The sequence below is a fragment of the Citrobacter sp. Cb028 genome, assembly GCF_030336705.1.
Taxonomy (GTDB): Bacteria; Pseudomonadota; Gammaproteobacteria; order Enterobacterales; family Enterobacteriaceae; genus Citrobacter; species Citrobacter braakii.
This window is the reverse complement of sequence record NZ_JAOWCZ010000035.1, coordinates 216,789-332,131: the sequence shown is the minus strand read 5'-3', so window position 1 is coordinate 332,131 and position 115,343 is coordinate 216,789. Positions and strand designations below refer to the sequence as shown.

The 115,343-nt window shown below is 51.6% G+C and carries 110 protein-coding genes, 5 tRNA genes and 2 pseudogenes (1 of these 117 only partly in view); 53 read left to right on the top strand and 64 right to left on the bottom strand.

Annotated features, from left to right (window positions below; genetic code table 11):
* The 4 genes from OGV75_RS20450 to yfbV all read right to left on the bottom strand — a co-directional run.
* Positions 1-1,007: the 5' portion of an SLC13 family permease gene (locus OGV75_RS20450; RefSeq protein ID WP_286481115.1), read on the bottom strand. 826 nt of this gene lie to the left of the window's left edge; 1,007 of the gene's 1,833 nt are visible here — the first part of the coding sequence; the start codon lies at positions 1,005-1,007; its stop codon lies off the left edge, out of view.
* Between the two features lie 77 nt (positions 1,008-1,084).
* Positions 1,085-1,762: a sugar phosphatase gene (locus OGV75_RS20445; RefSeq protein WP_286481231.1), complete on the bottom strand. Its 678-nt coding sequence runs from the start codon at positions 1,760-1,762 to the stop codon at positions 1,085-1,087.
* Positions 1,755-2,249, bottom strand: coding sequence for a YfbU family protein (locus tag OGV75_RS20440; RefSeq protein WP_016153841.1), 495 nt, complete (start codon positions 2,247-2,249; stop codon positions 1,755-1,757). The genes OGV75_RS20445 and OGV75_RS20440 overlap by 8 nt, the downstream gene beginning before the upstream one ends.
* 83 nt (positions 2,250-2,332) lie before the next feature.
* A complete protein-coding gene (gene yfbV, locus OGV75_RS20435) occupies positions 2,333-2,788 on the bottom strand; it encodes a terminus macrodomain insulation protein YfbV (RefSeq protein ID WP_016153842.1) in 456 nt (151 codons plus the stop codon).
* 339 nt (positions 2,789-3,127) lie between these two features.
* Here yfbV and ackA point away from each other — a divergent pair, with 339 nt between their 5' ends.
* The 3 genes from ackA to yfcC all read left to right on the top strand — a co-directional run bounded on the left by ackA (position 3,128) and on the right by yfcC (position 8,271).
* Positions 3,128-4,330, top strand: a complete 1,203-nt coding sequence (gene ackA, locus OGV75_RS20430) for an acetate kinase (protein WP_016153843.1) — start codon at positions 3,128-3,130, stop codon at positions 4,328-4,330.
* A gap of 75 nt (positions 4,331-4,405) precedes the next feature.
* Positions 4,406-6,550 carry a phosphate acetyltransferase gene (gene pta / locus OGV75_RS20425; RefSeq protein ID WP_016153844.1) on the top strand — a complete coding sequence of 715 codons (2,145 nt, stop codon included), beginning with the start codon at positions 4,406-4,408 and terminating at the stop codon, positions 6,548-6,550.
* A gap of 200 nt (positions 6,551-6,750) precedes the next feature.
* Positions 6,751-8,271, top strand: a complete 1,521-nt coding sequence (gene yfcC / locus OGV75_RS20420) for a putative basic amino acid antiporter YfcC (protein WP_016157044.1) — start codon at positions 6,751-6,753, stop codon at positions 8,269-8,271.
* A 56-nt stretch (positions 8,272-8,327) separates the two neighbouring features.
* Here yfcC and yfcD read toward each other — a convergent pair whose 3' ends face one another.
* From yfcD to yfcF, 3 genes are read right to left on the bottom strand one after another with little or no spacing between them, the layout of a single operon-like run.
* Positions 8,328-8,882 (bottom strand): NUDIX hydrolase YfcD, encoded by a 555-nt coding sequence (gene yfcD, locus OGV75_RS20415; RefSeq protein WP_006683645.1) that lies wholly within the window; start codon positions 8,880-8,882, stop codon positions 8,328-8,330.
* Between the two features lie 56 nt (positions 8,883-8,938).
* Entirely contained in the window at positions 8,939-9,490 is a 552-nt protein-coding gene (gene yfcE, locus OGV75_RS20410) for a phosphodiesterase (RefSeq protein ID WP_016153846.1), read from the bottom strand.
* A 55-nt stretch (positions 9,491-9,545) separates the two neighbouring features.
* Positions 9,546-10,190, bottom strand: coding sequence for a glutathione transferase (gene yfcF, locus OGV75_RS20405; RefSeq protein WP_200080063.1), 645 nt, complete (start codon positions 10,188-10,190; stop codon positions 9,546-9,548).
* Between the two features lie 134 nt (positions 10,191-10,324).
* On the opposite strand from yfcF, the gene yfcG reads away from it, so the two are divergent.
* The 4 genes from yfcG (at position 10,325) to OGV75_RS20385 (ending at position 12,892) form a co-directional block, all read left to right on the top strand.
* The gene (gene yfcG / locus OGV75_RS20400; RefSeq protein WP_016153848.1) at positions 10,325-10,960 is read left to right on the top strand and encodes a GSH-dependent disulfide bond oxidoreductase; all 636 of its coding nucleotides are present in this window, start codon (positions 10,325-10,327) and stop codon (positions 10,958-10,960) included.
* Between the two features lie 54 nt (positions 10,961-11,014).
* Positions 11,015-11,377, top strand: coding sequence for a dihydroneopterin triphosphate 2'-epimerase (gene folX / locus OGV75_RS20395; protein ID WP_016153849.1), 363 nt, complete (start codon positions 11,015-11,017; stop codon positions 11,375-11,377).
* 19 nt (positions 11,378-11,396) lie between these two features.
* Complete coding sequence (locus tag OGV75_RS20390) at positions 11,397-12,290, top strand: TIGR01777 family oxidoreductase (protein ID WP_016153850.1); 894 nt, start codon at positions 11,397-11,399, stop codon at positions 12,288-12,290.
* Positions 12,291-12,361: 71 nt separating this feature from the next.
* Complete coding sequence (locus tag OGV75_RS20385; protein WP_286481114.1) at positions 12,362-12,892, top strand: GNAT family N-acetyltransferase; 531 nt, start codon at positions 12,362-12,364, stop codon at positions 12,890-12,892.
* An 18-nt stretch (positions 12,893-12,910) separates the two neighbouring features.
* On the opposite strand, the gene hisP is transcribed toward OGV75_RS20385, so the two are convergent.
* The 15 genes from hisP to pdxB form a co-directional block, all read right to left on the bottom strand.
* Positions 12,911-13,684 carry a histidine ABC transporter ATP-binding protein HisP gene (hisP, locus tag OGV75_RS20380; protein WP_043017062.1) on the bottom strand — a complete coding sequence of 258 codons (774 nt, stop codon included), beginning with the start codon at positions 13,682-13,684 and terminating at the stop codon, positions 12,911-12,913.
* Positions 13,685-13,697: 13 nt separating this feature from the next.
* On the bottom strand, positions 13,698-14,405 hold the full coding sequence (gene hisM, locus OGV75_RS20375) for a histidine ABC transporter permease HisM (protein WP_003028116.1): 708 nt from the start codon (positions 14,403-14,405) through the stop codon (positions 13,698-13,700).
* On the bottom strand, positions 14,402-15,088 hold the full coding sequence (locus OGV75_RS20370; RefSeq protein ID WP_016153853.1) for a histidine ABC transporter permease HisQ: 687 nt from the start codon (positions 15,086-15,088) through the stop codon (positions 14,402-14,404). The genes hisM and OGV75_RS20370 overlap by 4 nt, the downstream gene beginning before the upstream one ends.
* A gap of 186 nt (positions 15,089-15,274) precedes the next feature.
* Positions 15,275-16,057, bottom strand: coding sequence for a histidine ABC transporter substrate-binding protein HisJ (hisJ, locus tag OGV75_RS20365; protein ID WP_003028120.1), 783 nt, complete (start codon positions 16,055-16,057; stop codon positions 15,275-15,277).
* Positions 16,058-16,304: 247 nt separating this feature from the next.
* On the bottom strand, positions 16,305-17,087 hold the full coding sequence (argT, locus tag OGV75_RS20360) for a lysine/arginine/ornithine ABC transporter substrate-binding protein ArgT (protein ID WP_006683634.1): 783 nt from the start codon (positions 17,085-17,087) through the stop codon (positions 16,305-16,307).
* A gap of 288 nt (positions 17,088-17,375) precedes the next feature.
* Positions 17,376-17,945 (bottom strand): UbiX family flavin prenyltransferase, encoded by a 570-nt coding sequence (locus OGV75_RS20355; RefSeq protein WP_019077299.1) that lies wholly within the window; start codon positions 17,943-17,945, stop codon positions 17,376-17,378.
* 95 nt (positions 17,946-18,040) lie between these two features.
* Positions 18,041-19,558: an amidophosphoribosyltransferase gene (gene purF, locus OGV75_RS20350; RefSeq protein ID WP_005129677.1), complete on the bottom strand. Its 1,518-nt coding sequence runs from the start codon at positions 19,556-19,558 to the stop codon at positions 18,041-18,043.
* Positions 19,559-19,591: 33 nt separating this feature from the next.
* Complete coding sequence (cvpA, locus tag OGV75_RS20345; protein ID WP_005129678.1) at positions 19,592-20,080, bottom strand: colicin V production protein; 489 nt, start codon at positions 20,078-20,080, stop codon at positions 19,592-19,594.
* Positions 20,081-20,301: 221 nt separating this feature from the next.
* Positions 20,302-20,964, bottom strand: a complete 663-nt coding sequence (gene dedD / locus OGV75_RS20340) for a cell division protein DedD (protein ID WP_200013523.1) — start codon at positions 20,962-20,964, stop codon at positions 20,302-20,304.
* Positions 20,954-22,222 carry a bifunctional tetrahydrofolate synthase/dihydrofolate synthase gene (gene folC / locus OGV75_RS20335; protein ID WP_046275570.1) on the bottom strand — a complete coding sequence of 423 codons (1,269 nt, stop codon included), beginning with the start codon at positions 22,220-22,222 and terminating at the stop codon, positions 20,954-20,956. The genes dedD and folC overlap by 11 nt, the downstream gene beginning before the upstream one ends.
* Before the next feature lie 192 nt (positions 22,223-22,414).
* Entirely contained in the window at positions 22,415-23,329 is a 915-nt protein-coding gene (gene accD, locus OGV75_RS20330) for an acetyl-CoA carboxylase, carboxyltransferase subunit beta (RefSeq protein WP_200013521.1), read from the bottom strand.
* Positions 23,330-23,478: 149 nt separating this feature from the next.
* Positions 23,479-24,138, bottom strand: a complete 660-nt coding sequence (locus OGV75_RS20325; protein WP_016153860.1) for a DedA family protein — start codon at positions 24,136-24,138, stop codon at positions 23,479-23,481.
* A gap of 24 nt (positions 24,139-24,162) precedes the next feature.
* A complete protein-coding gene (truA, locus tag OGV75_RS20320; protein ID WP_047358767.1) occupies positions 24,163-24,975 on the bottom strand; it encodes a tRNA pseudouridine(38-40) synthase TruA in 813 nt (270 codons plus the stop codon).
* A complete protein-coding gene (locus OGV75_RS20315; protein ID WP_200013520.1) occupies positions 24,975-25,988 on the bottom strand; it encodes an aspartate-semialdehyde dehydrogenase in 1,014 nt (337 codons plus the stop codon). The genes truA and OGV75_RS20315 overlap by 1 nt, the downstream gene beginning before the upstream one ends.
* A 67-nt stretch (positions 25,989-26,055) precedes the next feature.
* A complete protein-coding gene (gene pdxB, locus OGV75_RS20310) occupies positions 26,056-27,192 on the bottom strand; it encodes a 4-phosphoerythronate dehydrogenase PdxB (RefSeq protein ID WP_200013519.1) in 1,137 nt (378 codons plus the stop codon).
* Between the two features lie 108 nt (positions 27,193-27,300).
* Between pdxB and flk the strand changes: the two genes are divergently transcribed.
* Entirely contained in the window at positions 27,301-28,302 is a 1,002-nt protein-coding gene (flk, locus tag OGV75_RS20305) for a flagella biosynthesis regulator Flk (protein WP_016153864.1), read from the top strand.
* Here flk and OGV75_RS20300 read toward each other — a convergent pair.
* On the bottom strand, positions 28,299-29,477 hold the full coding sequence (locus tag OGV75_RS20300) for an MFS transporter (RefSeq protein ID WP_016153865.1): 1,179 nt from the start codon (positions 29,475-29,477) through the stop codon (positions 28,299-28,301). The two genes, flk and OGV75_RS20300, sit on opposite strands and share 4 nt — an antisense overlap.
* 352 nt (positions 29,478-29,829) lie before the next feature.
* On the opposite strand from OGV75_RS20300, the pseudogene OGV75_RS20295 reads away from it, so the two are divergent.
* The 3 genes and pseudogenes from OGV75_RS20295 (at position 29,830) to OGV75_RS20290 (ending at position 30,879) form a co-directional block, all read left to right on the top strand.
* Positions 29,830-30,079, top strand: a pseudogene (locus OGV75_RS20295) (helix-turn-helix domain-containing protein).
* Between the two features lie 155 nt (positions 30,080-30,234).
* Positions 30,235-30,330: pseudogene (locus tag OGV75_RS23575) on the top strand (hypothetical protein); the annotation flags it as partial.
* Positions 30,331-30,354: 24 nt separating this feature from the next.
* Complete coding sequence (locus OGV75_RS20290; RefSeq protein WP_019077303.1) at positions 30,355-30,879, top strand: YqhG/Tai3 family protein; 525 nt, start codon at positions 30,355-30,357, stop codon at positions 30,877-30,879.
* 53 nt (positions 30,880-30,932) lie between these two features.
* Here the strand turns inward: OGV75_RS20290 and fabB are convergent, their stop codons facing one another.
* Positions 30,933-32,153, bottom strand: coding sequence for a beta-ketoacyl-ACP synthase I (gene fabB, locus OGV75_RS20285; protein ID WP_016157055.1), 1,221 nt, complete (start codon positions 32,151-32,153; stop codon positions 30,933-30,935).
* Between the two features lie 159 nt (positions 32,154-32,312).
* On the opposite strand from fabB, the gene mnmC reads away from it, so the two are divergent.
* Positions 32,313-34,313, top strand: a complete 2,001-nt coding sequence (mnmC, locus tag OGV75_RS20280; protein WP_286481112.1) for a bifunctional tRNA (5-methylaminomethyl-2-thiouridine)(34)-methyltransferase MnmC2/FAD-dependent 5-carboxymethylaminomethyl-2-thiouridine(34) oxidoreductase MnmC1 — start codon at positions 32,313-32,315, stop codon at positions 34,311-34,313.
* A gap of 103 nt (positions 34,314-34,416) precedes the next feature.
* Here the strand turns inward: mnmC and OGV75_RS20275 are convergent, their stop codons facing one another.
* The 6 genes from OGV75_RS20275 to prmB are packed head-to-tail and all read right to left on the bottom strand — an operon-like array spanning position 34,417 to position 38,970.
* On the bottom strand, positions 34,417-34,695 hold the full coding sequence (locus OGV75_RS20275) for a YfcL family protein (RefSeq protein WP_016157057.1): 279 nt from the start codon (positions 34,693-34,695) through the stop codon (positions 34,417-34,419).
* A gap of 32 nt (positions 34,696-34,727) precedes the next feature.
* Positions 34,728-35,276 (bottom strand): elongation factor P hydroxylase, encoded by a 549-nt coding sequence (locus tag OGV75_RS20270; RefSeq protein ID WP_016153873.1) that lies wholly within the window; start codon positions 35,274-35,276, stop codon positions 34,728-34,730.
* Entirely contained in the window at positions 35,276-36,085 is an 810-nt protein-coding gene (locus OGV75_RS20265) for a sulfite exporter TauE/SafE family protein (protein ID WP_016153874.1), read from the bottom strand. Before OGV75_RS20265 ends, OGV75_RS20270 begins: the two co-directional genes overlap by 1 nt.
* A complete protein-coding gene (gene mepA, locus OGV75_RS20260; protein ID WP_286481111.1) occupies positions 36,085-36,909 on the bottom strand; it encodes a penicillin-insensitive murein endopeptidase in 825 nt (274 codons plus the stop codon). Before mepA ends, OGV75_RS20265 begins: the two co-directional genes overlap by 1 nt.
* 3 nt (positions 36,910-36,912) lie before the next feature.
* On the bottom strand, positions 36,913-37,998 hold the full coding sequence (gene aroC / locus OGV75_RS20255; protein ID WP_003028170.1) for a chorismate synthase: 1,086 nt from the start codon (positions 37,996-37,998) through the stop codon (positions 36,913-36,915).
* A gap of 39 nt (positions 37,999-38,037) precedes the next feature.
* On the bottom strand, positions 38,038-38,970 hold the full coding sequence (gene prmB / locus OGV75_RS20250; protein ID WP_016157058.1) for a 50S ribosomal protein L3 N(5)-glutamine methyltransferase: 933 nt from the start codon (positions 38,968-38,970) through the stop codon (positions 38,038-38,040).
* 166 nt (positions 38,971-39,136) lie between these two features.
* Here prmB and smrB point away from each other — a divergent pair, with 166 nt between their 5' ends.
* Positions 39,137-39,688, top strand: coding sequence for an endonuclease SmrB (gene smrB, locus OGV75_RS20245; RefSeq protein ID WP_016153877.1), 552 nt, complete (start codon positions 39,137-39,139; stop codon positions 39,686-39,688).
* Positions 39,689-39,768: 80 nt separating this feature from the next.
* Here smrB and sixA read toward each other — a convergent pair whose 3' ends face one another.
* From sixA to OGV75_RS20225, 4 genes are all read right to left on the bottom strand, one after another.
* Positions 39,769-40,254 carry a phosphohistidine phosphatase SixA gene (gene sixA / locus OGV75_RS20240; protein WP_003028179.1) on the bottom strand — a complete coding sequence of 162 codons (486 nt, stop codon included), beginning with the start codon at positions 40,252-40,254 and terminating at the stop codon, positions 39,769-39,771.
* A gap of 208 nt (positions 40,255-40,462) precedes the next feature.
* Positions 40,463-42,610, bottom strand: coding sequence for a fatty acid oxidation complex subunit alpha FadJ (fadJ, locus tag OGV75_RS20235; RefSeq protein ID WP_286481110.1), 2,148 nt, complete (start codon positions 42,608-42,610; stop codon positions 40,463-40,465).
* A complete protein-coding gene (fadI, locus tag OGV75_RS20230; protein WP_046275563.1) occupies positions 42,610-43,920 on the bottom strand; it encodes an acetyl-CoA C-acyltransferase FadI in 1,311 nt (436 codons plus the stop codon). Before fadI ends, fadJ begins: the two co-directional genes overlap by 1 nt.
* A gap of 176 nt (positions 43,921-44,096) precedes the next feature.
* Complete coding sequence (locus tag OGV75_RS20225; RefSeq protein ID WP_003834838.1) at positions 44,097-44,381, bottom strand: YfcZ/YiiS family protein; 285 nt, start codon at positions 44,379-44,381, stop codon at positions 44,097-44,099.
* A 371-nt stretch (positions 44,382-44,752) separates the two neighbouring features.
* On the opposite strand from OGV75_RS20225, the gene fadL reads away from it, so the two are divergent.
* A complete protein-coding gene (fadL, locus tag OGV75_RS20220; protein ID WP_046275562.1) occupies positions 44,753-46,033 on the top strand; it encodes a long-chain fatty acid transporter FadL in 1,281 nt (426 codons plus the stop codon).
* Positions 46,034-46,092: 59 nt separating this feature from the next.
* Here the strand turns inward: fadL and mlaA are convergent, their stop codons facing one another.
* On the bottom strand, positions 46,093-46,848 hold the full coding sequence (mlaA, locus tag OGV75_RS20215) for a phospholipid-binding lipoprotein MlaA (RefSeq protein WP_003028190.1): 756 nt from the start codon (positions 46,846-46,848) through the stop codon (positions 46,093-46,095).
* A 288-nt stretch (positions 46,849-47,136) separates the two neighbouring features.
* Here mlaA and OGV75_RS20210 point away from each other — a divergent pair, with 288 nt between their 5' ends.
* The 10 genes from OGV75_RS20210 to OGV75_RS20165 all read left to right on the top strand — a co-directional run bounded on the left by OGV75_RS20210 (position 47,137) and on the right by OGV75_RS20165 (position 55,203).
* The gene (locus OGV75_RS20210; RefSeq protein ID WP_047416338.1) at positions 47,137-48,078 is read left to right on the top strand and encodes a formate/nitrite transporter family protein; all 942 of its coding nucleotides are present in this window, start codon (positions 47,137-47,139) and stop codon (positions 48,076-48,078) included.
* 75 nt (positions 48,079-48,153) lie between these two features.
* Positions 48,154-48,228 (top strand) — tRNA-Arg (locus OGV75_RS20205).
* A gap of 164 nt (positions 48,229-48,392) precedes the next feature.
* Positions 48,393-49,679, top strand: coding sequence for a tyrosine-type recombinase/integrase (locus OGV75_RS20200; protein WP_286481109.1), 1,287 nt, complete (start codon positions 48,393-48,395; stop codon positions 49,677-49,679).
* On the top strand, positions 49,672-50,394 hold the full coding sequence (locus OGV75_RS20195; RefSeq protein WP_353622583.1) for a hypothetical protein: 723 nt from the start codon (positions 49,672-49,674) through the stop codon (positions 50,392-50,394). The genes OGV75_RS20200 and OGV75_RS20195 overlap by 8 nt, the downstream gene beginning before the upstream one ends.
* Before the next feature lie 184 nt (positions 50,395-50,578).
* Positions 50,579-50,770, top strand: a complete 192-nt coding sequence (locus OGV75_RS20190) for a helix-turn-helix transcriptional regulator (protein ID WP_000749077.1) — start codon at positions 50,579-50,581, stop codon at positions 50,768-50,770.
* Positions 50,771-50,818: 48 nt separating this feature from the next.
* Positions 50,819-51,010, top strand: coding sequence for a hypothetical protein (locus OGV75_RS20185; protein WP_272823041.1), 192 nt, complete (start codon positions 50,819-50,821; stop codon positions 51,008-51,010).
* An 81-nt stretch (positions 51,011-51,091) separates the two neighbouring features.
* Positions 51,092-51,286, top strand: a complete 195-nt coding sequence (locus OGV75_RS20180) for a MerR family transcriptional regulator (protein ID WP_000611586.1) — start codon at positions 51,092-51,094, stop codon at positions 51,284-51,286.
* Positions 51,283-51,669, top strand: a complete 387-nt coding sequence (locus OGV75_RS20175; RefSeq protein ID WP_272823042.1) for a hypothetical protein — start codon at positions 51,283-51,285, stop codon at positions 51,667-51,669. Before OGV75_RS20180 ends, OGV75_RS20175 begins: the two co-directional genes overlap by 4 nt.
* A 68-nt stretch (positions 51,670-51,737) precedes the next feature.
* Complete coding sequence (locus tag OGV75_RS23700; protein WP_418342803.1) at positions 51,738-52,790, top strand: rolling circle replication-associated protein; 1,053 nt, start codon at positions 51,738-51,740, stop codon at positions 52,788-52,790.
* 694 nt (positions 52,791-53,484) lie between these two features.
* Positions 53,485-55,203: a caspase family protein gene (locus OGV75_RS20165; RefSeq protein ID WP_272822997.1), complete on the top strand. Its 1,719-nt coding sequence runs from the start codon at positions 53,485-53,487 to the stop codon at positions 55,201-55,203.
* A 187-nt stretch (positions 55,204-55,390) separates the two neighbouring features.
* On the opposite strand, the gene OGV75_RS20160 is transcribed toward OGV75_RS20165, so the two are convergent.
* Complete coding sequence (locus tag OGV75_RS20160; RefSeq protein WP_272822996.1) at positions 55,391-55,567, bottom strand: hypothetical protein; 177 nt, start codon at positions 55,565-55,567, stop codon at positions 55,391-55,393.
* A 302-nt stretch (positions 55,568-55,869) separates the two neighbouring features.
* Between OGV75_RS20160 and OGV75_RS20155 the strand changes: the two genes are divergently transcribed.
* Positions 55,870-56,496, top strand: a complete 627-nt coding sequence (locus tag OGV75_RS20155) for a recombinase family protein (protein ID WP_286481108.1) — start codon at positions 55,870-55,872, stop codon at positions 56,494-56,496.
* Positions 56,497-56,702: 206 nt separating this feature from the next.
* Here the strand turns inward: OGV75_RS20155 and OGV75_RS20150 are convergent, their stop codons facing one another.
* Positions 56,703-57,329 carry an ECs1377 family protein gene (locus OGV75_RS20150; protein WP_053389554.1) on the bottom strand — a complete coding sequence of 209 codons (627 nt, stop codon included), beginning with the start codon at positions 57,327-57,329 and terminating at the stop codon, positions 56,703-56,705.
* 317 nt (positions 57,330-57,646) lie between these two features.
* On the opposite strand from OGV75_RS20150, the gene OGV75_RS20145 reads away from it, so the two are divergent.
* The gene (locus OGV75_RS20145) at positions 57,647-58,678 is read left to right on the top strand and encodes an isoaspartyl peptidase/L-asparaginase family protein (RefSeq protein WP_286481107.1); all 1,032 of its coding nucleotides are present in this window, start codon (positions 57,647-57,649) and stop codon (positions 58,676-58,678) included.
* A 66-nt stretch (positions 58,679-58,744) separates the two neighbouring features.
* Here the strand turns inward: OGV75_RS20145 and OGV75_RS20140 are convergent, their stop codons facing one another.
* Positions 58,745-60,643: a methyl-accepting chemotaxis protein gene (locus OGV75_RS20140; RefSeq protein ID WP_286481106.1), complete on the bottom strand. Its 1,899-nt coding sequence runs from the start codon at positions 60,641-60,643 to the stop codon at positions 58,745-58,747.
* A 374-nt stretch (positions 60,644-61,017) separates the two neighbouring features.
* Between OGV75_RS20140 and OGV75_RS20135 the strand changes: the two genes are divergently transcribed.
* Entirely contained in the window at positions 61,018-61,557 is a 540-nt protein-coding gene (locus tag OGV75_RS20135; RefSeq protein ID WP_016157066.1) for a DUF2058 domain-containing protein, read from the top strand.
* Positions 61,558-61,661: 104 nt separating this feature from the next.
* Here OGV75_RS20135 and pgtA read toward each other — a convergent pair whose 3' ends face one another.
* The 3 genes from pgtA to pgtC are packed head-to-tail and all read right to left on the bottom strand — an operon-like array spanning position 61,662 to position 66,098.
* The gene (pgtA, locus tag OGV75_RS20130) at positions 61,662-62,909 is read right to left on the bottom strand and encodes a two-component system response regulator PgtA (protein WP_286481105.1); all 1,248 of its coding nucleotides are present in this window, start codon (positions 62,907-62,909) and stop codon (positions 61,662-61,664) included.
* Entirely contained in the window at positions 62,899-64,893 is a 1,995-nt protein-coding gene (gene pgtB, locus OGV75_RS20125) for a two-component system sensor histidine kinase PgtB (protein WP_286481227.1), read from the bottom strand. Before pgtB ends, pgtA begins: the two co-directional genes overlap by 11 nt.
* Before the next feature lie 11 nt (positions 64,894-64,904).
* The gene (pgtC, locus tag OGV75_RS20120) at positions 64,905-66,098 is read right to left on the bottom strand and encodes a phosphoglycerate transport regulator PgtC (protein ID WP_369707203.1); all 1,194 of its coding nucleotides are present in this window, start codon (positions 66,096-66,098) and stop codon (positions 64,905-64,907) included.
* Between the two features lie 421 nt (positions 66,099-66,519).
* On the opposite strand from pgtC, the gene pgtP reads away from it, so the two are divergent.
* Complete coding sequence (gene pgtP, locus OGV75_RS20115; protein WP_016153890.1) at positions 66,520-67,911, top strand: phosphoglycerate transporter PgtP; 1,392 nt, start codon at positions 66,520-66,522, stop codon at positions 67,909-67,911.
* A gap of 83 nt (positions 67,912-67,994) precedes the next feature.
* On the opposite strand, the gene OGV75_RS20110 is transcribed toward pgtP, so the two are convergent.
* Positions 67,995-68,237, bottom strand: a complete 243-nt coding sequence (locus OGV75_RS20110) for a DUF2545 family protein (RefSeq protein ID WP_016153891.1) — start codon at positions 68,235-68,237, stop codon at positions 67,995-67,997.
* Between the two features lie 442 nt (positions 68,238-68,679).
* Here OGV75_RS20110 and lpxP point away from each other — a divergent pair, with 442 nt between their 5' ends.
* On the top strand, positions 68,680-69,600 hold the full coding sequence (lpxP, locus tag OGV75_RS20105; protein WP_016157070.1) for a kdo(2)-lipid IV(A) palmitoleoyltransferase: 921 nt from the start codon (positions 68,680-68,682) through the stop codon (positions 69,598-69,600).
* A 41-nt stretch (positions 69,601-69,641) separates the two neighbouring features.
* Here lpxP and OGV75_RS20100 read toward each other — a convergent pair whose 3' ends face one another.
* The gene (locus OGV75_RS20100) at positions 69,642-70,256 is read right to left on the bottom strand and encodes a lysozyme inhibitor LprI family protein (protein ID WP_286481104.1); all 615 of its coding nucleotides are present in this window, start codon (positions 70,254-70,256) and stop codon (positions 69,642-69,644) included.
* Between the two features lie 343 nt (positions 70,257-70,599).
* On the opposite strand from OGV75_RS20100, the gene ypdK reads away from it, so the two are divergent.
* The gene (gene ypdK, locus OGV75_RS20095) at positions 70,600-70,671 is read left to right on the top strand and encodes a membrane protein YpdK (RefSeq protein ID WP_010723117.1); all 72 of its coding nucleotides are present in this window, start codon (positions 70,600-70,602) and stop codon (positions 70,669-70,671) included.
* 66 nt (positions 70,672-70,737) lie between these two features.
* Here ypdK and alaC read toward each other — a convergent pair whose 3' ends face one another.
* Entirely contained in the window at positions 70,738-71,976 is a 1,239-nt protein-coding gene (alaC, locus tag OGV75_RS20090; protein WP_016153894.1) for an alanine transaminase, read from the bottom strand.
* 387 nt (positions 71,977-72,363) lie between these two features.
* On the opposite strand from alaC, the gene OGV75_RS20085 reads away from it, so the two are divergent.
* From OGV75_RS20085 to OGV75_RS20070, 4 genes are all read left to right on the top strand, one after another.
* Positions 72,364-74,061 carry a sensor histidine kinase gene (locus OGV75_RS20085; protein ID WP_286481103.1) on the top strand — a complete coding sequence of 566 codons (1,698 nt, stop codon included), beginning with the start codon at positions 72,364-72,366 and terminating at the stop codon, positions 74,059-74,061.
* Positions 74,062-74,075: 14 nt separating this feature from the next.
* Positions 74,076-74,810, top strand: coding sequence for a two-component system response regulator YpdB (gene ypdB / locus OGV75_RS20080; protein ID WP_016153896.1), 735 nt, complete (start codon positions 74,076-74,078; stop codon positions 74,808-74,810).
* 15 nt (positions 74,811-74,825) lie between these two features.
* Positions 74,826-75,689, top strand: a complete 864-nt coding sequence (locus OGV75_RS20075; RefSeq protein ID WP_279273492.1) for an AraC family transcriptional regulator — start codon at positions 74,826-74,828, stop codon at positions 75,687-75,689.
* Between the two features lie 99 nt (positions 75,690-75,788).
* On the top strand, positions 75,789-75,977 hold the full coding sequence (locus OGV75_RS20070) for a hypothetical protein (RefSeq protein WP_032931709.1): 189 nt from the start codon (positions 75,789-75,791) through the stop codon (positions 75,975-75,977).
* A 77-nt stretch (positions 75,978-76,054) separates the two neighbouring features.
* Here OGV75_RS20070 and ptsP read toward each other — a convergent pair whose 3' ends face one another.
* From ptsP to glk, 6 genes are all read right to left on the bottom strand, one after another.
* A complete protein-coding gene (gene ptsP / locus OGV75_RS20065; RefSeq protein ID WP_286481102.1) occupies positions 76,055-78,550 on the bottom strand; it encodes a phosphoenolpyruvate--protein phosphotransferase in 2,496 nt (831 codons plus the stop codon).
* A gap of 23 nt (positions 78,551-78,573) precedes the next feature.
* Positions 78,574-79,614 (bottom strand): aminopeptidase, encoded by a 1,041-nt coding sequence (gene ypdE, locus OGV75_RS20060; RefSeq protein ID WP_286481101.1) that lies wholly within the window; start codon positions 79,612-79,614, stop codon positions 78,574-78,576.
* The gene (gene ypdF, locus OGV75_RS20055) at positions 79,614-80,699 is read right to left on the bottom strand and encodes an aminopeptidase (RefSeq protein ID WP_286481099.1); all 1,086 of its coding nucleotides are present in this window, start codon (positions 80,697-80,699) and stop codon (positions 79,614-79,616) included. The genes ypdE and ypdF overlap by 1 nt, the downstream gene beginning before the upstream one ends.
* A 17-nt stretch (positions 80,700-80,716) precedes the next feature.
* Positions 80,717-81,964 carry a PTS fructose transporter subunit IIC gene (locus OGV75_RS20050; RefSeq protein ID WP_220222098.1) on the bottom strand — a complete coding sequence of 416 codons (1,248 nt, stop codon included), beginning with the start codon at positions 81,962-81,964 and terminating at the stop codon, positions 80,717-80,719.
* Between the two features lie 20 nt (positions 81,965-81,984).
* Entirely contained in the window at positions 81,985-82,311 is a 327-nt protein-coding gene (locus OGV75_RS20045; protein WP_003028254.1) for a PTS fructose transporter subunit IIB, read from the bottom strand.
* Between the two features lie 221 nt (positions 82,312-82,532).
* Positions 82,533-83,498, bottom strand: coding sequence for a glucokinase (gene glk / locus OGV75_RS20040; protein WP_016153902.1), 966 nt, complete (start codon positions 83,496-83,498; stop codon positions 82,533-82,535).
* Between the two features lie 204 nt (positions 83,499-83,702).
* Between glk and OGV75_RS20035 the strand changes: the two genes are divergently transcribed.
* On the top strand, positions 83,703-84,938 hold the full coding sequence (locus OGV75_RS20035; RefSeq protein WP_053389666.1) for an ion channel protein: 1,236 nt from the start codon (positions 83,703-83,705) through the stop codon (positions 84,936-84,938).
* On the opposite strand, the gene OGV75_RS20030 is transcribed toward OGV75_RS20035, so the two are convergent.
* Positions 84,939-86,591, bottom strand: a complete 1,653-nt coding sequence (locus OGV75_RS20030) for an alpha-keto acid decarboxylase family protein (RefSeq protein WP_286481098.1) — start codon at positions 86,589-86,591, stop codon at positions 84,939-84,941.
* Between the two features lie 182 nt (positions 86,592-86,773).
* On the opposite strand from OGV75_RS20030, the gene mgrA reads away from it, so the two are divergent.
* The 5 genes from mgrA to OGV75_RS20005 all read left to right on the top strand — a co-directional run bounded on the left by mgrA (position 86,774) and on the right by OGV75_RS20005 (position 92,765).
* Positions 86,774-87,772: an L-glyceraldehyde 3-phosphate reductase gene (gene mgrA / locus OGV75_RS20025; RefSeq protein ID WP_016153905.1), complete on the top strand. Its 999-nt coding sequence runs from the start codon at positions 86,774-86,776 to the stop codon at positions 87,770-87,772.
* 128 nt (positions 87,773-87,900) lie between these two features.
* Complete coding sequence (ypeC, locus tag OGV75_RS20020; RefSeq protein WP_016153906.1) at positions 87,901-88,230, top strand: DUF2502 domain-containing protein YpeC; 330 nt, start codon at positions 87,901-87,903, stop codon at positions 88,228-88,230.
* A gap of 402 nt (positions 88,231-88,632) precedes the next feature.
* Entirely contained in the window at positions 88,633-90,192 is a 1,560-nt protein-coding gene (locus tag OGV75_RS20015) for a PTS transporter subunit EIIC (protein ID WP_016153907.1), read from the top strand.
* A 16-nt stretch (positions 90,193-90,208) separates the two neighbouring features.
* Positions 90,209-91,561, top strand: coding sequence for a class-II fumarase/aspartase family protein (locus OGV75_RS20010; RefSeq protein ID WP_049281513.1), 1,353 nt, complete (start codon positions 90,209-90,211; stop codon positions 91,559-91,561).
* Positions 91,554-92,765, top strand: coding sequence for an N-acetylglucosamine-6-phosphate deacetylase (locus OGV75_RS20005; RefSeq protein WP_286481097.1), 1,212 nt, complete (start codon positions 91,554-91,556; stop codon positions 92,763-92,765). Before OGV75_RS20010 ends, OGV75_RS20005 begins: the two co-directional genes overlap by 8 nt.
* On the opposite strand, the gene OGV75_RS20000 is transcribed toward OGV75_RS20005, so the two are convergent.
* The 3 genes from OGV75_RS20000 to OGV75_RS23695 form a co-directional block, all read right to left on the bottom strand.
* Positions 92,758-94,305 (bottom strand): BglG family transcription antiterminator, encoded by a 1,548-nt coding sequence (locus OGV75_RS20000; RefSeq protein WP_047416362.1) that lies wholly within the window; start codon positions 94,303-94,305, stop codon positions 92,758-92,760. The two genes, OGV75_RS20005 and OGV75_RS20000, sit on opposite strands and share 8 nt — an antisense overlap.
* Before the next feature lie 83 nt (positions 94,306-94,388).
* Entirely contained in the window at positions 94,389-95,627 is a 1,239-nt protein-coding gene (locus OGV75_RS19995; protein WP_016153911.1) for an Nramp family divalent metal transporter, read from the bottom strand.
* Positions 95,624-95,698: a hypothetical protein gene (locus OGV75_RS23695; RefSeq protein WP_418135078.1), complete on the bottom strand. Its 75-nt coding sequence runs from the start codon at positions 95,696-95,698 to the stop codon at positions 95,624-95,626. The genes OGV75_RS19995 and OGV75_RS23695 overlap by 4 nt, the downstream gene beginning before the upstream one ends.
* Positions 95,699-95,971: 273 nt before the next feature.
* On the opposite strand from OGV75_RS23695, the gene nupC reads away from it, so the two are divergent.
* The gene (gene nupC / locus OGV75_RS19990; RefSeq protein ID WP_016153912.1) at positions 95,972-97,174 is read left to right on the top strand and encodes a nucleoside permease NupC; all 1,203 of its coding nucleotides are present in this window, start codon (positions 95,972-95,974) and stop codon (positions 97,172-97,174) included.
* Between the two features lie 153 nt (positions 97,175-97,327).
* On the opposite strand, the gene OGV75_RS19985 is transcribed toward nupC, so the two are convergent.
* Positions 97,328-97,403, bottom strand: a tRNA-Ala gene (locus OGV75_RS19985).
* Positions 97,404-97,445: 42 nt separating this feature from the next.
* Positions 97,446-97,521, bottom strand: a tRNA-Ala gene (locus OGV75_RS19980).
* 221 nt (positions 97,522-97,742) lie between these two features.
* Here OGV75_RS19980 and OGV75_RS19975 point away from each other — a divergent pair.
* Together OGV75_RS19975 and OGV75_RS19970 are read left to right on the top strand one after the other, a co-directional pair.
* Entirely contained in the window at positions 97,743-98,105 is a 363-nt protein-coding gene (locus OGV75_RS19975) for a YfeC-like transcriptional regulator (protein ID WP_016153913.1), read from the top strand.
* Position 98,106: 1 nt separating this feature from the next.
* Positions 98,107-98,499 (top strand): MerR family transcriptional regulator, encoded by a 393-nt coding sequence (locus tag OGV75_RS19970; RefSeq protein ID WP_016153914.1) that lies wholly within the window; start codon positions 98,107-98,109, stop codon positions 98,497-98,499.
* Between the two features lie 55 nt (positions 98,500-98,554).
* Here the strand turns inward: OGV75_RS19970 and gltX are convergent, their stop codons facing one another.
* On the bottom strand, positions 98,555-99,970 hold the full coding sequence (gltX, locus tag OGV75_RS19965; protein ID WP_005130009.1) for a glutamate--tRNA ligase: 1,416 nt from the start codon (positions 99,968-99,970) through the stop codon (positions 98,555-98,557).
* Positions 99,971-100,228: 258 nt separating this feature from the next.
* On the opposite strand from gltX, the gene OGV75_RS19960 reads away from it, so the two are divergent.
* Positions 100,229-100,304 (top strand) — tRNA-Val (locus OGV75_RS19960).
* Positions 100,305-100,308: 4 nt separating this feature from the next.
* A tRNA-Lys gene (locus tag OGV75_RS19955) sits at positions 100,309-100,384 on the top strand.
* Between the two features lie 234 nt (positions 100,385-100,618).
* On the opposite strand, the gene OGV75_RS19950 is transcribed toward OGV75_RS19955, so the two are convergent.
* Positions 100,619-101,545, bottom strand: a complete 927-nt coding sequence (locus tag OGV75_RS19950; protein ID WP_200013511.1) for a LysR family transcriptional regulator — start codon at positions 101,543-101,545, stop codon at positions 100,619-100,621.
* Between the two features lie 89 nt (positions 101,546-101,634).
* Here OGV75_RS19950 and OGV75_RS19945 point away from each other — a divergent pair, with 89 nt between their 5' ends.
* Positions 101,635-102,633 (top strand): bile acid:sodium symporter family protein, encoded by a 999-nt coding sequence (locus OGV75_RS19945; RefSeq protein WP_016153920.1) that lies wholly within the window; start codon positions 101,635-101,637, stop codon positions 102,631-102,633.
* Here the strand turns inward: OGV75_RS19945 and OGV75_RS19940 are convergent.
* The 3 genes from OGV75_RS19940 to zipA form a co-directional block, all read right to left on the bottom strand.
* Positions 102,630-102,848, bottom strand: a complete 219-nt coding sequence (locus OGV75_RS19940) for a DUF3820 family protein (RefSeq protein ID WP_016153921.1) — start codon at positions 102,846-102,848, stop codon at positions 102,630-102,632. The two genes, OGV75_RS19945 and OGV75_RS19940, sit on opposite strands and share 4 nt — an antisense overlap.
* A gap of 1 nt (position 102,849) precedes the next feature.
* A complete protein-coding gene (gene ligA, locus OGV75_RS19935) occupies positions 102,850-104,865 on the bottom strand; it encodes an NAD-dependent DNA ligase LigA (RefSeq protein ID WP_286481095.1) in 2,016 nt (671 codons plus the stop codon).
* A 71-nt stretch (positions 104,866-104,936) separates the two neighbouring features.
* Positions 104,937-105,929: a cell division protein ZipA gene (gene zipA / locus OGV75_RS19930; RefSeq protein ID WP_016157088.1), complete on the bottom strand. Its 993-nt coding sequence runs from the start codon at positions 105,927-105,929 to the stop codon at positions 104,937-104,939.
* A gap of 230 nt (positions 105,930-106,159) precedes the next feature.
* Here zipA and cysZ point away from each other — a divergent pair, with 230 nt between their 5' ends.
* The 5 genes from cysZ to crr all read left to right on the top strand — a co-directional run bounded on the left by cysZ (position 106,160) and on the right by crr (position 111,020).
* On the top strand, positions 106,160-106,921 hold the full coding sequence (gene cysZ / locus OGV75_RS19925) for a sulfate transporter CysZ (RefSeq protein ID WP_016153924.1): 762 nt from the start codon (positions 106,160-106,162) through the stop codon (positions 106,919-106,921).
* A gap of 163 nt (positions 106,922-107,084) precedes the next feature.
* Entirely contained in the window at positions 107,085-108,056 is a 972-nt protein-coding gene (gene cysK / locus OGV75_RS19920) for a cysteine synthase A (protein WP_005121957.1), read from the top strand.
* Positions 108,057-108,439: 383 nt separating this feature from the next.
* Positions 108,440-108,697: a phosphocarrier protein Hpr gene (gene ptsH / locus OGV75_RS19915; protein WP_002913505.1), complete on the top strand. Its 258-nt coding sequence runs from the start codon at positions 108,440-108,442 to the stop codon at positions 108,695-108,697.
* A gap of 45 nt (positions 108,698-108,742) precedes the next feature.
* Positions 108,743-110,470: a phosphoenolpyruvate-protein phosphotransferase PtsI gene (gene ptsI / locus OGV75_RS19910; protein ID WP_016153925.1), complete on the top strand. Its 1,728-nt coding sequence runs from the start codon at positions 108,743-108,745 to the stop codon at positions 110,468-110,470.
* A gap of 40 nt (positions 110,471-110,510) precedes the next feature.
* Positions 110,511-111,020 (top strand): PTS glucose transporter subunit IIA, encoded by a 510-nt coding sequence (gene crr, locus OGV75_RS19905; RefSeq protein WP_000522253.1) that lies wholly within the window; start codon positions 110,511-110,513, stop codon positions 111,018-111,020.
* 76 nt (positions 111,021-111,096) lie between these two features.
* Here the strand turns inward: crr and OGV75_RS19900 are convergent, their stop codons facing one another.
* Together OGV75_RS19900 and pdxK are read right to left on the bottom strand one after the other, a co-directional pair.
* Positions 111,097-111,336, bottom strand: coding sequence for a hypothetical protein (locus OGV75_RS19900; RefSeq protein ID WP_016153926.1), 240 nt, complete (start codon positions 111,334-111,336; stop codon positions 111,097-111,099).
* Positions 111,333-112,199 (bottom strand): pyridoxine/pyridoxal/pyridoxamine kinase, encoded by an 867-nt coding sequence (gene pdxK, locus OGV75_RS19895; RefSeq protein ID WP_286481094.1) that lies wholly within the window; start codon positions 112,197-112,199, stop codon positions 111,333-111,335. Before pdxK ends, OGV75_RS19900 begins: the two co-directional genes overlap by 4 nt.
* A gap of 82 nt (positions 112,200-112,281) precedes the next feature.
* Between pdxK and ptsJ the strand changes: the two genes are divergently transcribed.
* Both ptsJ and OGV75_RS19885 read left to right on the top strand, forming a co-directional pair.
* Positions 112,282-113,574: a MocR-like B6 salvage transcription factor PtsJ gene (ptsJ, locus tag OGV75_RS19890; protein ID WP_075847686.1), complete on the top strand. Its 1,293-nt coding sequence runs from the start codon at positions 112,282-112,284 to the stop codon at positions 113,572-113,574.
* A 13-nt stretch (positions 113,575-113,587) separates the two neighbouring features.
* Positions 113,588-114,304: a type 1 glutamine amidotransferase gene (locus OGV75_RS19885; RefSeq protein WP_075847684.1), complete on the top strand. Its 717-nt coding sequence runs from the start codon at positions 113,588-113,590 to the stop codon at positions 114,302-114,304.
* A gap of 91 nt (positions 114,305-114,395) precedes the next feature.
* On the opposite strand, the gene cysM is transcribed toward OGV75_RS19885, so the two are convergent.
* Positions 114,396-115,307, bottom strand: a complete 912-nt coding sequence (gene cysM / locus OGV75_RS19880; protein ID WP_094761078.1) for a cysteine synthase CysM — start codon at positions 115,305-115,307, stop codon at positions 114,396-114,398.
* Positions 115,308-115,343 lie beyond the last annotated feature (36 nt).

Genomic DNA, 115,343 nt, shown 5'->3' with positions numbered 1-115,343 from the left:
TCCGATTCAGGGATCAGAGAGATCTCGGCCATCCCCACATCAAGCGCCTGCTCGGAGAAGTATTCGCCGCGCAGTACCATTGGTTCCAGAAACTGTTCACTGCAAAATTCACGCAGGTCGACATCGGCCGCGGACATATCAATCAGCAATACGTCACGGGCGCGAAACTCAGAAACCCCGTTAACGTCGACTATTACGCGACGAAAGCGACGCCAGCGTTCCACGCCAATCACGTTTGCCCCGTAGCGCTCACGCAACTTCAGATCATCCAGACGCTGGCCAATCATAGGAGAACCGGGACGAATCGCCAGCCGACGCGCGCGCCCGGTCAGGCGATATTCTTTAATCAGATCGCGAAAGGTCCGGCGTTTCCAGCCGTCTCCCGGCTGCCTGGAATCTTCCCCCTTGAGCATAAAGCGCATCAGCAGCATATAAATTATGCCGAGAACCAGAACCACCAGCCCCAGCGGGGTAACGCTAAAAAAGCTGAACCCGTTAAGTCCTTCACGTAACAGTTCACTGTTGACGACCAAGTTCGGCGGCGTCGCCACCAGCGTCATCATGCCGCTTATCAGGCCGGCAAAGCTCAGCGGCATCATCAGGCGTGAAGGGGAAATTTCCATGCGCATGGAAACGCTTAAGACCACCGGGATAAAGATGGCGACCACGCCGGTCGAACTCATAAACGCCCCGAGCCCGGCAACGGTAATCATCAGCAACACCAGCATTTTGACTTCACTGCTGCCAGCCACCTTCACCAGCCAGGCACCCATTACCGTCGCCACCCCGGTACGCACCAGGCCGTCGCCGATAATGAATAATGCCGCAATCAAAATAACGTTAGGATCGCTGAATCCGGAAAAGGCTTCTGTGATGCTCAATGTTCCGCTCAGAACAAAGGCAATGATGACCAGCAAAGCGACCGCGTCCATACGCACTCTGCCAGTAACAAACAAGACGACGGCAATCGCCAGCAATGAGAGAACCCATAACAATTCACCGTTCACAACATATCCTTGTTAAATGAGAGGGATGGATCGATTCTGCCATAAAAAAGCCCCAACAATCTGGGGCTAAATCATGTTCAGGTATTTCTTACCACGACCACATTTCCGTTAGGCTGTTTGGTCACAGAAATATGTTCCAGACTGGTCAGCGAAAAATCGACCTCATCCAGACGCGGCGTGTCCACAGGCGCGTTGACCGCTATCACATGACACCCTGCCGCCAGTCCTGAAAGCACCCCAGCGGGCGCATCTTCCACCACCGCGCATTCCTGTGGCGCAAGACCCAGAAGCTGGGCGCCTAACAGATAGGCGTCAGGCTCGGGCTTGCCTCTTTTTACCCGCTCGGCGGTGACAAACACTTCAGGAGCAGGCAGCCCCGCGACACGATGACGCGCTCGTGCGACCGGCATGGACCCGGAGGTCACAATCGCCCATGGAATACCCGCTTTATTGAGGTGGTTGAGCAAATCAACCGCTCCCGGCAGCGCAGTGATCCCCGCGGTTTCCGTCGTTTCGATCTGCTCCAGGCGGGTGAATTCCGCGGCGATCTCAGCCTCAGATTTGCCCACCATAAAGTGTCGCAGGGAGGTAATGGCCTGCTTGCCATGAATAAAGCCGAGCACCTCGGCGTGATCGAGGCCAAAACGATCGGCCCAGTTGCACCACGCGCGTTCTACTGCGGGTAAGGAATCGACCAGCGTTCCATCCAGATCAAACAGAAAACCTTTGCACTGCACGCTCGCCCCCTCAGGCATTAATGATTTGGTTAATTTCATTCGCACTCAGGTGATACTGGCGCGGGCAAGAGTGCCAGACATTCAGCATACGCTGATATTTTTCCCACATCGGGGTCTGGGCGTTGAAGCCATGCGTACCCGCATCAAAGTGGGTATAACGACCTTCTACATTAACCATAAAACGTACGTACCCGAGGTAACGGGCTTCCGTTGCGGCGTCAAAGCCAAGGAAGGTCACGCGACGCTCATCAATAGCCTGCGCGTCCTTAAGATTAGTCCAGGACACATGTAATGCGTGATACATCTCCATAATATCGATAATCGTACGACAGGTTTCTTCCGTCAGCTCACCAAACTCACGATCCAGCTCGCGCATCTGCAAGCCGTAACCGCGTTCAATAATCGTCTGCAAACGACGATAACGCTCGGCGTTAGTGGGATCGAGCATAGTCATCATTTTGTACTGATTAGACAAAATCAGACGTTGAGCGTTGGTCATTTCCATTTGGGACTCCTGTATCACTACTACTGCGATGAAAAAAAAGAAGGCATCTTGTGCCTTCTTTTATATGCGTAATCAGGGGTCAATTACAAATCATCAAGGAAAGTTTTATCCAGTTGTTTGAAGGCGCGCTTAAGCGTGTCAGCCAGCGCCTGATAATCAGGCTTTCCTTCTACCGGAGTGAGCGCCTGCCCGGCTTCTTGCAATTTACCCCGAACTTCGTAGAACCAGTTGAGTATTGAAGGCGGCAGCGGCGTTACAGAACGTTTACCCAGCCACCACATGCCCTGCATCGGCAGGCTGAGCGCAAACAGCGCAGTCGCCACGGCCGGTCCCAACTGCCCCCCTAACGCAATTTGCCAGCATAAGGTGAAGACGGCGATAGGCGGCATAAAACGGATCGCGTAACGCGTCATGCGGATTACGCGGTTCTCTACAAACACAGGCGCGAGGCGCTTTTCCATTGGCCACGTCTTCGCATAGTGCTGCCCCCGGCGAAACAAGCTAAAAAAATTGACGGAACGATTATCCGGTGTCGACATGGCGGTTACCTCAACTTCACATATAAAAATTAAAAAATTTGTGCAAAACAACAACTACAAAGGACATCGTTCAAAACATTTTGTCTTTAATACCCACATTCAGGTATCCTGTGCCGGCCTGTAAGGCCTTTAGTCCAAAATCATTGAGTCGTCAAATTGACACATAGTATGCCATTGGCTGAAAAATACGCAAAATGACATAGACTCAAAGGTATTTATTCCATCGTGCCCAAAAAGACTATGGCGCATGATGTTAATCATAAACGTCGGTGTCATCATGCGCTACGCTCTATGACTTCCTGACGTTTTTTTAGCCACGTATCATAAATAGGTACTTCCATGTCGAGTAAGTTAGTACTGGTTCTGAACTGCGGTAGCTCCTCACTGAAATTTGCCATCATCGATGCAGTAAACGGTGAAGAATACCTCTCTGGTTTAGCCGAATGTTTCCATCTCCCAGAAGCACGTATCAAGTGGAAAATGGACGGCGGTAAACAAGAAGCGGCTTTAGGTGCAGGCGCCGCTCACAGTGAAGCGCTGAATTTTATCGTTAATACTATTCTGGCACAAAAACCAGAACTGTCTGCTCAGCTGACTGCGATTGGTCACCGTGTTGTTCACGGCGGCGAGAAATACACCGGCTCTGTGGTTATCGACGATTCTGTTATTCAGGGTATCAAAGACGCAGCCTCTTTTGCACCGCTGCATAACCCTGCACACCTGATCGGTATCGCAGAAGCGCTGAAATCCTTCCCGAATCTGAAAGACAAAAACGTGGCTGTGTTCGACACCGCGTTCCATCAGACCATGCCGGAAGAGTCTTACCTCTATGCTCTGCCATACAGCCTGTACAAAGAACACGGTGTTCGTCGTTACGGCGCGCACGGTACCAGCCACTTCTTCGTAACTCAGGAAGCGGCAAAAATTCTGAACAAACCGGTTGATGAGCTCAACATCATCACTTGCCACTTGGGCAACGGCGGTTCTGTTTCTGCTATCCGTAACGGTAAATGTGTTGATACCTCCATGGGTCTGACCCCGCTGGAAGGTCTGGTGATGGGTACGCGTTCCGGTGACATCGACCCGGCGATCATCTTCCACCTGCACGACACCCTGGGCATGAGCGTTGACCAGATCAACAAAATGCTGACCAAAGAGTCCGGCCTGCTGGGTCTGACCGAAGTCACCAGCGACTGCCGTTATGTTGAAGATAACTACGCGACTAAAGAAGACGCTAAACGTGCAATGGACGTTTACTGTCACCGTCTGGCGAAATACATCGGTTCTTACACTGCGCTGATGGATGGTCGTCTGGATGCAGTTGTCTTCACCGGTGGTATCGGTGAAAACGCAGCGATGGTTCGTGAACTGTCTCTGGGCAAACTGGGCGTTCTGGGCTTTGAAGTTGACCACGAACGTAACCTGGCCGCACGTTTCGGCAAATCTGGTTTCATCAACAAAGAAGGTACCCGTCCTGCGGTGGTTATCCCAACCAACGAAGAACTGGTTATCGCGCAAGACGCGAGCCGTCTGACTGCCTGATTTCACACCGCCAGCCTAGCTGGCGGTGCTGTTTTGTAACCCGTCTACATCGACGGTAACGAAAGAGGATAAACCGTGTCCCGTATTATTATGCTGATCCCTACCGGAACCAGCGTCGGTCTGACCAGCGTCAGCCTTGGCGTGATCCGCGCAATGGAACGCAAAGGCGTTCGTCTGAGCGTCTTCAAGCCGATCTCTCAACCGCGTGCCGGTGGCGATGCGCCAGACCAGACTACCAGCATCGTCCGTGCTAACTCTTCTCTGCCAGCCGCTGAGCCGCTGAAGATGAGCCACGTTGAATCTCTGTTGTCCAGCAATCAGAAAGATGTGCTGATGGAAGAGATCATCGCGAACTACCACGCGAACACTAAAGACGCTGAAGTTGTACTGGTTGAAGGCCTGGTCCCAACCCGTAAACATCAGTTCGCGCAGTCTCTGAACTACGAAATCGCGAAAACGCTGAACGCAGAAATCGTCTTCGTAATGTCTCAGGGTACCGATACCCCGGAACAGCTGAACGAGCGTATTGAACTGACTCGCAGCAGCTTCGGCGGCGCGAAAAACACCAACATCACCGGCGTAATCGTTAACAAACTGAACGCACCGGTTGATGAGCAGGGCCGTACTCGCCCGGATCTGTCCGAGATTTTCGACGACTCTTCCAAAGCGAAAGTGATCAAAGTTGATCCGGCTAAACTGCAAGAATCCAGCCCGCTGCCGGTTCTGGGCGCGGTGCCATGGAGCTTCGATCTGATCGCAACGCGTGCAATCGATATGGCGCGTCATCTGAACGCCACTATCGTTAACGAAGGTGATATCAATACCCGTCGCGTGAAGTCTGTGACTTTCTGCGCACGCAGCATTCCGCACATGCTGGAGCACTTCCGTGCCGGTTCTCTGCTGGTGACTTCCGCCGATCGTCCTGACGTGCTGGTTGCAGCATGCCTGGCAGCCATGAACGGCGTGGAAATCGGTGCCCTGCTGCTGACTGGCGGCTACGAAATGGACGCGCGTATCACTAAACTGTGCGAACGTGCATTTGAAACCGGCCTGCCGGTATTCATGGTGAACACCAACACCTGGCAGACCTCTCTGAGCCTGCAGAGCTTCAACCTGGAAGTTCCGGTTGACGATCACGAACGTATTGAGAAAGTTCAGGAATACGTTGCTAACTACATCAACGCTGACTGGATTGAATCCCTGACCGCGACCTCTGAGCGCAGCCGTCGTCTGTCTCCGCCAGCGTTCCGTTATCAGCTGACCGAGCTGGCACGTAAAGCCGGCAAGCGCGTTGTTCTGCCGGAAGGTGACGAGCCGCGTACCGTTAAAGCGGCGGCTATCTGTGCTGAACGCGGTATCGCAACCTGCGTACTGCTGGGCAACCCGGATGAGATCACCCGCGTTGCGGCCTCTCAGGGCGTTGAGCTGGGTGCTGGCGTAGAAATCGTTGATCCAGATGTGGTTCGCGAAAGCTACGTTGCTCGCCTGGTCGAACTGCGTAAAAACAAAGGTATGACCGAAACCGTTGCCCGCGAACAGCTGGAAGACAACGTGGTTCTCGGTACCCTGATGCTGGAACAGGACGACGTTGACGGTCTGGTTTCTGGTGCAGTTCATACCACCGCGAACACCATCCGTCCACCGCTGCAACTGATCAAAACTGCACCGGGTAGTTCCCTGGTGTCTTCCGTGTTCTTCATGCTGCTGCCGGATCAGGTTTACGTATACGGCGACTGCGCGATCAACCCGGATCCGACTGCAGAGCAACTGGCAGAAATCGCGATTCAGTCCGCTGAATCCGCCATTGCTTTCGGTATCGAACCGCGTGTAGCAATGCTCTCCTACTCCACCGGTACTTCTGGTGCAGGTAGCGACGTAGAAAAAGTTCGTGAAGCCACGCGTCTGGCGCAGGAAAAACGTCCTGACCTGATGATCGACGGTCCACTGCAGTATGACGCCGCCGTTATGGCTGACGTAGCAAAATCCAAAGCGCCGAACTCTCCGGTTGCAGGTCGCGCTACCGTGTTCATCTTCCCGGATCTGAACACCGGTAACACCACCTACAAAGCGGTACAGCGTTCTGCCGACCTGATCTCCATCGGGCCGATGCTGCAGGGTATGCGCAAGCCTGTGAACGACCTGTCTCGTGGCGCGCTGGTTGACGACATCGTCTACACCATCGCTCTGACCGCGATCCAGTCTTCCCAACAGCAGCAGTAATCTGTCGAGTGTGCCGGATGTCTTATCCGGCAACACTTCTGCTTATTAAACCGGAAATAGCTTATATTTCCGGTTTTTTTATACCTGTTTTTCCCGTTGGCATATTCTGAAACATTTGCCAGGATGCGCTGCATCAATGAATAACTATTCTCCTGTTTGCATACTTATCCTCTTTTGCATTGCAACAGGGATAGTCTTTCATGTCAGCAGTAACAGAAACACAGCCAGCTAAAAAATGGGCGATGCCCGATACGTTGGTGATTATTTTTTTCGTTGCCATTTTAACCAGTCTGGCGACATGGGTTGTTCCCGTCGGGATGTTCGACAGTCAGGAAGTGCAGTATCAGGTTGATGGACAAACCAAAACCCGTAAGGTGGTCGACCCCCATTCTTTTCGAATTCTGACCAACGACGCGGGCGAAGAGCAGTATCACCGGGTGCAGTTTTTCACCACCGGTGATGAGCGCCCTGGCCTGATGAATTTTCCGTTTGAAGGGTTAACCTCCGGCTCTAAATTCGGCACTGCCGTCGGCATTATTATGTTTATGCTGGTGATTGGCGGCGCATTCGGCATCGTTATGCGTACCGGTACCATCGATAACGGCATCCTGGCGCTCATCCGCCATACACGAGGAAACGAAGTCCTGTTTATCCCGGTGCTGTTTGTTCTCTTCTCATTAGGCGGCGCGGTGTTTGGCATGGGGGAAGAGGCGGTCGCCTTTGCCATTATCATCGCACCGTTAATGGTACGGTTAGGTTACGACAGTATCACCACCGTTCTGGTCACCTATATTGCGACTCAGATTGGATTTGCCAGCTCATGGATGAACCCGTTTTGCGTGGTCGTCGCGCAGGGGATTGCGGGCGTGCCGGTACTCTCTGGTTCCGGTCTGCGTATCATTGTGTGGGTGGTTGCGACCCTGATAGGGCTGACCTTCACGCTGGCCTATGCGGCACGCATCAAAAAGAATCCGCTTTTGTCCCGGGTACATGAATCCGACCGTTTCTTTCGCGAACAGCAGGACGACGTTGTGGAACGACGCTTCACGCTGGGCGACTGGCTGGTGCTGCTGGTGCTGACTGCGGTAATGATTTGGGTTGTCTGGGGCGTGATCGTCAACGCGTGGTTTATTCCTGAGATCGCCAGTCAGTTCTTCACCATGGGCCTGGTAATTGGCATCATTGGCGTGGTCTTTCGTCTCAACGGCATGACGGTCAACATCATGGCCTCCTCATTCACTGAAGGCGCACGAATGATGATTGCCCCTGCCCTGCTGGTCGGTTTTGCCAAGGGCATATTACTGCTGGTCGGTAATGGAGAAGCGGGGGAAGCCAGCGTGTTGAACACGCTGCTGCACAGCATTGCCAACGGCATCAGCGGGCTGGATAACGCCATCGCGGCGTGGTTTATGCTGCTGTTCCAGGCGGTGTTTAATTTCTTCGTTACTTCCGGCTCTGGTCAGGCTGCATTGACCATGCCGTTATTAGCACCCTTAGGCGATCTGGTTGGCGTAAACCGTCAGGTCACCGTACTGGCCTTCCAGTTTGGCGACGGATTCAGTCATATTATCTATCCTACATCGGCATCGCTGATGGCAACGTTAGGCGTGTGTCGGGTGGATTTTCGTAACTGGCTGAAGGTAGGCGCCACGCTGTTGGGGCTGCTGTTTATTATGTCCAGCGTGGTGGTAATTGGCGCGCAGATAATGGGTTACCATTAAAAAACGATTGCCCGGCCTACACGATTTCTCGACGCTGTAGGCCGGATGAGCAGATTTTACTCAGCCTCTTCCTGCTTTTCGGCTTTCGCCCCTTCATTCTTAGCGTTGCGGGTCATCCACAGCGCCAGGGCTTTCAGTGAGTCCGGCGTAAATTCGTCGCAGCGCGCGGTAATTTCTTCCGGCGTCAGCCAGCAAACTTCACTAACCTCTTCTTCCTGAAGCGCAAACGGTCCGTGGGAAACACAGCTAAACAGCCCGCCCCATACGCGACAGTTCTGGTCTTCAAAATAAAACTGCCCATGCTCGGCAAACGGCACGCCCGCAATCCCCAGTTCCTCTTCCGCTTCACGGCGCGCTGAATCCAGTAGTTGCTCGTCAGCCTGCACAACACCGCCAGCGGTGGCATCCAGCATGCCGGGCAAAAAATCTTTTGTCTCAGTACGGCGCTGAACCAGAATTTTGCCCATACCATCATGCACGACGATATACGTTGCACGATGGCGTAAGCGTTGCGCCCGCATTTGTTCCCGGCTGGATTGTGCAATGACTTCGTTGTCTTCATTCACAATATCCACCCATTCCGTACTTGCCAAACGACGCTGTTCCACCATCAGGAAACCTTCTTTTTTCTTGCGCTCTTACGGCGCGTTTATGTTTGTGGGGTAAATTACGGATTAATCTCGACCTGTGCAATAACACTTTGATCATTGAGTGCCATTACGCTGAGAACATTATCATCCAGAATCCCGTAACTTGCCGCAAAGCCCCCTTTCGGGATGCTTACCGAGCCGGGATTGAAGTGGTAAACATCCCCTTGACGCTCAGCGACGGGCAAATGTGTATGCCCATAAACCAGCACATCTCCCACGTTGAGCGCCGGCATATTTTGCGGCCCAAAAAGATGCCCGTGCGTCAAAAAGAGTCGCTGGTTTTCTGTCAGAATTTGCTGCCACGGCGCGGTCATCGGAAAATGTAGAAGCATCTGATCCACTTCGCTGTCACAATTGCCACGCACCGCGATAATCCGCGCTGCCAGCGCATTCAACCGCTCAGCAACCTGCGCAGGCGCATAGCCTTCCGGGAGCGCATTACGCGGTCCGTGGTTTAAAACATCACCCAATATCACCAGCCATTGCGCACCGCTTGCGGCAAACCGTTCAAGTACGCGTTCCGTGGCTGGCAACGAACCATGAATGTCCGATGCGAACATCAGTTTCATCACTCACTCCTCGTTGAAAAGTACCTTGTAATGATACTGGATTACGCCCCGTTTTTCAGCAGGTACGCTTCGCTGAAAGCGCGATAAAACGCTGGACTGAAGCGCGCTGCCACTGGAAGGCGGCATATTCTGCAAGCGCTTCGGGAACCTCATCGCCGTTAAGGACCAGACGATTCAGCATTAGCGCTAAATCGCAGTCGGCAATACACCATTCGCCAAATAAATTCTGCTTACCGTGGCTCAATAAATGGCTCGCAGTGGCGAACAATTTCTCCGCACTGACTTTTCCCGCTTCGCTTAACGGACCTTTCTTCACGCCAGCAAAAACTACGTCCGTTGAGCGCTCTTCACGGATAGGCATCAGATCGCTGCGGATCCACGCCTGAACCTGGCGCGCCCGCGCGCGCTTTTGCACATCGTGTGGGTAGATACGCTCCCACTGCGGTGGTGCAAAGCTCTCTTCCAGGAACTCAGTAATCGCTGATGATTCGCTCAGCTCGAAACCGTCGATTTCAAGCACCGGTACGCGCCGCGTTAACGCATACCCTTGCCATGAAGGTTGCAAGTGTTCGCCGCTGTTGAGATCAACGGTTTTCAGCGTAAAAGGCAGTCCTTTCTCTTGCAGAGCGACATAAACAGACAGCACGTAAGGGGAGAAAAAATTGGCATCTGACCACAGCGTAATTGCAGATTTGCTCATAATGTCCTCTGAAATGTATTGGCTTGCCTTCAAAATATAGAGTCTTTCTCTCACTGTCACTTGATGAAAACTCACGCACGCCAACAGGCTCTATACTTGTTATGACCCGGTTCATGACAAAACGGACGCTGAAAATGATCGATCTCTATTACACTCCATCGCCAAACGGTCACAAAATAACGCTGTTTCTTGAAGAGGCGCAGCTGCAATACCGTCTGATTCATGTCGATATCAGCAAAGGTAGCCAGTTTCACCCTGATTTTCTGCAAATCTCACCAAACAATAAAATCCCGGCCATTATCGACAGTGCCCCGGTAGACGGCGGAAAGCCCATCAGCCTGTTTGAGTCCGGAGAAATATTACTCTATCTGGCAGAAAAGAGCGGTAAGCTGCTGAGCGGTGAGTTACGTGAACGCCACACTACGCTGCAGTGGTTGTTCTGGCAGGTCAGCGGCCTCGGACCCATGCTGGGTCAGAATCATCATTTTAGCCACTACGCCCCACAAACGATTCCCTACGCCATTGAAAGATACCAGGTTGAAACCCAGCGCCTGTACAACGTGATGAATAAACGTCTGGAAACGTCCCCCTGGCTGGGAGGCGATCACTACAGCATTGCCGACATTGCCTGCTGGCCGTGGATCCACGCCCATCAGCGTCAGCGCATCGACCTCGACAACTACCCGGCGGTCAATAACTGGCATGAACGCATCCGTACGCGTCCCGCAACGGAACGCGCCATGCAACAAGCACAAAGTGAGAAGCGGTGACGCGATTCGGTTCTCGTGTATCATGCAAAGGTTCATACATGGAGGAAACCTGCAATGTCACAACCTGACGCAATTATTCGTATAAAAAACCTTCGTCTGCGCACTTTTATCGGCATCAAAGAAGAGGAGATCCTTAACCGCCAGGATATCGTCATCAACATTGCCATTCACTATCCGGCAGACAAAGCCCGTACCAGCGAAGATATCAACGACGCGCTGAATTATCGCACTATCACCAAGAGCATCATTGCCCACGTGGAGGGTAACCGCTTCTCATTGTTAGAAAAATTAACTCAAGATGTGCTCGATATCGCACGCGAACATCACTGGGTCACTTATGCTCAAGTAGAGATAGATAAACTTCACGCATTACGTTACGCCGACTCAGTCTCTATGACGCTGAGCTGGCAGCGCTAAACATAACCCGGGAGGCGACATGCAGATTCTGATTACCGGCGGTACTGGCCTGATTGGACGTCATCTGATCCCCCGCTTGCTGGAACTGGGGCATCAGATAACCGTAGTGACCCGTTCTCCAGATAAGGCGCGTCAGATTCTCGACTCCCGGGTTACGCTGTCCAAAGGGCTGGAAGAGCGGCAAAATCTCAACGACATTGATGCCGTCATTAACCTTGCCGGAGAGCCGATTGCGGACAAGCGCTGGAGTGCCCAGCAAAAGGAACGCCTGTGTCAGAGCCGCTGGGTCATTACGCAGAAGCTGGTCGATTTAATCAATGCCAGCGAGACACCGCCCGCAGTGCTAATCTCCGGTTCCGCTACCGGTTACTACGGCGATTTAGGCGAAGTGGTGGTCACAGAAGAAGAGCCGCCGCATAACGAATTTACCCATAAGCTGTGCGCCCGCTGGGAGCAAATTGCCAGCACCGCGCAAAGCGACAAAACCCGCGTGTGTATGCTGCGCACCGGCGTGGTACTGGCCTCTGCTGGCGGCATTCTGGCGAAAATGGTCCCGCCGTTTCGTCTTGGCTTAGGCGGACCAATTGGCAACGGACGCCAGTATATGGCCTGGATCCATATTGATGATATGGTCAACGGAATTCTCTGGCTGCTGGATAACGATCTGCGCGGTCCCTTCAATATGGTTTCACCGTACCCGGTGCACAATGAGCAGTTTGCCCACGCGCTGGGCCACGCCCTGAACCGTCCTGCCATTCTGCGCGTTCCCGCCACCGCAATGCGGTTGCTGATGGGCGAATCTTCGGTGCTGGTTCTCGGCGGGCAGCGAGCGTTGCCAAAACGCCTGGAAGCGTCCGGTTTCGCGTTTCGCTGGTACGATTTAGAAGAAGCGCTGGCGGATGTCATCCGATAACCCCTAAGCGCTATTCACGGTCGCCGTTGTGGTGGTAAGGTTATAGGCCAGATTTCTGCAATGGCGACGTTATGGCGATAATTTCGACTCCCCGACTTACCCTCTCTTTGTTTCAGTTTTCTGACTGGTCATTTTTCCAGAAACTACGTGAATGTCCTGAAGTCATGCGCTATATGGGCAACATCGCCCCGGTGAAAGATACGCGTCTGTTATTCGCCAGACGCCTTGCCGCACAGCACACTTTTGTCATCCGCGAGCACAACAACCCGACGCCGCTCGGCGATATTGGTCTGCAAATCAGCCATATCTACCCGCATGAAGCCGACCTCGGCTACGCCATCTTGCCACAGGCGCAGGGGAAAGGTATTGCCAGCGAAGCCGTACGCGCGGTGTGCCAGTACGCCTTCGAGCACGCGGCGGTCACGTCGATAAATGCTTACGCACTGGCGGATAATAAGGGCTCAATACGGATTCTGGAAAAAACGGGGTTCGTGCGTACGCAGGTACTGGAAAAGGCGTATGAGATTGATGGTATCGCCTACGACGACTGGGTTTATCGTCTGGAGTGCGACGCGCTAAAATCCCAGGCCCGGAAAGCGTAGCGCCTCCGGGCAGGTGACTTACTTCAACGAACCTTTGAGGAACTGCTGCAAACGCGGGCTTTGCGGATTACCAAATACCTGCTCCGGATCGCCCTCTTCTTCAATCTTCCCCTGATGCAGGAAAATCACGTGCGTGGAGACATGACGGGCAAACCCCATTTCGTGGGTCACGACCACCATGGTTTTTCCCTCTTCGGCCAGTTGTTGCATAATGCGCAGCACTTCGCCCACCAGCTCCGGGTCAAGTGCCGACGTGGGTTCATCAAACAGCAACACTTCCGGTTCCATCGCCAGCGCACGAGCAATGGAGACACGCTGCTGCTGACCACCGGACAGATGCACCGGATATTTGCCCTGAGCGCGCTCATCAATACCCACTTTCGCCAGATACTTCACCGCACGTTCGCGAGCTTCCTGCTTGCTCAGCCCCAACACCTGGATCGGCGCTTCCATCACGTTTTCCAGCACCGTCATGTGGCTCCACAGATTAAAGTGCTGAAAGACCATCGTCAGTCGCGTGCGCAGCAAGCGCAGCTGATTTTTGTCTGCAACCTTAAGCTGGCCGTCTTTGTCGCGTACCAGACCAATGTTCTGACCACTGACGACAATCGACCCGGCGCTCGGTTTCTCGAGAAAGTTAATGCAGCGCAGGAAGGTACTTTTACCGGAACCTGACGAGCCAATAATACTGATAACATCACCCGCATTGGCCTGCAGCGATACCCCTTTCAGCACTTCATGTTCACCGTAGTGCTTATGTAAATCGATAACGTTTAATTTATTTTCAGACATCGTGTTACTCGAATCATTTAGAGGATACATGCTGCAACCAGCGTTTTTCCGCTTTACGGAACAGACTGATCAGGACATACGAAATAATCAAATACAGAACAGCGGCAATACCGAAGGCGGTAAACGGCTGATACGTTGCCGAGTTGATATCGCGGGCGATTTTCAACAAATCAGGCACCGTTGCGGTAAATGCCAGCGCCGTGGAGTGCAGCATTAAAATAACTTCATTGCTGTAAGCCGGCAGCGCAATACGCAGCGCGGAAGGCAAAATAATGCAGCGATACAGTTTAAACGACGAGAAACCGTAAGCGCGCGCGGCTTCAATCTCACCATGGGGTACGGAACGAATAGCCCCGGCGAAAATCTCCGTGGTATAGGCGCAGGTATTCAGCGTCAGCGCCAGCACGGTGCAATTTAGCCCACTGCGGAAAAACGCGTTGAGGAAGTCCGTGCCTTTGACTATCTCCAGCGTATACATCCCGGAATAAAACACCAGCAACTGGACGTACAGCGGCGTCCCACGAAAAATATAGGTGAACAGCCAGATGGGAAACTGGATAAATTTATTACTGGAAACACGACCAATTGCCAAAAACAGCGCCAGTATCCCGCCCATCACCACCGACGAAATCAGAAGCCACAGGGTGATAGCCACGCCGGTGTAGCGATATCCGTCGGTCCACAGCAGGGACTTCCAGTATTCCTGAATAATCTCAATCACAGGTCAGCCCTCTTCACACCCACAGAATAGCGGCGCTCAAGGTACAGCAGCACACCATTAGAAACAGTGGTAAACACCAGATAGATGACCCCGCACACTACGGCAAAATAGAACGGCTCCCAGGTACTTTTTCCGGCAAGCTGAGTGGCTTTCACCACGTCTTCCAGGCCGAGCAACGATACCAACGCAGTGGCCTTAAGAATGACCTGCCAGTTGTTGCCAATTCCCGGTAAGGCATAGCGCATCATCGCCGGGAACATAATGCGGCGAAATATTTGTGAACTGGTAAAACCGAATGCCGTCGCGGCTTCAATATGTCCTTTTGGCACGGCCATAAATGCGCCACGAAATGTTTCGGTAAAATAGGCTCCATAGATAAACCCGAGCGTAATAATACCCGCGACCATCGGATCGATATCAATCTGGCTGATACCGATTGCATCGGTAAGGGTATTCAGCGCGATTTGTAATCCGTAAAAGATGAGCAGCATTAAGACCAGATCGGGCACGCCGCGGATAAGCGTTGTGTACCCTTCGAAAATAAGCGCCAGCGCCCGGCTTTGCGACAGCTTAGCTGCCGCGCCGACAAGGCCTATCAGAACCGCCAGTACCACCGAGCTAAGTGCCAGCTCCAGCGTAACAATTGCGCCCTGTAAAATAACACCTGAAAAGCCATACAACATGCTGCCTGTCCTGTCGTGTGTGGTGGAGTAATAAGCCTCTTTTGATTTCAGACAAACTGTTAAATGCGGGATGGCGACTTTGCCTTATCCGGCCTACAAAATCACTGTAGACCGGATACGCACAGCGCCATCAGGCATAAATTCAACACGTCAAAAATCTACGGGCTTTATCAGCACCTGCGGTGATTAACCGCCATAAACATCAAAATCGAAGTACTTTTTCGCCAGCTTCTCGTAAGTACCGTCAGCTCGCATCTCGGCAAAGGCTTTGTTCAGTGCTTCGCGCAGTTCGTTATCATCTTTGCGCAGCCCCATACCGGTACCCACGCCGAATAACTTCTCATCTTTTACAGATGGGCCGCCGAATTTGTAATCTTTACCGACCGGCTGTTTCAGGAAGCCTTCGCTGGCCGCGACTTCATCCTGGAAAGCAGCATCAATACGCCCGGCAGTCAGGTCAGAATAGATATTGTCTTGCCCCTGATAAGAGACAATTTCAATTCCTTTTGGCGCCCAGTGCTCGTTGCCGAAGGTTTCCTGAGTCGTGCCCTGCAGCACGCCAACACGTTTACCTTTCAGCGACTCAATGGTTGGCTGAATAGCAGAATCTTTAGCGACAACCAGACGCGAGTCGGCTGCATAAAGCTTGTCGGTAAAGGCGATTTCCTGCTGACGTTTTTCAGTGATGGAAAGCGAGGACATAATCGCATCGATTTTCTTCGCTTTTAACGAAGGGATAAGCGCGTCCAGCGGGTTTTCCACGAAGGTACATTGTGTATTGATACGTTTGCACAGCTCTTTAGCCAGATCGATATCAAAACCGACTAATTCACCCTGTGCATTTTTCGATTCGAACGGCGCATAAGTAGGATCGGTACCGATACGAATTTTTTGCGGAATGGCTGCAAATGCTGCGGTAGCACTGGAGAAAGCCAGGACCAGAGAAAGAGACAACACCAGTTTTTTCATAACTATCCTCAACAGACTGTCTTTTATAGGGGATCTTTACAGGACCAGGTGCAGTTATCGTGCCATTAATCGGGCCGACAAGGCAAAGCATTCTACCCTGTCGACGGTATTTATTTGCATGAAAAGCGCTTAAGTATGCACTCATGCTTATTAAGACAGCGACAAAAGCACCAAAACAGTGCACTGAATTTATTATGCACCGTAATGGTTACCCGCAATGGTGCAGTCCATTCCCCGCTGCGGCGTATTAATCGCCGTAGACATTGAAGTTAAAATACTTGCTCGCCATTTTGTCGTAGGTGCCGTCTTTGCGCAGTTCGCCCAGCGCTTTATCGAAAGCAGCTTTCAGCTCTGCATCATCTTTGCGCAAGCCAATCCCGGTGCCGTCACCAAAGTATTTTTTATCTTTCACCGACGGACCAGCAAAAGCGTAGTCCTTACCGGCAGGCTGCTTCAGGAAGCCTTCGCTGGCCGCGACTTCATCCTGCAACGCCGCGTCCAGACGACCCGCTGTCAGGTCAGAATAGATAAGGTCCTGGTTCGCATAGGCCACCACATCTACGCCTTTGCTGCGCCAGTTGTCATTAGCATAGGCTTCCTGAGTCGAGCCTTGCAGTACGCCAACATGTTTACCTTTGAGGGAATCAAGAGTCGGTTGAATTGGGGAACCTTTCGCGGCGATCAGACGTGAGTCTGCTGCGTAAAGCTTGTCTGAGAACGCAATCTCTTGCTGACGCTTCTCAGTGATTGAAAGCGAGGAGATGATGGCATCAATCTTTTTCGCTTTCAGCGACGGGATCAGCGCGTCAAAGTCGCTGGCTACCCAGGTACATTTGATCTGCATGCGCTTACACATCTCATTTCCCAGATCGATATCAAAGCCGACAAAGTCGCCTTTGGCATCTTTAGAGGAAAAAGGTGCGTACGTTGTATCTGTACCAATACGAACCGTCTGCGGAAGTGCTGCGTAGCTGGCCGCGGTGGCGGAGAGTCCTACCAGTAAAGACAAAGCAAGAACCGTCTTCTTCATACATAACCCTCAAGTGGCGTAATTTTATTATGTTTTACGTTGTGTTGTGTGTTTGCAGACTTTTTCATGCAGGTCTTATGCCATTTTCGCGTCGATGAGGATATTCGACGTTAAATATGTTAATAAAACGTTGCAATAATGTCCTGATTTTGAAGATAGCAGGTCTGACGGTTGAACCGCAGCGTTTCGTTGAGTTTTAACGAATTAAATGTTGAGGATATGATCGCGGTTACAAAATTGCCCTGAAACAGGGCAACGGATGTTTCTTTGCACGCTGATGGAACGGTTTTACGCCCCTTGCCAGCGGGTGAACAGATCCTGTGGAAGGGAGATATCAAACTGGTCGAGTACGCGGTTAACTGTTTGATTAATCACATCATCTAGCGTTTGCGGGCGATGATAGAATGCCGGAACTGGCGGCATAATCACCGCGCCAATTTCTGCCGCCTGCGTCATCAGCCGCAGATGCCCCAGATGCAGGGGCGTTTCACGCACGCACAGCACCAGCGGGCGGCGTTCTTTCAACACCACGTCTGCCGCACGGGTAAGCAGCCCATCGGTGTAACTGTGGACGATGCCTGAAAGCGTTTTGATTGAACAAGGTAATATTACCATTCCGGCGGTCTGAAAAGAGCCGGAAGAGATACTGGCGGCGATATCGCGCGTATCGTGATTTACATTCGCCAGTGCCTGCACATCGCGTACAGAGAGGTCAGTTTCCAGCGCCAGCGTCTGTCGGGCAGCAGCACTCATCACCAGATGGGTTTCCACATCAGTAACGTCACGCAAAACCTGCAGCAGGCGCACGCCATAAATCGCGCCACTGGCACCGCTAATCCCTACAATGAGTCGTTTCATTTTTTCGCCCTTACTTGCTTCAGGGCTGACTTTGCAGGTTTTTATGCGCAGTTGCAAGTCAGTCCACTCTATGTGTCCTGACCTGCAACAGAACATTACCCTTCGTTATGCATCTCGAGGTTTTCCGCTTCGTTCTGACGCAAAATTGCTTTGGCATCGTCATTACGCAGGGAGTCAAGGAAATCGAGATATTGCTGGTCGACGTCTTTGGTGACGTACACGCCGTTAAACACTGAACATTCAAACTGCTGAATATCCGGGTTCTCAGCGCGGACCGCTTCAATCAGATCGTTTAAATCCTGGAAGATAAGACCGTCTGCACCGATTATCTGGCGAATCTCGTCCACTTCGCGACCATGAGCAATCAGCTCCGTCGCCGTAGGCATATCGATACCATAAACGTTCGGGAAGCGAATTTCCGGGGCCGCAGAGGCCAGATACACTTTCTTCGCTCCGGCTTCACGCGCCATCTCGATAATCTGTTCCGAGGTGGTACCGCGCACGATGGAGTCATCCACCAGCAGCACGTTTTTATCACGGAATTCCGCACGGTTGGCGTTCAGCTTACGGCGCACGGATTTACGGCGCAGCTGCTGGCCGGGCATGATAAAGGTACGGCCCACGTAGCGGTTTTTCACAAAACCCTGACGGTACGGCTTACCGAGAATACGGGCAATTTCCAGCGCGATATCGCAGGAGGTTTCCGGAATCGGAATCACCACGTCAATGTCCAGATCTTCCCACTCGCGAGCAATTTTTTCGCCAAGCTTGGTCCCCATATTTACACGGGCGCTGTAAACGGAAATCTTGTCGATAAAGGAGTCAGGACGTGCGAAGTAAACGTATTCAAACAGGCACGGATTGCTAACCGGGTTATCGGCACACTGGCGAGTAAACAGCTGACCTTTTTCGGTGATATACACCGCTTCGCCAGGTGCCACATCGCGCAGGAATTCAAAGCCCAGCGTATCCAGCGCCACGCTCTCGGAGGCCACCATATACTCGGTACGACCATCCCCGATATCGCGTTTACCCAGTACCAGCGGACGGATACCGTTAGGATCGCGGAAGGCAACCATACCGTGGCCAATAATCATCGCCACGCAGGCATAGGCGCCGCGGATCTGGCGGTTGGTTGCCGCAATAGCAGCAAAAATATTATCGGCTTCCAGCGGATAATGTCGGAAGTTATCCAGCTCGCTGGCGAAAATATTCAGCAAAATTTCAGAGTCTGAAGTGGTATTGATGTGGCGGCGCTTTTCTTCAAACAGCTTTTTACGCAGCTCATGCGCATTGGTCAGGTTGCCATTATGGGCAAGCGTGATGCCATACGGTGAGTTGACGTAAAAAGGTTGAGCTTCGGAGGCGCTGGAGCTGCCAGCCGTTGGGTAACGCACATGACCGATGCCCATATTGCCCTGCAAACGCTGCATATGGCGCGCTTCAAAAATATCGCTCACCATTCCGTTTGCTTTACGCAAGCGGAAGCAGTTGTTGGCATCAATGGTGATGATGCCTGCGGCATCCTGACCACGATGCTGGAGCACCGTTAACGCGTCATAAATCGACTGGTTTACCGGCATAACACCGGCGATACCGACAATACCGCACATACGTCTTTTCCTCGTTCAGCAACAACCCAAAGTTTATACTTTGGGCAAGAAACTTGACGAGCTTTGCAGATAGTCAAAGAACCATCTGATGATGAAACTGAACTGCGGGATCAGCTGCGACTTGCTCCAGTCTTCACTTTTCGACAGACCGGTAAAGGTATCGAGAAAGAACAGTATGGCGGCGACGATCAGCGCTCCTCGCAGAGCACCAAAGCAGATCCCCAACACCCTGTCAGTACCCGACAGGCCTGTTTTCTCTACCAGTTGGCCTATCACAAAGTTAACGATAGCGCCGACGATAAGTGTCGCGATAAACAGTATCGCGATAGCAATCCCATTTCGAACGAGTTCGTCTTCAAAGCCCGTAAACCAGACAGACAGGTAAGTGTAGTAATGGCTGGCGACAAAGAAAGCACAACCCCAAGTCACCAACGATAATGCTTCACGAACAAAGCCACGGATCAGGCTAACCAGACAGGAAAAACCAATCACCGCGATAATGGCGTAATCAATCCAGACCATAAGTGTCCCACGATTTAACGCCCTGTCGTCCTGTTCGGGGCGCATTCTAACAGAAAAAGAAAACGTTTGCGTAGGGATTTCCTTTCCACGCGTAAATAAAAATGGCGCTGAAAAAATCTTCAACGCCATACCGTTTTATGCCTCTTCGGGCACTGCCGGATAGCGGTAAAAACGCCCTATCCGGCCTGAATTAAGAGCAGCGCCGTGAACAGCGCAATCCCTTAATTAGGGGTGTACCCCATCACTACGCCGCTCAGACCGGAGATCTTCTGCAGCTCGCCCAGCGAGTTCTTCAGCTTATCTTTGGAGGCGTCAGGTCCTACGAGAATACGGGTTATTTTACCCTGCACCGGCGTTGACGGGGAAGTATATACCCGGAAGCCCGCGCCACGAAGTTTACCCACGATCTCATTGACCTTATCCGCATTTTTCAGCGCACCGAGCTGTACAACGTACGCTTTGCCGGTTGGAGCTGGCGGTTCCACCGCGGCCGGTTTCGGCGCTGGAGCCGGTGCTGGCGTCGGAGCGACGGCAATCGGCTGCGGCTTCGGTTTGGGTTTCGGCTGTTCTACAGGCGCGGGGACAGGATCTAACTCCGCGCTGTTTGCCGTCGTCAAACGTGACGGATCCAACGATGGCGCGGCAGCATCGCCCGCGCGCACCTCTTCAGCCGCCCCTTCCGGTGGCTGCGTCGGCAGCGCCTGCGTGGCTGCAGGCATCATGTCTGGTTCATCGCGATCGCCGGGTTTCGGCACCAGCGGGATCGCCGCAAACTCATCCTGATAATGCTTTTTCTGCCCGTCAAGCAGCCCGGGGAGCACAATCACCCCCAGCGCGACCAGCACAATTGTGCCGACTAATCGATTCTGAAACTTACTCGCCACCGCTTCTCCCCACGTCTATCACTTCCATGACATGTGCGACAGTGTGAAACGATCCACACACCAACACGGTATCTTCTGGCTTCGCCTCAGCTAGCGCCGCAGACCATGCCTGCGCCACGCTGTCATAGGCGTAGCCTTTGCCCAGATGCTCCAGCAGTTGTTCTGCAGTAGCACCACGCGGCCCTTCCAGGGGCGCACAGTACCAGGCGTCAACCACGCTTTTTAACCAGGCTAACGTACCGGCAATATCTTTATCATGTAGCATACCGATAACCGCAAGTACACGCCCGCTTTTCACTAATTTTTTCAGACGGCCGGTCAGATACTCCGCCGCATGCGGGTTATGGGCAACATCAAAAATCACCCGCGGCGACTCGCTCACAATCTGGAAGCGCCCCGGTAAAATCGCCTGTTCAATACCGTCACGAATGGCCTGCTCGCTGACGTTAAGCCCGCTTGCGCGCAGTGCTGCCAGTGCGGTAGCGGCGTTAGGTTGTGGGACCTGCGGCAACGGCAGGTGCGCCAACGTACCGTGATCGTCCGTAAAGGACCAGTCGTTCTCCGTAACCGCATAGCGCCAGTCCACGCCGCAGCGTTGCAAAATCGCCCCGCTCTCTTGCGCAACATCGGCAATGGTGTAAGGCATTTCCGGCTCGCCAACGATAGCCGGTTTCTCTGCACGGAAAATTCCTGCCTTCTCACGACCAATGCTTTCGCGATCCGGGCCCAGCCAGTCAGTATGGTCAAGCGCAATGCTGGTGACCACCGCAACATCGGCATCCACGATATTGGTCGCGTCAAGGCGACCGCCTAACCCAACTTCCAGAATGACGACATCCAGTTGGGCCTGTTTAAACAGCCAGAGCGCCGATAACGTGCCGTATTCAAAGTAGGTCAGGGAAATGTCGCCACGCGCGTCTTCAATCTCAGCAAACGAGGCGGTATGCGCTGATTCCGGCAGTTCACGCCCCTGCACGCGTACGCGTTCCGTGTAGCGCACCAGATGCGGCGAACTGTAAACGCCGACTTTATAACCTGCTGCGGTCAGCACAGATTCCAGCGTACGGCAGGTTGTGCCTTTCCCGTTGGTTCCCGCCACCGTAAAAACAAATGGCGCGGGTTTCAACACACCCAGTTTGCTCGCCACCTGACTTACGCGTTCCAGGCCGAGATCGATGGTTTTACTGTGCAGGTTTTCCAGATAAGAAAGCCACGATGCCAGGGGCGACGCGGCTTGAGGAATACGTTTATTGTCCATGATGGCTGTAGATTCTTTACGTTGAGAAAAGCAAAAGGGCAGCACCAACCGGCCTGCCCTTTTTTACACGTTGTTTTTCACGTTGCAGATGCGTTGGCTGTGCTCGCTCACCCGAATCACTTACCTGTGTAAGCTCATCGGGATCAACTCTCTTATCGCCTGCCTGCAACCCGAAACCCATAGAGTAAACTATCAGGCCTCTGATTCCTGATCGGGAACCGGAGGTACCACCTCGCCTTCACGCGGCTCATCCGGATTCGGCGTAGGAAGATTCATCAGCTTCGCCAGAATGCTTGCCAGTTTCAGGCGCATTTCCGGACGGCGGACGATCATATCGATAGCGCCTTTTTCAATCAGGAACTCGCTACGCTGGAATCCCGGCGGCAGTTTCTCACGTACGGTTTGCTCGATAACACGCGGACCAGCAAAGCCGATCAGTGCTTTCGGTTCTGCAATGTTGAGATCGCCCAGCATCGCGAAGCTAGCAGAAACACCGCCCATTGTTGGGTCGGTCAGTACAGAAATATACGGTAAACCGCGTTCCTGCATTTTCGCCAGCGCAGCAGAGGTTTTCGCCATCTGCATCAGAGACATCAGCGCTTCCTGCATACGCGCCCCGCCAGAAGCGGAGAAGCAGATCAGCGGACAGTTATCTTCCAGCGCCTGCTCAACGGCACGGACAAAACGCGCGCCGACCACAGAGCCCATGGAGCCGCCCATAAACGCGAACTCGAATGCAGCAGCAACGACCGGCATACCGTGCAGCGTGCCTTTCATTACCACCAGCGCATCTTTCTCGCCAGTTTCTTTCTGCGCAGAAGCCAGTCTGTCTTTGTACTTTTTGGAGTCACGAAACTTCAGCACATCTTTCGGCTCAAGCTCGCTACCCAGTTCCATAAGAGAACCTTCATCTAACAGGCTATGCAGGCGATTGCGCGCCGACATGCGCATATGATGGTCACACTTCGGACAGACCTCAAGATTACGTTCCAGCTCAGCACGGTATAAAACCTGACCGCAGCTATCACACTTGGTCCACACCCCTTCAGGAATGCTTGCCTTGCGGGTGGGAGTAATGTTGCTTTTAATTCGTTCAATCCAGCTCATTGGTGACCTTTCTGCCTGAACCCTAGTCAGCTTTGTTATAAGGGGCGCATAATGCCATTTTTGCCCCTAACAGACCATGAATGTTGCACATTAAAACATAACAGCCCGAAACTTTGGATAAAAAAGTGGTCGAACCGCTGAGTTACTTTCTATTTTGCAGCCCGTGACGCAGCGCGTTTATGGCGAATCACTTCAATTATGCCCGGCAATACGGAAAGGACGATGATCGCCACAATCAGTAATTTCAGGTTTTCCTGAACGATCGGCAGATCGCCGAACAGATAGCCTGCATAGGTGAACAGCAATACCCACAGCAGCGCGCCTGCGACGTTATACATCGCAAAGTGACGGTAGGACATGTGCCCCATACCGGCAACAAACGGTGCAAATGTACGTACGATAGGTACGAAACGCGCGAGGATAATCGTTTTGCCGCCATGACGCTCGTAGAACGCATGGGTTTTATCCAAGTAACTGCGACGGAAAATTTTAGAGTTCGGGTTACTGAAGAGTTTTTCACCGAACAAACGGCCAATCGTGTAGTTCACCGCATCGCCGATAATTGCCGCCACAATCATCAACATCACCATCAGATGAACATTGAGATCGTTAGTTGGCAGCGCAGAAAGCGCGCCAGCGACAAACAGCAGCGAGTCTCCCGGCAGGAACGGCGTCACCACCAGACCGGTTTCGCAGAACAAGATCAGAAACAGAATCGCGTATACCCAGATACCGTATTCCGCAACCAGCTCCGCCAGATGCACATCAATGTGCAGGATAAAATCGATAAGAAAGTAAATCAGGTCCATAGTTTTGCCTTTATACGACTCAAATTAGTCCGCCAGAAATAGCGGGCCCATAGGCGGCTTTGGCAGGTCGAACCGTTCCGGGTAATCTACTGCAACCAGATACAGTCCTTCCGCTTTCGCCGTTGCCGCTGCCAGCGTTCTGTCCTTCGCCGCTAGCAGTTCTGCTATCCAGCTCTCCGGCTGGTTGTTGGCGCCTACTTCCATCAGGCTGCCGACAATATTCCTGACCATATGATGTACAAAGGCATTCGCTTTAATATCCACCACCACATATGCACCAAAACGTTCAACGTTAATGTGCATCACGTTACGCCACGGTGTGCGCGACTGACACTGCACCGCCCGAAACGAGGTAAAATCATTTTCGCCAATCAAACACTGGGCCGCACGATGCATACGATCAGCGTCCAGCGGTTCATAGTAATGGGTTACCCCTTTACCTAAAACCGCAGGGCGCAACCGATGATTGTAGATGATGTAGCGATAACGGCGAGCCGTAGCGCTAAATCGGGCATGGAAATCATCGGGTACAGCTTTCACCCAGCGCACAGCAATGTCACCAGGTAAATTCGCATTTACCCCCAGTGTCCAGGCTGCATCTTTACGCTGGGCAGTCGTTTCAAAGTGCACGACCTGCCCTGTGCCATGAACGCCCGCATCCGTGCGTCCCGCACAAAAGACAGTGATGCGTTCATTCGCCACCTGAGAGAGCGCTTTTTCCAGTTTTTCCTGAACGCTACGCACTTCGTTCTGGCGCTGCCAGCCATAATATTTGCTGCCGTCATACTCTATGCCCAGCGCAATTTTATGGGTTGACGGCTGTTGCAGGTCAGACATTAGTACAGGTACTCCTGCACCAGTTTTTCCGCAATTTTTACTGCCATCAACGCGCCGCCAAAGCGTACGTTGTCTGCCACAGACCAGAACTGAACCTGTTCCGGCATCCCGTAATCGTTATGCACACAGCCAACTGAAAGGTGCGGAGTACCTGACGCATCGCCAACCTGCGTCGGGATATAGGTCTCTTCTGATAACACTACGTCCTCACCGCGTGAAAACGCATCACGTGCTTCTTCCGCCGCCAACGGACGCAGAGCTTCAAAATTCACCATCTGCGCGTGGCCATAAAATACCGGCGACTGCACGATGCTGGCGGAGATAAGTAGCCCGTCGTCCTGCATAATTTTGCGCACTTCATCGACGATACGGCGCTCTTCGCGCACGCTACCTTCGCGATCCGGCAGCAGCGGCAGCATGTTGAACGCCAGCTGACGGCCAAAGAAATCGTCATCGTCAATCGGGATGCCGTTCAGTAGTTTCGCGCTCTGTCCGGCAAGCGCATCTACGGCTTTTTTACCGTGAGCGGAAGCGGAAATAATATTGGTCACCGTAATACGTGACAGCCCGCCGTCATCAATTAGCGGCTTCAGCGCAGACAGCAGTTGGCTGGTCAGGCTGGAAGGGACCGCAATCACATTACGGTTGCGGTAATCCGCCAGTGCGAACGGGTTAACGTCCGGAACCACCAGCGGAACGTCCGGCTCAAGCGCGAACAGGCCACTGCTGTCGATAACCAGGCAACCGGCATTGGTCGCTTCTTCCACCCATGCGGCGGTGGCTTCAGCGCCCGCAACAAAAAATGCCAGTTGCGCCTGCGTCCAGTCAAAGTCTACAACGTCCTGAACAAGGACCGATTTACCGTTAAAACGCAGATGCTCACCCGCGCTTTCATTACGCGCCAGCGCATAAATTTCACCGACCGGGAACTGGCGTTCAGCCAGCGTATCGAGCAGGGCTTCGCCTACGGCGCCCGTTGCGCCCAGAATGGCAATATTCCAGCCTTCAGACATGGTGATTTACTCCAGAAATACGTAAGCGTCCCTGTCGCATTATTCGACAGGGAGCATTAAGAAGACATTAATGTGCCGGGTGATAAACAGCGTTAAAACCTAGCTTACACAGCAAGGCAGCAGCCGTTGCGTCGTCACACATCACGTATAAAGACGACCATTCACGGCGCTCAAGATAATTTTTACGCAGCTTATCAAACTCACCCGGAATTCCAGCGACTTTACGCAGCGGCGCATCATCGCGGCGCACATCATACACTAAATGCACCAGCCTTTTCAGCGTTGGCTGATCTAACGGGCCATGCAGTGTGATACGACCAAATTCCGGCGCAGGTAACAGGGTATTGAGCGCAACGTGTTGTTCGCGACCAATAAACTTGCTAAAAGCCTCAAAGACCTGTGTGGTGCCGCGCGCTTTTCCTTCCAGGGTATACCCGGCAATGTGCGCCGTGCCGATATCGGCTTTCTCCAGCAATGCCACATTGAGATCCGGCTCCCCTTCCCAGACATCCAGCACGACGCTCAGCGACTGCCCGGCATTCAATCGGTTCAGCAATGCCGTATTGTCGATGACTGGCCCGCGGCAGGCGTTGATCACAATGGTGCCCGGCTTCAGCCGGCTAATCAGCGCATCATCTGCCAGGTGCAGCGTTTTGTACGGTCCGTTTTTAAACAACGGCGTATGGAAAGTCAACACATCGGCTTGCTCTACCAGTTCGTCCAGCGAGCGGAAATCTCCCTCGTCACCGCGATCGGCTCGCGGCGGATCGCACAGCAGCGTGCGGATCCCCAGTGCTTCCAGACGTGCCTGCAAACGTCCGCCCACATTGCCCACGCCTACGATGCCTACAGTACGATCGCGTAACGCAAACCCGTCGCGCTCCGCCAGCATCAGCAACGCTGAAAAAACATATTCTACGACCGCAATCGCGTTACAGCCGGGCGCTGCGGAAAAGCCGATCTTCGACTGCGCAAGCCAGGCTTCATCCACATGGTCCGTGCCTGCGGTTGCCGTGCCGACAAATTGAACCGGTTTTCCGCTAAGCAGTGATTCATTTACTTTCGTCACCGAGCGCACCATTAAGGCATCCGCATCATCCAGTTCGGCAACGGGAATCGGGCGACCGGGAACCGCTTTGACCTCCCCCAAACGACTGAACAGTTCGCGGGCATAGGGCATATTTTCATCAACGAGGATTTTCACGTCTTTCGCACCTGTTTGAGAACGAGAGTTAACCGGGCAAGTGTGCCATAATCTCGCCGCCAGGCATACTGCGAGACCTGGTCAGCACAGATTTAAGGAACAGAGATGATGCAGCCCATTTCAGGTACACCCGCACGCCCTCCCGGCGAAGGCCAAAATGCCCCTTCTGCTGCGGGTGAACAACCGTTATCCACACAACAACGTACCGTGCTGGAACGACTGATTACCCGTCTGATTTCACTCACCCAACAGCAAAGCGCCGAGGTGTGGGCCGGAATGAAGCACGATCTGGGCGTCAAAAGTGATACGCCGCTGCAATCACGTCACTTTCCTGCCGCGGAGCAAAACCTGAATCAGCGGCTGGGTGTTGCTCAGCAAAATCATGCTAATCGTCAGGTTCTCTCACAGCTCACTGAATTACTGAGTCAGGGAAATAACCGCCAGGCGGTAAGTGATTTTATCCGTCAGCAGTATGGGCAAACGGCGCTCAGCCAGCTCACGCCTGAGCAGTTGAAGAACGTGCTCACGCTGCTGCAACAAGGACAGCTTTCTATACCGCAACCGCAACAGCGCCCGGCCACCGATCGTCCGTTATTACCCGCAGAGCACAATACGCTGAACCAGTTGGTTACCAAACTGGCGGCGGCCACGGGGGAGTCAGGTAAGATGATCTGGCAGTCAATGTTAGAGCTGTCTGGCGTAAAAAGCGGTGAGCTGATCCCCGCCAAACAGTTTACTCATCTGGTCACCTGGCTGCAGGCGCGCCAGACGCTCAGCCTGCAAAGTGCCCCGACGTTACAAACGCTCCAGGCTGCGTTGAAGCTACCATTAGAGCCGAATGAGCTGACGGCAATAAAAGAGTATGCGCAGCAGACGTATCAGATCCAACCACAAACGATTCTGACCACGGTGCAGGTGCAGGACTTGCTGAATCAAATCTTCCTGCGCCGCGTTGAACGGGAACGCGAGCTAAACGATCCGCGCCATCTTCAGCCTATTTACAGCCCGTTCGCGCCGATGATTGAAACGGTTAAATCTCTGTCGGCACGACCGGGACTGCTGTTTGTCGCGTTAATGATCGCATTAGCCATTTTCTGGCTGGTCGCTTAACCTTTGCGCAGCGTAAGCAGCGTCACGACAATCCCCACCACGGCGGATATCGCTCCGGCAAGGAATACCGAGGGATAACCGTACGCGGTGGCCAGCACCCCGGCGACCGGGCCGCTTATGCCGTAGGAGATATCCTGAAACGCGGCGTAACCGCCCAGCGCCGTACCGCGAACCTGCGCGGGCACTCGCTTCACAACCTCTACGCCCAATGCCGGGAAGATAAGCGAACATCCTGCCCCGGTTAATGCCGCCCCGAGCAGCGCAATCCATGCTGATGGGGCCTGCCACAGCAGAATCAGCCCCGCGGTTTCAACCAGTAAGGAGACAACGGCTACCTTCACGCCTCCGAACCGATCCGGCATCCAGCCAAACAGAATGCGCATCAACACAAACGCCCCGCCAAACGCGGTCAGGGTGAACCCCGCCATCGTCCAGCCGTTGCTGACAAAATAGAGTGAAATAAACGTACCGATCACCGCAAAGCCAACGCCCTGCAGCGCCAGGCCCAGGCCCGGTTTCCAGATAAGCCCTACCACGCTCCATAACGAAGGGCGTTCTCCTGCATGAGCAGGCACTTTGCGAACGGTGCCGTTGAATGCCCATGCCAGCAGCGGTAATACCATTGTCGTTCCCGCCAGCGCCGCAAAGCCAAAGTGGCTATGGATCAGCAAGCCCAGCGGTGCACCGGCGGCGAGCGCACCGTAAATCGCCATCCCGTTCCACGACATCACCTTACCCGAGCGTGTTGGACCGACCAGCCCAAGCCCCCAGGTCAGCGTTCCGGTGAGCAGTTGGCTTTCGCCAAAACCGAGGATCAAACGCCCGACGATTAACAATGCAAATTTTACAGGGACAGAGACAGGCAATAGCGCGGCTAACAGCCACGCCGCGCCCGCCAACCCACAGGCAAACATCCCCTGTAGCGCCGAACGTTTGGCGCCATATTGATCGGCTAAGCGCCCGGCGTAGCCGCGCGTTAATACCGTTGCCAGAAACTGTACGCCTACGGCGATACCAACCATGGTGTTGCCATAGCCCAGCTCCTGATGCACAAACAGAGGAATAACGGGCAAAGGTAGGCCGACCGTCATATAGGTCAGGAAAACTGCAAAAGCGATACGAAACAGCGAAAAGTTCGCCGAAGGTGTTTTTTCTTGTTGGGTTACAGCTGTCATGCGTTACTCCAAAATGCAGAGTAAGGCGAGGAATGTCCACGCCCCCTCTACCTGACTTTCAGGATTAAGGTGCGTTGGATAACGTTAAACGCTTACGCATTATCAGATAGATAATGTTGAGTGCGAAGTCTGCCTGTGAGCCACTAAATTTGTCAACCCTGAACCAACCTTTTGCCATTAATTTCTTTCCTTTCTGCCTGTGGAATAAAAAATTTTTCCTTTTGCGCGAAATTTCAGTTTTATTCTGGCAATATTCCAGTGACAAAAAAGAAAGTTACGTTATTTTGTTACTCTGGTTTATACCCTGAAAAAAAATATCGGCACCGATAACACATTAACTTAGGTTTACAGAATGGAACACAAAAGCCAAGACTGGCATCGTGCAGATATTGAAAGTGCACTGGAAAAAAAGAATCACGCTCAGAGATCTTTCTCGTGCGGCTGGATTATCACCCGATTCACTGCGCAATGTATTTACACGAAGCTGGCCCAGAGCGGAACAGTTCATTGCGCAGGCGCTCGAAACCTCGCCAGACGTGATTTGGCCATCACGCTATCCACGCCAGCAGCCAGAGGATAAAACAAGTAATACTGAATATTAAATAGATCACTCGTAATTTATCGAGCATATAAATTAATAAATATCCGAGCTTAATATATTGAGAATATTAATAGCACTATTTGCCATTTCCAATTGCGTAAATACTGTTAAAGCATCACGTAATTGTTATTACGTATGTTATTAACAGGAGTCGTTATGAGTTGGGATAAAAAGGTGGCGGTCAATTACACCAAATCGCACGCGAGTTCATATTCACAAGGGCGCGGTGCGGAATATACCTGCAAAGCCGTCATACACCATTTACAGGAAGAAGTAATGAAAGCCTTTCCACTGATTGTTCTCATCCTGCTGATTTGTGGCTGTACCCCTTCTCACCGTGACAGCACGCAGGATGTGAAACAGTTCTATCTTTCGTGGATGAAGAACTACACTCAGGATCCGGATACGCCCCGCGAAACATCAGCATTACTGCAACGCTATGTCGCAAAAGAGGTTATCGGGCGTCTGGCGCTGATTGATACGCTTTATGAGCAGGAGATCGTGCAAGCGGACTACTTTATGTATGTGCAGGATTACGCACCGGCATGGATCCCGCTGTTGCGGGTTGGACAGGCGCAGCCATTCCTCGGCGGTGAAAAACTGAACCTGCAGTTAGGCACTGAGTCAGCCCCTATTCAACTGGAGGTATATACCCGTTGGGAGGAAGGACGGTGGAAAATTTATCGTGTCCGGGACGCGGGTCGTCATTACGAGCAGCCTATTTACAATGCCGGAGAGATTACGCGAGCCAGAGCATGGTCCGCTGAGATCGCGCCGGAATACGAAAAAATGCCGAAGTAAACACAGTAAAAAGGGAGCCTGTTGGCTCCCTTTTTTCGTATTCAAGCTGAGACTTACGCCTTCAGCTTACGCATAACCAGCGTAGCGTTGGTGCCGCCAAAGCCGAAGCTGTTGGACATCACGGTGGTCAGCGCCTGCTCGGTCGGTTTGGTCACGATGTTCAGACCTGCCGCCTGCTCATCCAGCTCTTCAATGTTGATGCTTGGCGCGATAAAGCCATGTTCCAGCATCAGCAGAGAGTAGATAGCTTCCTGCACGCCAGCCGCGCCCAGTGAGTGACCGGTCATCGCTTTGGTTGCGGAGATTGCCGGGCTGTTGTTGCCAAACACTTCGCGGATTGCGCCCAGTTCTTTCACGTCGCCAACCGGAGTCGAGGTACCGTGAGAGTTCAGGTAGTCGATCGGCGTGTCTACACCGTGCATCGCCATCTGCATGCAACGTACTGCGCCTTCGCCAGACGGAGCAACCATGTCTGCGCCATCGGACGTTGCGCCGTAACCGACGATTTCCGCATAGATGTGCGCGCCACGTGCCAGAGCGTGCTCCAGTTCTTCAACCACGACCATACCGCCGCCGCCAGCAATAACGAAACCGTCGCGGTTTGCGTCATAGGTACGGGAAGCTTTTGACGGATCGTCGTTGTATTTGGTAGACAGCGCACCCATGGCATCGAATTCACACGCCATTTCCCAGCAGAGCTCTTCGCCGCCGCCAGCAAAAACGATGTCCTGTTTGCCCAGCTGAATTTGTTCTACCGCGTTGCCGATGCAGTGCGCAGATGTCGCACAGGCAGAACTGATGGAGTAGTTTACGCCGTGGATTTTGAACGGCGTTGCGAGGCAGGCAGAAACGCCGGACGCCATCGCTTTGGTGACCACATACGGGCCAACCGCTTTCAGACCACGTGGGCTACGCATTGCGTCAGCGCCGAACACCTGAAAACGTGGGGAGCCGCCGCCGGAACCTGCAATCAGGCCAACGCGCGGGTTGTTCTGGTAATCTTCTGCAGCAAGGCCGGCATCAGCCACTGCCTGCTCCATTGATAGGAATGCATAGATGGATGCGTCGCTCATGAAGCGCACTACTTTGCGGTCAATGAGGCCAGTGGTATCCAGTTTTACGTTGCCCCAAACGTGGCTACGCATGCCGGAGTCCTTCAGCTCCTGAGAGAAAGTGATCCCTGAACGTCCTTCACGCAGAGATGCCAGGACTTCCTGCTGGTTATTACCGATGCTGGAAACGATGCCCAAGCCAGTAATCACTGCACGTTTCATTCAATACCTCTGTAAGTCGCACTATTTTAAAGTTTCGAGTGGCACAATAGCGTACACTTGTACGCCGAACAAGTCCGATCAGCCATTTTATGTGGAAATTTGCGCAGCCAGGCACTCATCGCTAAGATCGGGGCACAGCCTGTCAGACGAGTAACTTACGTGAAACAATACGCTATACAACCTGCCAACCTTGAATTCAACGCTGAGGGTACACCTGTTTCCCGAGATTTTGACGATGTCTATTTTTCTAATGATAACGGGCTGGAAGAGACACGTTACGTCTTTCTCGGCGGTAACCATCTCGCACAACGATTCCCTGCGCATTCACGTCCTCTCTTCGTGGTGGCAGAAAGCGGGTTTGGCACCGGACTTAACTTCCTCACGCTCTGGCAGGCATTTGCCGATTTTCGCGATACCCATCCAGAAGCTACCCTGGAAAGATTACATTTCATCAGCTTTGAAAAATATCCGCTGACGCGAGAAGATCTCACCTTAGCCCACCAGCACTGGCCAGAACTTGCCCCGTGGGCCACGGCACTGCAAGAACAATGGCCGTTGCCGCTGGCGGGATGTCATCGCCTGCTGCTTGATGATGGGCGCGTCACGCTGGATCTGTGGTTTGGCGATATTAACGAACTGACCAGTACGCTGGATGACTCTCTGAATCAAAAGGTGGACGCCTGGTTCCTGGACGGTTTCGCACCGGCAAAAAACCCGGATATGTGGACGCCAACGCTGTTTAACGCGATGGCCCGACTGGCTCGTCCCGGCGGGACGCTGGCAACCTTTACATCGGCAGGCTTTGTACGTCGGGGGTTGCAGGAAGCCGGGTTTACAATGCAAAAATGCAAAGGCTTTGGGCGCAAACGCGAAATGCTCTGTGGCGTGATGGAACAGACTCAGGCGCTCACGTCCTCGGCGCCATGGTTTGCGCGTACGGGAACAGATAAGCGCGAAGCCGCCATTATTGGTGGAGGAATTGCCAGCGCATTGCTGTCACTGGCGTTATTGCGCCGCGGCTGGCAGGTCACGCTGTATTGTGCCGACGATAAACCTGCCGGAGGCGCATCCGGTAATCGCCAGGGGGCGCTCTACCCCCTACTTAGCAAACATGACGCGGCCATTAATCTCTTTTTCCCCACTGCGTTTACCTTCGCCCGTCGACTGTATGACGCCCTCCCCGTTGAGTTCGCGCATGACTGGTGCGGCGTGACGCAACTCGCGTGGGATGAGAAAAGCCAGCAAAAAATCACCCAGATGCTGTCCCTTGAACTGCCCGCTGCGCTCGCCGTCGGGGTTGACGCACAGCAGGTTTTACAAACAACAGGTGTGGAAACCGGATGCGGCGGGATTCAGTATCCGGCCGGAGGATGGCTGTACCCGGCGCAGTTAACCGCCGCGGTACTGGACTATGCAACAACCCTGGGATTACGCACCCGCTACCAACATACGCTGGCCTCACTGACTCGCCAGACAGCAAGCTGGCAATTGCAGTTTTCCAGTGGAGAAACCGCCTCTCACGCAGCAGTCGTTCTGGCTAACGGTCATCGCATTAGCGGCTTTGAGCAAACGCAGCCGCTACCGGTGTACTCCGTGGGCGGTCAGGTGAGTCATATTCCCACCACACCTGCACTTTCAGCGTTACGTCAGGTGCTGTGCTATGACGGCTACCTCACGCCGCACAACCCGCAAAATCAGCAGCACTGCATTGGCGCCAGCTATCATCGAGGGAGTGAAGAGACAGCGTATCGCGAGGACGATCAGCAACAAAACCGTCAACGCTTAATCGACTGCTTCCCGAACGCTGTGTGGGCAAAAGAGGTAGACGTTAGTGACAATGCCGCCCGCTGTGGAGTGCGCTGCGCCACGCGCGATCACATGCCAATGGTCGGCAACGTCGCGGACTATGACGCCACGCTCAGCCAGTACACCACACTTGCTGCAGACAAAGAACACGCCGTAAGCGCGCCGGTTTATTCCGATTTATTTATGCTGGGCGCGCTGGGATCGCGCGGGCTGTGTACTGCCCCGCTGTGTGCAGAAATTCTGGCTTCGCAAATGAGCAATGAACCGATTCCCATGGATGCCAGCACGCTGGCGGCGCTAAATCCAAATCGTCTGTGGGTCAGGAAGTTATTGAAGGGTAAAGCGGTGAAATAAAAGAATGGCCTGATGACGCTACGCTGATCAGGCCTACAAACACCCCAACAAGGTAGGCCGGATAAGACACCAGAGCGTCGCCATCCGGCACAATTTACCGCAATTATTGTGCAGTAGCCTTCTGGAACAGAGTGTCCCACATTTCTTTCACTAACGCCTGGTCACGCGGCGATAGTTCGCCTGCGCTGATGGCTTTTTCCAGGCTGCTGGTCACATTGGCGTACAATGCCTCAGCGGAATGGTCCTCGCCAGCGTCCAGTTCGGCCACGGCCAGCGTCAGGTGTCCACGCAAATAGCCACTGGCAAACAACTCATCATCGCTGGCGTGCTCTACCATATCGTCGATTAATGCCAGAATGCGTGATTCAAACTCCGCGATCATCTTCTTTCCTCATTGTAAACGTGGCAGCGACTTCAGTTGAGCGCCTCGGGCCACGGGAATTGTTCCGCCTTAAGTTCAGGCGTGTGATAATAATTCTGTAACGCGTTAATGAAGCGCGCCGGACGTTCAGGGATCCCCTTTTCCAGGTACTCCATCACCTGAGCATGGACACGGCGCTGGAATACCACGCGATCCGGTTCAAAGTCCCCTTCAAGGTTGTCGCAACTGACGTTAAACGGGTAGCCCGCCGCCATGCAAAACAGCCAGTCAAACGCCTGCGGCTTCACTTCCACATCTTCAAACTGGCATTGCGTCTTCGCGTCGCGTCCGTCCGGACAGTACCAGTAACCGAAGTCGACCAGTTCACGCCGCGCCTTACCGGCGATGCACCAGTGTGAAATTTCGTGTAACGCGCTGGCATAATAGCCATGCGCAAAAACGATACGGTGATACGGTAATTCCGCATCCGCAGGAAGATAGATCGGTTCGTCATCGCCTTTAATCAGACGGGTATTAAATTCATCGGCAAAGCAGCCGTTAAAAATCTCAATTAACTGTTCGTAGTGATGGGTATTATTCATTAGTTCATCCCCAGCCAGTGGAGAATCTCCTGTCCATGATTATCATAAAGTAGCTTGGCGCTCATCACGGCGGAGACAATGACGATCATTGGCCGAATGAGTTTTTGTCCTTTACTGAGCACCAGCCGTGAGCCCATCCGTGCGCCAATAAACTGGCCAATGAGCATCACAAATCCGGTCGCCCAAATCACTTTGCCGCCGAGGGCAAACAGCAACAGCCCGCCGATATTCGATGTGGCATTTAATACTTTGGCGTGGGCCGTCGATTTCGCCAGGTTGTAGCCGCACAGCATGACAAAAGCCAGCGCGTAGAACGACCCCGCAGCCGGACCAAAAAAGCCATCGTAAAAGCCGACGCAGCCCCCGGCCACCAGCGCGAAAGGCAACCCATGCAACCGACGCTGTCGGTCCTCCTCCCCCACTTTCGGCATCAACAGAAAGTAAAGGCCAATACAGATAACCAGAACCGGCAGGATCTGGCGCAGAATATCTGACTGCACGTGCTGAACCAACAGCGCGCCGCTCATTGAGCCGATAAAAGTCATGAAGATATTGAGCTTCTGATCCGCCAGATTAACCACGCCCCGGCGAATAAAATAGAGGGAGGAAGAGATAGATCCTCCACAGGCCTGTAGCTTATTGGTGGCCAGCGCTTGCGCGGGTGGCATCCCGGCCGCCATCAATGCCGGGATAGTGAGTAAACCACCGCCTCCGGCCAGAGAATCAATAAAACCTGCCAGCATCGCCACGAAAAAAAGCACACCTAACAGCAGTGGCGACACCATAAACAGAGAGGCAAAATGATCCATTAGAGTACATGCTCGTCCAGTAGCGCCTGGCAGGAAGGCGGCAACGGCGGCGGTGTCATCTTCTCAGGCTTGGTGGTTCCAGGTTTCGGAGGTTCGAACCAGCTTTGCAGCTCCGCGCCGCAGCCGTCACCCGGTGGTGGTAACGGTTGATCTTCGCACTCAAGACTGTCGGCAGGACAACGTAACCGTACGTGCATATGCGCACGATGCTGGAACCATGGCCGCACTTTACGCAACCAGTCCCTGTCGGTCCCTGCATCCAGACAAAGTTGCTGCTTAATCGCCGGATTCACGAAAATACGCGTGACTTCATTATCTTTTGCCGCCACCCTGATCAGGCTGAAAATCTCCGGCTTCCAGAGTGACGGCACGACACGTTTGCCATCCTGTGAGACCAGATCTAACGCCTGCGGCCGCAGCAGTTGCGACTGGGTCCAGCGGGTTTTCGGCAATTGCAGGAAAATATCTACATCCAGTCCCGTCTGGTGGCTGGCGTGACCGCCATTGAATCGCCCACCGGCCGGCATGCCCATATCGCCGATTAACACCGTACCCAGCCCCAGATTGTTGGCCTGATTACTCAGACGCTGGATAAACATCACCAGATCCGGATGGCCAAAGTAACGGCGCTGATCGGTGCGCATCACCTGATAGTGTTCTGACTGTACAGGCAGCGTATCTGCGCCAACAATACAGCCATTGGAGAACGCGCCGATAGACTGCGCGCTGCCTGCAACCGGATGGGTAATTTTCTGCCAGGGCGTCGCCGCCAGACAGGCGGTGCTGGCAAACAGAGCCAGCGCCGCAAGTGCCGTTTTTTTCATCTCTTACCAGCGTGGAATATCGGTCTTCACGTCCGCATTTTGCGCCCGCTGACGCAGCAGGTGATCCATCAACACGATCGCCAGCATCGCTTCGGCGATTGGCACGGCGCGGATCCCAACACACGGATCGTGACGACCTTTGGTGATCATTTCGACTTCTTCACCAAAGCGATTAATAGTGCGCCCTGGAACGGTAATACTGGAGGTCGGTTTCAGCGCCATATGAGCAATGATTTGTTGCCCACTGCTGATCCCACCAAGAATGCCGCCCGCATGATTACTCTGGAAACCTTCTTTGGTGATTTCATCACGGTTCTGGCTGCCGCGCAGTGCAACAACGTCAAAACCGTCGCCAATCTCAACGCCTTTAACGGCGTTAATGCTCATCAGCGCGTGAGCGATATCAGCATCCAGGCGGTCAAATACAGGTTCGCCGAGACCCGCTGGTACGCCGCTTGCAACAACGGTCACCTTCGCCCCGATGGAGTCGCCCTCTTTCTTCAGCCCACGCATCAGTTCGTCCAGCGCCTCGAGTTTATCCGGATCTGGACAAAAGAACGGGTTAAGTTCCACCTGGGACCAGTCTTTGATCTCCAGCGGAATATCTCCCATCTGCGTCAGACAGCCGCGAATTTCAACGCCGAATTTTTCCGCCAGATATTTTTTGGCAATCGCTCCGGCCGCAACGCGCATCGCCGTTTCACGTGCGGATGAGCGTCCGCCGCCACGGTAGTCACGCAGGCCATATTTCTGCTCATAGGTATAGTCGGCGTGTCCTGGACGAAAAACGTCCTTAATCGCACCGTAATCCTGTGAACGCTGATCGGTATTTTCGATCAACAGGCCAATGCTGGTGCCGGTGGTAACGCCCTCGAACACACCGGAGAGGATTTTCACCTGATCCGGCTCACGACGCTGCGTAGTGTAGCGCGATGTGCCCGGACGGCGTCTGTCGAGATCGTGCTGCAGGTCAGCTTCTGTCAGAGAAATGCCCGGCGGAACACCATCGACAATACAACCGAGCGCCAGCCCGTGTGATTCACCGAAAGTGGTTACGCGAAAGAGTTGCCCAATTGTGTTTCCTGCCATCACGGCTCCGTTATGAGTGTTGTGTATGTGCGCGTGTATTTAGTCTTTATAAATGCTGAAGTGCTCGCGAGCAGCAACTAACTGCTCTTTGGTCAGCATGAATACACCTTCACCGCCGTTGTCGAACTCCAGCCAGGTGAACGGTACATCCGGGTATTGCTCTATCAGATGTACCATGCTGTTTCCGACTTCACAAATCAGAATACCGTTATCTGACAGGTAGTCCGGAGCGTTACCCAGAATGCGACGGGTAAGTTTTAGTCCATCGCTGCCGGACGCCAGACCCAGCTCAGGTTCATGACGATATTCGTTTGGCAGATCGGACATATCTTCCGCATCGACATACGGCGGATTGGTCACAATCAGGTCATACTGGACTTTCAGCAGATCGCGGAACAGATCGGAACGGATCGGCGTAACATGATGGATCAGGCCGTGCTCTTCAATATTGTGTTCGGTCACCGCCAGCGCGTCGGTGGAAATATCCACCGCATCCACTTCGGCCTCCGGGAAAGCATAGGCGCAGGCAATGGCAATACAGCCGCTGCCGGTACACATATCCAGGATATGCTGCGGCTGCTCATTAATAAGGCCCGCAAAGCGGTTATTAATAAGCTCGCCAATCGGCGAACGTGGTACCAGCACGCGCTCATCAACATAAAACTCATGCCCGCAGAACCAGGCTTTGTTGGTCAAATAAGCGACCGGAATGCGCTCGTTGACGCGGCGAATCACGCGTTCAACAATGCGATGGCGCTCGCTGGAAGTCAGACGCGCGGTACGCATATCTTCTGGAATATCCAGCGGCAGATAAAGTGACGGCAGCACCAGCTGTACGGCCTCGTCCCATGGGTTATCCGTGCCATGGCCATACCAGATGTTCGCCGCGCTAAAACGGCTGACCGCCCAACGCAACATGTCCTGAATGGTATGCAGTTCACTCACTGCTTCATCGACGAAAATTTTATCCACGTATTCCTCCAGGGCATGCTCGTATTAATTTCGGCGGCTAGTTTGCCACGAAGACGGCGATAAATCAGCATTCACACAGGGCCTGAGCGCGAAAATTGCGTTTTAAGCGATCGGATGCCCGCCGAGTCGGGTTAAACTAACGAAAAATAAAAGATGAGACTCTCGAATGAAAAAGAAAACATCGCTCAGCGAGGAGGATCAGACGCTGTTTCGCCAGCTGATGACCGGCACGCGTAAAATGAAACAGGACACCATTGTTCACCGACCGCTACGTAAAAAAATTACCGAGGTTCCGGTTAAAAGGCTGCTGCAGGAACAAGCTGATGCCAGTCACTATTTCTCGGACGAGTTTCAGCCGCTGCTAAATACGGACGGCCCGGTAAGATATCTGCGTGCCGACGTCAGCCATTTCGAACTGAAGAAAATGCGCCGTGGCGATTACTCCCCGGAGCTGTTTCTCGATCTGCACGGGCTGACCCAGCAGCAGGCCAAACAGGAGTTAGGCGCGCTGATTGCCGCCTGTCGTCGTGAGCATGTGTTTTGCGCTTGCGTAATGCATGGTCACGGAAAACATATTCTTAAGCAGCAAACGCCGCTCTGGCTGGCGCAGCATCCGCACGTGATGGCCTTTCATCAAGCGCCAAAAGAGTACGGTGGCGACGCCGCGCTGCTGCTGCTGATTGAAGTGGAAGAGTGGCAACCGCCCGAACTTCCCTGATGCAGAAAAACAGAAAGAGCCGCATTTGCGGCTCTTTGATTTTCCGGATGACGGCTGTGCCTTATCCGATTCCAGGCTTTTTAAATCGCTTTTGCCATTTTCAGGTTACACGGGCTCATCTGCCAGTTAAAAGTACCCTTCCCGCTCTCATCAAGCGTTACGCTGGCAATCGCTGATGTGGTAAACATCGGCGGTGTTTCGCCAGGGCAAAGTTCAGACACCAGATACCCCACTAAAGGTAAGTGAGAGATGACCAGCGCCGTGGCGATACCTTCATTGGCCAGAGCCTGTAAATAGGCGCTGACCAGACCGACATCGCCGCAGGGAGTCAACTCCGGCAAAACATCCACACCGGTTGGCAGGTTCATACACTCCCCCACCACATCCAGCGTTTGTTCGGCTCGTAGGAACGGGCTCACCAGAACACGTTCGATATCCACTTTTTGACCTTTCAGCCAGTTCGCCATCAGGCGAGATTCGTCACAACCACAGGAGGTTAAGGGACGAACCGAATCACTGGCGGCATCGAGGGCTGCGTCGCCGTGACGCATGATAAAAACTTGCATATTGCACCGCTTTTGTTAACCAGAATCACCGACACCTTTATCCACAGCCCCTATTGACCGTGGTAACGATGTGGTGGCCGGCATTGTGCCTTATCCATTCACCGAATGAAACGCTGTTTTTTACCTCAACGGCGTAAGTATAGTCAATCTCTGTTTACATTTTGAGCACGACCCATACATTCAGTGCGGATTCATCCTACCTTTGACCTCATGAATTCAGGTCAGTTTCCCCATTACTCCAGAATCTTTCACCGCGTTCCGCCATCTGCAATAACTGCTCACACGGCGTAAACCGCGAGCCGTATTGCGTGGTCAGTCGTTGCAGAGCAGCAACCACTTCACCCGCGCCAAGCGAATCCATATACCGGAACGGGCCGCCGAGGAAGGGCGGAAAACCAATACCAAATACAGCGCCGATATCGCCATCACGCGCGCTGCGGATAATCTTCTCATCGAAACAGCGTGCTGCTTCATTGAGCATTAACATGACGCACCGCTCGGCGATCTGCGCGGCGGTGAGTCGGCCCTGCCCCTGGACGCCAATAAGCGTATAAATTGCAGGGTCGACCTGTTTTTTGCTTTTACGCCCTTTCGCTCCATAAAGATAGAAACCCCGACCATTTTTTCTACCTTTGCGATCGTCATTCAAAATTGAAGCAACAACATTTGCAGGCGCGCTAAAACGTTCTCCATATGCAGCCTCAAGCACTGGTATAATTTTAGTGCCCGTATCAATTCCGACCTCATCCAAAAGTTGGATTGGCCCGACCGGAAAACCAAACTTAACCAGCGCGGCGTCAATGGCTTCAACCCGCTCGCCTTCGGTCAGCATACGAATAGCTTCGTTAATGTATGGCGCTAAAATGCGGTTAACATAAAATCCGGCCTTATCTCTGACCACTATCGGCGTTTTGCCCTGCTTTTTCGCCAGTTTAACGGTTGTGGCAATTGTCTGCTCAGAGGTCGTGGCATGCGGGATAACCTCGACCAGCGGCATTTTTTCCACCGGGCTAAAGAAGTGCAAACCAATTACTTGTTGAGGCCTGGCAGCGTTCGCCGCAATATCGCCAATCGGCAAAGATGAGGTGTTAGAGGCAAAAATGGTATGAGATGCGCAATTTTGCTCAACTTCTGCCACCATCTGTTGTTTTAACGCCAGATCTTCAAATACGGCTTCAATAACCAGATCGCGATGAGCGAAGCCACGGTAATCGGTTGATCCCGAAATCAGCGCCAGCTGTTTATCACGCTCGCTGGCTTTGATATGACGGCGGCGAACCTTCGTTTCAAGCTGATCCCAACTGTACTTCAGCGCGTGGTTGATTCCCTTGGCATTTATATCTTTGATACGCACTGGCAAGCCGCCTTTACAGGCCGTCACATAGGCAATACCGCCCCCCATCAGACCGCCGCCCAAAATGCCTACACTGTTTAGCGGGCCGGGCTTCACATCACTTCCGGGATCCTTTTTCACATCGGTGTTGGCAAAAAAGATGTGCCGCAGCGCCTGAGACTGAGATGTCATCGCCAGTTCGCCAAACGCGCGGGCTTCGGCGTCGTAACCGCTGCTGCTGCCTTGCGCCAGGCCGGTTTCGATGACCTCAAGGATACGTTCTGTTGCAGGGTAGTTGCCCTGCGTTTTTTGCGCCGTCTTTTTACTGGCCATGCGGAACAACAGCGCCCGCCCCAGCGGCCCCGCTAGCACACGCTCTCGCACCGGCAGAGTACGGTGTGCGGGACTATCCTTTTTGGCCAGTTCTACGGCCGCTTCCAGCAAAATGGTATGCGGTACAACTTCATCCACTAAACCCACTTTCAGCGCCTGTTTTGCGCGTAGTTGTTTTCCGGTGAGGATCATATCCAGCGCGGTACTGACGCCAATCAGACGGGGCAACCGCTGGGTACCGCCAGAGCCGGGCAGCAGACCAAGCTGCACTTCAGGTAAACCCAGTACGGTTTTAGCATCATCGGTACAAATACGATTGTGGCACGCCAGCGCCATCTCCAGGCCACCGCCGAGACAGGCGCCATGAATTGCGGCGATTACGGGGATCGGCAAGGCGTTTATTTCCGCCATAATCTGCTGCCCCTGGCGTGCCAGCGTTTCAGCTTCCTGCGCGCTGCGACAGCGACCAATCATGTTGATATCCGCCCCGGCAATGAAGTTATCGGGTTTCGCCGAAATGAACACCACGCCGCGTAATGCTGTGTTATCGCGAATTTGTTTCAGAATGACCCGAACCTGAGAGGCAAATTCCGCCTTCAGGGTATTCATTTTCTCTCCGGGCACATCAATGGTAACAACAGCGACGTTATCCAGACGTACGTTTAGCGTAAAAGCCGATGCCATTTCCATTATTCTGCCTCCAGAACCATTGCCGCACCCAGACCACCTGCTGCACAGGCTGTCACTAAACCAAAACCACCACCACGACGTCGTAACTCATGGAGAGTTTGGGTGATCATGCGAGCACCGGTGGCGGCGAAGGGATGTCCATAGGCAATCGATCCGCCCAGCACGTTAAATTTACTGTCATCGACCTCGCCCGTGGCATGCGCCCTGCCGAGCACTTCGCGGGCAAAACGTTCGCTACCCAGCAGTTGAAGATTCGCCAGCGTTTGTGCGGCAAATGCTTCATGCATATCGATCAGGGTTAAATCAGCCATGGTCAGACCCGCTCTCTCCAGGGCAAGCGGCGTTGACCACGCCGGCCCCAACAGCATGTCCTGCCAGACATCGATGGCGGTAAAGGCAAAACTACGCAGGTATCCCAGCGGCACCAGCCCCAACTCTTTCGCACGCGATTCCGTCATCATAATCACGGCGGCTGCGCCGTCGGTTAGCGGGGTACTGTTCGCCGCGGTAACGGTGCCGTGTTTTCGGTCAAAGGCCGGACGCAGTTTGGCGTAATCGGCCAGCGTAGAGTTGCCGCGAATATTGTTATCTTCTGAAAAAGGATCTTTGAAAGGTGGCGCGTAGGTGGTCATCACCTCATCTGCCAGTTTTCCTTCAGACCACGCCTGAGCGGCGCGCTGATGAGAACGGTGCGCCAGGGCATCCTGTTGCTCTCGCGTAATCCCATAAGTTTTGGCCATTTGCTCGGCCGTATCCCCCATGCGTAAACCGGTGGAATACTCGGCGACGGCTGGCGGTACGGGCATCAGGTCACGTAAGCGCAGTCGGGAGAAAAGCTTAAGACGCTGACCGGTGGTCCGGGCCTTATTGACATCCACCAGCACCCGCGCCAGCTTTTTGCTAACGCCAATAGGCAGAACTGACGAGGAGTCCGCACCGCCGGCAATTCCTGCGCGAATAGTCCCCGCCATCAGGCTTTCCGCGACATTCGCCACCGCCTGGAAGCTGGTGGCGCAGGCTCTGCTTACGCTGTAGGCATCGGTGTGCACATTCATCCCGGTTCCCAGCACGATTTCACGAGCAATATTTGGGGCTTCGGGCATTTGCACCACCTGGCCAAAGACCAGTTGCTCAATCACATCAGCAGAAATTTCGCTGCGCGCCAGCAGCTCGCCAACGACCATTTTCCCCAAATCTACGGCGGGAATGCCATGAAACGCGGTTGCCTGGCGGGCAAATGGCGTACGCAATCCGCTTACGATGGCGATGCGATCGCCCTGGCGGGTAATCAGCGGTAAAGCCTGACTCATAACACTCCCCTGTAAAAAATAAAAATAAGTGGTCTGACCTGATCACAGTCTTAACCAATTTTTTACATTTAGCCAAGCAGGGAGAAAAGAAAGTGGGAGCTAAGACACAGTGAATAATCACTGACAGTGACGAAAAAGCCCTTGCTACCGGGTAACAAGGGCTTTTAAAGAAGGGATTAACGCAGACCCAGTTGGAAGATCAGCGTTTCAGCTTCACAGGCAAAAACAAAGTCGATATCCAGACGCACACCTTCAGACTCTTCAGTAAAGGTCGAGGTGATTTGGCAAGGCTCAGATTCCACGCCACGCGCCTTCTCAGTCAGAGCGGCCAGCGTTTCTTCTGCCTCTGCACGATTCGCGAACACACGGCTGTATGACGCGGTGCAATCGGAGTTGTCCATGATGGTGCCAACATCCATACAGCAGCAAACCGGGGTTTCATCAGCACTGCATTTACTCATTGTAGATTTCCTCTGTATTCGCACCTGTGGTGCCAGATAAACGATGGGGATATTTTACGCTCCCATTATTCGCCTCTCCAGTCGTTAATTGTATGAAATGGGATAAGTGACCGAAATCACACTTAAAAATGATCTAAAACAAAAATCACCCAAACAGGTGAGTGTGCATACCCGCAATTTTGCCAGCTGGATCGCGTTTCCGAGATCAGAATTGAAAATATTTATAAACATACTTGCAACATTTCAGCTGGTCAGACCTATACTCTCGGCACTGGTCTGATTTCTAAGTTGTACCTCAGACCCTACACTTCGCGCTCCTGTTACGGTATGTAACATTGTTTGTATAAAAATAAATCAATGAGGTTATGGTCATGAGCCAGAAAACCCTGTTTACAAAGTCTGCTCTCGCAGTCGCAGTGGCAATTATTTCCACACAGGCCTGGTCTGCAGGCTTTCAGTTAAACGAATTTTCTTCCTCTGGCCTTGGCCGGGCATATTCGGGTGAAGGCGCTATTGCAGATGATGCAGGTAACGCCAGTCGTAACCCGGCGCTGATTATGATGTTTGACCGCCCTACTTTTTCAGCGGGTGCGGTGTATATCGATCCAGACGTGAATATTTCCGGTAAATCGCCATATACAGGACGCAGCACCGATGCGGACAACATCGCGCCTACGGCGTGGGTTCCCAATGCTCACTTCGTGATGCCGATCAACGAACAGTTTGGTTGGGGGGCTTCTGTCACGTCAAACTATGGCCTGGCAACCGAATTTAACGACAGCTACATCGTCGGCGAATACGGCGGGAAGACCGATCTTAAAACGGTCAACCTGAACCTGAGCGGTGCCTACCGTCTGAATGATAGCTGGAGCTTTGGCGTTGGTTTTAATGCCGTCTATGCCGATGCAAAAATTGAGCGTTATTCCGGTGAACAAACTGCTGCATTGCCAAAAGTCAGCCAGAAAATTGCCAGCCTGAAAGGTGACGAATGGGGTTACGGCTGGAACGCCGGTATTTTGTACGAGCTGGATAAAAATAACCGCTACGGTTTAACGTATCGGTCTGAAGTCAAAATCGACTTCGATGGCGATTACAAGAGCGGCATCCGCACCCAGGCCAACGCGTTACCTGGCGCAGGCACGGCGTTCCCTTGGGGAACCACCAACGCCACCGTCCCAGGTTCTCTGACGCTTAACCTGCCGGAAATGTGGGAACTGTCGGGTTACAACCGCGTTGCACCACAGTGGGCTATTCACTACAGCATGGCTTACACCAGTTGGAGTCAGTTCCAGGAGCTGAAAGCAACCGGCACCAACGGGCAGACGCTGTTCTATAAAGAAGAAGGGTTCAAAGATTCTTACCGCATCGCGCTGGGTACGACTTATTACATGGATAAAAGCTGGACCTTCCGTACCGGTATCGCCTATGACGATAGCCCGGTTCCTGCGAGCAAGCGTTCCATCTCCATTCCGGACCAGGACCGTCTGTGGTTGAGTGCGGGTACCACTTACGCCTTCAATGATGACGCATCCATTGACGTAGGCGTTTCTTATATGCACGGCCAGAAAGTGACCGTCAAAGAAGGCCCGTATACTTTCGATTCTGAAGGTAAAGCCTGGCTGTTCGGTACCAACTTCAACTACGCATTCTGATTTTCTTCAGATATAAAAAAGGTGAGCTTTTTAGCTCACCTTTTTATTTTCATCCTTCCTTACTCAGAATCGATCTCTTTTAAATCGTCCTGAATATCTTTCGCGTTCGGGTTTTCTTCTGGTTTGAGTTTCCCACCGTTCGCAATAAAGTCATGACGCTGGAAGTAAGCTTCTCGCACCATGATGTAAGGGTCGGAAGACTGACGCAGCAGACCGTCGGAATCAAGCAGTTGCGCGCGGGTTTCAATCCCTTCAACCGTCCATTTACCTATCGACAACGGCCAGGTCAGCCAGGACAGTACCGGATACAGCGTATCCACCATGTCGCCGCCATCATCACGCAGCGTGAAGCTGCCGTAGAATGGAAGCTGCATATACGGTCCATAACCAACGTCATAGTGGCCTAACGTACTACCAAAACGGTGTGGTTCAACGCGCTGTAACTTCGGATTAGCCATACCCGCCACGTCGATAAATCCGCCCATACCTAACAGGGTGTTCAGGAAGAAACGGGTGAAGTGCACCATACCCTGATAGGGGTCGCCTTGCAGGAAGTAGTTGACCATAACGGCCGGCTCTTCAAGGTTGCCGGTAAAATTGCTCAAACCGTTACGCGCCGGCTGCGGGACATAATCACGCCAGGCAACTGCCACCGGTCGAACAACGTATGGATCTAAAACATTAAAGTTGAAGTTGTACATGGTGCGGTTGAACCCTTCAAATGGGTCCGAACGCCCCTGCTGTTCAGTACCAGAGCTCGCACACCCCACCAAAAGTGTGGTTCCCAGCGCAAGCGCCGACAGGCGAAGCTTCATAAGTGTCTCCCTGTGTATTATGGCTATCGCTGATTGCCATCCATGACGGAACGATGACGTATCCGCCTGTTTAGATGTGAGCGATTGTAACAGCACGTCAAATGATGTCTATATACCCTGTGTTACTGATTTGATCATAGCCTGGTAATGCGCACTCCGCGGCGGCTCTATTCTAGCTACCCCAATAAAAACAAACGTTACCATTTTTGCTATCTCAGACTTTCTCCCGCTGATTTTCGGACAAAAGCCGCTACGCTTTAGCAATACGTGCTAATTCAGGATTCGGCTATGAATGACATTGAGAACGAAAAGATTGATCGGCACAGCGACGAACTCCAGGTCGACAGTGACGAAAAGCTAGAGGGTAAAAAGATTGAGGTCGATGAGGACAGACTCCCCTCCCGCGCCATGGCGATCCATGAACATATCCGCCAGGATGGGGAGAAAGAAATGGAGCGCGACGCGATGGCGCTACTGTGGTCAGCCATCGCTGCGGGACTCTCGATGGGCGCCTCGCTACTGGCTAAAGGAATTTTTCATGTGCAACTGGAAGGTGTGCCTGGAGGATTTTTGCTGGAGAACCTCGGTTATACCTTCGGCTTTATAATTGTCATTATGGCTCGCCAGCAACTGTTTACCGAAAATACCGTCACCGCCGTCCTGCCGGTAATGCAAAACCCTACGCTCGGCAATTTTGGCCTGCTGATGCGCCTGTGGAGTGTGGTTCTGCTAGGTAATATTATTGGCACTGGGGTTGCCGCATGGGCGTTTGAGCATATGCCGATTTTTGATGAAGAAACCCGCGATGCTTTTGTCAAAATCGGCATGGATGTGATGAAAAACACGCCAACGGAGATGTTTTCCAACGCCATCATTTCCGGCTGGTTAATTGCCACAATGGTATGGATGTTTCCCGCCGCCGGGGCAGCAAAAATTGTGGTCATTATTCTGATGACCTGGCTGATTGCGCTGGGCGATACCACGCACATCGTCGTCGGTTCGGTGGAAATTCTCTATCTGGTCTTTAATGGTACGCTGCACTGGAGTGATTTCTTCTGGCCCTTTGCTCTCCCTACGCTCGCCGGGAATATCTGTGGCGGGACGTTTATCTTCGCGCTGATGAGCCACGCGCAGATCCGCAATGATATGAGCAATAAACGCAAAGAAGAAGCCAGGTTACAAGCCAGGCGGGATGAGCAAAAGCAGAAAAACCAGAAAAAACAGGCTTGAATGGTGACGGTTTGAGCAGTTGGGCGGCCTGAGGCTTACCGTTGTGAGTAAAAAACGCTATACTCGTGCCGCTTCGTCCCCTTAGTTAAATGGATATAACGAGCCCCTCCTAAGGGCTAGTTGCAGGTTCGATTCCTGCAGGGGACACCATCTCGCCGTACACCAACGTCTACTACCGTCCACAAATCCCCTGCAACTATCTAAAAACAAAGATATTTTGCTCTCTAGACGTCTATTACCGTCTATTGAAATCAAGTAAGTCTATGGGGCATAATTTGGGGCATTGTTGGTTCGATTGTATATGTGCCCCCAATATGACCAGAAACACCCTCAACAGATTGACAGATCGTCAGTGCAAAATAGCCAAGCCACGAGACAAAGCTTATAAGCTGTCTGATGGCGGTGGTCTTTATCTTGAAGTATCCCAAATCGGTTCGAAATATTGGCGTATGAAGTATCGCCGCCCATCAGACAAGAAAGAAGACAGGCTTGCTTTTGGGGTATATCCAACCACCAGCTTACAAGACGCCAGAGAAAAAAGAGACGACGCCAGGAAGCTGCTATCCAGGGGAATAGATCCCAAAGCCGAGCAAAGAGCAGCAAAAGCGGAAGAAAAAGGCGCATTCACTTTTGAGACGATAGGACGTCAATGGGTTGAAAGCCACCAGATGTGGAACGAAGACCACCGAAAACGCGTACTTAGAAGCCTTGAAATGTATATTTTCCCTCACATTGGCACTTCGGATATTCGCAAACTGGAGGCGATGACAATTTTACCTTTGTTTAAGAAGGTAGATGATGCCGGGAAACACGATACAGCCAACCGACTTAAACAACGGGTTAAGGACATCATACATAGCGCCCGTCTGAGCGGCATTAAGACAGAAATCATCACGAATGATCTCGATGTCCGGTTAATGCAATATGAAACTAAGCATCATGCCGCACTACATCCCAGAGATTTACCAGACTTTTTCACTCGATTGGGCAGCTTTAAAGGTAATCCTCTTACCCGCCTTGCCATTGAGCTAAACATGTTGACCTTTGTTCGTTCAAGCGAGTTAAGGTTTGCCCGTTGGAAAGAGTTTGACCTTGATCGGGCTGAGTGGATTATCCCTAAAAAAAGAGAGCCTATCGATGGTGTGAGGTTTTCCACCCGTGGCACAAAGACGGGAAAAGACGAACATATCGTGCTTCTTAGCCGTCAGGCTGTTTCTATTGTAAAGCAGTTGAGAGAACTAAGCGGAAGCTACGATGTTGTGTTTCCGAATGAAAGAAACACCAAAGGCGTGATGAGTGAAAACACGGTAAACAAGGCATTACGCTTAATGGGCTATAACACGCAAGAGGACGTAACTGGACATGGATTCCGTGCCACAGCCTGTAGTTCCCTGATGGAGTCCGGTTTGTGGCAGGAGGACGCAGTAGAGCGCCAGATGAGCCACAAAGAATATAAAGACGTTAAAAGAGCCTACAAGCACAAGGCTGATTACTTAGAAGAGCGCAAACTAATGCTTCAATGGTGGGCAGATTATCTGGACGCCAATCGAGAAATACATATAAGCCCTTACGAGTTCGGAAGGAGAACACGCCGTGACTAAGATGACAGGACTAGATGCGTTTTATAACGAGTCAGAAGATAAAATCTGGTTTGGTAATCTGATCAGCGAACTGGCAAGACTAAACAATGAAAATGAAAGAATGATAGCTGCCGCCATCTTAAGTAACTACAGATTGAGCAAGGCAAAACCAGATACTTTAGGGAGGCTGGGCTTTTATCAGTTCGATTGGGTGTCAGGTTTTACGACTAATGAAGACTTTGAAAAGCAGTGTGTGGAGTTTTTAGGGCTTCTGGCTATGGGACATGAATACAGGGAGAGCCCAATACCGGGGGAAGAAGGGACTTTCAACGTTAGGAAAGGCGAAGACTTTTTATATCACGATGATGAGGATGATTGGTATGGGTCCTACGATTCGTTTTATTTCAGGCGCTCCGAGCTTGTGAACTTCTTCCCAGAACTGGATATGTGCAATGTTGATTGCACTCTTGTTAGCGACTCACAGCTAAAAGATGCGGAAAGTATGCCAGACTGGAGAGGCAAAGATACAGTAATGAGGGTATTGGCAGCGATGTATATATTGCTTAGCAAGGATCCAAATTTTAAATGGGGGGATGGCGCAAGTATGGACAAAATAGTCAAAGAAATCTCTTACACCATATTGGAAACGGCAAAGGAGGATGTAAACGGAACTAAACCTAGGAACATTAAGAAAATTATTGCTTGTGCATTTGATGTTCTCAATTCCAAAAAATAGTAAGCAGATTCACAAGTTAATAATTGACGTTGCCAAAGTCACTAAAATGACTAAAAAATCAGCAAAAAACATTACTAAACCCGCAAGATTTCATTACCAAACTTTTTTTGCAAAATTACCACACTTTCATAAAAAACAATGATTTACTATCTCACATAGTCAAGCAACGTATTACGAGGTAGATATGAAAAAGTCGCTGATTCGGCTATCTGAGGTTTTGAAACGCACTGGCTATAGCAAGGCGTGGGTATATGCTCTGATGAGCCGAGGACAATTCCCCCAATCAGTCAAGATTGGTGCTCGCGCAATAGCTTTTATTGAAAGCGAGATCGATGACTGGATCGATCAACGTATAGCCGAATCGCGTAGCAACTAAAGAACAGAAATAAACAGGATACAAACAATACGTTATTAGGTATTAAGAATGCAGTTGAAACCTACCAATCAAAAGCTGAACGTAACCCATGTTGATTTTGAAACCTTCGCGGCACTGATTAGATCAGAGCCACAAAAGGTGAGCACCAGCACCTGGGTTTATGATGTGAAATCCACCAGCGGTGGAAAAGCTATCGGCATTGCCTCTGGCGATGATTACTTAGTAATAGTTCTGATTTAATCGCACAAAAATTGTAGAGTAATTTGGGGAGACAGGAAGTCTCCCCCGTATTGCATTTTGGTACAACAGTAAGGGAATAAAATGATTAATTACCTGACCGCTAAAGACGCAGCAGAATATCTTGGCGTCTGTCTGTCACGCTTCTATCAGTTAAAGCGATATATCCCAAGCTTTCCTCCCTATATAAATCAGACCATCAATGGACGCAAGCGCCGGGTGTGGCTTGCCTCCAGCCTTGATCAATTTGCCGACAGATTTCTGGGGGGACGAAAATGAGCACTCTTACACGCTCTCAGGTCGCCGCGAATATGCGCGATATCCTACTAAGTGGCAGGAAGCTTACCCCAAAGGAGTTTGACGACATATTAAGGAAAGCCGGAAATCACGAACGTAGTCGCGTTTTAACGCTGTTACGCAACGATTGGGGAATTCCTGTTGAGCAGTTTAAAACAGGGGCGTATCACGTCACAGAACGCAATTTAGAAGCATACCACAGCGATAAAGACGAAACATTGAAGATCTGGAGGACGAACGCCAGATATGTAAAGACATTGCGTAAGGTAAACATAACGTTGTCGTTGTTGCGTGGGCTGGTGGGCAAAGTGCCTGAAGACACGCTTAGAACTGTTTACAAGGGTATTGAAACCAAATACCTGTGATTGACAAAGCAGAAAGCCGACTTTGCGAGAGTCGGCTTTGAAGCAATTGAAATATATGAACTTTACACATGGAATTATACGATAAAGACGCGAGTCTATCCACAAAATCACAAGCCGTAATCAATCACATCAATGGTCGCACATTAGCTTATGTGAAATCAGTTACGCACAAACGTAATGAATTAAAGGCGGAGAATAAACGCCAATCATCAAAGGCTAACCACTGCATACCACCAGCCTGGACAAAGAAGAAATGGCGTACAATGAGGCGAGCTTTGTTTACTCTGGATGTCGAATCAACTAGTGGTATCCCCTACTCCTTTACCTTCAGACCCGTTAAGGGAACAACGCCAGAGAAATTCAACAAAGTGTTAAAGGCACTTACCAGATGGTTGACTTCGAAAGGCAATCAGTGGGTTTACGTCATGGAGTGGGCTCAACACCAGTCAGAGCCGCATGTACACGCAATAATCATGGTGAACGAAAGAAGCATTAATGGGCAAGCTGGCAAAATTGTCAGCAAATGGGTAACACTGGCAAACAATGCAATCCCATCAAATGTTCCTCCCCAGTGGGATCTAGATTTGAAAGGTCAGCAATATTCAGAGCCTACAAAGTGTATAGGTAAACAGATTGATTACATGGCAAAGCCCGAAACTAAGTTAAATGACTTTAATAGAGAGGCGAGCAAGAGCCTATATGATTGGTCAGATGCCAACGTTTGGGGTTATTCGAATGGCTGGGCGCGGCATGAGATAAAAAAAGAAACACTTTCTATCACTGGCTTTCATGCTGTAAGACGCATACTAAAAGCCGTTCAGGCATCAAGGAAAGACAACTACAAAGCTAAGAGACAGATACAGCGTACATTGAAACGACAAGACATAAATCGCTCACCAATCACCCCGTTCCAAGCACCGTTAATTAGCAAACACGATTGGGATTTATCAGTGATAGCGGTCACCAAAGAGGCAGAGACAGAGCGCAGGGAGTTACTATCCTCACAGATAATAAACTCGAACAAAGTACAAACCCACCCACTGTTAAGGATGTTAAGAAGAGCACGAGTGAGAGCATCCAGAGCCAGAAGAGAAAGCGGAGGTTATGACCATTACTACTAGTAGTGACAGATCGTGACAAGGCAGTGCAAAAAACGACCAATAATAAGAGAGATATGCCAGCCAAACCGCCAAAAGCGCGGAGCGCGGCAAACGCCGCGAGAGGCGCAAGAAGGCGAACCTATCCATTGAAACGGTCAGAAGAGCGCATCGCGCTCGATGACCGGAATCCCCACTAACACCATCAACGAAAGATCAAAGTCTTAGAAAAAAATGACGTTTCTTTGATGGGTTTCCATCCATAGAAATCAAATTTTGAGAAAAAGTACTTATAGAAATTAATCGCTCTATAAGGATAAGTTGACGTTGGTCTGAAGTGAACAACATATTAAAAAATAAATAATTATCAAATAGATAACACCAACCACTAAGCAAAAACTTCCAGAAAACAACATCAACGTAACGTCAATTCTGTAAGTACTTTTTAGGTCGCTTTTTGGGTTGATTCCATGTAGAAAGATACAGCTCTAGAATTTTAGCAAGCAAATACTACTCTGAGCTTTATGCTTTAATAGACTGATTTATAGGAGAATCTCCCAAATGAGATACCAAAACACTTAGGTGTCAGGAGCATGAAGATACTACGTTCAACTCTAAATCCTATATGATATTTACCTTGCTTTTTATAAAAAAAACATGTACTTATTTACATTCACCTCCAAAAATACAATTTCCGTTAAGGATATCGGGATAGATTATGCAAAGTGAAAATACCACAAAAGAGCCCAAAAAGAACAAACTAACAGCGAGCATACTAACAACGCCTAGCCAGGCGAACAATACTTCCACCAGCAACACAACAAATGAAAATAACTCGTCGGTTGAAAAGCAATTAACTTTAACAGGAGCAAATAGCGATAAAATCAATGCTGCAATACTAATTGGTGTATCAGATTACGGCTCGCAATCAACAAACTTACCACAATGTGAAAATGATATTTCACTAATAAAGGAAGTAGTCACCAAAATAAAAAACCCCAGTTATATACTATATATTTCTGGCAACTGCACTGGTCAGGAAGCCGCAGATAAAATAATATCATTCTTTCGCGACATAAAAGAAAAAGAAGAAAAAATAGATGAACTTTTATTTTATTTTACAGGGCACGGAATAGCCCATGAAAAAAACAATGGTGAAATAGAGTCTAGACTTGTTTTCTCAGATTATGCTTCAAATAGAATAAATCAAACTACTGTATCATCTGAATTCATAGATAATCAAGCTAGAAGCATATCACCAAATACTTACGTAAAAATAATAGACTCGTGCTATAGTGGTAGCAAAATAATAAAAGGAAACATTGAGCAAAGAGAGAAATTTTTAAACGAATTATCTAAAGATGAAAAACATTATACTAATGTTGGGTTTAACAGTGTATATGTTATGGCTTCGTCAAGAAGCGACCAGGTTTCCTTCGCTAATAGTAAGTTTAGCGATTTTTCTGAATCATTATTTTTATCTCTTTACGAACTTCCTGGAGATGTAAAATACCGTCATATTGTAAACCGCCTTGCTGATGATTTCACATCAAAAGAACAACGACCTGTTTTCGTAACTCAAGGGTCTCTTGATGAAGGCTTTGGCATAATAAATCAAGAACTTAAAGATTACATTTATAATAAACTAACTACTGAAGAAACAACAAATACAAAAGATAACAAAAGCAAAAATAACAGTGAAGAACAAATTATAAAAGAACTTTCCCAAAAAATTAAAGAAAAGACGTCGACAAAACTCTTTAGCAAATCTGATTTTCATGAATTTTTAAATCTCGTCCACGAAAAAAGCTCTATACTTTTTGAGTTGTTATCACCATTTTATGATGTAGAAATAGAAGCGAGCGAAAAACAAATAGTCCCAAATGAAGTATTCATTGGCAATTGGTTGAAGAACAATAGCCATTCATATTTTGCAAGAGTTAGATACAGAAAACCTGAAAGCGATGTCAGCAGGACTATAGCATCTCGCATTATAAATACAAATATTGACAGTTTTCAATCAAATACAAAGCCGATATCTACCAATAACATAGAGGAGAGTCAACCTATAATTGGATTTACCCCAGTAGGAATGGTTGAAGATGCAGAAGTTGTAAATAGCCGAGTTAGAGAAATAAAGCTGACACCAAAAGAAGACATGAAGATACTGGACTCAATATTGATCCACATAGTAATCATCAACTCCCAGGAGAGGGTTGCCCTGTTTACATCGATTGAATCATGCCCATTAATCGATTGGGATAGATATTCGAGAGCCAAATGCCCATTGTGGAAGGTTCATGAAATTAAATCTGCAAAACGCACGCCGGAAATATCAAGTGAATTAGATACTATTTTCAATAGTATGAAATTAATAGCATTAGCCCTAATAACATCCAAGAGTCTTGATCAAGAAAAAAATAGTCAGGAGAACTAGGAGCTAAAACCGGTGGATATAGTATAGCTGGGCTATTAGACGAACCTATACCACAAAACTGACGGTATGGTTAGGTTCGTCCCTGATAAGCAGCAGTGTCAACTCAAACCTAATCTAAGACAATGAATACGCTATTAACTGAAACAAGCTAAACAAATTAAACGCGCCAGCAAAGGCGCGTTCTGTATCAGGCAAATTGACTGGCATCTAGGGAATCTATCCAATCTGGAGCTATTCCCAGACGTTCCGCGATCTCTTCGTTGGTCACGTCCTCCGTTGAGAGATTCACCTGACAATCGTTAGATTCAGGATAGTCAGGGGTAAGTAACAAGTACTCCCGCAACTCTTTCAGGTCTTTTTCCATCTTAACACTCCTTGTTAATAGACCGCCGAACGATGGTGCAGATTTGCACCATCCCAAGTGCAGGCAAGCAAACCCACCAGCACAACAAATTATCTCATATGGTAAAAACGGTGTCGGGCTGTTTCTTTCGACTAGCTCAACATATCGCCTTAACTGCCAGCCATTATCCTTGTCTCAATTGGGTATACCGTAATGACAATGTGACACAAAGTCTCAATAGGGTTGCATAGGAACATTTTGACTACACAAAATGCCTTATGTATCATTTGCACTTAAATTCATAACCCTATTGAGACAATGCAATGAACGTTAGAATTTACTGCCGGGCATCAACTGAGGGGCAACACGCTGATCGAGCACTTACCAGCCTACGTGAATTTTCAAAATTAAAAGGCTGGCAGATTGCTGGAGAGTACATAGAAAATGCTAGCGGGGCGAAGCTTGAGCGCGTAGAGCTTATGCGGCTATTGTCCGAAGCCCAGCCCGACGATCTGTTGCTAGTGGAAGCTATAGATCGTCTGAGTCGCCTAGAACATAGCGCATGGGTTGAACTGAAAGATACGCTCAACCGAAAAGGGTTAATCATCGTATCAATGGATTTGCCAACGAGCTGGCAGATGGTCGAGATGGCAGGCAATGACCTAACCAGCGGCATCCTGAGAGCTGTAAATGCCATGTTGATAGATATCCTTGCCACAATGGCGCGACAGGATTACGAAACACGCCGTAAACGCCAACAGCAAGGCATAGAGCGGGCTAAAAGCGAAGGCATATACATTGGCAGGGAGAAAAATCAGGAAGCCCGTGAGATCGTTCAAGAGATGTTGGAGCAAGGAGTAAAACCTGAACTCATCATGAAGGCAGCAGAAATCAGCCGAGCGACTTACTACCGTATAAAAAGTGAGCTGTCAGTCGTAAAATCAGAATAACCTTTGAAAGGTCGTCAGGCTTGTTTCATCAGATAAAACCAGCTTTTCTGACCACAACGTCTGGGGGCACCCATTGGGGCACCCACCAAAATCGAAAACAAAATTAATTAGAATTCAAATTGTTAATTGATTTTTCGATTCCTGCAGGGGACACTTTTAATTAAATGCATCCGGCTAAATCCTTTCATTTACCTGTCAGTTCATCCCTAAGCCAGGCGATAAAACGGCACATTCCTCACCGTTGCAGTAAGATTGTCGGACACCATTGTCTGCTCAGTAGCTATCCGCATCCCTGATTTTCTCAGCCTCAGTACGTCAGCAGCAATACGTTGACTGCCAAACCAGAAAAGCCCGTCCAAAGCAGTGACATCAAGGCCTGATTCCAGTGCCAGCTTCAGACGCTCACGTGGTGCTTTTACCGTTTTAGCAATTTGCTGATATGGCGCTTCGCTTGAACCTGCACGATTAATGCGTCGAATACGATGCGACAGGCGGTACTGAAATTCATCCGGTATCCCGCCGAGACTCGCTTTCAGGCTGTAAACACAACCAAAGCGTTTGCCGTTAAAGATTACGTTTTTCTGACTAAGCTGTAGCTCTTCACGAACGCTGGCAATCAGTTGCGGGGTACGGAGTAATAACAAACGGAAAGGCAGCTCAAAGCTGGTCACATAGTCCACATTCAATAAAGCAATACGCAGACGCTCTTCCGGACCCGCCTTCATTTCCCGACATTCAGCAATAACATCAGCCCACTGGCCAGCCAGACGGGAACTTTCAGTCGCCTCAGTAAAGCTGTATTTTTCAGTCTGATAATCAATACGTTCGGTCACTCGGAATTCCCTTCTGGTCACATCTCGGTATTGGTTGCTCACTTTACCAGCGACAGACTGCAACCGGAAGCCTGCGAGTATGGTCAGTGGAATGATAGAAACTTCTGCGGAAACGCTTCATTTTTTGATAAATCAATCATTAAAAATATATTTTGACTAAAATCAATTAACCAAAATTATGATTATTGAAGTATAGCCATGATTAATCTTTAGCCAGTTTGTCAGGAATAAGTTCTCCATAAACAGGCTGATTAATACCGGTAATGAGAAACATTATCGGAAATGATTCATCACTCAGAAAAAAGGAATTTATTCATATGATCAGAATCAAGACCAGTATCGCTACTTTGACCCTTTGTACCTTACTGACAGCTCCCGCATGGGGAGACGCGCAATCGCCGATAAGGCTGGTGATCCATGGTGGTGCCGGTACCATTACAAAAGATACCATCACACCAGAACAGGAAAAGCAGTATACAGAAAAACTCACTGAAGCTCTGAATGCAGGTTATGCGGTTCTGAATAAAGGCGGTAGCAGCCTGGAAGCCGTTCAGAAAGCGATTAATGTGATGGAAGATTCTCCTCTCTTCAATGCAGGTAAAGGTGCCGTGTTTACCCACGATGGCCGCAATGAACTGGATGCGTCCATTATGGATGGGAAAACCCGAAAAGCCGGTGCCGTTGCCGGTGTAACCACGGTTAAAAACCCAATTAATGCGGCGTATGCCGTTATGACTCAAAGCCCGCACGTACTCATGGTCTCGACAGGCGCGGATACCTTTGCAAAAGAACAGGGACTCGCAACCGTTGATCCTGCTTATTTCAAAACAGATTTTCGCTGGCAGCAATTACAGAATGCAATCCAAAAAGAAAAAGTGCTCCTTGATCACGATGGAAAGAGCGCTGCCCTGTTCGCTGATCCAATGATGTATGACTATAAATATGGCACTGTCGGCGCTGTTGCTCTGGATAAAGACGGTAATCTCGCTGCCGGAACGTCTACAGGCGGAATGACCAACAAACGTTACGGACGTGTAGGGGATTCACCTATCATTGGCGCAGGAAATTATGCCGACAATGAAACCGTGGCGGTATCCGCAACCGGCTCAGGAGAAATGTTTATCCGCACGCTGACCGCGTATAACATTGCAGCCCAGGTGAAATACCGCAATACCCCTTTAAAAGCCGCAGCGCAGAATGCTCTGGATGAAGTTAAGGCGCTGAATGGCAGCGGTGGAGTAATTGTGCTTGATAAAGCCGGTAATTACACCATGTCCTTCAACTCTGAAGGTATGTACCGGGGAACCATAGGCGATGACGGAAAACCCGTTGTAGCCATTTATCGTTAATACTATTTCCCCGCCAGGGGATGAACCGACCCGGTATATTGTCCGGGTCGGTTAAACGGCGTCAGGTCAGACAACAAAACGATTGACCAGATCCTTCATGGTGACAGACAGATTGTCCAGGCGCTGGCTGTCGCTTGCGGCCTGAGAAACCAACGCCGCGTTTTGCTGCGTGACCTGCTCCATAGGTCGCAGTGCCAGGTTAATCTGAGTTACCCCTTGCGATTGTTCCGTCGCTACACGAGCGATATCCGCAATATATTGCTTCATGCTGGTGGTATTGTCCGCCGCGGCTTCTAGCGCGGTAGCGGACGCCGTAACCCGCTCAACACCCTCACTAATTTTTACCATATTCTGCGCGACCAGCTCGCGGATCTGATTAGCTTCTTTGGCACAACGCTGCGAAAGATTTCGCACTTCACTGGCCACAACTGCAAACCCCCTGCCCATCTCTCCTGCCCGTGCAGCTTCCACTGCCGCATTCAGCGCCAGCAAGTTAGTCTGAAACGAAATATCGTCAATCGAGGTCACAATATTCGAGATTTTCTCACTGGAAGAGCGAATATCCCCCATGCTCTGATTTGCCGCACTGGCGACGTTACTGGCCTGGCGGACCTCTTTTTCCAGCCTGATTGTCAGATGCTCCGCTTCGCGGGCATTGTCTGCCGTTTGCGTAATCGTCGTGGAGAGCTGTTCCATACTGGCCACCGCTTGTACTATTGATGCTGCCTGTTCATCCGTGCGTTGGGCCAGGTCCTGATTACCCGCCGTAATACTGCTGCTGGCATCGGATAAAACCACGGAGCCTTGTTTAATCTCCTGGACGATATGCTGAATACTTTCCAGCATCGTGTTATAGGCGCGATTAAGTGAGGAAAGCTCATCTTTCCCTGGGGTCGCCAGTCGTTGAGTCAGATCGCCGTTCATACCCGCAATCTTGCGGAGCGTGTCACTAAATTGACGATGCATATTGATAGCGATTGCCCCTGCGAACGCCAATGATGCCAGGAGCGCTAACAAGCTGACAATCATATATATTTGCCAGTTTTTTCGTGCATCCTGCGCGAGTTTTTCCGCATTCGCTAACAGAAGATTCGCCGTCACATCTTCTATCTGCCGCATCACTTCAATACGCTGGGTTTGAACCTTGAACCAGACAGTAGGATCGACATCAAATCCACCGTTCGCGGCATGACTAAACGCGGTTTCACGTAATGAGAGGGCTTTTGACGCTTCTGTGGACTGTAAGCGGCTTTCCAGCATGGCCGCCTGTTCCGGTGGGCTCAGACGCAACGATTGTGCCAGCCAGACGTTCTGTTTACTGACGACATCACTGAGTTGATGTAACTGCCCCTCGGCGAAATGACCGGAGGAAAAGATATTTGACAGCAGCGCGCGTTCAATACCTGCTTGTTCTTTCAAATTCAGCAAGTTGTAGTAGGCGGCGAATGCGTTCGCCATCTCGCCTGAATCCGTCAACTGCCCCAACCTGCCCACAAAACTCAGCACATCAGCAATGACATTAGTATAAAACTTAACGACATCTGAGGCCGGAAGCCCCAATCGCGTGACGTTTTCCCGGATGGTGGCAAGCGACAGAATGTTTTTCTTGAACGTGGTGACAGAATTGGCGGCATCCCCTTCTGGCAATGCAGTATCGGACAGTGAACGCACAAAGACCTCGATCTCGCGATCGGTTAAAGCCCGCTGCGCGGTTAACTCATCTTTGAACGTCTTCCCTTCAGCCCCCAGAAATCCGACGCTCATTCCCCGTTCTTTTTGCAGCTCATGCACCACATTTCCGGCACTACGCGCGAGCACTGTCAGTTGAGCAATATTTTCCATCTGCCGTTCTGTCTCAATGCGCGTCAATATTCCTGAACCAGCAAACCAACATAACGCCAATAATAGTGGTTGTAGCGCGATTATTAACTTCATTTTCATCGGCATTCGATAAACCCACCACATACCACTTCCCTCCATTGTCCATATTTTCATTATGGTTATCGGCGCAATGAGGCTGCACTTTAAATTTGATCAAGAGACAACTGATTGTTTTTTAGATTAAATACCTGCCAAAATAACTCTATTTGATTATGACAAACAGGATAAATCACTGGAATATTTATATTTATGATATCTATCCTCAAGTTAGTTAAATCATTCAGCATATTATTTCTTATTAAAAAACGGGTTAACTATCAACACGATTCGGAAAGGGAGTAAGACACAGAACGGTGACGCCTACTGGAGATAACCGTCGTGGCACGGCCATTTTCTGGCATCCCGCCGAACGTTAAGGTTATAATCCTGACAACGATTTTATTGGATTAGAAGCGACGATGACAAAACTTACCCTACAAGAACAGATGCTTAAGGCAGGTCTGGTCAGCAGCAAAAAAGTGGCCAAAGTGCAAAGAACGGCGAAGAAATCGCGCGTTCAGGCTCGCGAAGCCAGAGAAGCGGTTGAAGAGAATAAAAAAGCGCAAATTGAGCGCGACAAGCAGCTCAGCGAACAGCAGAAACAGGCCGCGCTGTCTAAAGAATATAAAGCGCAGATCAAGCAACTGATTGAAATGAATAAAATCACCATTACCCGTGGCGATATTGGTTACAACTTTACTGATAATAATCTGATCAAAAAAGTCTATGTTGATAAGGTGACTCAGTCTCAGCTGATCAAGGGCCGTCTGGCCATTGCCCGACTGACGGCTGAAAGCGGCAACGATAGCGAATACGCCATTATCCCGGCGGTCGTCGCCGACAAGATTGCGCAGCGCGATGCAAGTTATATTGTTTTAAATTGCGAGCTGAGCCAGGAAGCGAAGGACGAAGACGATCCGTATGCTGATTTTGTCATCCCTGATGATTTGATGTGGTAAGAAAAACAACCAGATAATCACCTGGACTTCCGTTGCCTATTTCGGTGAACGCCAACGCCGCCACCGAAATACTCTCGACGTCCCTTCTCCTCCAATCCTGTCGACTAAAACTTATAGTGTTCTTTGCTCAGCCCGTATTTTCTCATGCGTAAATACAATTTTTTACGCGGGATTTGTAAATACTCCGCCACTTCATTAATGCGCCCCTGATGAATATTTAGCGCTTCAGTAATGATCTGTCGCTCATACTCTTCAACCCGCCGATCGAGCGGTGTTGGTTCAGGCAGATGCAGTTGCGGATTCGCGGTTTCAGCCAGCGGGAGTAGCCCAACGGCAAAAAGCTCGGCGGCATTCGCCAGTTCCCGAACATTACTTAACCACACGCGACGCCGCATGCCTTTCAGTAACTCCCCTTCAACCTCGGGCACGGGATGATTCAGGCGCAGACAGGCTTTCTGCAGGTAATGACGAAACAGCGGCTCAATATCATCCGGACGCTGTGATAGCGGCTGGCAACCGATTTGCGTCATCGCAAAACAGTAGTAGAGTTCGGCCACAATCTGGTTGGTTGCCGCCAGTTCCACCAACGATGTGTCACCAATGCCTATCAGACGAAACGGACGCCGCTCCTGGCTTTGTAGATGCGCCAGATGGTGCTGCTGTTCACGCGTCAGGCATTCAATATGGCTCAGGACCAGCGTTCCTCCTTGCGCCTGTGCAATAAGGTCATTGAGTAGTCCCGCGTTCCCGGGCGTTAGTTCACCGCGGATAAACGGTCCATCAGCGCTGCGCCCAAGCTGATGCAAATACCGGGCTCCGGTCATACGTCCTGTCCCCGGCTCGCCATAAAACCAGACGGCAATATCCGTTTCCGCCAGGTGTTGCAGACGTTGACGATACTGATTGACCCAGTCACTGTAGCCGAGCAGTTCAACCTGAAGCTTTTGCTGGCAATAATGGCGACGGGCAATCACGGATTGTCTCTGACGCAGCGCATCCTCTACCAGCGACAGCAGTTTGCCGGGGTCGACCGGTTTTTGCAGAAAGTCCCATGCGCCTTTCTTTACTGCCTCCACCGCCATCGGGACATCGCCATGCCCGGTGATAAGCAGGATTGGCAACTGATTATCATCCTGATGAAACAACGTCATCAGGTCTATTCCATTGCAGCCAGGCATACACACATCGCTCAGAACAATCCCCGACCAGTCGGCCTGCAGCCAGTTTCGGGCATCAAAAGGGTTATTGCATGCGTAAACACGGTACCCCTCTTGTTCAAGCAACAGAGTGTAAGCGTCGAGAACATCGGCATCATCATCAATCAGCAGAACAGAATAGTCATCACACAACATCGTTTACATCCGTCAGATTAAATTGCAGAACGACGCAGGCATTACGCCCCGGTGTCGACGCCAGGCGCAGCTCGCCGTTCATTTGCCCCATTAACGATACACAAATCGATAAGCCAATACCGAGCCCCACATCCTTACTGGTGGTAAACGGCTTTAACAGTGATGGCAATAACGCCTCAGGCCAGCCGGGGCCGTTATCGCAGACAAAGACGCACAATCGGCTGCCCTCAGCCTGCCAGTGAACCTCTATTTGCGCGCCAGTCGGACTGGCATCCAGCGCATTTGCCAGTACGTTTACCAGCACCTGCTGAATACGCACTTCATCACCTGTCACCCATACACTCTGGGCTGGAAGCGTCAGCGAACCCTGCTGAGGCTTATGCCGCATGGCCAACAGTTCCCAGGCGGCGCTGAATGTTTGTCGCAGATCGACCGGATGCAAAGGCGCGCCCGGCTCGGCCCGACGTGCAAACTGACGCAGCGAACGGATAATGGCATCAATACGGGTAATCAGCCCCTCCGCTTTGGTTAACGTACTTCTGGCCTGAGCGGATTGTCCTTGTTCAATTGCCCTTCCCGCCGTAAACAGGTACATCGACAGCGCATTCAGCGGTTGGTTAATCTCGTGCGCCAGCGTGGTCATGGTCTGTCCAACCACTGCCAGTTTTGCCGTCTGGATCAGTTCATCCTGCGTTGCCCGGAGATCGGACTCTATCTCCTTGCGCTCTGTCACTTCCTGCTCCAGCTGATTTTTTTGCGCACTCAACTGGCCCAGAGTATGGCGCAGCAATCCTGCGATGCGCCCCAGCTCATCGCGCCCATAAACCGGGATGGTGGCATCCGTTCTGCCAAGACCAATTTGCACCACGGCCTGGTTGAGTGCGGTAAAACGCTTCACCAGACGCGAACGAATAAAGTAATGGTTGAGCCCCCAGGCGAGAAGTAGCGCCAGCAGCGTCGCCAGCAGAATAAGTCCACCGCTGACGCGAACAATTTGTTCCAGCCGCTGGTTAAACATCTGCATTTGCTGATGGCTACTCCCCAACTGCGCCTCAAGCAGTGTTCGAAAGCGCCCGAGCGTTGCCTCTCTGGCATGGTTGGCATCAACGAGCGCTTTTTGCGCGGCGACATAATCGCGCATGGTATCGGGCATTTTATTTTTCATCATCCCGATTTCCAGTAACTCATCAATGGTTTGCCGCAGGGTGATAGTACTGGGCCAGTCATCGAGGGTACGGATATTTTCATCCGCCGTTTTCTTCAGGTTCTCCAGATAGCGGATATGATTCTCCACCAGCATTCCGTCGTCGCTACCCGACTTCAGTTCATTGAGCCTGTCGCGTAAATCATCCACGATCTGATTTTCAATTCTTGCCAGGGTGTAAACCTGCTGCTGCTCGTTTTGTACCTCTCTGGCACGTTTGAGATACTGCGCTGCATCGCCGTTTTTGGCCTCAATTTGATCCAGCAACGTCCCCTGCTGCCAGGTAAAATCCTGCACCAGCGAATTCAGCTCGGTAGTAAAATCATCATGTAGCCAGTCGATGCGCGCGGAGAGTTCACTCACCTTTTCGCGCACGAGGAACATGTTGTAGAGCACCCGGTCCAGCTCCGCCATCAGCGCCCGGCTGTCTTGCAAAATCACCGCCAACTGCTGTTGTTCTGCCGATTGTAATCCCCGGCTCAGCACCTCAATTTTGTCCAGATGAGAAATAATTTGATTGCGCAGTTGCAGCCTCACCGTGGTGTTGGGGGCCAACAGGAATTCATTAAGCTGATCCACAACCAGGTTGAGATTTCCTTCTATCAAAAAAGCGGAATGTACGCGCGGGAAGTAATCATCAAGTGAATAGCGTATCTGCGAGCTCTGCTCATGCCAGGAGTACAAACTGACGCAGCTTACGCTCAACGTCAGTAATGCGCCCGTCAGAAACGCTCCCCGCAGGCTGCTGCTAATGCTGAGCTGGCGCAGGCGTTGCAGTATCGAACCACCTTTCATTTTAACTCTTCCAGTTTGGATATCGCCTGACGCTGATTTTTAAGAAACCAGAGCTGCCACTCCATCATCTGCTGTTCGGCTACGCTTTTATTCTCAAATTGCGCAAGCCAGGCCTCATCTTCACTACTTCTGGCGTCTATCGGGACGCTGGTCAGTAATGCTCTGATTTCGGGTAGCGGGCGTTTCAGGCGCGCTTCCGCACTGTATAGCGCCCGCCAGGCATCTTTCAGCTGCGCGAGTCGAAAACTGATGGCGGTATCAAACATCCGCTGCACCAACTGTTGCCGCTTAAGGATCAGCCGATAATTAAGCGCGGGCTGGCTCATCAAAATAGCCTGCTGAGCGGCGCGTGGGTTATCAGGCGCGAGCTGCGTGACCGGATATTTCCCCGTGTTCGCATCCGCAAGGATCCGCTGTCCTTCCGGGCTTAACAGATAGCGGATAAAGCGACGCGCTTCGTTGGGGTGCTGGCTATTCTTGAGTACGGCAACATAGGTGGGTGACACCGCCGAGCGAGGGAAATAGGTAAAAGTAAGGTGCGGATCGTTAAGCAACAGGTTGGCATAGTTATCAATAACCGGCCCCGCCACGCCCAGACCGCTCTTAATTTTGTCGGCCACGCCAAAACTGCGTGATGAAATCGTTACCAGATTACCGGCGCTGGCCAACAGCGTCGCCCAGCCCTCTTCCCACCCTTTCTGTTGCAGCAGCGACTCAACCATCAGGTGGTTGGTATCGGAACGCGACGGGCTACTCATCAACAGCGCGTTCTGATATTTAGGCTGCGTTAAATCCCCCCAGTCGGCAGGCGGCGGAAGATGCCGCGCTGCCAGCGCAGAACGATTAATCAACAGGCCAAACCCTGATATCGCCACAGCCACGGAGGTCGAGCGAATCGAGTCTGGCACCAGCCGCTGGCTTTCAGGCAGCGCATTATCGAAAGGCGCCAGCTTCTGATGCTCCTGAAGATGCTGCAACAGCATGGGTGATGAGGTCAAAATCAGATCGACGTTTTCTGCATTCGCAGTATCCAGCAACTGTTCCAGCGAACCGCTGGTCCGGTTTAACGTGCGAATCATCACTGACCCTGGCTCCGTCTGCCAGCGCTGGATAATCCAGGCCGTGGCCCCTGGGGAAAAGGTGGTCGCCATCACCAGCTCTTTACCCAGGACCTGGCAGCTCGCCGACAGCGACATAAAACAGAGCAAGAATGCCCAAAAACGCCCCCGGCCCAACAGTCTGTTTGTGATCCCGTTCATAAATACCAACATGTACAAAAAATAATATTGAGACAAAACTTACCCGTTTATCACCGCTGGGGGAAAGAATAAGGTTATTCGTAGAATAACCAAACGGAAAGTGACGACATCAGTAAAGAATACCCGAAAATGCAGCCTGAATTTGTTAATACCCGCACACGCCGATGATAAAAATTCCCGTGAAAGAATAGAATTGAAAATCCATTATTAAAAAAGAGTCAAAATCTGCCACGCCGCCCGAAAATTGAGTCAATAGTGACACATTTCATCAACTTGAGTTTCTTCGCCGTCTATTTCACTCTTCACTGCGAAAAATCCTGATATTCACATCAATAAAAAATTAGGTGATGATATGTTATCAATATTTAAGGCAGGACCAGCGGCGAATAAAGTCCCGGCGGAGAAAGTCCAGGCAACTTATGGCCGATACCGAATTCAGGCATTACTCAGCGTATTTCTTGGCTATCTTGCGTACTATATTGTGCGCAATAACTTCACGCTTTCGACTCCATATCTGAAGGAGCACCTGGATCTCAGCGCTACGCAGATTGGTTTACTCAGCAGCTGCATGCTTATTGCCTATGGGATCAGTAAAGGCATTATGAGCAGTCTGGCAGACAAGGCCAGCCCGAAAGTCTTCATGGCATGCGGCCTGATCCTGTGCGCTATCGTCAACGTAGGCCTGGGGTTCAGTACCGGATTCTGGATATTCGCCGCGTTGGTCGTTTTCAACGGTTTGTTTCAGGGGATGGGCGTTGGCCCTTCATTTATTACCATCGCTAACTGGTTTCCACGTAAAGAACGTGGACGCGTTGGCGCATTCTGGAATATCTCACACAACGTTGGCGGTGGTATTGTCGCCCCGATTGTTGGCGCCGCATTTGCCATTTTGGGGAGCGAACACTGGCAAAGCGCCAGCTATATTGTTCCGGCCTGTGTTGCCGTACTGTTTGCTTTTATTGTGCTGATGCTGGGGAAAGGTTCACCACGCCAGGAGGGTTTACCGGCTCTGGAACAAATGATGCCGGAAGAAAAAGTCGTATTAAATTCCCGACACGCTGTCCAGGCGCCAGAAAATATGAGTGCCTTCCAGATCTTCTGCACCTATGTATTGCGTAATAAAAATGCCTGGTATGTTTCACTGGTAGACGTTTTTGTCTATATGGTGCGTTTTGGTATGATTAGCTGGCTGCCAATTTATTTATTAACCGAAAAACATTTCTCGAAAGAGCAAATGAGCATAGCTTTTCTGTTTTTCGAATGGGCGGCAATTCCTTCCACATTACTGGCGGGTTGGCTCACCGATAAACTGTTTAAAGGCCGTCGCATGCCGCTGGCCATGATCTGTATGGCGCTGATTTTCGTCTGCCTGATCGGTTACTGGAAAAGTGAATCGCTGCTGATGGTCACTATTTTTGCCGCCATCGTGGGTTGCCTGATTTATGTTCCGCAGTTCCTGGCCTCCGTTCAGACCATGGAAATCGTCCCCAGCTTCGCAGTAGGTTCTGCAGTAGGGTTACGCGGATTCATGAGCTACATTTTTGGCGCATCGCTGGGAACCAGCCTGTTTGGCGTGATGGTCGATAAAATGGGATGGCATGGCGGCTTCTATCTGTTGATGGGCGGGATTGTCTGCTGCATCCTGTTCTGCTACCTCTCCCATCGCGGCGCGCTGGAACTCGAACAACAACGGAAAAACGCTCAGCAAGAGGAAGCGTCACTCCAGTTGGCTGATGCCCGGTAACCGATTTGAGTCTCGCAAAAAGTGCCAGCGATGCTGGCACTTCATTACATTCAGATAAAGAATAAATAGCTCAACGTGATAATTTATTGCTTACCGTAACCCACCATAAAGCGGATGATCAAACCGCATGCTGGGGCAAGAAAAAGGAATAATCCGGTAACCATCTCGTTACCATTGGTCAACTGCATAGTAAAAACGTAAATTAATGCCGTGAGTATGGCCATGCCGATAAAAGCACTTATTGACGCCGCAGCCCCCATAACCTGCCAGATATAGCAACTGACGCTCAGAATGCTCAACGCGAGAAAGATCCAAAAATAGAACATAGCGATACCTCCTGTTTGCCGTAAAAATTTACGTAAGTCCTTACACTCCCTTGAGTTTATATTCTAAGACAATTCCCAATGGTTCGCAATTTAAGCAACATTTTCGTTACAAAAATCACTCAATCGCTGACTACTAATTTATTCGACAGCCGTTTATTTAATCGTCATAAAAACAACGCATTATATATCGACTCATTTTTGACCTTAATCGCCGTAAAAACATTTACGCATCTTGAGTAATTATTTCTGGCTGACATTAATATTCGGGTGTACATTGAGCGTCCGATCATTCATGCCCCTTCCTGGTTTTGTCCTGACTCAGTTTTACACTCTTTACAGGAACCAATGTCGTTCATGGCGGCCTAACGATCAGTACAGACTGTAAAGCGGCAGACTAAAGAATCTTCGCGATACACCTATTTCGTATCAACAACAGGTGCTTATGTTCCCCCAATGTAAATTTTCACGCGCGTTTTTGCATCCGCGCTACTGGCTCACATGGTTTGGCGTCGGTGTGCTCTGGTTACTGGTACAACTTCCCTATCCCGTGTTGTGTTTTCTTGGTACCCGTACAGGAACGCTGGCTCGTCCATTTTTAAAGCGCCGTGAATCTATTGCTCATAAAAATCTCGAACTCTGTTTCCCAAATCTGTCGCAAGAAGAAAGAGACAAACTGGTCGATGAGAACTTCCGTTCACTCGGCATGGCGCTGCTTGAAACGGGTATGGCCTGGTTCTGGCCGGATCGCCGGGTACGCAAATGGTTTGATGTAGAAGGGCTGGACAACCTGAAACGCGCACAGATGCAAAACCGTGGCGTGATGGTGGTAGGCGTACACTTTATGTCACTCGAGTTGGGTGGTCGCGTAATGGGACTTTGCCAACCGATGATGGCAACCTATCGCCCGCACAACAATAAGTTGATGGAGTGGATCCAAACCCGCGGTCGTATGCGCTCCAACAAGGCCATGATCGGCAGAAATAATCTGCGAGGTATTGTCGGCGCCCTGAAAAAAGGGGAAGCAGTATGGTTTGCCCCCGATCAGGACTACGGTCGTAAAGGGAGTTCATTCGCCCCCTTCTTCGCAGTCAAAAACGTCGCGACCACCAACGGTACTTACGTGCTGTCACGGTTATCGGGAGCAGCGATGCTGACCGTAACCATGGTGAGAAAAGCAGATAACTCCGGTTACCGCCTGTTCATCACGCCAGAAATGGAAGGTTATCCAACAGATGAAAGCCAGGCAGCGGCGTATATGAACAAAATTATCGAAAAAGAGATCATGCGCGCGCCCGAGCAGTATCTCTGGATCCACCGTCGCTTCAAAACTCGCCCGATGGGTGAAGCCTCGTTGTACATCTAAAAAGAAAGGCCGAAAGGCCTTTCTTTTTTTCTGCGCCTGAATTACTTCACGCCCCACTTGTTCTGTAATTCAGCCATTCGCTCATTGTAGTTACGGGCTATACACGCTGGCTTATCCTGCTCTTTCCAGCATTCGTTACGCCCTTTCACCCAGCCGCGTTGCTCTGCTTTGAGCGTCGGGTTATTACTCGATTTCACCAGCGCCTGCTTGTAGGCCCCGTTCATTGCCAAATCCATGGCTGAGAGCGAAGGACTTTGACAGATAACCTCTTCGATACTGCCCTTTGCTACCGCAGAACAGGAAAAAGAAGGCCCGTTGCTGGTCGATTTCTTTGCCCCTGAAAAGTCGATATTGTCTTCAGGCAGGCAAATCCCGTGCTTACGATTAGGCCCGGTCCAGGAAACGTCCGGATTCCCGTCATCTTTACGGGAGATAGACACGGTATTGTTACCGCTTTTTGCTTCCCAGTAATTTTCATTGAAGGCCTTTACCGTCGCCTTAGTGCCATCAATCCAGATATTGCCTTTACCATCACTATTCACACCACCAATACTTGCGCAGCTGAAATTGAATGCCATCGGCGAGGCCGCCATCGACGTCACTGGCGTAAGAACGAGTGCTAACATCATTAATCTGGTCATTTTTAACCTTTTCATAATCTCATTCCGCGAAAAATTAACCGCATTAACATCATGGAGATATGAGAATTCTCCGAGTAAACATTTCGTCGCTCAATAGCAATTTATTACCGACAGAAATTAAACTGTCGCCGAATCACGACACTTGTAAGTTATTAAAATTAAATAAAAAAATGCCTCTTGTCTCACCTCATTTTTAGGCGTACATTAGCGCCGTCTGGAGCATAAAAGCTCAGAATTCTGAGGTGATGCAGACAAGCAAACGAAGGGAATTCTCCATTTCGTTTACGCGTGCATCAGCTCTCTGTCAGGTTAGCATATGTTCATTTAGACGTACCTCAGGTACGCGGAGAGATGAAAAGTGAAATATTTCTTTATGGGCATTTCTTTTATGGTCATCGTTTGGGCCGGTACTTTCGCCCTGATGATCTAAATTAAAAGACGCAGCAAAAAAAACAGGAGCCTGATGGCTCCTGTTTGCTTTTGGGGAAACGTGTTGTTAGTCGGTACTTTCAGTGGCCGATTTTGCACTGGCAGGCAGTAAGCCATCGGCGCGGAACATTGCTTTGATGCCACGGATCGCCTGGCGGGTACGGTCGCGGTTTTCAATTAACGCAAAGCGCACGTGCGTATCACCATAATCACCAAAACCAATCCCCGGCGAAACGCACACCTTCGCCTCGTTCAGCAGTTTCTTGGCAAATTCAAGTGAGCCCATTGCGGCGTATTGCTCTGGGATTTTCGCCCAAACGTACATCGAGGCCTTGGGCATCTCGACCATCCACCCGGCTTCATGCAGCCCCTTAACCAGCACATCTCGACGACGTTTATATTGCTCAGCAATATCCCGCACGCACTGCTGATCGCCTTCCAGCGCGGCGATTGCTGCAACCTGCAACGGAGTAAATGTTCCGTAATCGTGATAGCTCTTAATTCGAGCCAGCGCGTTCACCAGCGTTTTGTTACCTACCATAAAACCGATACGCCAGCCCGCCATGTTGTAGCTTTTCGATAGGGTGAAAAACTCCACCGCGACATCACGAGCGCCCGGTACCTCCATAATCGACGGCGCTTTCCAGCCATCGTAGACGATATCGGCATAGGCCAGGTCATGAACCACCAGCACGTCATAGCGTTTAGCCAGGGCCACAACTTTTTCGAAGAACTCCAGCTCGACGCACTGCGCAGTCGGGTTGGAGGGAAAACCTAAGATCATCATCTTCGGTTTCGGGTAGCTTTCGCGAATCGCGCGCTCCAGCTCATTAAAGAAATCGACGCCTTCGACCAGCGGCACTGAGCGTACCTGCGCGCCGGCAATCACCGCGCCATAAATATGGATCGGATAGCTCGGGTTCGGTACGAGGACCGTATCGCCGTGATCCAGCGTGGCCAGCATCAGGTGCGCCAATCCTTCTTTCGAGCCAATCGTCACAATCGCTTCGGATTCCGGATCGATCTCAACGTCATAGCGTTCCTGGTACCAACGGGAAATTGCCCGACGCAGACGCGGAATGCCGCGCGAGGTGGAGTAACCGTGCGTATCCGGGCGCTGCGCCACGGTACAGAGTTTTTCGACGATGTGAGGAGGCGTGGCCCCATCCGGGTTCCCCATGCTGAAATCGATAATATCTTCGCCGCGCCGACGCGCAGCCATCTTCAGTTCAGCAGTAATGTTAAAAACGTAAGGGGGAAGGCGATCAATACGCGTAAAGCGACGTTCAGGGCGGGAGTCAGCCATAATATCCTCAGATTAACGTTAGCGCCCGGACCGTCCGAGCGACGCTGCCACGATGGTGGCACGTTTAGAAAATAGCCTGAATAATTTCCTTCTGTCGAGAGGCAAAACAAAATATTTTTTATTGAGATAAAAGAGGAATAGCCAGAAAAAATGAGGAAATAAAATTTTTCACACTCCGCTTAAAATTACCACTATTTAACATTTTATTGTTAAACATATTACTTTGTGCGCTCCGTTGACAGGACAGGCATTGTAAATACAACAATCATGCAACAATCCCCTTTTAATATTAAGGTTTTTCCCCATTAGCTACAGGCTGCGGGTGTGCTGGTCATCCAGCCTCAGGTTACCTATCATAGAGGTTTAACCCTTGCGCAAGAGTCACCCGTGCACGAAATATTCAATATGCTGCTGGCGGTATTCGACCGGGCAGCGCTGATGCTGTTCTGTCTGTTTTTCCTGATTCGTATCCGCCTGTTTCGCGAACTGTTGCACAAGTCAGCCCACTCCCCGAAAGAGCTGCTCGCCGTTACCGCGATGTTCTCAATGTTTGCCCTGTTCAGTACCTGGTCCGGCGTACCGGTAGAAGGCTCACTGGTTAACGTACGTATTATCGCCGTCATGTCAGGGGGAATTCTGTTCGGTCCCTGGGTCGGTATCATTACAGGCCTGATCGCGGGCACCCACCGCTACCTGATCGACATCGGCGGCGTAACCGCCCTGCCCTGCTTTATCACCAGCATTATGGCAGGCTGCATTGCCGGCTGGATCAACCGTAGGATCCCCAAAGCGCAGCACTGGCGTGCGGGTATTTTAGGCGGAATGCTGTGCGAATCTCTGACCATGATCCTCGTCGTCGCCTGGGCGCCCACCACCGAACTGGGGCTGGATATCGTCTCGAAAATCGGCATCCCAATGATTCTTGGTAGTGTCTGCATTGGTTTTATCGTCATGCTGGTGCAAAGCGTGGAAGGCGAGAAAGAAGCTAGCGCCGCGAAGCAGGCTAAGCTTGCTCTGGATATCGCCAACAAAACTCTGCCACTTTTTCGCCAGGTCAATAGCGAATCGCTTCGCCAGGTGTGCGAAATTATCCGCCATGATATCCATGCTGATGCCGTCGCTATTACCAACACCCAGCACGTGCTGGCCTACGTTGGCGTGGGTGAACTTAACTACCGCGATAATGATGATTTCGTCAGTCCGACTACGCAACAGGCGATCAATTACGGAAAAATCATCATTAAAAACAATGATGAAGCGCACCGTACGCCGGAAATACACTCCATGCTGGTGATTCCGCTTTGGGAGAAAGGTGTTGTCACCGGTACGCTAAAAATCTACTACTGTCACGCCCACCAGATAACCTCCTCACTACAAGAAATGGCCATCGGCCTGTCGCAAATTATCTCGACTCAGCTGGAAGTCTCCCGGGCGGAGCAGCTACGCGAAATGGCAAATAAGGCAGAGCTGCGTGCGCTACAAAGTAAAATAAATCCCCATTTCCTGTTTAACGCCCTGAACGCAATTTCATCGTCGGTGCGGCTGAATCCAGACACTGCGCGCCAGCTGATTTTTAATTTATCGCGCTATCTTCGCTATAATATTGAATTAAAAGACGATGAGCAGATCGACATCAAAAAAGAGCTATATCAAATCAAGGATTACATCGCCATCGAACAGGCCCGTTTTGGCGACAAGCTGACGGTTATTTATGATATCGATGAAGAGGTAAGCTGTTATATTCCCAGCCTGCTGATTCAGCCGCTGGTAGAGAACGCTATCGTCCATGGGATTCAACCCTGCAAAGGAAAAGGGGTGGTCACCATCAGCGTTGCGGAGTGCGGTAATCGGGTACGGATTGCCGTGCGGGATACGGGCCACGGCATCGATCCAAAAGTGATTGAACGGGTCGAATCCAATGAAATGCCGGGCAATAAAATTGGTCTGTTAAATGTGCATCATCGCGTTAAGCTGCTCTACGGCGAGGGCCTCCATATCCGCCGTCTGGAGCCAGGCACAGAGATTGCCTTTTATGTGCCTAATCAGCACTCGCCCGCAGCCGCACCGGCCACATTGTTGCTTTAACCAGGAGTGAAGTCGTGAAAGTCATCATTGTTGAAGATGAATTCCTGGCCCAACAGGAACTTAGCTGGCTGATAAAAGAGCACAGCCAAATGGAGATTGTCGGCACATTTGACGACGGTCTGGACGTGCTGAAATACCTCCAGCACAACCGCGTTGACGCCATTTTTCTGGATATCAATATTCCCTCGCTGGATGGAGTCCTGTTGGCGCAAAACATCAGCCAGTTCGCGCACAAGCCCTTTATTGTCTTTATTACCGCGTGGAAAGAGCACGCTGTTGAAGCCTTTGAACTGGAGGCTTTTGACTACATCCTGAAGCCGTATCAGGAATCACGCATCGTCGGCATGCTGCAAAAGCTGGAAGCAGCCTGGCAGCAACAGCAAACGGGAACCTCGCCTGCCAGTCCGGTGACCCGCGAAAACGATACGATCAATCTGATCAAAGATGAGCGGATCATCGTGACCCCGATCAACGACATCTACTACGCAGAAGCCCATGAAAAGATGACGTTTGTCTACACCCGGCGCGAATCGTACGTGATGCCGATGAACATCACTGAATTTTGCAGCAAATTGCCTGCTTCGCATTTCTTCCGCTGCCACCGCTCGTTCTGTGTGAATCTGAATAAAATCCGCGAGATCGAACCCTGGTTTAACAACACCTACATTTTGCGCTTAAAAGATCTGGAATTTGAAATCCCGGTGAGTCGGAGTAAAGTGAAAGAGTTCAGGCAGTTAATGCACTTATAGCGCAGAGAAAGAGCGATGAAAGAGCCAGGCCTCCCCGCAGACCAACAGTTTTTCGCCGATCTGTTCAGCGGCCTGGTATTGAACCCGCAGCGTCTTGGCCGCGTGTGGTTCGCGACCCATCCCCCCACGTTTCCGTCCGGCAGTTTGTGTATTGACCTTCCGCGCCTCGATATCGTGCTGCGTGGCGAATACAGTAATCAACTGGAAAAACAGCAGCATAGTCTACCTGAAGGCGACATGCTGTTTATCCCGGCGAAGGCAGCGAATTTGCCCGGCAGCGATAAACCCGTGATGCTACTGAGTCTGGTGTTTTCTCCGGCCTGGCTGGGGCTCTCTTTTTACGATAATCGAACGGCATCGCTGTTACGTCCGATCCGCCGTATTGAGTTACCACATCCGCAGCGCGGCGAAGGCGAGGCGATGCTCACCGCATTAACCCATTTAAGCCGCTCTCCTCAGGCCCAGGATATTATTCAGCCGCTGGTGCTTAGCCTGCTGCATCTGTGTCGTAGCGTGGTGAATACCCGCCCTGACACAGAACGTCCGCGCGCTGAATTTCTCTATCACAGTATGTGTAACTGGGTGCAGGATAACTATGCCCAACCGCTGACCCGAGAAAGCGTAGCGCAGTTTTTTAATATCACGCCCAACCACCTGTCAAAAGTGTTTGCCCAGCACGGCACCATGGGTTTCGTCGAGTACCTGCGGTGGGTCAGAATGGCGAAGGCGCGCATCATCTTACAGAAATACCATCTGTCGATTAGCGAAGTCGCACAGCGGTGCGGGTATCAGGACAGTAATTATTTCTGCCGCCTGTTCCGGCGTCAGTTTGGCCTGACGCCGGGAGAGTACAGCGTACGTTTTCAGTCAGCACGTTAAGTGAGACAACACCAACAGGTTAGTAATATCCGTTTGCATCGTTGTAAAATAACGGCATGTAGCTCCCCCTGCAGGCTTACTCAATAAAGTGAATATGCGATGAAAAACAGACGTGCACTCTCCCTGATGTGTTTTCAGATGCTGGAATCAGGTGCGGATCGTCAGACCGTGAAAAGAGCCCTTACCTCCCGCCGTGTTAAAGCTCGCCAGGCGGTAGTTCTGCTCTGTAAGCAAGAAATGACGCTCTTAAGAGCCGGGAAACTGCCGGTGCCAAACGCGCCGCATTGATGATGTCGCTTTCCGGTCGCGTTCATCCAGCCTGCAACCAGATCGTCGCAGGCTGGAGAGCGCTCTTTCAGTGAAGCTTAAAACGTCAGTTCCGCCTCCAGCAACGCGAGAATACTGTCGGCATTTTCAGCGGCAAACAACGACTGGCGGAACGGCTTGTTCACCAGCTTACGCGCCAGCTGCGAGAAGACCTTCACGTGGTTAATGCCTTCATCAGCTCCCAGCGTCAGCATGATAACCAGTTCCACTTCGCCCATCTCTGACTGCCAGTCAACGGGATGAGCAAGCCGGGCAATACTGATGCTGGAATGGCGGATCCACTGGGACTTAGTGTGCGGAATAGCCACACCAAAACCGACAGCAGTGGTGACTATCTCTTCGCGCTGCCAGATATCTTCCTCCAGCTCAAACGGATGTTCAGTTCGCCCATTAACACCAAGATTGCCGCACAGAAACTGAATCACCTGCTCTTTGTTACTCAGAGATTCACCAACAAAGATGTTCTCCCGCGCCAGCAGCGGACGCACGTCTTTCTGCGGTGCAAACTGGTTGAGCAGATCTTCTATCTCTTGAGCGCTACGGCACTCACAGGCCCGTATGGCGAGTTCACGGCATGCCTGGCCCTCCAGTTGACGAAGCTGACTTTTCACCGCCGGAATACGTGGACTGCTCATGCTCAGCTCGTCGAGTCCTAAGCCCAGTAGCAGCGGTAAATAGCGTCCTTCGCCCCCCAGTTCACCGCAAATGCCCACCCATTTACCGCGTTCGTGCGCCACACGGACAATCTGCTGCAACATTCGCAGGAACGACGGCGTAATCGGGTTGTACAACGGCGAAACGCGCGGGTTATTACGATCGACGGCGTACAGGTACTGGGTCATGTCGTTTGAACCAATACTGAAGAAATCCACCTCATCGCAGAAATGGTCGATGATGTAACACACCGACGGCACTTCAACCATAATCCCCAATGAAATTGTCGGAGCATGGCGTAAACCGTCGGCTTTCAGTGCCACCAGCGCTTTTTGCAGTTCGCTTTTTACCCACAAAATCTGGTCAAGGCTGTGCACCATTGGGATCATCAGCTGCGCATTGCCGAAGGTTGCCGCACGTAAGATGGCGCGCAGCTGCGTGCGAAACAGTCCGGCAAACTGCGGATAAATTCGCACCGCGCGGTAGCCCAGGAACGGATTCTCTTCCTGCGGAATATTGAGGTAACGGATATTTTTATCCCCCCCAATATCCATGGTGCGAAAGATAACCGGCTTGTCGCCCGCGGCCAATAAGACCTGCTGGTAGGCTTCAAACTGTTCCTGCTCGTCGGGAGCGCTGTCGCGGTCCATAAACAGCATTTCAGTACGAAACAGCCCAATCCCTTCCGCGCCATTGGCAAACGCCCCCGGCGCTTCCAGCGCGGTACCGATATTCGCTGCAACGTCAATACGCTGATTATCTTTGGTCAGCGCGGGCTGGGCGGCATCCAGCGCCTGCCGCCGCTGGCATTCATCGGCCAGCTTCTGCGCAATCGCGTAATAACCGCGAACCGCATCGTCTGGATTGATGGCCAGTACCCCACAGCGGGCATCCAGTACCGCATGCTGGCCTGCATAGCGGCTAATGGCCTCCAGCGGCAAGCCGCTAAGCACCGGTATAGCCGACGCGCGAGCGAGGATCAGGGTATGCGATGTACGCCCTGTTTTCTCCAGGATCATGCCTGACAGATGCTGCAAATTGAGGCTTAAAAACTGGCTGGGCGTCAAATCCTCAGCGACCAGAATCGTCGGCTTATTCAGCACCAGCGCATTGCGCGGACGTCTTTCAGGCCAGGTGATGTGCAGCAGTTGTTCGCTGATATCACGGATATCGCTAACGCGCTCGCGCAGGTAATCGCTACCGGAGGCCGACAGCTTGTCGCACACCTGCTCCATATTGGCGATAATCGCCGCCCCTAACCCCAGATGCTGCTCCAGCATTAAGCGACGAATATTCCCGGCAAACCCGTCGTCCTGAATCAGAGACAGATGGGCGCTGAGGATGGTTTTACTCTCACCCTCACGCTCGCGCAGTTGCTGATTGAGCTGTTCGGCAAGCGTCGCCAGACTATGCTCCAGCCGGGTATTGTCTTTCGCACTCGGCGCAATCGCGCGATAGATTTCCAGATTATCGCTCTGCCAAAGCGTGAGCGAACCCGCCCCTACGCCCCCTGCAAGCACGGTGCCATAAAGAAGGTCTGGGTTGAGGCGAATCAGCGAACGCGGCAACGGATGCGCCGCCAGTTCCGCCGGCGTCGGCTGAACGCTGTCGCTGTCAATAAACCGGTGCAGGAGGTACTCCTCCAGCGCTCGCCGGGCCTGTTCTTCATCGCGACCGGTGATGGTTAAGCTACAACTGTCATTAAACAGCGTCCCGGTGCCAATCAGCGCCAGCGAACTTTTCGCATCTGCCCTGGCGTTCTGGCGATGGTTAAGAAATATCACCTCACTTTGCCACTGGCTGCACTGCTCTTTCAGCTCCCACGCCGGACGCGCATGCAGGCCATTGGGTAGCGGGCAAAGAAATTGAATCGTTAGCATAACAACTCCTGATTAGCGCGAAATCAGCACCTGAAATCCGTCAGATGAACCACGGTTTCGCACGTAAGATGTGAAAGAAGAGCCGACAACAACTGCTGCGTCTGGATGATGTCACGGCAGTCGGCAATCGACGCCGCGCAGTGTCCATGCCGCGTAGCTGGCCCCATGACAACCGTGGGGATCCCCGTGCCGCTTACGTGCACCGCCCCGCCGTCAGTGCCGCCGTTACTGAACATGTCAAACTGCAGGGTAATGCCCGCATCGGTGGCCACGCTTTCAACCCACGCGGTCAGCTTTGGCGAGGCAATCAGCGATTTATCGCTTAACACCAGCATCGGGCCTTTACCAAGCTGCCGATGGTTGGCCGCACCATGATCAAAGTTTTTGGCCCAGCAGGCGGTATCCAGCACGATCGCCACATCCGGGGCGACCGCGCGTGCTGCCGTTTGTCCTCCGCGCAGTCCCACTTCTTCACTGGAACTGGCCACCAGCCAGACCTCACATGGGAGAATGGCGTTATGCCATTCGCGCAGCAGCGCCACCAGCAAATAACATCCAAGTCGATCATCAAAGGCTTTGCCCATGACTCGCTGGTGCGGCAAAACCTGAAACGTCGTGTCAAAGGTGACGCGATCGCCAGGGCGTACGCCGGCCTGAAGTACCTCGTCATAAGACCGCGCGCCAATGTCCACCTGCAGCGCACTGACGTCATTACCGCTGCGCACTCCGTCGAGCAGACCGGGAATTTTGCTCTCTTCACGGGTGGTGATCCGCACTGGCTGCAATTGCCTGGCCGCCATACGCACATTTCCCACCGGCAATACATCGATCGCTCCTTCGCTGGAAATACTGCGCACGATAAATCCCACTTCATCCATATGCGCGCAGATCATTACCTTCGGACCGGTTGATTCATTCAGACGGATCAGCACCGATCCCAGGCCGTCAAAGCGCACCTTTTTATGTAGACGATCCGCCTCTTCAAGCAGGATCTGACGCACTTCCTGTTCTGAAGAGGCGATCGCGTCCGCCTCACTCAGCGCCTTCAGTAGCGATAAGTCCATTACGCTTCTCCCGTGTGTAACAATGTCTTCGCCATGGTGTAGAGCACCTCGCCGCCGTCTGGCGTAACCAGCACCACATCCTCAATACGCACGCCTCCCTGCCCCGGCAGATAAATACCCGGCTCAACGGTGAGCAGCATGCCAACCGCCAGAGGCGTCGCGTCGGTGGGGGAAAAACGGGGATTTTCATGCACCTCAATGCCGATAGCGTGTCCGGTATTGTGACCAAACTCATCGCCATAACCCGCCAGCGTAATGACCTGCCTGGCTGCGGCGTCAACCTCATGGCAACGCCGACCTGGTCGAATTGCCGCCACCGCCGCACGCTGCGCCGCCAGGACAATCTGATACACGGAAAACAGCGGGCTTTCTTGCGCTGGCTGGTTTGCGTCTGGGATGCGAAAGGTTCTCGTCATATCCGAACAATAGCCCTGATACTGCGCGCCAAAATCCAGCGTGATGAACTCACCCGCCTCGACACGCTTGTCGCTGGCTTTACCGTGCGGCAGCGCGCCGCGCCAGCCGCTGGCGACAATGGTGTCAAAAGAGGGTTTGTCTGCACCGAGCGTACGCATGTACCACTCCAGTTCAGCGGCGATTTCGCGCTCACTGAGGCCAGGTTGAATAAAGCGGCGAATATGTTCAGCACTAAGGTCAGCTATCCGGCAGGCTTCGCGAATGCAGGCTATCTCCTGCGCCGTTTTTACCTGCCGGAGCACATCCGGCACGGCACTCACTAGTCGGGCACGCAGTTTGCCCGACCATCCATTCACCGTATTCCAGCTTACCTGCTCGCCTTCAAATCCCACCGTCTGCAGCTTTTCGTCAGCAATAATGTGATTCACTCGTGAATACAGCGTCTGCGCGCCATCAAGTAGATGGATCTGATAGCCCTGAGTACGCGTAGCGACATCGGTGTAGTAACGGGCGTCGACCAGAATATGCGCGCTTTGATGGCTGATAAACACAAACCCTGAACCGCTGGAGATCCCCATATGCGGCTGTTTATTCTGCCGCGATGACAGCAGCATCGCATCGAGATGTTGCGCCGTTAGCCAGTCACGCAGCGAGGCAAGTAAGCTCATGGTCACAATCCTTTTAATCAGAGGCTCTCAATCAGCAATTTGCCTTTGCGGTACATCATGTTGCGCAGGAACACCACCATCAGCGCCGTAATCACCGCACCTAACAGGATCCCCGCCATATAGACGCCGAGGTTAGTGACCAGCGGCCATGCCCAGATAGCCGATTCCGGGAACCACTGCACCGCCCCCAGCCAGACGGCAGCCGTCGATCCGACAATAGCGCCAACCATATAGGATGGAATTGCCGTGATGGGGCTTTCCAGCGCAAACGGGATTGCCCCTTCGCTGATGCCCATAAATGCGAGGAACATTGCCGTTTTCCCTTGAGGGTAGAGCTGTGCGCTGAACAGGCGTTTGCCGGTTAAGCGCCGATCGAGAAGCGTAGCCAACCCGAGGCCAATTGGAGGAATCACGATGGCAATGGAGCGTGCGGTTACCGGCAGAACGTGATCGGTAGTAAAGCTAAAGGCGACAAATCCTGCGGCTTTATTAATCGGACCGCCGAGGTCAATCGCCGTTGCCGCAGAAATCCCCATCGCGTACATCAGCGTGCCTTTCTCTCCAGCCGCCGTAAGCAGAGAACGAATTCCGCCGTTGATCCACCCGCCAAACGGCGTTATCACGTAATACATCGCCAACATGACGAAGATCGCGGAAAGAATGGGCAGTAAAAAGGTGGTTTTGAATGCCAGCAGGAAATCAGGCAACTGGATTTTTTGATTCATCCACTTCACCAGATACCCGGCGACAATCGAGATAATCAGCGCGCCAATAAAGGTTGACGGGACGGGGGTACTGGTTGCCCATTGCAGCGTCGCTGGGTCAAAATTCAGTATCTGTGTGGGCTGAGTGGACATAAGTCCACCAATGAACCCCGCCGGAAACGCCAGCTTACCGCCGATAGAGTTGGCGACAAACGCGGCAAACATCGGAATAGCAAAACCAAACAGCACGCCGCCAAAAGATTGCGACAGCCAGGCAAACTTCAGTAATGAGAGATTAAAACCGCTGAATTTTCCGCTGTTCAGCGCATCCATGATGCCGGTGTCAGCAGGTATATCGAGCCAGCTATAGGCGATCAGTTGCGAGAAGGCGAGAATTACCCCGCCCATAATTAACGTCGGTACCATGCGCGAAATACCCGACATCACATGCTGCGGAAGTTCGCCCCAGAAGCTATTGCGGGAGGCCGGTGGATTTTTTATTGCCGCTGCCGCACCAGATGCGCCAGGCACAACGGTTGCACTGCGTTTTTTAATGGCCATACGTAATTCCCTGTCGATGATTATTGTTGTTCAGCGGCAACCATCTCTTCGATCTCTTTGATGATGCCAGCTGCATTTTTTATCGCGTCCTGTAACGTAATTTCGTAGACGTCACGCGACTCAAAACGCTCGTTATCTTCCGGAGTAACGGCAACAGAATGGATGATCAACGTTGCCTCTGCGATATCCTGCGCCGTCAGGCGATTTTGAATTCCGTCCGCACCCTGGGTTTCAATTTTCACTTCATAACCCGCTTCAACCGCGGCTTCTTCCAGCGCCTGAGCCGCCATAAAGGTATGGGCCAGCCCCATTGGGCACGCGCAAACGGCAATCAGTTTTTTGCTCATAATCATTTCCTCGTAATAGTTAACGAGTGAAATTATGGTCCGGGGAAAGTAACGACCGTTATCAGACAAATAATGCTTTTACTGGACAAATAATCCCGCCATTCGGAAATGTGACGAAGGTCGGAAAGGCGGGCGGCAGGCATAAAAAAACCGCGTAATAAACGCGGTTTTGCGGGATATATGTAAGCCGGATAAGCGCTGTGCACCGTCCGGCATTGGTCTTACAAAATATGGCCCAGCGTCTGGCGCAGATGCGCACCGGAACCAAGCAGGCCCGGGTTATCATGCACGATCAGATATACCGGAATATCCTGTACGTAGGCTTTAAAACGCCCCTTATCCTCAAAACCACCACGGAAACCCGAAGCTTTAAAGAAGTCGAGGAAGCGTGGTACGATGCCGCCAGCGATGTACACACCGCCAAACGTGCCCAGCGTTAATGCCAGATCGCCGCCAAAACGCCCCATGATGACGCAGAACAGCGACAGCGCGCGACGACAGTCGATACAGGAATCAGCCAGCGCACGCCCGGTGATATCCTTCGGCTGCAGATTTTCCGGCAGGCGCCCGTCTGATTTGACGATGGCGCGATACAGATTAACCAGCCCCGGACCTGACAGTACGCGCTCTGCGGAAACGTGACCAATTTCCGCACGCAGGACCTCAAGGATAATTCCTTCTTCTTCGCTGTTAGGCGCAAAATCCACGTGACCGCCTTCACCAGGCAGGCTCACCCAGCGTTTATCTACATGCACCAAATGCGCCACGCCGAGTCCGGTACCTGCGCCATAGACAGCAATCGGTTTACCTTCAACAGGTTCCGCACCGCCAAACTGGATCAAATGCTCTTTCTTCAGCATCGGGATCGCCATCGACACGGCGGTGAAATCATTGATGATTTCCAGATGGCTGAAGCCCAGATTTTTTTTCATCTCAGCAATAGAGAATGCCCAGGTATGGTTGGTCATTGCCACCCAGTCACCGGTTATCGGACAGGCAATGGCAATACAACCATCCTCGACGCTGACGCTATGCTCATCCAGGTATACGCGTACTACCGCCTCGAGGCTTGGGTAATCCAGCCCGGAATAGGTTTTTGCCTGCGAAATCTCGCCGCTGGCAATGTCGCACAGAGCAAGACGCGCGTTGGTGCCGCCAACATCACCTACTAAAGCATATTTTGTCATTCTTCCACTGCTCCGCTAAAGTCAGAATAAATCTTTGCCACACTGTAAATTCATGGGGGCATAACAACAACGCCCTGAAGGCTGATGCCCGTGGAAAATCGATCCAGATCACATAATTACTTTATCGTTTCAGCACCATTTGCAGCGATGCGGTTGCGCAGGCTGTGCAAACTATGTCTATGACTCTGTTTTAAGGAATAGAATATGCTTCATCCACGAGCCAGAACGATGCTCTTGCTATCAACTCCTGCGCTAATTATTGGTATTGCCTCCAGCCTGGTGTTGATCGTTGTGATGAAAGTGGCGTCCGTTTTACAGCAATTTTTGTGGGAACGCCTGCCCGTTAGCATCGGTATTGCCCAGGACTCTCCGCTGTGGATTATCGGCATGCTGACGCTCACGGGGATCATGGTCGGGTTAGTTATTCGCTACAGCCAGGGTCACGCGGGACCGGATCCTGCCTGTGAGCCGTTAATTGGAATGCCGGTCCCCACCTCAGCAATTCCGGGCTTGCTGGCAGCGCTCATCCTCGGCCTGGCGGGTGGCGTCAGTTTGGGTCCGGAACACCCGATCATGACCGTGAATATCGCACTGGCTGTGGCGCTCGGCAGCCGTATGTTTCCCCGCATTGCTAAGCTGGACTGGACCATCCTCGCCTCTGCCGGCACCATCGGCGCGCTATTTGGCACCCCCGTTGCCGCCGCGCTGGTCTTTTCACAAACGCTGAATAGCTCGGACAATGTTCCTTTGTGGGATCGCCTGTTTGCACCGTTAATGGCCGCCGCCGCGGGCTCGCTGACCACCAGTCTGTTTTTTCACCCCCATTTTTCACTGCCCATCGCGCACTACACGCAGATGCACGTGATCGATATCCTCAGCGGTGCGGTCGTTGCCGCCATCGCCATTGCCGCCGGGATGGTGGCTGTCTGGTGTCTGCCGCGTTTACACCATTTAATGCATCGATTGAAACACCCGGTCCTGATTCTTGGGGCTGGCGGCTTAATCCTCGGCATTTTAGGCGTTATCGGCGGACCGCTTACCTTGTTTAAAGGACTGGACGAAATGCAGCAAATGGCATTTAGCCAGACGCTGGGAGCATCGGATTATTTCATGCTCGCCGTGATCAAATTGGCGGCATTAGTGGTTGCAGCTGCGAGTGGTTTTCGCGGCGGGCGAATTTTCCCGGCAGTATTCGTTGGGGTCGCGCTTGGCCTGATGCTGCACGCCCACGTTGAAGCGGTGCCAGCGGCCATTACCGTCTCCTGCGCGATTCTTGGACTGGTGCTGGTCGTCACCCGTGACGCCTGGCTGAGCCTGTTTATGGCAGCAGTGGTGGTGCCAGATTCCACCCTGCTGCCGCTACTGTGCATCGTCATGCTGCCCGCCTGGCTGCTGCTGGCGGGCAAACCGATGATGATCGCCGAGCGTACCGATAAGTAGTTAGCCTCCGTTACGCGTTTCCAGCGCACGGGTCACCGTGCGCAATAGCTCAGGAAGATCGGCTTTCGGTAGCACCACCTCAATTAACGACAATCGTTGCGGATGGGACAAACGGGCCAGCACTTCTTCCAGTTGTACCGCCTGCTCCACACGCCAGCACTCCGCCTGACATTCACGACGAAACGCCTGCGGCACCTGCGTCCAGTTCCAGGCGGCGATATCGTTATAGCGCTGATTTGCCCCATGTATAGCCCGCTCCACGGTATAGCCGTCATTATTTAGCAGCAAAATAACGGGAGATTGCCCGTCTCTGAGCATAGAGCCCAGTTCCTGAATGGTGAGCTGCGCCGCACCATCGCCAATAATCAGGATCACCCGGCGGTCCGGGCAGGCGGTTTGCGCGCCAAATGCAGCCGGGAGCGCGTAGCCGATAGACCCCCACAGCGGCTGAACCAGCACCTCCGCTCCACCGGGTAGCGTGAGCGCAGCCGCGCCAAATGCAGCGGTCCCCTGGTCGACGAGGATAATGTCATTGGGTGCCAGATACTGCTGCACCGTATACCAGAAATTTTCCTGCGTCAGAGGTCCCTTCTCAACCTGAATACGCCTAACTGGCGGGCGTTCTGGCGGCAGTGAAAAGGACATCTCCAGACACAGCTCCCGCAAGGTGGTTACCGCCTGCTCCATCGGGACGTTAAACCAACGGTTTCCAATCCGTGAGGCATGTGGCTGCACCTCAATCGTGCGCTCCTGTGGTAACTGTTGCGTAAACCCGGCGGTCAAAGTGTCAACAAATTGTGTGCCAACACATACTATCGTGTCGGCATCTTCTATCGCCTGACGTACATAGTCGCTGCTGGCTCCAGCGCTGTAGGTGCCGACAAACGCCGGATGACGCTCATCGAATAGTCCTTTGCCCATCAACAACGTGGCGTGGGCCATCGGCGTTTCCGCCATCCAGCGTTGCAATACCGGCTGCAGGCCAAAGCGTTGCGCGAGAACGTCTGCCAGAAGCGCTACGCGCGGGCTGTCCAGTAACCGCTCGCGGGCATGGTAGCGAAACGCTTCTGCCACGCTGCTTTCTGGCTCGCTCAGAGGAACAATCAGGATGTCATTCGGCGGCGTGGTCCGCTGTTTTGCCACATCAGCAGGTAACATCAGATAGCCCGGTCTGCGTTCGATGAGCATTGTTCGCAGCACGCGGTCAATTTCATAACAGGCGTTTTGTTCATCCAGCACTGCGCTGGCCGTCGTCACCGCCTGCTGCATACGATAAAAATGCTGAAAATCACCGTCTCCAAGGGTGTGATGCATCAACTCCCCGCGACGTTGAGCACCGCGACAGGGCGCGCCAACAATATGCAAAACAGGAACATATTCCGCATAGCTTCCCGCGATACCGTTAATCGCGCTTAACTCACCTACGCCAAACGTGGTGAGCAGCGCCCCCACCCCGGATACCCGGGCATAGCCATCCGCAGCATAAGCCGCATTCAACTCGTTCGCACACCCGGCCCAACGTACGCTGGGATGTTCAATCACGTGATCAAGAAACTGCAAATTATAATCGCCAGGCACACCAAAGAGATGGCCAACACCACAGCCTGCCAGCCTGTCCAGCAGATAATCAGCAACGGAATACGGGGTTTGCATGACAGCTTTCCTTCTGACGGTAACCTCATGTTGAGTATCGAAGAACTGTGATGACTGTCCAGGAAAGTCGCTGTGAAGGGGGTGGAAAGCAAGATGTACAGTTTTCATCCCTAAATTTAATTGCAGCTGGCCTTGTGTAAACGTATACACTCAAAGTCACACCTTATCTGACAGGAGGCTATATGGCTTATCAGGCTGCTGAAAATCGTTATCAGACAATGGAGTACCGCCGCTGCGGTCAGAGCGGCCTCAAGCTCCCGATTGTATCACTGGGGTTGTGGCACAATTTTGGTGATACCACGCAGGTCGAAAACAGTCGGGCGCTGTTACAGCGTGCATTCGATCTGGGGATCACCCATTTTGATCTGGCGAATAACTATGGTCCACCGCCGGGTTCAGCGGAGCGAAATTTTGGTCGCATCCTGCAGGAAGATTTTTTACCGTGGCGAGATGAGCTGATCATCTCCACCAAAGCGGGTTACACCATGTGGGAAGGCCCTTACGGGGACTGGGGCTCACGCAAATACCTGATTGCCAGCCTCGATCAAAGCCTGAAGCGTCTGGGGCTGGAGTATGTCGATATCTTCTACCACCATCGCCCCGACCCTGAAACACCGCTCAGAGAAACCATGCGCGCACTGGATCATATCGTCCGTCAGGGCAAAGCGCTGTACGTAGGCCTCTCTAACTATCCGGCTGAACTTGCCAGGCAAGCGATTGAAATACTCGACGATTTAGGTACGCCATGCCTTATTCATCAGCCCAAATATTCTATGTTTGAGCGTTGGGTCGAAGAGAGCCTGCTGTCGCTTTTACAGGAAAAAGGCGTCGGTAGTATCGCCTTCTCACCGCTGGCTGGCGGGCAGTTAACCGACCGCTATCTGAACGGTATTCCTGCGGATTCTCGCGCCGCAAGCACCAGCCGTTTTCTGAATCCGGACCAGATCACCCCACAAAAACTGGAAAAAGTTCGAGCGCTGAACGCACTGGCAGAGCGACGGGGACAAAAGCTGTCTCAGATGGCGCTCGCGTGGGTTCTTCGGGAAGACAAAGTTACGTCTGTGCTGATTGGCGCCAGTAAACCGGCGCAAATTGAAGATGCCGTCGGCATGCTGGCAAACCGTCACTTTACGCCTGAAGAGTGCGCGGAGATTGATGCCATTCTGAGTCGGTTGAAATAAAGACACATTTATTAACAAAAAGTGCTCTCACTTGCGATTTAAGAGTTGTGGCGATGAAACGGGGCTTTACTGCCCCGTAATATTACGTTAACAGGCCGGCTACGGCTCGATCGTGAAGGAGAGAAAACATGTTCAGGTCACTGATTCTGGCGGCAGTCTTAATGGCTTTTACACCGCTGGCCGCGAACGCTGGCGAAATCACCCTGCTGCCATCAATAAAATTGCAAATTGGCGATCGCGATAATTACGGTAACTACTGGGATGGCGGCCGCTGGCGCGACCGGGATTACTGGCACCATAACTATGAGTGGCGCAAAAATCGCTGGTGGCGTCATGACAACGGCTACCATCGTGGCTGGGATAAACGCAAAGCTTATGAACGCGGCTACCGAGAAGGCTGGAATGACCGTGACGACCATCGCGGTCGTGGGCGCGGCGGTCACGGGCATCGTCATTAAGAAAAGGAACCTGTGGTAACAGAGAATTTTTAACAATGGCAAAGGGTTCCGTTCACCGTATGTTCATTGTTTATCTGAAACCCTCATTCCCGTAACGGGCAAGGGAGGCTCACCGTCTCCCTTGCCACCTAGGCTTCCGGCAGGAAAAATCGTCACTTCGTGATCCATTCGCCTTATGTCGTCTTCCTTCGGATCGCTTCAGTACGCTGACTTTCAGTTCAATCCGTTTCGCTTTAATAAAAAATACCTTTGCAGCTAATCAATCCTTAAGTGACCAGCATTAGCCTGCAGTCTGCTTTTTTATGGTCAAATCCTGCGCTTTTTATTTTTCACTATTTGCCCTTGAGCAAAAATCTCCTGAACGTATCTTATCCTCAAGAGAATTCACGTCAGGATTAACTTATGAATGCTAATTTTAAGAATGAAATTCAGACATTCGGTCGATCGCTATTATTACCGATCGCCGTACTGGCGCCTGTGGGGATGGTCATGGGAATTAGCGCTGCGTTAGGGCAGAGCTATATGATTGATAAACTCCCCTTTCTGGGCAATGAAATTTTCAGAGCAATTCTCTCTTCTCTGGGATTAATCAGCAGCGTCGTTTTTAATAATATTCCTTTACTGTTCGCGATGGGTGTCGCCTACGGTATGTCTAAAAAAGAAAAAGGGATTGCTGTATTTGCGTCCGTCGTGGCTTACCTGACTCTGCTTATCGCCATGCATGTGCATCTTAAGCTGGCAGGTACGCTGGCGAAAGAGGATATGGCTTTCGTCGGACAGGGAATGGTATTAGGTATTCAGACGCTGAAAATCGAAGCGCTGGGCGGCATTATTGCCGGGCTGCTGGCAGCTAAAATAACCGACCGTTTTTACCGGCTGCAATTACCTCTCGCTTTCGCCTTTTTCAGCGGTAAAAAATCCGTCGCGATCTTAGCCATTGCTTTTTCCATTCCCGTCGGCTTGATCATTCCTTTTATCTGGGATCTGTTTACCGCAGGTATGCGCGCCATATCAACAATAATGATGGCACCCAACATTGGTGCAGGTATCTATATGACGCTCAATCGCCTGCTGATCCCGTTTGGCCTGCACCACGTCCTCAGTTCCACCGTGCGTTTCACCGCGGCAGGCGGTACGTACCTGATTGACGGGCAGACCTATGTCGGTATTTTACCCGCTATCAATAAAATCCTGTTTGAGCTTGGTCCCACCCATCCGGCCTGGAAAGAGTATATGCCGACGCTCACCAGCTATCTTGCCTCATCACAAATGCTCACGACGCTGTTCCGCGTTCCGGCGATTGGTCTGGCGATGTACCACATGGCCTATTTCAAGAATAAGAAATTTGCCAAAGGGATGATCCTGACCGTGGTGCTAACCGCCATGCTGGGGAATATTACCGAACCGCTGGAGTTCTCCTTCCTGTTTATCGCGCCAAAACTCTTTATTGTCTATGCGGTACTCTGTGGCTTATTGACCATTCCACTGCAATTACTGGAAGTCTCCATCGGCTATATCCGCGGCACTATTTTTGATTTTGGTATTTTCGGTTTGATGTATGAACACACCCAATGGATTAATTTAATTATCCTCGGCGTGATTAACTTTGTTGTCTTCTATTTCGTCTTCCGCTTCGCGATCGGTAAATTTGATATTAAGACCCCAGGCCGCGAGAGTGAAATCGCTGACAGCACCTTACTGAACAATAAAGAGTACGACAAAGTCGCCGAACTGGTGATTCAGGGGCTGGGCGGGACAGACAATATCAAGCGCGTTGAAAACTGCGTTTCACGGTTACGTATTGATTTGAAAGATCAGAAAAAAATGGACATGGCCATTCTTAAAGAATCTGGCTCGCTGGGAACCTTTATCCCCTCCAGCAACCATGTTCATGTGGTATTCGGCCCACACGTAGAATTTGTCCGTAACGCGGTAGACGACCGCCTCGTCGGTGCGAAATAAATTCAAGGAGATAGTAATGCGTGCACTGTATGATTCAAAAAGCAAAACGATCGACGATCGAGGAATGAAATCTCTGCTCGCGCAGCCAGCGCGGGTACAGTCATGGCTCGATGTTGAAGCCGCCCTGGCTCAGGCTCAGGCCGGACACGGCATGATCCCCGCCAGCGCCGCAGTCAATATTACCGCTAACTGCCACGTGGATAAGATTGACCTGACGGAAATGGAACGCCTGCTGCGCGAGATTGGTCACGGCTTCGTTCCGGTCATCAAAGTGCTGGTCAAAGCCTGTGACAGTGAAAGCGGAAAATACGTGCATTACGGCGTCACCACGCAGAATATTCAGCAAACAGCACAGCTTTATCTGGCAAAGCAGTTCGATACCATCATGCAGGGTTTTGTGGACGATATTCTGCGTAACCTGGCAAAGATGGCATCTGACCATAAAGCAACGATTATGGCCGGACGTACCCACGGTAAGCACGCGCTACCCATAACCTGGGGCTATAAAGCCGCCGTGTGGATTGATGAGTTACTGAGCGCCCAGCAGCGCATGCGGGAAGCGGAAAAACGCGTCTTTACCGTGATGATGGGGGGAGCCGTGGGCGCCTTCCACGCAACCGGTGAAACCGGCCGCCGGGTTCAGGATAGCGTTGCCCAAAAGCTGGGAATGCATTCAATGGCGATTCCCTCCCGCAACTCGCGCATTTACCGCACTGAATACATCAGTAATTTGTGCCTGCTGGCGACGACGTTACACAAAATAGCCGAAGAGGTTTATCAGACCTCAAGCGAAGAGTTTGCCGAAGTTTCAGAAGCCTTCACTAAAGGCACCGTTGGCAGCAGCACCATGCCGCAAAAAGTGAATCCTAAACTGGCGAAGGGGATCATCGCCAACGCGCAGAAATTGTACTCAGTAATGACCTCCTGCCTGTATGTCAGCCCACGTCCCTTCGAAGCAGACAGCTCCGCTTACTTTATCTTTGACGGTAATATTCAGGAGAGTATGGAGTTAATGGCTGAGATTGTGATGCGAGCCGAAGAGTTGACGCGAACGCTGGTCATCAATCCTGGTCGTATGCGCCAGAATGTGCAGTTAACGCATGGTCTTATTAATAGCGAAAAAATCATGATGCAGCTGGTGGAAAGGCTGGGCAAAGATGCCGCACATGAACGCGTCTACCAACTGGCAATGCGCAGCACGCATGAAGGCATCCCCTACGCTGATGTGCTGCGTGATGACCCTCTTATTCGCCAGCACTTTAGCGACTCAGAAATTAATACGCTGCTGGATCCTGCTCACTACATCGGCCTTTGCGCAGAAATCGCCGAGGAAACGGCCGCTCGCGTATGGGAGAAAGACAATGGCTGATCCCCTGCTTTCTCTGGCAAGTGAACGCATTGTCACCCCGAATGGAATCGAAAGCGGCTATCTGCATATTGAAAGCGGACGTATTTCTGGCCTCGACAGTACACCGCGAGGAAAAATCGTCGATTATCGCGATGCCATGCTGATGCCCGGTTTTGTGGATATTCACGTTCACGGCTGGGGGAGAGGGTCGTTTGCCTGGAGAGGTGAACGCCGTTCTTTGCAGGCGATGAGCCGGGATCTGGTTAACGCCGGGGTTACCGCGTGGCTTGCAACATCAGCCACCCAGTCGGAAACGTTCTTGCTGGAGAGTCTTTCCACCGCCGCAGACTGGATTGCAGACGCAAAAGCGGAAGATGGTGCCGAAGCGGTGGGTATTCATATGGAAGGCCCCTTTATTAACCCTGCATACAGCGGAATGCAGAGCAAGGACGCGATTCAACCACCCGGTATCGAAGGATTCAAACGCTATCAGCACGCCGCGAGGGGAAATATCCGTCTGATGACGCTCGCACCTGAACTGCCGGGCGCCCTGGTGCTAATCCGCTATTTACGCCAGTCTGGCGTCACCGTGTCAGCCGGTCATACCGACGCCACCTTTGATGAAACCACTCTCGCTATTGAAGCCGGTTTAACCCACTTTACCCATGCCTTTAGCGCCATGCGCGGGCTGCATCACCGAGAGCCTGGCGTGGTGGGGGCGCTGATGTACCATCAGAATACGTATGCCGAAGTGGCAAAGCAGAGCGGGATTACGTTGCGACCAGAAGTGTTCGACATTCTTTATCGGTTGAAAAAAGATCGCCGGTTGGTCATGGTCAGCGATTGTCTGGGATATGTGGATTTTCCCGAAGGATCAGAATTCCACCATTACCTGCGCCAGGAGACGTTTCGTATTCACAATCATTGTCTTGAAATCACCGACCACAGCGGAAAGACCCGAACGGTTTCACCCACGGAGTGGTCCGAAGTGTGCAAACTGGAGATGAGCTTTCTGGACTCCGTGAAAAATGTGGTCGACAGGCTGGAAAACGGCTGGGTTTCAGCCGCGCAGATTGCCTGCCTTAATCCGGCAATCCTGGCTGGTGTTGACGCGAGAAAAGGCAGCCTGACGTCAGGAAAAGATGCCGATATTCTCGTGTTGGGTGCAGAGTTAAACCTGGAAGCCGTCTGGTGTCGCGGCGTTTCGCAACCTCTGGCTAAATAAAAATATCACTGTAATGCGTATCAAGAAAAATTTTTAACGCCTCCTGGCTCATTCCCTGAACCTGCTGAATAAAGTCCTCAGCAGGTATTTTTTTGCGCGCGGAGGGAAGTCCATTTTCGCGTAATAACAGGAGATCGTCCTGCGTGAGCCAGAAATTCACTTTGACATAATCCAGCCCGGCGTAGCGGAGATGACTCGATATCTTGTTTGTAAAGGTAATCAGCAGGTCGAATTCGAGCTGCTGAAGCCGCGCAATCTCATTGATGTTGATGCAGGCGGGGATTTCAATATGGAAGCGGGAGAAAAGCATCTCTTTAAAATAGCCGACCTTACTCTCTGACGAGTTCGTCACAATAATGACCCGCTTTTTCTTATCGCCAACAACCCGATTTTTGAGCGCATACTTTTTGATAATCAGCACCAGGGTTGCCAGGTGAATAGCAGAAAAGGTCGTTTGCCAGTGATGTTCAATCTCTTTCACCGCATACTGGACATGTTCCCATAGCTCAGGATAGCGTCGCTGGACATCATGGAGCTTTTTATCATCGAACCAGAGATGAAATTTATTCTGGATGATGGCGGCATAGATAAAATTATAAATCTCCGCAAACCAGGCGTGCTGATTGTGAATGGTGTTTTCCAGACATCCGGCTAAAGCGTGACAGGTGCGCTTAACGTAAGAGACCAGCCGGGCGTCGTATAATGTGAAGGGGCGATGAGTAAAAGTCAGTGAAGCAATCAGCAGATCCAGACAGATATTTTCATCCGCATCAGGCAATACGCCATAAGGAAAGGTGGTCAAAAACTTAGCCGCCGAACTCTCCGTAATTCTGTGTCCCCTGCGGATACGGTGCAGGGCAAGGCTAAGATAGACCAGTAAGTATTTTCTGCCGTTATATCCCAGGGCGATGACCGGACTGATTTTATCTTCGTAATAGTCTGCCGCCTGGTTTATCTCTGCAGCACACTCATGAAGAAACTGTTCGGCAATTGAACGGCCTGTCGGCTCATTGGCCTGGTGGGCGATTAGTCGGTGATCCTCACCAATTTCGACCGTTTTTAGTATCGTCATGCACGCCGCCAGCCGCAGCTGGAACTCATCCCCCGCAAGCCGGGAGCCCTTACGCGGGATACTTTGCACAATCAGATCGCGTTCCTGCACCAGGCTCATCATGACGGGATTATCATTTTTTACCGTTCCCGCACTGACATAAAATTTTTTGTAATAATCATTTTTATTCACGACATCGTGCAAACAGAGCGCCACAAAGAGATCCTTCACCCTCTCTTCTGCCGTAGTGATATAGCGATTAAACTGGACGCGCGCTAAAAACTGTCGGTATTCGCTGTAGCCAATCCGGGTGGTAATAAACTGATTATCCTGATGTAGCTGGACATTTTCTGGCAGAAGTTCATTGAGCTCTTTCATTGTCCGTTTTAGCGTGGAGAGCGTTTTACCGAAACGCTCGACGGCCTCTTCAACGGGGAGCGGACTGTTGTCCTGGAGATATTTCAGGAACGAGAGATCAAAGTGATTCATGAACGCCTGCCAGTTAATTATGCAGGGCACATCATAGAGGAAAAGCTCAATTAAAACCGTGACCCGTCGCGAGTCACGGTTGATTATAGCCCCATCGCCGTGCCTGCCAGTAGCCAGAGATTGAGCGCCACGACCAGTATCACAATGACCCAGCCAATCTGTTTAACGCAACGACGATTGACCAGATCCCCCATCAGCTTACTGTCGCTGGTGAAGATCAGCAGCGGCACCAGCGCCAGCGCGATACCAAAACTGAGCAACACCTGACTCATCACCAGAATACGGGTCGGATCCAATCCCATCAGAATCACAATAAATGATGGCATCATGGTGACGGTACGGCGTACCCATAGCGGAATGTGAAAACGGATAAACCCTTGCATCACCACCTGCCCCGCCAGCGTACCGACCACGGTAGAAGAGAGTCCCGCAGCCACCAGGCTTAAACCAAACACCGTCGCTGCAGCGTGACTCAACAACGGTTCAAGGGTCAGATACGCCTGATCGAGATCGGCAATACCGGTATGCCCGCTAAAATGAAATGCGGCGGCAGCCGTCGCCATCATCGCCAGATTGACAAATCCGGCAATCGTCATGGCGATAGCCACATCCCATTTAGTGGCCGCATAGCGCTGTTGGCGTGTTCCGCCGTGCAAATGCTGAGTTAAGGAAGAGTGCAGATAAATGACGTGCGGCATGATAGTCGCACCGAGCACCCCAGCGGCCAGGAACACCGCTTCGGAATTAGGCAGGCTTGGGATCACCATTCCCTTACTAAGCTGCGCGAAGTTCGGTTGGGAAAAAACCAGCTCCACAATGTAAGCCGCGGCCACAAACAGCAGCAGGCCGCCAATCACCTTTTCCAACGGTTTTTGACCGCGACGCTGCAGCATCAGAATTAAGAACGTCGCGATACCGGTGAGTACGGCCCCTTGCAATAAGGAAACGCCGAGGATCAGTTTGAAGCCAATCGCAGCGCCAATAAATTCAGCAAGGTCTGTTGCCATAGCGATAATTTCTGCCTGCACCCAGTAGAACCACACCACCGGGCGAGGATAATGATCGCGAATTTGCTCCGCCAGGTTTTTACCCGTAGCAATGCCGAGTTTTGCCGACAGCACCTGAATCAGCATCGCCATCAGGTTTGCCCAGACCACCACCCACAGCAATTGATAACCAAAGCTGGCCCCTGCCTGGATATTGGTGGCGAAGTTACCCGGATCGATATAACCGATCGCCGCGATGAACGCAGGTCCCATTAATGCGAGCTTCAACTTGCGCGCTGCCCGCCCACTGCTACTCTCAACGCGATCGTTAGTCATTTTAATGCCTCAGAAACATAGCCTTTGCTATGTTTCAAGCTACGCCTACTGAGAATGATTATCAAATTCATTTTAATGGGTGACGTTGATTTCTCTGATAGCGTTTGTCTATGGATCGATAAGGATTCTGGAAATACCGGCGAGATGTTTAATTATTGTTATGAGAATAGCACAATGACATAACTTTTCACTTCCATACTAAACATAACGGAAGTGTATCACCGATCACTAATTTTGAATCTCGTCACAGGTCCTTATTATAGTGTGTGTTTGATCTCGTTTTCTTTATGGTTGTTACATAGAATGTGCACGAAAACTAAACCTGCCTCATATTTGGAGCAAATATGGACCGCGTTCTTCATTTTGTCCTGGCCCTTGCCGTGGTTGCGGTACTCGCACTGCTGGTAAGCAGTGACCGTAAAAAAATCCGCATTCGTTATGTTATTCAATTGCTTGTTATCGAAGTGTTACTGGCATGGTTCTTCCTGAACTCTGATGTCGGTCTGGGCTTCGTGAGAGGCTTCTCCGAGATGTTTGAGAAACTGCTCGGGTTTGCTAATGAAGGGACAAACTTTGTCTTCGGTAGCATGAACGATAAAGGCCTGGCATTCTTCTTCCTGAAAGTGCTTTGCCCGATCGTCTTCATCTCCGCCCTGATCGGTATTTTGCAACATATCCGCGTACTGCCGGTAATCATCCGCGCGATTGGTTTCCTGTTATCCAAAGTAAACGGTATGGGCAAACTGGAATCCTTCAACGCCGTCAGCTCTCTGATCCTGGGTCAGTCTGAGAACTTTATCGCCTATAAAGATATTCTCGGCAAAATGTCTCGCAACCGTATGTACACCATGGCAGCAACGGCGATGTCGACCGTTTCCATGTCTATCGTCGGCGCGTACATGACCATGCTTGAGCCGAAATACGTGGTTGCGGCGCTGGTTCTGAACATGTTCAGCACCTTTATCGTGCTGTCGCTGATCAACCCTTACCGCGTTGATGCCAGCGAAGAAAATATCCAGATGTCTAACCTGCACGAAGGCCAGAGTTTCTTCGAAATGCTGGGTGAATACATTCTGGCTGGTTTCAAAGTGGCAATTATCGTTGCGGCGATGCTGATTGGTTTCATCGCACTGATCGCTGCCCTGAACGCCCTGTTCGCCACCGTGACCGGTTGGTTTGGCTACAGCATCTCCTTCCAGGGCATCCTGGGTTACATCTTCTACCCGGTTGCATGGGTAATGGGTGTGCCGTCCAGCGAAGCGCTGCAGGTGGGCAGTATCATGGCGACTAAACTGGTTTCCAACGAGTTCGTTGCGATGATGGATCTGCAGAAAATCGCCGCTACGCTCTCCCCGCGCGCAGAAGGCATCCTGTCCGTGTTCCTGGTTTCCTTCGCTAACTTCTCTTCCATCGGTATTATCGCCGGTGCGATTAAAGGCCTGAACGAAGAGCAAGGTAACGTGGTTTCTCGCTTTGGTCTGAAGCTGGTGTACGGCTCTACGCTGGTGAGCGTACTGTCTGCATCTATCGCCGCACTGGTGCTGTAAGCGTAAGACAACGTCGCAGTGATAAAACCGGGGAGATTCAGATTCTCCCCGGTTTTTTTATGCCTGCGATTCAGCAAACCAAAGAGATAAAGAGTAAGAACTGGCTGGATGCAGAAACAAAAAACCCCCGCTTTTCAGCGAGGGTTTAAATTTTGGTGGAGCTAAGCGGGATCGAACCGCTGACCTCTTGCATGCCATGCAAGCGCTCTCCCAGCTGAGCTATAGCCCCACGATGCTTTTACGTACGTACCAAATTCATTGGGATTAAATTTGGTGGAGCTAAGCGGGATCGAACCGCTGACCTCTTGCATGCCATGCAAGCGCTCTCCCAGCTGAGCTATAGCCCCATTACGTAAAGCTTGTCGAGTTGACGGGCGGCATCATATGAATTCCCTTCGCGTGTGTCAACGGCAAAATTAACTCATAGAATTCAATCGCTGAAAAAGCAGTCAAATGAAGAACATTGCGTAACAACTCGCATTCAGTAGTTAAACGCGTCACGGTTTCTACTAAAATGGTGCTATAAAATGAACCACTAATTAACCCCACGACTATTCAGGGAATCGTTATGTTCAAGGAACGGATGACGCCAGAAGAACTTGCTAATCTGACCGGATACAGCCGACAGACCATCAATAAATGGGTGCGCAAAGAAGGTTGGGCGACATCACCAAAACCAGGCGTTCAGGGCGGTAAAGCCCGGCTGGTTCACGTCACCGAACAAGTTCGTGAATACATTCGCAGCGCTGAGCGTTCAGCCGAAGGTTTATCAGATAACTTATCGTTATCCGGCGATACCTCTGTTGAAGCGCTGCTGATTAGGCTCGCTAAAGAAATGACGCCGACAGAACAGAAAATGTTTACCTCACTGATCCTGCGTGAAGGCATTACGGGTTTATTACAGCGTTTAGGGATCCGCGAAAACAAATAATATGAAAAAATTACGCAGCAAAATGACGACCGAAGAGCTGGCGGAATGTCTCGGGGTTGCCAAACAAACCGTCAATCGTTGGATCAGAGAACAAAACTGGACTACCGAAAAGTTTCCCGGCGTTAAAGGTGGTCGTGCCAGACTGATTCATATTGACTCCAGCGTCCGCGCGTTTCTGCTCAATATTCCCGCTTTTCGCAAAGTTCCTGAAGTTTATCAGGCTGAAGAACCGCTGGCAGAATACACCCACGTAGTACGCAGCCACGCGTGTCGCCAGATAATTAGCGCACTGGACAACATGTCCCCAACGGAACAAGAAAAGCTGGCGATGTATATTTCGCGCGAAGGTATTCGCACTTTTCTTACTCGTTTGGGTATTGATGAGTCTGAATAACAGGCAAAAAAACGGCAGGATACGCTCCTGCCGTTGTTTCATCGGTCAATCAGTCTTATTGCTGGCTTTCACGCTCAGCAATAAACGCCAGCGCTTTATTAATACGCTCAATGCTGCGGGATTTACCAATCGCATGCACCGTAACGTCTAGCGCCGGGGACTGACCCGCGCCGGTAACGGCTACGCGCAGCGGCATCCCGACTTTACCCATACCAACTTCCAGCTCATCAGCCGTTGCCTGAATCGCATGGTGCACGTTTTCTGCCGTCCACTCGCTAATCGCAGCCAGCTTGTCACGAACCACTTCCAGCGGCTGACGTGCAACCGGGCGCAGGTGTTTCTTCGCTGCATCAGCGTCGAACTCGGCAAAGTCTTCGTAGAAGTAGCGGCAGCTCTGCGCCATCTCTTTCAGCGTTTTGCAGCGCTCACCGAGCAGTTTAACCAGCTCTGACAGCTGCGGGCCTACGCGAGTATCGATATTTTCCTGCTCAATGTGCCATTGCAGATGGGTTGCTACATATTCCGGCGCCAGCGCATTAATATAGTGATGGTTCAGCCACTGCAGTTTTTCAGTGTTAAACGCACTCGCAGACTTGCTCACCGCACCAAGGGAGAACAGTTTGATCATCTCTTCACGGGTGAAAATTTCCTGATCGCCACTGGACCAGCCCAGACGCACCAGATAGTTCAGCAGCGCTTCCGGCAGGTAACCGTCGTCGCGGTATTGCATAACGCTGACCGCACCGTGACGTTTGGAGAGTTTTTTACCATCGTCACCGTTGATCATTGATACGTGTGCGTAAACTGGCACCGGCGCGTTCAGCGCTTTCAGGATATTGATTTGACGCGGAGTGTTGTTGATATGGTCTTCACCACGAATAACGTGGGTGATTTCCATATCCCAGTCGTCGACAACAACGCAGAAGTTGTAGGTCGGGGAACCGTCGGTACGGCGAATGATCAAATCATCCAGCTCCTGGTTGCTGAATTCGATCGGCCCACGGATCTGGTCGTCAAAAATAACGGAACCGTCCTGCGGGTTGGCAAAACGTACCACGCAAGGTTCATCAGCGGCATGATGCTCGTGGCCGTGGCGGCAGCGGCCGTCGTAACGCGGCTTCTCACCGTTCGCCATCTGCTCTTCGCGCAGCGCGTCCAGACGCTCTTTAGAGCAGTAGCATTTATATGCGGTGCCTGCTTCCAGCATTTCATCAATCACCGCGTTGTAGCGATCAAAACGTTTGGTCTGGAAGTACGGGCCTTCATCCCATTCCAGATTCAGCCAGTTCATGCCATCCATAATGGCTTCAATAGCTTCCGGAGTGGAGCGTTCGAGATCGGTGTCTTCAATACGCAGCACAAACTCACCGCCATGGTTGCGTGCAAAAAGCCAGGAATAAAGAGCAGTACGCGCACCGCCGACGTGCAGGTAGCCTGTCGGGCTTGGCGCGAAGCGAGTTTTGATTTTCATGAAATGGCCTTACGTTTATAAAGATGCCGACAACCGGCAAATCCAGGGAAGATTATCAGGCTCGTATTCTATCACCGTGGTCTGATTCCTCAATGTTGTTCAGGTTGGAACATTACGCTTTGCCATTTTCGTATACAAATCATGCCGCACGGATTGTTTTGCGATCGTTTTGTTTAAATTTACGACGAACGAACAATTTCTTTAGAAAATGCGTTGACTCATTTTCAACTCTCCCTATAATGCGACTCCACACAGCGGGGGTGATTAGCTCAGCTGGGAGAGCACCTCCCTTACAAGGAGGGGGTCGGCGGTTCGATCCCGTCATCACCCACCACTTCGGGTCGTTAGCTCAGTTGGTAGAGCAGTTGACTTTTAATCAATTGGTCGCAGGTTCGAATCCTGCACGACCCACCAATGTAAAAAGGCGCCCTAAAGGCGCCTTTTTGCTATCTGCAATTTATAAGATTCGAACCTGCAGCAGGTCGAGTCGGACGCAGTGAGACAACGGAGCCGTTTACGGCGACGGCCCGAAGGGCGAGCGAAGCGAGTCATCCTGCACGACCCACCAATGTAAAAAGGCGCCCTAAAGGCGCCTTTTTGCTATGCAGAGAAGAACCATTTCCCCTCTGATAACCATCAGCGTGAGCGTTATAACTGATACAACGGATCGCGGGAGCGGGCTGCGGTTAATTCACTGGCCTGCATACGCACCACATCCCACAGCGCCTGAGCAGCGGTTGATAAAGAGCGGTTTTTACGTCGGGCCAGCATCAGTTGCCGTTCAACAACCGGCGTCAGGCGCTTAACCTGCAAGTGACTGCCCTGCGGTAAGGGGAGCGCCAGCGCGGGCAGCACGCTGATGCCAATCCCCGCCTCAACCATCGGAAACAGCGTGGCGGGATGGCCAATCTCCTGAACGATATTGGCATCAATGGAAAAATGGGCCAGCGCAGCGTCGATCAGCGGTCGACTACCGGAAGCATAATCCTGTAGCACCAGGCGTTCGTGATACAAATCCTGCCAGTTCACCCACTCTCGTTGGGCTAACGGATGATCCTGGCGACACAGCAGCAGGAACGGTTCGGACAGCACGGCTTCACACTGCAAATCGGTGACTGCGCCGGGATCAATCACAATGCCAAAATCCACTTCTCCCTGGCGAATACTCTCCAGCACCCACTGCTGTGGCCGGTCGTGCAGCACAAAATCGATAGCCGGATAAAGCTGATTACTCTGGGCAATACACTGCGGAATAAGATGAGCAGAGATCGTCTGGCTGGCGGCAACCCGCACCGTGCCGGTTAACTGCGTTCCTACCTGTCCGGCTTCGCGCAGCGTGCTGTGCAATTCATCCAGAATACGTTCCAGCCGCGCCGCCAACTGGTGTCCGGCCTCCGTCAGCACCACTTCCCGCGTCGTTCTGTCCAATAACCGCACACCTGTCTGCCCTTCCAGCTCTTTGACACTATGGCTGACCGCCGACTGGCTTAAGCCGATGATATCCCCCGCCCGGCTAAAGCTTTTGGCCTGAGCGACGGTGACAAAGATACGCAACTGACGTAGAGAGTAATTCATCTATTCGATTCATATATGGATGCAATAAATCAATTTTATTTCTCAAACGGAAAAAAGCAAAATGTTACTACCGAATTTCAGGAGTCTTTATGAAACTTTTTCGTATTCTTGATCCGTTCACGATAACGCTGATTACCGTTGTTTTGCTGGCGTCCTTTTTCCCGGCCGAAGGTGGTTTTGTGCCTTTCTTTGAAGGCTTAACCACCGCCGCCATTGCCCTGCTGTTTTTTATGCACGGAGCGAAACTCTCGCGTGAAGCCATTATTGCCGGTGGTAGCCACTGGCGTTTGCATCTGTGGGTGATGTGCAGCACGTTTGTTGTCTTCCCGGTTCTGGGCGTTCTGTTCGCCTGGTGGGCGCCGGTCAACGTTGACCCGATGCTGTACACCGGTTTCCTGTACCTGTGTATTTTGCCTGCCACTGTGCAGTCAGCCATCGCTTTTACGTCGCTGGCGGGCGGTAACGTTGCCGCCGCCGTTTGTTCTGCTTCGGCCTCCAGTCTGCTGGGTATTTTTCTCTCGCCGCTGCTGGTAGGGCTGGTGATGAATATGCACGGCGCAGAAGGCAGCCTGGAGCAGGTGGGAAAAATCATGTTGCAGCTGCTGCTGCCGTTCGTGCTGGGTCACCTTTCACGTCCGTGGATTGGAAACTGGGTTTCTCGACATAAAAAATGGATCGCGAAAACGGATCAATCCTCTATTTTGCTGGTGGTGTACTCCGCCTTCAGTGAAGCCGTCGTTAACGGGATCTGGCACAAAGTGGGGGTGGGTTCACTGCTGTTTATCGTGGTGGTCAGCATCATACTGCTGGCAATCGTGATTGGCATAAATGTCTTTGTTGCGCGCAAATGCGGCTTTAACAAAGCTGATGAAATCACCATTGTATTCTGCGGTTCGAAAAAGAGCCTGGCGAACGGGATCCCAATGGCAAATATTTTGTTCCCGACTTCGGTGATTGGGATGATGGTGCTGCCGTTGATGATCTTCCATCAAATACAGCTAATGGTGTGCGCCGTGCTGGCGCGTCGCTACAAGCAACAGACGGACGCATTGCAGGCGCAACAGAAAAGCCGCGCCGCGAAGGCTTAAAGAGGACGTTTCAGGGGCTGCACCAGTTGCGTCAGCCCCTCAGTTTTAATCAGCAGCGTGATTTGCATCAGCTCGCCAAGCTTGCCCGGCGGGAATTCATCCTTACGGGCAAACCACAGCAGATACTCTTCCGGGACATCAATCAACCGACGCCCTTTATATTTGCCAAAGGGCATCACAGTATTGGCGATGTCAACCAGCTGCTCTTTTTCCATCTCAGGCACCCAGTAAGCGGATCATTTCAGCTTCATCGATCACGGCAATACCCAGTTCCTGTGCTTTTGCCAGTTTCGAACCCGCCGCTTCACCGGCAATCACCAGATCGGTTTTCTTCGACACGCTACCGGCCACTTTTGCACCTAACTCGGTCAGTCTCGCTTTGGCGTCATCGCGCGACATCAGGCTCAGGCTCCCGGTCAGCACTACCGTTTTACCAGCGAAGGGGCTGTCGATTTCTTCAGCGTTAATGACCACCGGCGCTGGCCAGTGGATCCCCTGCGCCAGCAGTTGAACAATTACCTCGCGGTTGCTCTCTTCGGCGAAGAAATTAAACACGTGCGTCGCCACCACAATGCCGACATCCGGCACTTTTTGCAGCTCTTCAATAGAAGCGGCTTCCAGCGCGTCGAGCGTGCCAAAATACGCCGCCAGACCAGCAGCCGTAGCTTCGCCGACTTCACGAATGCCTAGCGCATAGAGGAAACGGGCAAACGTGGTTTCTTTCGCTTTTTCCAGCGCATTGACCACGTTTTGCGCCGACTTCGGCCCCATACGATCAAGCCCCGTCAGTTTACCGGCGGTCAGGGTGAAAAGATCCGCCGGCGTGTGGACATACTCTTTATCGACCAGTTGATCGATAATTTTGTCGCCCATACCGTCAACGTCGAGCGCGCGGCGGGAAACAAAGTGTTTCAGCGATTCCTTACGCTGTGCTCCACAGATTAAACCGCCGGTGCAGCGAGTGATCGCTTCGCCTTCCACACGTTCAACATCAGAGTTGCAAACCGGACAATGCGCTGGAAACACAATTTCGCGGGTATCTTCCGGGCGTTCAGAAAGCACGACGTTCACCACCTGCGGGATGACATCGCCCGCACGGCGAATGACGACTTTATCGCCAATACGCAACCCCAGACGCTCGATTTCATCAGCGTTATGCAGCGTTGCGTTACTGACCAGCACCCCGGCAACCTGGACCGGCTCAAGGCGAGCGACGGGCGTAATCGCCCCGGTACGTCCAACCTGAAACTCAACATCGCGTACAAAAGTCATCTGCTCCTGCGCCGGGAACTTAAAGGCCACAGCCCAGCGCGGCGCGCGGGCAACAAAGCCCAGTTGCTCCTGCAACGCCATGGAGTTGACTTTGATCACCACGCCATCGATATCAAATCCCAGCGTTGGTCGGTCTTCTTCAACCTTGTGATAGTAAGCAAGTACTTCCTCCGGGGAGTCGCAAAGCGCCACTCTGTCGCTTACCGGCAGGCCCCACTCTTTAAATTGCAGCAGGCGGCCCAGATGGGTATCTGGCAGCGTGCCGCCTTCCAACACACCAACGCCATAGCAGAAGAAAGTAAGCGGTCGCTTCGCTGTGATACGCGGATCGAGCTGGCGCAATGAACCGGCCGCTGCGTTACGCGGGTTAGCAAACACTTTGTTGCCAGTGCGGCGGGCCTCTTCGTTAATTTTTTCAAATCCGGCCTGCGGCAGGAACACTTCACCGCGCACTTCCAGACGTGAAGGGATGTTTTCGCCACGCAGTTTTAACGGGATTGCGCGAATGGTGCGCACGTTAGAGGTAATATCCTCACCCGTGGTGCCATCACCACGCGTTGCGGCGCTGACCAGCACACCGTTTTCATACAGGATACTGACTGCCAGGCCGTCCAGTTTCAGTTCACAGCACCAGGTCAGTTTATCGGTACTCTTTAGTCTGTCCTGCACGCGCTTGTTGAAGGCGAGAAAACTCTCTTCATCAAACACGTTATCCAGCGACAGCATCGGCACTTCATGACGAATCTGGCTGAACGCGGTTAACGGCGCGGCGCCAACGCGTTGGGTTGGCGAGTCGGGGGTAACAAGGTCCGGATGCTGCGCTTCCAGCTCGCGCAGTTCGCGCATCAGGCGATCGTATTCCGCATCGGGAATTTCCGGCGCGTCCATCACATGGTAGAGATACTCATGATGGCGAAGCGTGGTTCGCAGTTCTGTCAGTTGTTGTTCGATTGATTCCATATCGCACCATCAATGATAAAAAACCCCCGACAGGCGGGGGTTTAGAAAGGAAATGTCACGCCAGAGGAAAATCAGGCGCGAGATTCTTTAACTTCGCGGATGCGGTCCTGATACTCGCGCAGTTTCTGCGGCGTCATCATGCGACGTTGATCGTCGAGCACCACACCACCCACTTCATCGGCAATGTGCTGTGCGGACTGCAGCATCAGCTTAAAGTTTTGCAGCTCGTCCCCGTAGGACGGAACCTGCATAAAAATAGTCACACCAGGGGTGCTGAAGTCGCCCGTCATTTCTGGGTCAAACGTTCCCGGATTAACCATATTAGCGAGGCTGAACAGCGACGGACCGCTGCCATCCGGGCTCAAATGACGATGGAAAATATTCATATCGCCAAATTTGAAACCGGCCTGCTGAATGCTGTTGAGCAGCACTTCCCCGTTGAGCTCGCTACCATGATGAGCCGCAACGTTCATAATGATGACCGCTTCTTTACGCTGCGGTTTTTCAGCAACAGGCGCTTCTTCTACTACCGGCTCGGGCTGCGGTTGATGTTCAACAACAGGCTCTGCTGGCTGGAAGGTCTGCGGCGCAGGTTGCGGTGCTTGCTGAGCAGGTTGCTGAACCTGCGGGGCAACAGGTTGCTGCACAGGTGGCTGCTGAACAGGCTGATGTTGCACCGGCTGCTGCGGTTGTACAGGCTGCTGCTGAACATGCGGCGGCGGTACCGGCGCTTGTGCAGGCTGCTGCGCAGGCTGACGCGGCTGAGCAGACGCATAAGGCGGCTGGTACTGGTGTTGCGGCGACTGAGGAGGAACACCATGTTCCTGCGCATTACCGGGAGCATGATTCACACGATGAACGCGAACTTCACCCACGCCTTCGTCTTCCTCGACGTTGTCGTCGAACGAATCCTCGTCTTCACGTTTAGACTTCATGCGTTTCAGTGGGCGATCGCGGAATATAGAAGACCGCTCTTTACGGCTAGTCCAAAAACCATGTACCAGTAAAGCGATTATGGCGATCGCGCCAACAATGATTAATATCAGACGCAAATCCTGCATCATTATATTCTCTGTTGTTCTAACACCTTGCCACCACGGCAAACATTTACTCACTAAGAGTATTTGTCGATTACGCCAAGTGCAAGTGTACTCTTGGCTTTCACGGCATAAAGATGAACAAAATTGTGCTTTTTGCTGTTTTTTCGAACATTTCCGAACAGCTTAACGCTCAACAACCCGGTAAGATACGCACAGTTTACCAGAGCTTATATAACAAGGAGTACGTCCTGACCATGGTTTCATCATCTGCAGTTGTACCTCGCAGCGGCCTTTATTACTTTTCTCAGGGATGGAAGCTCATCACCCAACCGGGCATTCGTCGTTTTGTTATTCTGCCTTTGCTGGTGAATATCCTGCTGATGGGCGGCGCATTCTGGTGGTTATTTACACAACTCGGTAACTGGGTTCCCGCGCTGATGAGTCACGTCCCTGACTGGCTTCAGTGGCTCAGCTATTTACTGTGGCCGATTGTGACCATTTCCGTGCTGTTGGTGTTCGGCTACCTGTTCTCCACTATCGCCAACTGGATCGCCGCACCGTTTAACGGTCTGCTGGCTGAACAGCTGGAAGCGCGCTTAACGGGCGCAACACCGCCCGACACCGGCATTCTCGGCATTATGAAAGACGTTCCGCGCATTATGAAACGCGAATGGCAAAAGCTGGCGTGGTATCTCCCGCGCGCCTTCGTATTGCTGATTCTCTATTTTATTCCTGGCATTGGGCAGACCGTCGCCCCGGTCCTGTGGTTCCTGTTCAGCGCGTGGATGCTGGCTATTCAGTACTGCGATTATCCTTTTGATAACCATAAGGTCCCTTTTAAGGAGATGCGCGTCGCGCTGCGCACGCGCAAGGTGACCAATATGCAGTTTGGCGCATTGACCAGCCTGTTCACCATGATTCCGGTGCTCAATCTGTTCATCATGCCGGTAGCGGTTTGTGGTGCCACGGCGATGTGGGTAGACTGCTATCGTGCTAAGCATGCGTTATGGAAGTAATGCAAAAATGTGTAAAAGCGGGCTGGCTTATGCCCGCTCTTATTCCATACTGCTACGCATTATTTCTCATCAGCATATAGATATGCGAATTCCTTACTTCCCCATACTTTCTCAACAGGTATGCTGAAGCGGTATCCCAATTTCATACAGTTAAGGACAGGCCATGAGTAAGATTTTTGAAGATAACTCGCTGACTATCGGTCATACGCCGCTGGTTCGACTGAACCGTATCGGTAACGGACGCATTCTGGCGAAGGTGGAATCACGCAACCCAAGCTTTAGCGTCAAATGCCGTATCGGTGCCAATATGATTTGGGATGCCGAAAAACGTGGTGTACTGAAACCGGGCGTTGAGCTGGTAGAACCGACCAGCGGCAACACGGGGATTGCGCTGGCCTACGTTGCCGCCGCCCGTGGTTACAAACTGACTCTGACCATGCCGGAAACCATGAGCATTGAGCGCCGCAAGCTTTTAAAAGCGCTGGGCGCGAACCTGGTGCTGACTGAAGGCGCAAAAGGTATGAAGGGCGCAATTCAGAAAGCGGAAGAAATCGTAGCCAGCGATCCGGAAAAATTCCTGCTGCTGCAGCAGTTCAGCAACCCGGCGAACCCGGAAATTCACGAAAAAACCACCGGCCCGGAAATCTGGGAAGATACCGATGGCCAGGTTGATGTCTTTATTTCCGGTGTCGGCACCGGCGGTACGCTAACTGGCGTGACCCGTTACATTAAAGGCACTAAAGGCAAAACCGATCTGATTACCGTCGCGGTAGAACCTACTGACTCCCCTGTTATCGCCCAGGCATTGGCGGGTGAAGAACTCAAACCTGGCCCGCATAAAATTCAGGGTATTGGCGCGGGCTTCATTCCTGGCAACCTTGATCTGAAGCTTATCGATAAAGTCGTTGCCATCACCAATGATGAAGCTATTTCTACCGCGCGCCGCCTGATGGAAGAAGAAGGTATTCTGGCGGGGATCTCTTCTGGCGCAGCCGTGGCTGCCGCGCTTAAGCTCCAGGAAGATGAATCCTTTACCAATAAGAATATTGTGGTTATCCTACCGTCATCGGGTGAGCGTTATCTGAGCACTGCACTGTTTGCCGATCTCTTCACAGAGAAAGAACTGCAACAGTAATGCCAGCATGTTAAAAACGCGTAAAAAAGCACCCTTTGGGGTGCTTTTTTGTGGCCTGCTTCAAATTTTCAACTCTCCTGGCATTGATTCAACCCGCCGGAACTGGTATTTAACCAAACTAATTATTTTGATGCGCGAAATTAATCGTTACAGGAAAAGCGCTAGCTGAATCGATTTTATGATTTGGTTCAACTCTTCCTTTCGCGGCATAATGTTTAATGACGAACGAAACGTCAGCGGCAAGAAGTTGCCAGCAACGGATTGCACCGAACTCCTTTTGTGTCGCGTCCAGTTTACGCCGATGCTAACAATACAGGCTAAAGTTGAACCGCCAGGCTAGACTTTAGTTCCACAACACTAAACCTATAAGTTGGGGAAATATAATGTTCCAGCAAGAAGTTACCATTACCGCTCCGAACGGTCTGCATACTCGCCCTGCTGCTCAGTTTGTTAAAGAAGCAAAAGGCTTTACTTCTGAAATTACTGTGACTTCCAACGGCAAAAGCGCTAGCGCCAAAAGCCTGTTTAAACTGCAGACTCTGGGCCTGACTCAGGGTACCGTTGTCACCCTGTCCGCAGAAGGTGAAGACGAGCAGAAAGCAGTTGAGCATCTGGTTAAACTGATGGCTGAACTCGAGTAAGTTCAACGAGTTCTTTTAAATATCAGTCACAAGTAAGGTAGGGTTATGATTTCAGGCATTTTAGCATCCCCGGGTATCGCTTTCGGTAAAGCATTGCTGCTGAAAGAAGACGAGATCGTCATTGACCGGAAAAAAATTTCTGCCGACAAGGTTGATCAGGAAGTTGAACGTTTTCTGAGCGGTCGTGCCAAGGCATCTGCGCAACTGGAAGCGATCAAAACCAAAGCTGGTGAAACGTTCGGTGAAGAAAAAGAAGCCATCTTTGAAGGGCATATCATGCTGCTCGAAGATGAGGAGCTGGAGCAGGAAATCATAGCCCTGATTAAAGATAAGCACATGACGGCTGATGCAGCTGCGCATGAAGTTATCGAAGGTCAGGCCACAGCCCTTGAAGAGCTGGATGATGAATACCTGAAAGAACGTGCGGCTGACGTACGTGACATCGGTAAACGCCTGCTGCGTAACATCCTGGGTCTGGCTATTATCGACCTGAGCGCTATTCAGGAAGAAGTTATCCTGGTAGCCGCAGACCTGACCCCGTCAGAAACCGCACAGCTGAACCTGAACAAGGTGCTGGGTTTCATCACCGACGCGGGCGGACGGACTTCCCATACTTCTATCATGGCGCGTTCTCTGGAACTGCCAGCCATCGTAGGTACGGGTAGCGTCACCTCTCAGGTTAAAAACGACGACTATCTGATTCTGGATGCCGTAAACAACCAGGTTTACGTCAATCCGACCAATGAAGTTATTGAGCAACTGCGCGCCGTTCAGGAGCAGGTTGCTACCGAAAAAGCGGAACTCGCTAAGCTGAAAGATCTCCCGGCTATCACGCTGGACGGACATCAGGTAGAAGTTTGCGCCAACATCGGTACCGTTCGTGACGTTGAAGGCGCTGAGCGTAATGGCGCCGAAGGTGTTGGTCTGTACCGCACCGAATTCCTGTTCATGGACCGTGAATCGCTGCCGACTGAAGAAGAACAGTTTGCCGCGTATAAAGCCGTTGCTGAAGCCTGTGGCTCTCAGGCGGTCATCGTCCGTACCATGGACATCGGCGGCGATAAAGAGCTGCCGTACATGAACTTCCCGAAAGAAGAGAACCCGTTCTTGGGCTGGCGTGCCGTACGTATCGCCATGGATCGTAAAGAGATCCTGCGGGATCAGGTTCGCGCTATCCTGCGCGCCTCTGCTTTCGGCAAACTGCGCATCATGTTCCCAATGATCATCTCTGTTGAAGAAGTGCGCGCACTACGCAAAGAGATCGAAATCTACAAACAGGAACTGCGCGACGAAGGTAAAGCATTTGACGAAAGCATTGAGATTGGCGTGATGGTGGAAACACCGGCAGCGGCAACAATTGCGCGTCATTTAGCCAAAGAAGTTGATTTCTTTAGTATCGGCACCAATGATTTAACGCAGTACACCCTGGCAGTTGACCGTGGTAATGATATGATTTCACACCTTTACCAACCGATGTCGCCATCTGTGCTGACGCTGATCAAGCAAGTTATTGATGCTTCTCATGCGGAAGGCAAATGGACTGGCATGTGTGGTGAGCTTGCAGGCGACGAACGTGCTACACTTCTGTTGCTGGGGATGGGTCTGGACGAATTCTCTATGAGCGCCATTTCTATCCCGCGCATTAAGAAGATTATCCGTAACACGAACTTCGAAGATGCGAAGGTGTTAGCAGAGCAGGCTCTTGCTCAACCGACAACGGACGAGTTAATGACGCTGGTTAACAAGTTCATTGAAGAAAAAACAATCTGCTAATCCACGAGATGCGGCCCAATTTACTGCTTAGGAGAAGATCATGGGTTTGTTCGATAAACTGAAATCTCTGGTTTCTGATGATAAGAAAGACACCGGAACTATTGAGATTGTTGCTCCGCTCTCTGGCGAGATCGTCAACATCGAAGACGTGCCGGATGTAGTTTTTGCTGAAAAAATCGTTGGTGATGGCATCGCTATCAAACCAACCGGTAACAAAATGGTCGCCCCTGTTGATGGCACCATCGGCAAAATCTTTGAAACCAACCACGCTTTCTCTATCGAATCCGACAGCGGCATTGAGCTGTTTGTTCACTTCGGTATTGATACCGTTGAACTGAAAGGCGAAGGCTTTAAGCGCATCGCTGAAGAAGGTCAGCGCGTTAAAGTGGGCGACCCGGTTATTGAATTCGATCTGCCGCTGCTGGAAGAAAAAGCCAAGTCTACCCTGACTCCGGTTGTTATCTCCAACATGGACGAAATCAAAGAGCTGATCAAACTGTCCGGTAGCGTGACAGTGGGTGAAACTCCGGTTATCCGCATCAAGAAGTAATTCTTGCTGCAGAGAAGAATGGCGCCTGATGGCGCCATTTTTTTATCTGGCAGACCTCAAAATCTGCCGGATAACGCTAAATTTGTGAGGTGACTGGTCGGTAACACGCTTCGCGCATCAGGATTTTCATCCCTTCCGGCCCGCTTTCCAGCATCCGTCGCTCCGAATCCGCCACTAACAGTTCACAATTGTAGCCACCCGCGATGCCAAACATGGCCCGCGCCACACAGATATCTTCCAGCGCCGTTGCCCCGCTGGTGTCAAAATGTCCAACCATACGCCCATTCTGGCGAACCACCAGCCGGTAACTCTTCATCGCGCCTCCCCTGCCGGTGGCAGAATTAACTCATCACAACCGCACAGATTGGTCCATTTCATCACTTCCAGTACGCGCTGAGCTGCATCGTGCGTCGCGGTTGTCAGCGCTTTACCCAGCACAATACCGCTCACCAGCTCAGCACAAAACAGATCGCCAGTTCCCTTCAGATCCGTTTTAACCCGTGGATGAGCGAACACCTCAACCGTTTCAGCCGTCACTACCGCCACGTTAATAATATCTTCGCTATCCCCCGGCGCACTGGTGATCACCACCCATTTCAGCGTTTCGGTAAGCAGCAATTGCGCCGCCGTGATGGCTTCATCAAGCGTACGACACGGCTTTCCGCTCAGCATTTGCAGTTCAAACACGTTCGGCGTCAGTCCCTGAGCCAGCGGCAGCAGGTGCTGACGGTAGGCCTGCGGAATTTCAGCTTTTACATACATACCGCTGTCCGTATCGCCAATCACCGGGTCGACCAAAATGCACACTGTCGGATGCGTAGCCCGTACCGTTTCCAGCCACTGTGCTAACAGAGCGATTTGCTCTGCACTGCCCATATAGCCTGTAGTCACCGCCTTCAGCTCGCGTAAAGCATCACGCTCATTCAAGGCGCGGAGATACCCGCTAAACCAGTCGGCCGGAATAACGCCGCCGTAAAATGTTTCATAATGCGGGGTATTACTGAACAGCACCGTTGGCACTGCCGTCACGCGTAATCCCTGCGCTTTAATGGCCGGAACGGCGATGCTGTTGCCTACGCTGCCATAAACCACCTGTGACTGGACGGCGACGATATCGGTCTGTAACGCCCGATGCTTGTCGCCGAAGAGCACTGACTGAATATCACTCCCCTGCTCCATAAATTTCTCCTCTCGCTGGACAGCGGGCTTACGCCTCACTATTATCGTCATATGCTAAAATTCATTTTGTCATAGGTCAATAATGATCGACGGAAAAACCGCTAACGAAATTTTTGACAGTATTCGTCAACATGTCGCTACAGGCACGTTGGCAGCAGGAGAAACGTTACCGCCGGTGCGTGAACTGGCAACAGCATTGAACGTTAACCGTAATACTGTTGCGGCGGCTTATAAACGCCTGGTCACCTCCGGGCTGGCACAAAGCCAGGGACGTAACGGCACGGTAATCAAGGGGATTTCAGCCCCCGTTGCGCTGGAAGGCGGCAATCCGGATACCGCGCTTATCGATCTTTCCGGCGGTAATCCAGCCCCCGCGCGTCTTCCCGACCTCAGCCGTTATTTCGCGCAAATAAATAAGAATCCTCGTTTGTACGGTGATGCCGCTGTATCACCCGGCCTTAAGGCGTGGGCCGCACAATGGATGCAAGATGCGATGCCAGCCAAGGGAGAAATTGATATCACCAGCGGCGCCATTGATGCCATTGAGCGGCTGCTGTGCGCCCATTTACTGCCTGGCGACAGCGTTGTGGTAGAAGATCCATGCTTTTTGAGCAGCATCAACATGCTGCGTTATGCCGGATTCTCCGCCAGTCCGGTCAACGTTGACAGCGAAGGCATGCAGCCAGACATGCTGGAAATCGCGCTACAGAAAGGCGCGCGGGCGGTGATTCTGACGCCGCGCGCCCATAATCCGACAGGATGCAGTCTGAGCGCATCCCGCGCGGCGCAATTGCAGGAAATCCTGACCCGCTATCCGCAGACGCTGGTGATCGTCGACGACCACTTTGCGCTGCTGTCCGCATGCCGTTGGTATCCGGTGATTGCGAAGGAAACCACGCACTGGGCGATTGTCCGCTCAATGTCGAAAACTTTAGGCCCGGATTTACGCCTGGCCATCGTCGCCAGCGATCCACTCACTTCCGCGAAACTGCGTTTACGGCTCAACGCCGGCAGTCAGTGGGTCAGCCATCTGCTGCAGGATCTGGCCTGCGCCTGCCTGAGTGACGAGACTTATCAACACACGCTGGCGCAAACTCAGCAGTTTTACGCCGCCCAGCAGCAAAAGCTGACAGCGGCTCTGCGGCTTCATGGCATTACGCTGCCCGACAGCGACGGTCTTAATCTGTGGCTGCCGCTAGAAGATAACAGCCAGGCGATCGCTTTTGCGCTGGCAAAGTCCGGCTGGCTGGTACGTGAAGGCGAAGTGTTTGGCGTCAATACGCCTGCGCATGGCCTGCGCATTACGCTGTCAACATTAGCAGACAGCGACATTGATAAGCTGGCGACTGATATCCATCAGGCGCTAAAGCGCTAACAGGAGAGAAAAAGTGCGAGTTCATTTTGTTATTCATGAGTCTTTCGAATCTGCTGGCGCGTACCTGCCGTGGGCCGAATCACGCGGCTATACCATCAGTTGGTCGCGCGTTTACGCCGGAGAAACTGTTCCCGCTAATGCCGATGGCTTCGATATGTTGGTGGTATTTGGTGGGCCGCAGTCACCCCGCACCACGCTCGCAGAGTGCCCATACTTTGACTCTCAGGCAGAGCAACATCTGATAAACCAGGCGATTGCGGCACGAAAAATCGTGGTGGGGATCTGTTTGGGGTCGCAGTTAATCGGCGAAGCACTGGGCGCGAAGGTGTGCCAAAGCCCGGAAAAAGAGATTGGTCACTATCCGATCGCCCTGACCGAGGCAGGCCGACAGCATCCGTTGTTCAGCCATTTCGGCTCACCGCTCAACGTGGGTCACTGGCACAATGACATGCCGGGATTAACCGACCAGGCGACAATTCTTGCCACAAGCGAGGGATGTCCGCGACAAATCGTACAATACGGTAATTTCGTCTATGGTTTTCAGTGCCATATGGAGTTTACCGCCGAAGCGGTCGAAGGATTAATTCAGCACTCTGAGCAAGAACTGGCCGAAGCGAAAGGGAAGCGCTTTATTCGCGCTGTTGAAGAGATGCGCACCTGGGATTACCAGCAGATGAATGAGACGCTGTGGCAATTCCTTGATAAGTTGGTAGAAAAACGTAACGATTGAACAGTGCGGGCCGGAGAAGACGCTTTGCGTCGTCATCCGGCGATCCTGCCGTACGGTTGCCTGCTAGCGCTACGCTTATCAGGCCGACAAATTAAATACCTAATCCCTGGCTGAAATGCTCTTCGCCAAAGACCCCGGTGGAAAGGTAGCGATCGCCGCGATCGCAGATGATCGCCACCACCACCGCCCCCGGTGTCGCGCGCGCCACGCGTAACGCGCCCGCAACCGCGCCGCCAGAACTCACTCCGCAAAAAATCCCTTCGCGAACGGCCAGTTCACGCATGGTGTTTTCCGCATCGTTCTGATGAATATCCAGCACCTCATCCACCAGCGAGGCGTTGAAAATGCCCGGCATATATTCCGCAGGCCAGCGACGAATGCCCGGAATACTACTGCCTTCTTCCGGCTGCAGGCCAACGATGGTGACGGGTTTTTCCTGTTCACGCAGAAAACGTGACACACCGGTAATGGTGCCTGTCGTCCCCATGCTGGAGACGAAATGGGTAATACGGCCTGACGTCTGCTGCCAGATTTCGGGTCCGGTAGTCGTGTAGTGCGCATACGGGTTATCAGGATTATTAAACTGATCGAGAAGTTTACCTTCTCCGCGCTGCGCCATCTCAAGGGCTAAATCACGCGCCCCTTCCATCCCCTGCTCTTTGGTCACCAGAACCAGTTCAGCCCCGTAAGCACGCATCGCCGCACGTCGCTCCTGGCTCATGTTGTCTGGCATCAGGAGCTTCATGCGGTAGCCTTTCAGCGCGGCAATCATCGCCAGCGCAATACCCGTATTACCACTGGTAGCCTCAATCAGCACGTCGCCTGGCTGAATTTCCCCGCGCTTTTCCGCTTCAACGATCATCGACAACGCCGCGCGGTCTTTCACTGAACCTGCAGGATTATTGCCTTCCAGCTTGACCCAAATTTCACTGCCGTTATCCGCCGTCAGACGTTGTAATTTCACCAAAGGCGTATTGCCAATTGTTTGTTCTAATGTGTTCACGTTTTCAGCTCAATAAAATGCCGGGTGGCGCTGCGC

What these genes read in the sequence shown, in the direction of transcription:
- pgtA (WP_286481105.1), bottom strand. Translation starts at nt 62,909, where the DNA reads ATGTTGTGTGATGACTATTCTGTTCTGCTGATTGATGATGATGCCGAT.
- OGV75_RS20075 (WP_279273492.1), top strand. Translation starts at nt 74,826, where the DNA reads ATGAAAGAGCCAGGCCTCCCCGCAGACCAACAGTTTTTCGCCGATCTG.
- folC (WP_046275570.1), bottom strand. Translation starts at nt 22,222, where the DNA reads ATGGACAATAAACGTATTCCTCAAGCCGCGTCGCCCCTGGCATCGTGG.
- yfcC (WP_016157044.1), top strand. Translation starts at nt 6,751, where the DNA reads ATGTCAGCAGTAACAGAAACACAGCCAGCTAAAAAATGGGCGATGCCC.
- OGV75_RS20160 (WP_272822996.1), bottom strand. Translation starts at nt 55,567, where the DNA reads ATGGAAAAAGACCTGAAAGAGTTGCGGGAGTACTTGTTACTTACCCCT.
- OGV75_RS20015 (WP_016153907.1), top strand. Translation starts at nt 88,633, where the DNA reads ATGAATGCTAATTTTAAGAATGAAATTCAGACATTCGGTCGATCGCTA.
- OGV75_RS20135 (WP_016157066.1), top strand. Translation starts at nt 61,018, where the DNA reads ATGACAAAACTTACCCTACAAGAACAGATGCTTAAGGCAGGTCTGGTC.
- OGV75_RS20200 (WP_286481109.1), top strand. Translation starts at nt 48,393, where the DNA reads ATGACCAGAAACACCCTCAACAGATTGACAGATCGTCAGTGCAAAATA.
- fabB (WP_016157055.1), bottom strand. Translation starts at nt 32,153, where the DNA reads ATGAAACGTGCAGTGATTACTGGCTTGGGCATCGTTTCCAGCATCGGT.
- OGV75_RS20000 (WP_047416362.1), bottom strand. Translation starts at nt 94,305, where the DNA reads ATGAATCACTTTGATCTCTCGTTCCTGAAATATCTCCAGGACAACAGT.
- OGV75_RS20445 (WP_286481231.1), bottom strand. Translation starts at nt 1,762, where the DNA reads ATGCCTGAGGGGGCGAGCGTGCAGTGCAAAGGTTTTCTGTTTGATCTG.
- OGV75_RS20030 (WP_286481098.1), bottom strand. Translation starts at nt 86,591, where the DNA reads ATGCAAACCCCGTATTCCGTTGCTGATTATCTGCTGGACAGGCTGGCA.
- OGV75_RS19995 (WP_016153911.1), bottom strand. Translation starts at nt 95,627, where the DNA reads ATGACTAACGATCGCGTTGAGAGTAGCAGTGGGCGGGCAGCGCGCAAG.
- truA (WP_047358767.1), bottom strand. Translation starts at nt 24,975, where the DNA reads ATGTCTGACCTGCAACAGCCGTCAACCCATAAAATTGCGCTGGGCATA.
- OGV75_RS20325 (WP_016153860.1), bottom strand. Translation starts at nt 24,138, where the DNA reads ATGGACCTGATTTACTTTCTTATCGATTTTATCCTGCACATTGATGTG.
- OGV75_RS19945 (WP_016153920.1), top strand. Translation starts at nt 101,635, where the DNA reads ATGAAACTTTTTCGTATTCTTGATCCGTTCACGATAACGCTGATTACC.
- OGV75_RS20110 (WP_016153891.1), bottom strand. Translation starts at nt 68,237, where the DNA reads ATGTTCTATTTTTGGATCTTTCTCGCGTTGAGCATTCTGAGCGTCAGT.
- pdxK (WP_286481094.1), bottom strand. Translation starts at nt 112,199, where the DNA reads ATGGAGCAGGGGAGTGATATTCAGTCAGTGCTCTTCGGCGACAAGCAT.
- argT (WP_006683634.1), bottom strand. Translation starts at nt 17,087, where the DNA reads ATGAAGAAGACGGTTCTTGCTTTGTCTTTACTGGTAGGACTCTCCGCC.
- OGV75_RS20190 (WP_000749077.1), top strand. Translation starts at nt 50,579, where the DNA reads ATGAAAAAGTCGCTGATTCGGCTATCTGAGGTTTTGAAACGCACTGGC.
- OGV75_RS20185 (WP_272823041.1), top strand. Translation starts at nt 50,819, where the DNA reads ATGCAGTTGAAACCTACCAATCAAAAGCTGAACGTAACCCATGTTGAT.
- OGV75_RS20355 (WP_019077299.1), bottom strand. Translation starts at nt 17,945, where the DNA reads ATGAAACGACTCATTGTAGGGATTAGCGGTGCCAGTGGCGCGATTTAT.
- OGV75_RS20100 (WP_286481104.1), bottom strand. Translation starts at nt 70,256, where the DNA reads ATGAAAAGGTTAAAAATGACCAGATTAATGATGTTAGCACTCGTTCTT.
- fadI (WP_046275563.1), bottom strand. Translation starts at nt 43,920, where the DNA reads ATGAGTCAGGCTTTACCGCTGATTACCCGCCAGGGCGATCGCATCGCC.
- ptsH (WP_002913505.1), top strand. Translation starts at nt 108,440, where the DNA reads ATGTTCCAGCAAGAAGTTACCATTACCGCTCCGAACGGTCTGCATACT.
- ptsI (WP_016153925.1), top strand. Translation starts at nt 108,743, where the DNA reads ATGATTTCAGGCATTTTAGCATCCCCGGGTATCGCTTTCGGTAAAGCA.
- OGV75_RS20315 (WP_200013520.1), bottom strand. Translation starts at nt 25,988, where the DNA reads ATGTCTGAAGGCTGGAATATTGCCATTCTGGGCGCAACGGGCGCCGTA.
- ligA (WP_286481095.1), bottom strand. Translation starts at nt 104,865, where the DNA reads ATGGAATCAATCGAACAACAACTGACAGAACTGCGAACCACGCTTCGC.
- yfcG (WP_016153848.1), top strand. Translation starts at nt 10,325, where the DNA reads ATGATCGATCTCTATTACACTCCATCGCCAAACGGTCACAAAATAACG.
- hisP (WP_043017062.1), bottom strand. Translation starts at nt 13,684, where the DNA reads ATGTCTGAAAATAAATTAAACGTTATCGATTTACATAAGCACTACGGT.
- OGV75_RS20010 (WP_049281513.1), top strand. Translation starts at nt 90,209, where the DNA reads ATGCGTGCACTGTATGATTCAAAAAGCAAAACGATCGACGATCGAGGA.
- OGV75_RS19950 (WP_200013511.1), bottom strand. Translation starts at nt 101,545, where the DNA reads ATGAATTACTCTCTACGTCAGTTGCGTATCTTTGTCACCGTCGCTCAG.
- cvpA (WP_005129678.1), bottom strand. Translation starts at nt 20,080, where the DNA reads ATGGTCTGGATTGATTACGCCATTATCGCGGTGATTGGTTTTTCCTGT.
- OGV75_RS20210 (WP_047416338.1), top strand. Translation starts at nt 47,137, where the DNA reads ATGAATGACATTGAGAACGAAAAGATTGATCGGCACAGCGACGAACTC.
- OGV75_RS20155 (WP_286481108.1), top strand. Translation starts at nt 55,870, where the DNA reads ATGAACGTTAGAATTTACTGCCGGGCATCAACTGAGGGGCAACACGCT.
- fadL (WP_046275562.1), top strand. Translation starts at nt 44,753, where the DNA reads ATGAGCCAGAAAACCCTGTTTACAAAGTCTGCTCTCGCAGTCGCAGTG.
- OGV75_RS20385 (WP_286481114.1), top strand. Translation starts at nt 12,362, where the DNA reads ATGGCGATAATTTCGACTCCCCGACTTACCCTCTCTTTGTTTCAGTTT.
- mepA (WP_286481111.1), bottom strand. Translation starts at nt 36,909, where the DNA reads ATGAAAAAAACGGCACTTGCGGCGCTGGCTCTGTTTGCCAGCACCGCC.
- ptsP (WP_286481102.1), bottom strand. Translation starts at nt 78,550, where the DNA reads ATGCTAACGATTCAATTTCTTTGCCCGCTACCCAATGGCCTGCATGCG.
- mlaA (WP_003028190.1), bottom strand. Translation starts at nt 46,848, where the DNA reads ATGAAGCTTCGCCTGTCGGCGCTTGCGCTGGGAACCACACTTTTGGTG.
- OGV75_RS19940 (WP_016153921.1), bottom strand. Translation starts at nt 102,848, where the DNA reads ATGGAAAAAGAGCAGCTGGTTGACATCGCCAATACTGTGATGCCCTTT.
- OGV75_RS19975 (WP_016153913.1), top strand. Translation starts at nt 97,743, where the DNA reads ATGTTCAAGGAACGGATGACGCCAGAAGAACTTGCTAATCTGACCGGA.
- zipA (WP_016157088.1), bottom strand. Translation starts at nt 105,929, where the DNA reads ATGATGCAGGATTTGCGTCTGATATTAATCATTGTTGGCGCGATCGCC.
- OGV75_RS20145 (WP_286481107.1), top strand. Translation starts at nt 57,647, where the DNA reads ATGATCAGAATCAAGACCAGTATCGCTACTTTGACCCTTTGTACCTTA.
- aroC (WP_003028170.1), bottom strand. Translation starts at nt 37,998, where the DNA reads ATGGCAGGAAACACAATTGGGCAACTCTTTCGCGTAACCACTTTCGGT.
- OGV75_RS20440 (WP_016153841.1), bottom strand. Translation starts at nt 2,249, where the DNA reads ATGGAAATGACCAACGCTCAACGTCTGATTTTGTCTAATCAGTACAAA.
- OGV75_RS20140 (WP_286481106.1), bottom strand. Translation starts at nt 60,643, where the DNA reads ATGTGGTGGGTTTATCGAATGCCGATGAAAATGAAGTTAATAATCGCG.
- fadJ (WP_286481110.1), bottom strand. Translation starts at nt 42,610, where the DNA reads ATGGAAATGGCATCGGCTTTTACGCTAAACGTACGTCTGGATAACGTC.
- cysZ (WP_016153924.1), top strand. Translation starts at nt 106,160, where the DNA reads ATGGTTTCATCATCTGCAGTTGTACCTCGCAGCGGCCTTTATTACTTT.
- OGV75_RS19900 (WP_016153926.1), bottom strand. Translation starts at nt 111,336, where the DNA reads ATGAAGAGTTACCGGCTGGTGGTTCGCCAGAATGGGCGTATGGTTGGA.
- pgtP (WP_016153890.1), top strand. Translation starts at nt 66,520, where the DNA reads ATGTTATCAATATTTAAGGCAGGACCAGCGGCGAATAAAGTCCCGGCG.
- cysK (WP_005121957.1), top strand. Translation starts at nt 107,085, where the DNA reads ATGAGTAAGATTTTTGAAGATAACTCGCTGACTATCGGTCATACGCCG.
- ypdE (WP_286481101.1), bottom strand. Translation starts at nt 79,614, where the DNA reads ATGGACTTATCGCTACTGAAGGCGCTGAGTGAGGCGGACGCGATCGCC.
- ackA (WP_016153843.1), top strand. Translation starts at nt 3,128, where the DNA reads ATGTCGAGTAAGTTAGTACTGGTTCTGAACTGCGGTAGCTCCTCACTG.
- OGV75_RS20070 (WP_032931709.1), top strand. Translation starts at nt 75,789, where the DNA reads ATGAAAAACAGACGTGCACTCTCCCTGATGTGTTTTCAGATGCTGGAA.
- folX (WP_016153849.1), top strand. Translation starts at nt 11,015, where the DNA reads ATGTCACAACCTGACGCAATTATTCGTATAAAAAACCTTCGTCTGCGC.
- nupC (WP_016153912.1), top strand. Translation starts at nt 95,972, where the DNA reads ATGGACCGCGTTCTTCATTTTGTCCTGGCCCTTGCCGTGGTTGCGGTA.
- lpxP (WP_016157070.1), top strand. Translation starts at nt 68,680, where the DNA reads ATGTTCCCCCAATGTAAATTTTCACGCGCGTTTTTGCATCCGCGCTAC.
- glk (WP_016153902.1), bottom strand. Translation starts at nt 83,498, where the DNA reads ATGACAAAATATGCTTTAGTAGGTGATGTTGGCGGCACCAACGCGCGT.
- OGV75_RS20370 (WP_016153853.1), bottom strand. Translation starts at nt 15,088, where the DNA reads ATGTTGTATGGCTTTTCAGGTGTTATTTTACAGGGCGCAATTGTTACG.
- OGV75_RS20390 (WP_016153850.1), top strand. Translation starts at nt 11,397, where the DNA reads ATGCAGATTCTGATTACCGGCGGTACTGGCCTGATTGGACGTCATCTG.
- ypeC (WP_016153906.1), top strand. Translation starts at nt 87,901, where the DNA reads ATGTTCAGGTCACTGATTCTGGCGGCAGTCTTAATGGCTTTTACACCG.
- OGV75_RS20045 (WP_003028254.1), bottom strand. Translation starts at nt 82,311, where the DNA reads ATGAGCAAAAAACTGATTGCCGTTTGCGCGTGCCCAATGGGGCTGGCC.
- OGV75_RS20270 (WP_016153873.1), bottom strand. Translation starts at nt 35,276, where the DNA reads ATGAATAATACCCATCACTACGAACAGTTAATTGAGATTTTTAACGGC.
- sixA (WP_003028179.1), bottom strand. Translation starts at nt 40,254, where the DNA reads ATGCAAGTTTTTATCATGCGTCACGGCGACGCAGCCCTCGATGCCGCC.
- accD (WP_200013521.1), bottom strand. Translation starts at nt 23,329, where the DNA reads ATGAGCTGGATTGAACGAATTAAAAGCAACATTACTCCCACCCGCAAG.
- yfcE (WP_016153846.1), bottom strand. Translation starts at nt 9,490, where the DNA reads ATGAAACTGATGTTCGCATCGGACATTCATGGTTCGTTGCCAGCCACG.
- alaC (WP_016153894.1), bottom strand. Translation starts at nt 71,976, where the DNA reads ATGGCTGACTCCCGCCCTGAACGTCGCTTTACGCGTATTGATCGCCTT.
- gltX (WP_005130009.1), bottom strand. Translation starts at nt 99,970, where the DNA reads ATGAAAATCAAAACTCGCTTCGCGCCAAGCCCGACAGGCTACCTGCAC.
- OGV75_RS20275 (WP_016157057.1), bottom strand. Translation starts at nt 34,695, where the DNA reads ATGATCGCGGAGTTTGAATCACGCATTCTGGCATTAATCGACGATATG.
- OGV75_RS23700 (WP_418342803.1), top strand. Translation starts at nt 51,738, where the DNA reads ATGGAATTATACGATAAAGACGCGAGTCTATCCACAAAATCACAAGCC.
- hisJ (WP_003028120.1), bottom strand. Translation starts at nt 16,057, where the DNA reads ATGAAAAAACTGGTGTTGTCTCTTTCTCTGGTCCTGGCTTTCTCCAGT.
- mgrA (WP_016153905.1), top strand. Translation starts at nt 86,774, where the DNA reads ATGGCTTATCAGGCTGCTGAAAATCGTTATCAGACAATGGAGTACCGC.
- smrB (WP_016153877.1), top strand. Translation starts at nt 39,137, where the DNA reads ATGAAAAAGAAAACATCGCTCAGCGAGGAGGATCAGACGCTGTTTCGC.
- OGV75_RS20180 (WP_000611586.1), top strand. Translation starts at nt 51,092, where the DNA reads ATGATTAATTACCTGACCGCTAAAGACGCAGCAGAATATCTTGGCGTC.
- ypdF (WP_286481099.1), bottom strand. Translation starts at nt 80,699, where the DNA reads ATGAGCTTACTTGCCTCGCTGCGTGACTGGCTAACGGCGCAACATCTC.
- OGV75_RS20035 (WP_053389666.1), top strand. Translation starts at nt 83,703, where the DNA reads ATGCTTCATCCACGAGCCAGAACGATGCTCTTGCTATCAACTCCTGCG.
- OGV75_RS20005 (WP_286481097.1), top strand. Translation starts at nt 91,554, where the DNA reads ATGGCTGATCCCCTGCTTTCTCTGGCAAGTGAACGCATTGTCACCCCG.
- yfcD (WP_006683645.1), bottom strand. Translation starts at nt 8,882, where the DNA reads ATGGTGGAACAGCGTCGTTTGGCAAGTACGGAATGGGTGGATATTGTG.
- purF (WP_005129677.1), bottom strand. Translation starts at nt 19,558, where the DNA reads ATGTGCGGTATTGTCGGTATCGCCGGTGTTATGCCGGTAAACCAGTCG.
- OGV75_RS20265 (WP_016153874.1), bottom strand. Translation starts at nt 36,085, where the DNA reads ATGGATCATTTTGCCTCTCTGTTTATGGTGTCGCCACTGCTGTTAGGT.
- OGV75_RS20165 (WP_272822997.1), top strand. Translation starts at nt 53,485, where the DNA reads ATGCAAAGTGAAAATACCACAAAAGAGCCCAAAAAGAACAAACTAACA.
- flk (WP_016153864.1), top strand. Translation starts at nt 27,301, where the DNA reads ATGCAGCCCATTTCAGGTACACCCGCACGCCCTCCCGGCGAAGGCCAA.
- OGV75_RS20290 (WP_019077303.1), top strand. Translation starts at nt 30,355, where the DNA reads ATGAAAGCCTTTCCACTGATTGTTCTCATCCTGCTGATTTGTGGCTGT.
- yfbV (WP_016153842.1), bottom strand. Translation starts at nt 2,788, where the DNA reads ATGTCGACACCGGATAATCGTTCCGTCAATTTTTTTAGCTTGTTTCGC.
- OGV75_RS20175 (WP_272823042.1), top strand. Translation starts at nt 51,283, where the DNA reads ATGAGCACTCTTACACGCTCTCAGGTCGCCGCGAATATGCGCGATATC.
- crr (WP_000522253.1), top strand. Translation starts at nt 110,511, where the DNA reads ATGGGTTTGTTCGATAAACTGAAATCTCTGGTTTCTGATGATAAGAAA.
- yfcF (WP_200080063.1), bottom strand. Translation starts at nt 10,190, where the DNA reads ATGAGCAAATCTGCAATTACGCTGTGGTCAGATGCCAATTTTTTCTCC.
- OGV75_RS20300 (WP_016153865.1), bottom strand. Translation starts at nt 29,477, where the DNA reads ATGACAGCTGTAACCCAACAAGAAAAAACACCTTCGGCGAACTTTTCG.
- OGV75_RS19970 (WP_016153914.1), top strand. Translation starts at nt 98,107, where the DNA reads ATGAAAAAATTACGCAGCAAAATGACGACCGAAGAGCTGGCGGAATGT.
- OGV75_RS20225 (WP_003834838.1), bottom strand. Translation starts at nt 44,381, where the DNA reads ATGAGTAAATGCAGTGCTGATGAAACCCCGGTTTGCTGCTGTATGGAT.
- ptsJ (WP_075847686.1), top strand. Translation starts at nt 112,282, where the DNA reads ATGATCGACGGAAAAACCGCTAACGAAATTTTTGACAGTATTCGTCAA.
- OGV75_RS20050 (WP_220222098.1), bottom strand. Translation starts at nt 81,964, where the DNA reads ATGGCCATTAAAAAACGCAGTGCAACCGTTGTGCCTGGCGCATCTGGT.